The 110,083-nt window shown below is 73.2% G+C and carries 110 protein-coding genes, 1 tRNA gene and 1 pseudogene (2 of these 112 running past the window's edge); 46 read left to right on the top strand and 66 right to left on the bottom strand.

The features are described 5' to 3' along the window. Positions 1-598, top strand: partial view of a S1C family serine protease gene (locus AC0OLQ_RS05605; RefSeq protein ID WP_484530447.1) — the 3' portion only. It extends 353 nt beyond the left edge of the window; the window shows 598 of its 951 coding nt (coding positions 354-951); its start codon lies beyond the left edge, outside the window; it ends in the stop codon at positions 596-598. A gap of 50 nt (positions 599-648) precedes the next feature. On the opposite strand, the gene AC0OLQ_RS05600 is transcribed toward AC0OLQ_RS05605, so the two are convergent. Continuing rightward, the gene (locus AC0OLQ_RS05600) at positions 649-2,019 is read right to left on the bottom strand and encodes a cystathionine beta-synthase (RefSeq protein WP_357335305.1); all 1,371 of its coding nucleotides are present in this window, start codon (positions 2,017-2,019) and stop codon (positions 649-651) included. A gap of 76 nt (positions 2,020-2,095) precedes the next feature. Further along, positions 2,096-2,452 carry a YkvA family protein gene (locus AC0OLQ_RS05595; protein WP_484530446.1) on the bottom strand — a complete coding sequence of 119 codons (357 nt, stop codon included), beginning with the start codon at positions 2,450-2,452 and terminating at the stop codon, positions 2,096-2,098. Positions 2,453-2,594: 142 nt separating this feature from the next. Between AC0OLQ_RS05595 and AC0OLQ_RS05590 the strand changes: the two genes are divergently transcribed. The 4 genes from AC0OLQ_RS05590 to AC0OLQ_RS05575 all read left to right on the top strand — a co-directional run bounded on the left by AC0OLQ_RS05590 (position 2,595) and on the right by AC0OLQ_RS05575 (position 7,390). Further along, the gene (locus AC0OLQ_RS05590; protein ID WP_484530445.1) at positions 2,595-3,641 is read left to right on the top strand and encodes an SGNH/GDSL hydrolase family protein; all 1,047 of its coding nucleotides are present in this window, start codon (positions 2,595-2,597) and stop codon (positions 3,639-3,641) included. Positions 3,642-3,752: 111 nt separating this feature from the next. Beyond that, entirely contained in the window at positions 3,753-4,553 is an 801-nt protein-coding gene (locus AC0OLQ_RS05585; RefSeq protein WP_357335298.1) for an SGNH/GDSL hydrolase family protein, read from the top strand. A 73-nt stretch (positions 4,554-4,626) separates the two neighbouring features. Continuing rightward, positions 4,627-5,889 carry an acetyl-CoA C-acetyltransferase gene (locus AC0OLQ_RS05580; protein WP_484530444.1) on the top strand — a complete coding sequence of 421 codons (1,263 nt, stop codon included), beginning with the start codon at positions 4,627-4,629 and terminating at the stop codon, positions 5,887-5,889. Positions 5,890-5,929: 40 nt separating this feature from the next. Next, positions 5,930-7,390, top strand: coding sequence for a CYTH and CHAD domain-containing protein (locus tag AC0OLQ_RS05575; RefSeq protein ID WP_484530443.1), 1,461 nt, complete (start codon positions 5,930-5,932; stop codon positions 7,388-7,390). Positions 7,391-7,393: 3 nt separating this feature from the next. Here AC0OLQ_RS05575 and AC0OLQ_RS05570 read toward each other — a convergent pair whose 3' ends face one another. The 4 genes from AC0OLQ_RS05570 to AC0OLQ_RS05555 form a co-directional block, all read right to left on the bottom strand. After that, on the bottom strand, positions 7,394-7,714 hold the full coding sequence (locus AC0OLQ_RS05570; protein ID WP_484530442.1) for a hypothetical protein: 321 nt from the start codon (positions 7,712-7,714) through the stop codon (positions 7,394-7,396). A 17-nt stretch (positions 7,715-7,731) separates the two neighbouring features. Continuing rightward, positions 7,732-8,490, bottom strand: a complete 759-nt coding sequence (locus AC0OLQ_RS05565; RefSeq protein WP_357335288.1) for a Bax inhibitor-1/YccA family protein — start codon at positions 8,488-8,490, stop codon at positions 7,732-7,734. 128 nt (positions 8,491-8,618) lie between these two features. Next, entirely contained in the window at positions 8,619-9,461 is an 843-nt protein-coding gene (locus AC0OLQ_RS05560; RefSeq protein WP_484530441.1) for a Bax inhibitor-1/YccA family protein, read from the bottom strand. A gap of 105 nt (positions 9,462-9,566) precedes the next feature. Then, positions 9,567-9,650 (bottom strand) — tRNA-Leu (locus tag AC0OLQ_RS05555). Between the two features lie 90 nt (positions 9,651-9,740). Between AC0OLQ_RS05555 and AC0OLQ_RS05550 the strand changes: the two genes are divergently transcribed. Continuing rightward, positions 9,741-11,582, top strand: coding sequence for a hypothetical protein (locus tag AC0OLQ_RS05550; RefSeq protein WP_484530440.1), 1,842 nt, complete (start codon positions 9,741-9,743; stop codon positions 11,580-11,582). A 55-nt stretch (positions 11,583-11,637) separates the two neighbouring features. Here the strand turns inward: AC0OLQ_RS05550 and AC0OLQ_RS05545 are convergent, their stop codons facing one another. The 10 genes from AC0OLQ_RS05545 to AC0OLQ_RS05500 all read right to left on the bottom strand — a co-directional run bounded on the left by AC0OLQ_RS05545 (position 11,638) and on the right by AC0OLQ_RS05500 (position 20,337). Continuing rightward, a complete protein-coding gene (locus tag AC0OLQ_RS05545; protein WP_357335282.1) occupies positions 11,638-12,969 on the bottom strand; it encodes an NAD(P)/FAD-dependent oxidoreductase in 1,332 nt (443 codons plus the stop codon). A gap of 102 nt (positions 12,970-13,071) precedes the next feature. Further along, entirely contained in the window at positions 13,072-13,644 is a 573-nt protein-coding gene (locus AC0OLQ_RS05540) for a hypothetical protein (RefSeq protein WP_484530439.1), read from the bottom strand. Continuing rightward, on the bottom strand, positions 13,641-15,005 hold the full coding sequence (locus tag AC0OLQ_RS05535) for a DUF58 domain-containing protein (RefSeq protein WP_484530438.1): 1,365 nt from the start codon (positions 15,003-15,005) through the stop codon (positions 13,641-13,643). The genes AC0OLQ_RS05540 and AC0OLQ_RS05535 overlap by 4 nt, the downstream gene beginning before the upstream one ends. Beyond that, on the bottom strand, positions 15,005-16,012 hold the full coding sequence (locus AC0OLQ_RS05530; protein ID WP_357335275.1) for an AAA family ATPase: 1,008 nt from the start codon (positions 16,010-16,012) through the stop codon (positions 15,005-15,007). Before AC0OLQ_RS05530 ends, AC0OLQ_RS05535 begins: the two co-directional genes overlap by 1 nt. Continuing rightward, on the bottom strand, positions 16,012-16,590 hold the full coding sequence (locus AC0OLQ_RS05525) for a hypothetical protein (protein WP_484530437.1): 579 nt from the start codon (positions 16,588-16,590) through the stop codon (positions 16,012-16,014). Before AC0OLQ_RS05525 ends, AC0OLQ_RS05530 begins: the two co-directional genes overlap by 1 nt. Then, positions 16,587-17,327 carry a DUF4129 domain-containing protein gene (locus AC0OLQ_RS05520; RefSeq protein WP_484530436.1) on the bottom strand — a complete coding sequence of 247 codons (741 nt, stop codon included), beginning with the start codon at positions 17,325-17,327 and terminating at the stop codon, positions 16,587-16,589. Before AC0OLQ_RS05520 ends, AC0OLQ_RS05525 begins: the two co-directional genes overlap by 4 nt. 20 nt (positions 17,328-17,347) lie before the next feature. Next, positions 17,348-18,061, bottom strand: a complete 714-nt coding sequence (locus AC0OLQ_RS05515; protein ID WP_484532280.1) for a uracil-DNA glycosylase — start codon at positions 18,059-18,061, stop codon at positions 17,348-17,350. A gap of 19 nt (positions 18,062-18,080) precedes the next feature. Further along, the gene (locus AC0OLQ_RS05510; protein ID WP_484530435.1) at positions 18,081-18,767 is read right to left on the bottom strand and encodes a dienelactone hydrolase family protein; all 687 of its coding nucleotides are present in this window, start codon (positions 18,765-18,767) and stop codon (positions 18,081-18,083) included. 245 nt (positions 18,768-19,012) lie between these two features. After that, entirely contained in the window at positions 19,013-20,008 is a 996-nt protein-coding gene (locus AC0OLQ_RS05505) for an HAAS signaling domain-containing protein (RefSeq protein WP_484530434.1), read from the bottom strand. After that, the gene (locus AC0OLQ_RS05500) at positions 20,005-20,337 is read right to left on the bottom strand and encodes a PadR family transcriptional regulator (RefSeq protein ID WP_357335263.1); all 333 of its coding nucleotides are present in this window, start codon (positions 20,335-20,337) and stop codon (positions 20,005-20,007) included. Before AC0OLQ_RS05500 ends, AC0OLQ_RS05505 begins: the two co-directional genes overlap by 4 nt. A 66-nt stretch (positions 20,338-20,403) precedes the next feature. Between AC0OLQ_RS05500 and AC0OLQ_RS05495 the strand changes: the two genes are divergently transcribed. Beyond that, complete coding sequence (locus AC0OLQ_RS05495) at positions 20,404-21,033, top strand: LysE family translocator (RefSeq protein WP_484530433.1); 630 nt, start codon at positions 20,404-20,406, stop codon at positions 21,031-21,033. A gap of 8 nt (positions 21,034-21,041) precedes the next feature. On the opposite strand, the gene AC0OLQ_RS05490 is transcribed toward AC0OLQ_RS05495, so the two are convergent. Further along, positions 21,042-21,392 (bottom strand): VOC family protein, encoded by a 351-nt coding sequence (locus tag AC0OLQ_RS05490; protein ID WP_484530432.1) that lies wholly within the window; start codon positions 21,390-21,392, stop codon positions 21,042-21,044. A gap of 100 nt (positions 21,393-21,492) precedes the next feature. On the opposite strand from AC0OLQ_RS05490, the pseudogene AC0OLQ_RS05485 reads away from it, so the two are divergent. Then, a pseudogene (locus AC0OLQ_RS05485) lies at positions 21,493-21,856 on the top strand (type II toxin-antitoxin system RelE/ParE family toxin). Continuing rightward, positions 21,853-22,170 carry a helix-turn-helix domain-containing protein gene (locus AC0OLQ_RS05480; protein WP_484530431.1) on the top strand — a complete coding sequence of 106 codons (318 nt, stop codon included), beginning with the start codon at positions 21,853-21,855 and terminating at the stop codon, positions 22,168-22,170. The pseudogene AC0OLQ_RS05485 and the gene AC0OLQ_RS05480 overlap by 4 nt, the downstream one beginning before the upstream one ends. A gap of 28 nt (positions 22,171-22,198) precedes the next feature. On the opposite strand, the gene AC0OLQ_RS05475 is transcribed toward AC0OLQ_RS05480, so the two are convergent. From AC0OLQ_RS05475 to eno, 7 genes are all read right to left on the bottom strand, one after another. After that, positions 22,199-22,462, bottom strand: a complete 264-nt coding sequence (locus AC0OLQ_RS05475; RefSeq protein WP_357335255.1) for a hypothetical protein — start codon at positions 22,460-22,462, stop codon at positions 22,199-22,201. An 11-nt stretch (positions 22,463-22,473) separates the two neighbouring features. Then, positions 22,474-23,403: a Ppx/GppA phosphatase family protein gene (locus AC0OLQ_RS05470; RefSeq protein ID WP_484532279.1), complete on the bottom strand. Its 930-nt coding sequence runs from the start codon at positions 23,401-23,403 to the stop codon at positions 22,474-22,476. Between the two features lie 160 nt (positions 23,404-23,563). After that, positions 23,564-23,731, bottom strand: a complete 168-nt coding sequence (locus AC0OLQ_RS05465) for a helix-turn-helix domain-containing protein (RefSeq protein ID WP_484530430.1) — start codon at positions 23,729-23,731, stop codon at positions 23,564-23,566. Between the two features lie 164 nt (positions 23,732-23,895). After that, positions 23,896-24,408 carry an amino-acid N-acetyltransferase gene (locus AC0OLQ_RS05460; protein WP_357335250.1) on the bottom strand — a complete coding sequence of 171 codons (513 nt, stop codon included), beginning with the start codon at positions 24,406-24,408 and terminating at the stop codon, positions 23,896-23,898. A gap of 1 nt (position 24,409) precedes the next feature. Continuing rightward, positions 24,410-24,967: a DUF501 domain-containing protein gene (locus AC0OLQ_RS05455; RefSeq protein ID WP_484530429.1), complete on the bottom strand. Its 558-nt coding sequence runs from the start codon at positions 24,965-24,967 to the stop codon at positions 24,410-24,412. Beyond that, on the bottom strand, positions 24,964-25,626 hold the full coding sequence (locus AC0OLQ_RS05450) for an FtsB family cell division protein (protein ID WP_484532278.1): 663 nt from the start codon (positions 25,624-25,626) through the stop codon (positions 24,964-24,966). The genes AC0OLQ_RS05455 and AC0OLQ_RS05450 overlap by 4 nt, the downstream gene beginning before the upstream one ends. 29 nt (positions 25,627-25,655) lie before the next feature. Then, on the bottom strand, positions 25,656-26,939 hold the full coding sequence (gene eno / locus AC0OLQ_RS05445) for a phosphopyruvate hydratase (RefSeq protein ID WP_357335246.1): 1,284 nt from the start codon (positions 26,937-26,939) through the stop codon (positions 25,656-25,658). A 253-nt stretch (positions 26,940-27,192) separates the two neighbouring features. On the opposite strand from eno, the gene AC0OLQ_RS05440 reads away from it, so the two are divergent. Continuing rightward, on the top strand, positions 27,193-27,885 hold the full coding sequence (locus AC0OLQ_RS05440) for a hypothetical protein (RefSeq protein ID WP_484530428.1): 693 nt from the start codon (positions 27,193-27,195) through the stop codon (positions 27,883-27,885). Beyond that, complete coding sequence (locus tag AC0OLQ_RS05435) at positions 27,882-28,718, top strand: NAD(+) diphosphatase (RefSeq protein WP_484530427.1); 837 nt, start codon at positions 27,882-27,884, stop codon at positions 28,716-28,718. Before AC0OLQ_RS05440 ends, AC0OLQ_RS05435 begins: the two co-directional genes overlap by 4 nt. A 2-nt stretch (positions 28,719-28,720) precedes the next feature. Here AC0OLQ_RS05435 and AC0OLQ_RS05430 read toward each other — a convergent pair whose 3' ends face one another. The 4 genes from AC0OLQ_RS05430 to mfd all read right to left on the bottom strand — a co-directional run bounded on the left by AC0OLQ_RS05430 (position 28,721) and on the right by mfd (position 35,890). Next, positions 28,721-30,340 (bottom strand): DUF885 domain-containing protein, encoded by a 1,620-nt coding sequence (locus tag AC0OLQ_RS05430; protein ID WP_484530426.1) that lies wholly within the window; start codon positions 30,338-30,340, stop codon positions 28,721-28,723. A 65-nt stretch (positions 30,341-30,405) separates the two neighbouring features. Further along, positions 30,406-31,383: a nucleoside triphosphate pyrophosphohydrolase gene (locus tag AC0OLQ_RS05425; protein ID WP_484530425.1), complete on the bottom strand. Its 978-nt coding sequence runs from the start codon at positions 31,381-31,383 to the stop codon at positions 30,406-30,408. 2 nt (positions 31,384-31,385) lie between these two features. After that, on the bottom strand, positions 31,386-32,138 hold the full coding sequence (locus AC0OLQ_RS05420) for a hypothetical protein (protein WP_484530424.1): 753 nt from the start codon (positions 32,136-32,138) through the stop codon (positions 31,386-31,388). 95 nt (positions 32,139-32,233) lie between these two features. Further along, positions 32,234-35,890, bottom strand: coding sequence for a transcription-repair coupling factor (mfd, locus tag AC0OLQ_RS05415; protein WP_484530423.1), 3,657 nt, complete (start codon positions 35,888-35,890; stop codon positions 32,234-32,236). Positions 35,891-36,068: 178 nt separating this feature from the next. Here mfd and AC0OLQ_RS05410 point away from each other — a divergent pair, with 178 nt between their 5' ends. Beyond that, complete coding sequence (locus AC0OLQ_RS05410) at positions 36,069-36,983, top strand: cyclase family protein (protein ID WP_484530422.1); 915 nt, start codon at positions 36,069-36,071, stop codon at positions 36,981-36,983. 45 nt (positions 36,984-37,028) lie between these two features. Here AC0OLQ_RS05410 and AC0OLQ_RS05405 read toward each other — a convergent pair whose 3' ends face one another. Further along, a complete protein-coding gene (locus AC0OLQ_RS05405; RefSeq protein WP_484530421.1) occupies positions 37,029-37,622 on the bottom strand; it encodes a PadR family transcriptional regulator in 594 nt (197 codons plus the stop codon). Between the two features lie 89 nt (positions 37,623-37,711). On the opposite strand from AC0OLQ_RS05405, the gene AC0OLQ_RS05400 reads away from it, so the two are divergent. Then, positions 37,712-38,884, top strand: coding sequence for an FAD-dependent monooxygenase (locus AC0OLQ_RS05400; RefSeq protein WP_484530420.1), 1,173 nt, complete (start codon positions 37,712-37,714; stop codon positions 38,882-38,884). Here the strand turns inward: AC0OLQ_RS05400 and AC0OLQ_RS05395 are convergent. Continuing rightward, on the bottom strand, positions 38,878-39,918 hold the full coding sequence (locus tag AC0OLQ_RS05395) for a S66 family peptidase (RefSeq protein ID WP_484530419.1): 1,041 nt from the start codon (positions 39,916-39,918) through the stop codon (positions 38,878-38,880). The genes AC0OLQ_RS05400 and AC0OLQ_RS05395 overlap by 7 nt on opposite strands. Positions 39,919-40,003: 85 nt before the next feature. Here AC0OLQ_RS05395 and AC0OLQ_RS05390 point away from each other — a divergent pair, with 85 nt between their 5' ends. After that, positions 40,004-41,041 (top strand): hypothetical protein, encoded by a 1,038-nt coding sequence (locus AC0OLQ_RS05390; protein ID WP_484530418.1) that lies wholly within the window; start codon positions 40,004-40,006, stop codon positions 41,039-41,041. A gap of 123 nt (positions 41,042-41,164) precedes the next feature. Further along, positions 41,165-43,951, top strand: coding sequence for a phosphoenolpyruvate carboxylase (gene ppc / locus AC0OLQ_RS05385; RefSeq protein ID WP_484530417.1), 2,787 nt, complete (start codon positions 41,165-41,167; stop codon positions 43,949-43,951). Between the two features lie 62 nt (positions 43,952-44,013). On the opposite strand, the gene AC0OLQ_RS05380 is transcribed toward ppc, so the two are convergent. Further along, the gene (locus AC0OLQ_RS05380; RefSeq protein ID WP_484530416.1) at positions 44,014-44,868 is read right to left on the bottom strand and encodes a hypothetical protein; all 855 of its coding nucleotides are present in this window, start codon (positions 44,866-44,868) and stop codon (positions 44,014-44,016) included. 55 nt (positions 44,869-44,923) lie between these two features. On the opposite strand from AC0OLQ_RS05380, the gene rmuC reads away from it, so the two are divergent. Both rmuC and AC0OLQ_RS05370 read left to right on the top strand, forming a co-directional pair. After that, complete coding sequence (rmuC, locus tag AC0OLQ_RS05375) at positions 44,924-46,102, top strand: DNA recombination protein RmuC (protein WP_484532277.1); 1,179 nt, start codon at positions 44,924-44,926, stop codon at positions 46,100-46,102. Positions 46,103-46,249: 147 nt separating this feature from the next. Further along, entirely contained in the window at positions 46,250-49,552 is a 3,303-nt protein-coding gene (locus AC0OLQ_RS05370) for a S8 family serine peptidase (protein WP_484530415.1), read from the top strand. Positions 49,553-49,628: 76 nt separating this feature from the next. On the opposite strand, the gene AC0OLQ_RS05365 is transcribed toward AC0OLQ_RS05370, so the two are convergent. Together AC0OLQ_RS05365 and AC0OLQ_RS05360 are read right to left on the bottom strand one after the other, a co-directional pair. Then, positions 49,629-50,081: a hypothetical protein gene (locus AC0OLQ_RS05365; protein WP_484530414.1), complete on the bottom strand. Its 453-nt coding sequence runs from the start codon at positions 50,079-50,081 to the stop codon at positions 49,629-49,631. A 41-nt stretch (positions 50,082-50,122) separates the two neighbouring features. Continuing rightward, positions 50,123-51,109, bottom strand: coding sequence for a 4-hydroxy-3-methylbut-2-enyl diphosphate reductase (locus AC0OLQ_RS05360; RefSeq protein WP_484530413.1), 987 nt, complete (start codon positions 51,107-51,109; stop codon positions 50,123-50,125). A 156-nt stretch (positions 51,110-51,265) separates the two neighbouring features. Here AC0OLQ_RS05360 and xseA point away from each other — a divergent pair, with 156 nt between their 5' ends. Together xseA and AC0OLQ_RS05350 are read left to right on the top strand one after the other, a co-directional pair. Then, positions 51,266-52,480, top strand: a complete 1,215-nt coding sequence (gene xseA, locus AC0OLQ_RS05355) for an exodeoxyribonuclease VII large subunit (protein WP_357335207.1) — start codon at positions 51,266-51,268, stop codon at positions 52,478-52,480. A 14-nt stretch (positions 52,481-52,494) separates the two neighbouring features. Further along, positions 52,495-52,707 carry an exodeoxyribonuclease VII small subunit gene (locus AC0OLQ_RS05350; RefSeq protein WP_357335205.1) on the top strand — a complete coding sequence of 71 codons (213 nt, stop codon included), beginning with the start codon at positions 52,495-52,497 and terminating at the stop codon, positions 52,705-52,707. Positions 52,708-52,744: 37 nt separating this feature from the next. On the opposite strand, the gene AC0OLQ_RS05345 is transcribed toward AC0OLQ_RS05350, so the two are convergent. The 3 genes from AC0OLQ_RS05345 to AC0OLQ_RS05335 all read right to left on the bottom strand — a co-directional run bounded on the left by AC0OLQ_RS05345 (position 52,745) and on the right by AC0OLQ_RS05335 (position 55,448). Then, positions 52,745-53,584 (bottom strand): hypothetical protein, encoded by an 840-nt coding sequence (locus tag AC0OLQ_RS05345; protein ID WP_484530412.1) that lies wholly within the window; start codon positions 53,582-53,584, stop codon positions 52,745-52,747. Between the two features lie 238 nt (positions 53,585-53,822). After that, positions 53,823-54,641: a hypothetical protein gene (locus AC0OLQ_RS05340; protein WP_357335200.1), complete on the bottom strand. Its 819-nt coding sequence runs from the start codon at positions 54,639-54,641 to the stop codon at positions 53,823-53,825. A 111-nt stretch (positions 54,642-54,752) separates the two neighbouring features. Next, positions 54,753-55,448, bottom strand: coding sequence for a DUF4245 domain-containing protein (locus AC0OLQ_RS05335; RefSeq protein WP_484530411.1), 696 nt, complete (start codon positions 55,446-55,448; stop codon positions 54,753-54,755). 159 nt (positions 55,449-55,607) lie between these two features. Between AC0OLQ_RS05335 and glpX the strand changes: the two genes are divergently transcribed. Together glpX and AC0OLQ_RS05325 are read left to right on the top strand one after the other, a co-directional pair. Next, on the top strand, positions 55,608-56,639 hold the full coding sequence (gene glpX / locus AC0OLQ_RS05330) for a class II fructose-bisphosphatase (RefSeq protein WP_091313972.1): 1,032 nt from the start codon (positions 55,608-55,610) through the stop codon (positions 56,637-56,639). After that, the gene (locus AC0OLQ_RS05325; protein ID WP_484530410.1) at positions 56,636-57,637 is read left to right on the top strand and encodes a DMT family transporter; all 1,002 of its coding nucleotides are present in this window, start codon (positions 56,636-56,638) and stop codon (positions 57,635-57,637) included. The genes glpX and AC0OLQ_RS05325 overlap by 4 nt, the downstream gene beginning before the upstream one ends. On the opposite strand, the gene AC0OLQ_RS05320 is transcribed toward AC0OLQ_RS05325, so the two are convergent. Beyond that, complete coding sequence (locus AC0OLQ_RS05320; RefSeq protein WP_484530409.1) at positions 57,606-58,523, bottom strand: NAD-dependent epimerase/dehydratase family protein; 918 nt, start codon at positions 58,521-58,523, stop codon at positions 57,606-57,608. The two genes, AC0OLQ_RS05325 and AC0OLQ_RS05320, sit on opposite strands and share 32 nt — an antisense overlap. A 135-nt stretch (positions 58,524-58,658) precedes the next feature. On the opposite strand from AC0OLQ_RS05320, the gene AC0OLQ_RS05315 reads away from it, so the two are divergent. Further along, positions 58,659-59,351, top strand: coding sequence for a TetR/AcrR family transcriptional regulator (locus AC0OLQ_RS05315; protein WP_484530408.1), 693 nt, complete (start codon positions 58,659-58,661; stop codon positions 59,349-59,351). 19 nt (positions 59,352-59,370) lie between these two features. Here AC0OLQ_RS05315 and AC0OLQ_RS05310 read toward each other — a convergent pair whose 3' ends face one another. From AC0OLQ_RS05310 to AC0OLQ_RS05285, 6 genes are all read right to left on the bottom strand, one after another. Continuing rightward, entirely contained in the window at positions 59,371-60,339 is a 969-nt protein-coding gene (locus AC0OLQ_RS05310) for an NAD(P)/FAD-dependent oxidoreductase (RefSeq protein WP_484532276.1), read from the bottom strand. Between the two features lie 107 nt (positions 60,340-60,446). Beyond that, positions 60,447-61,109: a rhomboid family intramembrane serine protease gene (locus tag AC0OLQ_RS05305; protein WP_484530407.1), complete on the bottom strand. Its 663-nt coding sequence runs from the start codon at positions 61,107-61,109 to the stop codon at positions 60,447-60,449. A gap of 101 nt (positions 61,110-61,210) precedes the next feature. Further along, positions 61,211-61,891 carry an aggregation-promoting factor C-terminal-like domain-containing protein gene (locus tag AC0OLQ_RS05300; RefSeq protein ID WP_484530406.1) on the bottom strand — a complete coding sequence of 227 codons (681 nt, stop codon included), beginning with the start codon at positions 61,889-61,891 and terminating at the stop codon, positions 61,211-61,213. A 276-nt stretch (positions 61,892-62,167) separates the two neighbouring features. Beyond that, a complete protein-coding gene (phoH2, locus tag AC0OLQ_RS05295) occupies positions 62,168-63,580 on the bottom strand; it encodes an RNA 5'-3' helicase PhoH2 (RefSeq protein ID WP_357335184.1) in 1,413 nt (470 codons plus the stop codon). A gap of 401 nt (positions 63,581-63,981) precedes the next feature. Beyond that, complete coding sequence (locus AC0OLQ_RS05290; RefSeq protein WP_484530405.1) at positions 63,982-64,410, bottom strand: hypothetical protein; 429 nt, start codon at positions 64,408-64,410, stop codon at positions 63,982-63,984. Continuing rightward, positions 64,407-64,748 carry a hypothetical protein gene (locus AC0OLQ_RS05285; RefSeq protein ID WP_107078638.1) on the bottom strand — a complete coding sequence of 114 codons (342 nt, stop codon included), beginning with the start codon at positions 64,746-64,748 and terminating at the stop codon, positions 64,407-64,409. Before AC0OLQ_RS05285 ends, AC0OLQ_RS05290 begins: the two co-directional genes overlap by 4 nt. A gap of 264 nt (positions 64,749-65,012) precedes the next feature. On the opposite strand from AC0OLQ_RS05285, the gene AC0OLQ_RS05280 reads away from it, so the two are divergent. The 3 genes from AC0OLQ_RS05280 to otsB all read left to right on the top strand — a co-directional run bounded on the left by AC0OLQ_RS05280 (position 65,013) and on the right by otsB (position 66,865). Next, entirely contained in the window at positions 65,013-65,453 is a 441-nt protein-coding gene (locus AC0OLQ_RS05280) for a helix-turn-helix domain-containing protein (protein ID WP_357335179.1), read from the top strand. 163 nt (positions 65,454-65,616) lie between these two features. Next, a complete protein-coding gene (locus AC0OLQ_RS05275) occupies positions 65,617-65,970 on the top strand; it encodes a hypothetical protein (protein ID WP_091314007.1) in 354 nt (117 codons plus the stop codon). A 70-nt stretch (positions 65,971-66,040) separates the two neighbouring features. Next, positions 66,041-66,865, top strand: a complete 825-nt coding sequence (gene otsB, locus AC0OLQ_RS05270) for a trehalose-phosphatase (RefSeq protein ID WP_484530404.1) — start codon at positions 66,041-66,043, stop codon at positions 66,863-66,865. 9 nt (positions 66,866-66,874) lie between these two features. Here the strand turns inward: otsB and AC0OLQ_RS05265 are convergent, their stop codons facing one another. From AC0OLQ_RS05265 to AC0OLQ_RS05250, 4 genes are all read right to left on the bottom strand, one after another. Continuing rightward, positions 66,875-67,645 (bottom strand): isoprenyl transferase, encoded by a 771-nt coding sequence (locus tag AC0OLQ_RS05265; RefSeq protein ID WP_357335173.1) that lies wholly within the window; start codon positions 67,643-67,645, stop codon positions 66,875-66,877. Positions 67,646-67,676: 31 nt separating this feature from the next. Continuing rightward, on the bottom strand, positions 67,677-68,813 hold the full coding sequence (locus tag AC0OLQ_RS05260) for a geranylgeranyl reductase family protein (protein WP_484530403.1): 1,137 nt from the start codon (positions 68,811-68,813) through the stop codon (positions 67,677-67,679). A gap of 204 nt (positions 68,814-69,017) precedes the next feature. Next, positions 69,018-69,872, bottom strand: a complete 855-nt coding sequence (locus tag AC0OLQ_RS05255) for a hypothetical protein (protein ID WP_484530402.1) — start codon at positions 69,870-69,872, stop codon at positions 69,018-69,020. A gap of 39 nt (positions 69,873-69,911) precedes the next feature. Continuing rightward, positions 69,912-71,753, bottom strand: a complete 1,842-nt coding sequence (locus AC0OLQ_RS05250) for a phosphoenolpyruvate carboxykinase (GTP) (RefSeq protein WP_357335165.1) — start codon at positions 71,751-71,753, stop codon at positions 69,912-69,914. A gap of 494 nt (positions 71,754-72,247) precedes the next feature. On the opposite strand from AC0OLQ_RS05250, the gene AC0OLQ_RS05245 reads away from it, so the two are divergent. Next, the gene (locus AC0OLQ_RS05245; RefSeq protein WP_357335382.1) at positions 72,248-72,784 is read left to right on the top strand and encodes a GtrA family protein; all 537 of its coding nucleotides are present in this window, start codon (positions 72,248-72,250) and stop codon (positions 72,782-72,784) included. A gap of 63 nt (positions 72,785-72,847) precedes the next feature. Further along, positions 72,848-73,552, top strand: coding sequence for a GtrA family protein (locus AC0OLQ_RS05240; RefSeq protein WP_484530401.1), 705 nt, complete (start codon positions 72,848-72,850; stop codon positions 73,550-73,552). A gap of 49 nt (positions 73,553-73,601) precedes the next feature. On the opposite strand, the gene AC0OLQ_RS05235 is transcribed toward AC0OLQ_RS05240, so the two are convergent. Beyond that, positions 73,602-74,174 (bottom strand): PH domain-containing protein, encoded by a 573-nt coding sequence (locus AC0OLQ_RS05235; RefSeq protein ID WP_484530400.1) that lies wholly within the window; start codon positions 74,172-74,174, stop codon positions 73,602-73,604. Between the two features lie 80 nt (positions 74,175-74,254). After that, on the bottom strand, positions 74,255-75,130 hold the full coding sequence (locus tag AC0OLQ_RS05230) for a biotin--[acetyl-CoA-carboxylase] ligase (RefSeq protein ID WP_484530399.1): 876 nt from the start codon (positions 75,128-75,130) through the stop codon (positions 74,255-74,257). A 96-nt stretch (positions 75,131-75,226) separates the two neighbouring features. Here AC0OLQ_RS05230 and AC0OLQ_RS05225 point away from each other — a divergent pair, with 96 nt between their 5' ends. Next, positions 75,227-76,810 (top strand): acyl-CoA carboxylase subunit beta, encoded by a 1,584-nt coding sequence (locus AC0OLQ_RS05225; protein WP_484530398.1) that lies wholly within the window; start codon positions 75,227-75,229, stop codon positions 76,808-76,810. A 50-nt stretch (positions 76,811-76,860) separates the two neighbouring features. On the opposite strand, the gene AC0OLQ_RS05220 is transcribed toward AC0OLQ_RS05225, so the two are convergent. From AC0OLQ_RS05220 to AC0OLQ_RS05200, 5 genes are all read right to left on the bottom strand, one after another. Then, positions 76,861-77,745, bottom strand: a complete 885-nt coding sequence (locus AC0OLQ_RS05220) for a hypothetical protein (RefSeq protein WP_484530397.1) — start codon at positions 77,743-77,745, stop codon at positions 76,861-76,863. Next, positions 77,738-78,241, bottom strand: coding sequence for a SigE family RNA polymerase sigma factor (locus tag AC0OLQ_RS05215; protein WP_484530396.1), 504 nt, complete (start codon positions 78,239-78,241; stop codon positions 77,738-77,740). The genes AC0OLQ_RS05220 and AC0OLQ_RS05215 overlap by 8 nt, the downstream gene beginning before the upstream one ends. Before the next feature lie 63 nt (positions 78,242-78,304). Continuing rightward, positions 78,305-79,288 carry a ketopantoate reductase family protein gene (locus AC0OLQ_RS05210; RefSeq protein ID WP_484530395.1) on the bottom strand — a complete coding sequence of 328 codons (984 nt, stop codon included), beginning with the start codon at positions 79,286-79,288 and terminating at the stop codon, positions 78,305-78,307. A 96-nt stretch (positions 79,289-79,384) separates the two neighbouring features. Beyond that, positions 79,385-79,987, bottom strand: a complete 603-nt coding sequence (locus tag AC0OLQ_RS05205) for a class I SAM-dependent methyltransferase (RefSeq protein WP_484530394.1) — start codon at positions 79,985-79,987, stop codon at positions 79,385-79,387. A 43-nt stretch (positions 79,988-80,030) separates the two neighbouring features. Continuing rightward, positions 80,031-80,774 (bottom strand): M50 family metallopeptidase, encoded by a 744-nt coding sequence (locus tag AC0OLQ_RS05200; RefSeq protein ID WP_484530393.1) that lies wholly within the window; start codon positions 80,772-80,774, stop codon positions 80,031-80,033. Here AC0OLQ_RS05200 and AC0OLQ_RS05195 point away from each other — a divergent pair. Then, complete coding sequence (locus AC0OLQ_RS05195) at positions 80,773-80,925, top strand: hypothetical protein (protein WP_484530392.1); 153 nt, start codon at positions 80,773-80,775, stop codon at positions 80,923-80,925. The genes AC0OLQ_RS05200 and AC0OLQ_RS05195 overlap by 2 nt on opposite strands. 123 nt (positions 80,926-81,048) lie before the next feature. Further along, positions 81,049-81,801 carry a GH25 family lysozyme gene (locus tag AC0OLQ_RS05190; RefSeq protein WP_357335135.1) on the top strand — a complete coding sequence of 251 codons (753 nt, stop codon included), beginning with the start codon at positions 81,049-81,051 and terminating at the stop codon, positions 81,799-81,801. A gap of 95 nt (positions 81,802-81,896) precedes the next feature. Here the strand turns inward: AC0OLQ_RS05190 and AC0OLQ_RS05185 are convergent, their stop codons facing one another. Both AC0OLQ_RS05185 and AC0OLQ_RS05180 read right to left on the bottom strand, forming a co-directional pair. Beyond that, positions 81,897-82,127 (bottom strand): hypothetical protein, encoded by a 231-nt coding sequence (locus AC0OLQ_RS05185; protein ID WP_091314056.1) that lies wholly within the window; start codon positions 82,125-82,127, stop codon positions 81,897-81,899. An 88-nt stretch (positions 82,128-82,215) separates the two neighbouring features. Next, positions 82,216-84,222, bottom strand: coding sequence for a serine/threonine-protein kinase (locus tag AC0OLQ_RS05180; RefSeq protein ID WP_484530391.1), 2,007 nt, complete (start codon positions 84,220-84,222; stop codon positions 82,216-82,218). Between the two features lie 91 nt (positions 84,223-84,313). On the opposite strand from AC0OLQ_RS05180, the gene AC0OLQ_RS05175 reads away from it, so the two are divergent. From AC0OLQ_RS05175 to AC0OLQ_RS05155, 5 genes are all read left to right on the top strand, one after another. Further along, on the top strand, positions 84,314-84,526 hold the full coding sequence (locus AC0OLQ_RS05175; RefSeq protein WP_484530390.1) for an acyl-CoA carboxylase subunit epsilon: 213 nt from the start codon (positions 84,314-84,316) through the stop codon (positions 84,524-84,526). Between the two features lie 101 nt (positions 84,527-84,627). After that, entirely contained in the window at positions 84,628-85,080 is a 453-nt protein-coding gene (locus AC0OLQ_RS05170; protein WP_484530389.1) for a hypothetical protein, read from the top strand. A gap of 1,441 nt (positions 85,081-86,521) precedes the next feature. After that, positions 86,522-87,610 (top strand): S8 family serine peptidase, encoded by a 1,089-nt coding sequence (locus AC0OLQ_RS05165; protein WP_484532275.1) that lies wholly within the window; start codon positions 86,522-86,524, stop codon positions 87,608-87,610. Between the two features lie 10 nt (positions 87,611-87,620). After that, complete coding sequence (locus AC0OLQ_RS05160) at positions 87,621-88,277, top strand: Maf family protein (protein WP_484530388.1); 657 nt, start codon at positions 87,621-87,623, stop codon at positions 88,275-88,277. A 9-nt stretch (positions 88,278-88,286) separates the two neighbouring features. Continuing rightward, positions 88,287-88,940, top strand: a complete 654-nt coding sequence (locus AC0OLQ_RS05155) for an O-methyltransferase (protein ID WP_357335117.1) — start codon at positions 88,287-88,289, stop codon at positions 88,938-88,940. A 160-nt stretch (positions 88,941-89,100) separates the two neighbouring features. On the opposite strand, the gene AC0OLQ_RS05150 is transcribed toward AC0OLQ_RS05155, so the two are convergent. The 4 genes from AC0OLQ_RS05150 to AC0OLQ_RS05135 all read right to left on the bottom strand — a co-directional run bounded on the left by AC0OLQ_RS05150 (position 89,101) and on the right by AC0OLQ_RS05135 (position 92,878). Further along, the gene (locus AC0OLQ_RS05150; RefSeq protein WP_484530387.1) at positions 89,101-90,363 is read right to left on the bottom strand and encodes an MFS transporter; all 1,263 of its coding nucleotides are present in this window, start codon (positions 90,361-90,363) and stop codon (positions 89,101-89,103) included. 64 nt (positions 90,364-90,427) lie between these two features. Then, entirely contained in the window at positions 90,428-91,183 is a 756-nt protein-coding gene (locus AC0OLQ_RS05145; RefSeq protein ID WP_484530386.1) for an ABC transporter permease, read from the bottom strand. Between the two features lie 17 nt (positions 91,184-91,200). Continuing rightward, a complete protein-coding gene (locus AC0OLQ_RS05140) occupies positions 91,201-92,160 on the bottom strand; it encodes an ATP-binding cassette domain-containing protein (RefSeq protein ID WP_484530385.1) in 960 nt (319 codons plus the stop codon). A gap of 118 nt (positions 92,161-92,278) precedes the next feature. Continuing rightward, positions 92,279-92,878 carry a PadR family transcriptional regulator gene (locus AC0OLQ_RS05135; RefSeq protein ID WP_484532274.1) on the bottom strand — a complete coding sequence of 200 codons (600 nt, stop codon included), beginning with the start codon at positions 92,876-92,878 and terminating at the stop codon, positions 92,279-92,281. A 132-nt stretch (positions 92,879-93,010) separates the two neighbouring features. Between AC0OLQ_RS05135 and AC0OLQ_RS05130 the strand changes: the two genes are divergently transcribed. Further along, positions 93,011-94,762 (top strand): acetyl/propionyl/methylcrotonyl-CoA carboxylase subunit alpha, encoded by a 1,752-nt coding sequence (locus AC0OLQ_RS05130; RefSeq protein ID WP_484530384.1) that lies wholly within the window; start codon positions 93,011-93,013, stop codon positions 94,760-94,762. 80 nt (positions 94,763-94,842) lie between these two features. Beyond that, positions 94,843-96,282, top strand: coding sequence for a GuaB1 family IMP dehydrogenase-related protein (locus AC0OLQ_RS05125; protein ID WP_357335105.1), 1,440 nt, complete (start codon positions 94,843-94,845; stop codon positions 96,280-96,282). Between the two features lie 36 nt (positions 96,283-96,318). Here the strand turns inward: AC0OLQ_RS05125 and AC0OLQ_RS05120 are convergent, their stop codons facing one another. Then, positions 96,319-96,867 (bottom strand): TetR/AcrR family transcriptional regulator, encoded by a 549-nt coding sequence (locus tag AC0OLQ_RS05120; protein WP_484530383.1) that lies wholly within the window; start codon positions 96,865-96,867, stop codon positions 96,319-96,321. Positions 96,868-96,954: 87 nt separating this feature from the next. Here AC0OLQ_RS05120 and AC0OLQ_RS05115 point away from each other — a divergent pair, with 87 nt between their 5' ends. The 4 genes from AC0OLQ_RS05115 to AC0OLQ_RS05100 are packed head-to-tail and all read left to right on the top strand — an operon-like array spanning position 96,955 to position 101,765. Next, on the top strand, positions 96,955-97,395 hold the full coding sequence (locus AC0OLQ_RS05115; RefSeq protein WP_484530382.1) for a DoxX family membrane protein: 441 nt from the start codon (positions 96,955-96,957) through the stop codon (positions 97,393-97,395). A gap of 55 nt (positions 97,396-97,450) precedes the next feature. After that, positions 97,451-97,972: a MarR family winged helix-turn-helix transcriptional regulator gene (locus tag AC0OLQ_RS05110; RefSeq protein WP_357335377.1), complete on the top strand. Its 522-nt coding sequence runs from the start codon at positions 97,451-97,453 to the stop codon at positions 97,970-97,972. Beyond that, positions 97,966-99,699 carry an ABC transporter ATP-binding protein gene (locus AC0OLQ_RS05105; protein ID WP_357335099.1) on the top strand — a complete coding sequence of 578 codons (1,734 nt, stop codon included), beginning with the start codon at positions 97,966-97,968 and terminating at the stop codon, positions 99,697-99,699. Before AC0OLQ_RS05110 ends, AC0OLQ_RS05105 begins: the two co-directional genes overlap by 7 nt. Then, complete coding sequence (locus AC0OLQ_RS05100) at positions 99,696-101,765, top strand: ABC transporter ATP-binding protein (protein WP_484530381.1); 2,070 nt, start codon at positions 99,696-99,698, stop codon at positions 101,763-101,765. Before AC0OLQ_RS05105 ends, AC0OLQ_RS05100 begins: the two co-directional genes overlap by 4 nt. A 70-nt stretch (positions 101,766-101,835) precedes the next feature. Here AC0OLQ_RS05100 and thrS read toward each other — a convergent pair whose 3' ends face one another. After that, the gene (thrS, locus tag AC0OLQ_RS05095; RefSeq protein WP_484530380.1) at positions 101,836-103,053 is read right to left on the bottom strand and encodes a threonine--tRNA ligase; all 1,218 of its coding nucleotides are present in this window, start codon (positions 103,051-103,053) and stop codon (positions 101,836-101,838) included. Positions 103,054-103,576: 523 nt separating this feature from the next. Here thrS and AC0OLQ_RS05090 point away from each other — a divergent pair. From AC0OLQ_RS05090 to AC0OLQ_RS05075, 4 genes are all read left to right on the top strand, one after another. Beyond that, entirely contained in the window at positions 103,577-104,191 is a 615-nt protein-coding gene (locus tag AC0OLQ_RS05090; protein WP_484530379.1) for a DedA family protein, read from the top strand. A gap of 70 nt (positions 104,192-104,261) precedes the next feature. Then, positions 104,262-104,627: a type II toxin-antitoxin system RelE/ParE family toxin gene (locus AC0OLQ_RS05085; RefSeq protein WP_484530378.1), complete on the top strand. Its 366-nt coding sequence runs from the start codon at positions 104,262-104,264 to the stop codon at positions 104,625-104,627. After that, a complete protein-coding gene (locus tag AC0OLQ_RS05080) occupies positions 104,624-104,956 on the top strand; it encodes a helix-turn-helix domain-containing protein (protein WP_484530377.1) in 333 nt (110 codons plus the stop codon). The genes AC0OLQ_RS05085 and AC0OLQ_RS05080 overlap by 4 nt, the downstream gene beginning before the upstream one ends. A 99-nt stretch (positions 104,957-105,055) precedes the next feature. Then, positions 105,056-105,739, top strand: a complete 684-nt coding sequence (locus tag AC0OLQ_RS05075) for a DUF998 domain-containing protein (protein WP_484530376.1) — start codon at positions 105,056-105,058, stop codon at positions 105,737-105,739. Here AC0OLQ_RS05075 and AC0OLQ_RS05070 read toward each other — a convergent pair. Then, complete coding sequence (locus AC0OLQ_RS05070) at positions 105,717-107,120, bottom strand: NAD(P)H-quinone dehydrogenase (RefSeq protein WP_484530375.1); 1,404 nt, start codon at positions 107,118-107,120, stop codon at positions 105,717-105,719. The genes AC0OLQ_RS05075 and AC0OLQ_RS05070 overlap by 23 nt on opposite strands. Positions 107,121-107,285: 165 nt before the next feature. Between AC0OLQ_RS05070 and AC0OLQ_RS05065 the strand changes: the two genes are divergently transcribed. Then, positions 107,286-107,741, top strand: a complete 456-nt coding sequence (locus AC0OLQ_RS05065; RefSeq protein WP_357335085.1) for a gamma-glutamylcyclotransferase — start codon at positions 107,286-107,288, stop codon at positions 107,739-107,741. Between the two features lie 72 nt (positions 107,742-107,813). Here the strand turns inward: AC0OLQ_RS05065 and AC0OLQ_RS05060 are convergent, their stop codons facing one another. The 3 genes in view from AC0OLQ_RS05060 to AC0OLQ_RS05050 are tightly spaced (at most 43 nt apart) and all read right to left on the bottom strand, a layout consistent with a single transcriptional unit that may run on beyond the window. Beyond that, a complete protein-coding gene (locus tag AC0OLQ_RS05060) occupies positions 107,814-108,776 on the bottom strand; it encodes a GNAT family N-acetyltransferase (RefSeq protein ID WP_357335082.1) in 963 nt (320 codons plus the stop codon). A 42-nt stretch (positions 108,777-108,818) separates the two neighbouring features. Next, on the bottom strand, positions 108,819-109,559 hold the full coding sequence (locus AC0OLQ_RS05055) for an SCO6745 family protein (RefSeq protein WP_484530374.1): 741 nt from the start codon (positions 109,557-109,559) through the stop codon (positions 108,819-108,821). Positions 109,560-109,602: 43 nt separating this feature from the next. After that, positions 109,603-110,083: the 3' portion of a hypothetical protein gene (locus tag AC0OLQ_RS05050; RefSeq protein WP_357335078.1), read on the bottom strand. 461 nt of this gene lie beyond the right edge of the window; 481 of the gene's 942 nt are visible here — the last part of the coding sequence; its start codon lies beyond the right edge, outside the window — the gene reads right to left on this strand; its stop codon occupies positions 109,603-109,605.

The raw sequence follows: 110,083 nt of genomic DNA, 5'->3' as shown, positions 1-110,083 counted from the left end.
GCTGGTGGTCGCGGTCGGCAACCCGATGGGGCTGGCCGGCTCGGTCACCGCCGGGGTGGTCTCCGGGCTGGGCCGGTCGCTGCCGGCCCGGGACGGGCGGGTCATCCGGCTGATCGAGGACGTCATCCAGACCGACGCGGCGCTGAACCCGGGCAACTCCGGCGGCGCGCTGGCCGACTCGGCCGGCCGGGTCGTCGGGGTCAACACGGCGGTCGCCGGGTACGGCCTCGGGCTGGCCGTGCCGGTGAACGCCACCACCCGGCAGATCATCGGCGACCTCACCACCGACGGCCGGGTCCGCCGGGCCTGGCTGGGCGTGGCCGGGGTGCCGGTGCCGCTGCCACCGGAGATCACCGCCCGGACCGGGCAGCGGCGCGGGCTGCGGGTGGTCGAGGTGGTGCCGGGCAGCCCGGCCGGGTTGGCCGGGCTGTACCTCGGCGACGTGATCGTGGCGGCCGGCGGCCGGCCGGTGCAGGACGGCCAGGGGCTGCAACGGCTGATGCTCGGCCCGGCGATCGGCGCCCGCCTGCCGGTCACCGTGCTGCGTCGCGGCGCCTTCGTCGACGTCGTCGCCGTGCCCACCGAGCTGGGCCGCTGACGCGACGAGGGCCGCACCCCTGCGGGGGATGCGGTCCTCGTGTCGATGGGTCAGCGGGCGCCGAGGTGGGCGAGCAGGTCCTGCCGGGTCAGCACGCCCTTGGGCTTGCCGTCGACCAGCACCAGCGCCGCGTCGGCCTTCTCCAGCAGCACGACCGCCTCGCTCACCGGCTGGCCGCCGCCGATCATGGGCAGCGGGTCACCCATGTGCCGCTCGATCGTGTCGTGCAGGTGCGCCTGGCCGGTGAAGAGCGCGTCGAGCAGGTCCTTCTCGGCGATCGAGCCGGCCACCTCGCCGGTCACCACCGGCGGCTCGGCCTTGAGCACCGGGAGCTGGGAGACGCCGTACTCGCGCATGTAGTCGATCGCGTCGCGGACCGTCTCGGTCGGGTGGACGTGCACCAGCTCGGGCAGGCCGCCCGGCTTGCCGGCGAGCGCGTCGGCCACGGTCGGCTCGGCGCCCGAGTTGTCCAGGAATCCGTAGCGGGCCATCCACTGGTCGTTGAAGATCTTGGACATGTACCCCTTGCCGCTGTCCGGCAGCAGCACCACGATCACGTCGTCCGGGCCGGCCTTGCGGGCCACCTCCAGGGCGGCCACCACGGCCATGCCGCAGGAGCCGCCGACCAGCAGCCCCTCCTCGCGGGCCAGCCGCCGGGTCATCTCGAAGGACTGCTTGTCCGACACCTCGACAATCTCGTCGGCCACGCTCCGGTCGTAGGTCTCCGGCCAGAAGTCCTCGCCGACGCCTTCAACCAGGTAGGGCCGGCCGGTGCCGCCGGAGTAGACCGAGCCCTCCGGGTCCGCGCCGACCACCCGGACCCGCCCCTCGGAGGCCTCCTTGAGGTAGCGGCCGATGCCGGAGATGGTGCCGCCGGTGCCGACACCCGCCACGAAGTGGGTGAGCCGCCCCTCGGTCTGCTGCCAGATCTCCGGCCCGGTGGTCTCGTAGTGCGAGCGCGGGTTGGCCGGGTTGCTGTACTGGTTGGGCTTCCAGGCGCCGGGGATCTCCCGGGCCAGCCGGTCGGAGACGTTGTAGTAGGAGCGCGGGTCCTCCGGCGCCACGGCGGTCGGGCAGACCACCACCTCGGCGCCGTACGCCCGCAGCACGTCCTGCTTGTCCTGGCTGACCTTGTCGGGGCAGACGAAGACGCACTTGTAGCCCTTGAGCTGGGCGACGAGGGCCAGCCCGACGCCGGTGTTGCCGCTGGTCGGCTCGACGATCGTGCCCCCGGGCTGGAGCAGGCCCGCCTTCTCGGCGTCCTCGACCATCCGCAGCGCGATCCGGTCCTTGACCGAACCGCCCGGGTTGACGTACTCCACCTTCGCCAGCACCGTCGCCTGGATGCCCTCGGTGACGTTGCGCAGGCGTACCAGCGGGGTGTTGCCGATCAGCTCGACCACGTTGTCGTAGTAGTGCACCTCGTTGTGCCCTTCGTCGCGCCGCCGTCGTGGGGCGGCCGGTAAGTCGTCGGTTCGTCGCCCAGGGTACGTGCCGTCAGGGCACCACATGCCCCGGGATGACGGACCTGCGACGTGCCTCCCACTCCAGGAAGCGGTCGGTCTCGGCGAGCACGCTGCCGGCCAGCCAGGTGACCATCACCGCGTCGTCGGCCAGGCCGAAGATCGCCAGCGGGATCTCCGGCAGCAGGTCGATCGGCGAGACGATGTACGCCGTGGCGCCGGCCATCAGGGCCAGCCGCAGGCCGCCGTCGTACTCGCCCCGGGCGGTGGCCCGGATCATCCGGGGCAGCGCCGCCAGCCGGACGCCCAGCGACGGGCCACCCCGCGTCCCGGCCGCCAGCGCCCGGGCCAGCGCGGTGAAGGCCGCGCTCCGCTTCAATGTCTTCCCCATCTCCTCGCCCCTTTCCGCTCGGCCAGGGGGCCGTCCCGGCGCAAGTCCGCCCCCTGCCCGTACCGGTACCCGGAACCGTCCCGTCCCAGCCATGACGATCACGCGGAGAGCGGGTGTCGTGGCGGCGCGATAATGTCGGTGCATGGGGGACGCTGGTTCCGTCGCGCCGGGCGGCTGGCAGCGCGCCCGGCGGATCGCCCGCCTGACGGCGATCGGCACGGGCGCCACGGTGGCGGCCACCGCCGCCACGGGCGGGGTGCTGCTCGGTCAGGCCCGCCAGGCCCGGCGAACCATCCCGATGGCCGAGGCGCCCCCGCCACGCTGCGACGGCGTCTACGGCGCGAAGCTCCACGGCCCGCCGGTCACCATGGTGATCCTCGGTGACTCCTCGGCCGCCGGCTACGGCGTGCACCGCCGCCGCGAGACCCCGGGCGCGCTGCTGGCCACCGGGCTGTCCCGCCGGCTGCACCGACCGGTCCGGCTGCACCGGTTCGCCGTGGTGGGCGCCCTGTCGGCCGGGCTGAAGCCGCAGGTCGAGTCGGCCCTGGAGGTCGAACCGGACATCGCGGTCGTCCTGGTCGGCGGCAACGACGTCACCAACCGCACCCCGCTCTCGCTGGCCGTGCGCTACCTGGTCGACGCGGTCCGCACGCTGCGGGCCGCCGGCTGCGAGGTGGTCGTCGGCACCTGCCCCGACCTGGGCGCGATCCGGCCGATCCAGCCGCCGCTGCGCTGGCTGGCCCGCCGCTGGAGCCGCCAGCTCGCCGCCGCCCAGACGGTGGCGGTGGTCGAGGCGGGCGGCTGGACGGTCTCCCTCGGCGACCTGCTCGGGCCGCGGTTCGCCGCCGAGCCGACGCGGATGTTCGCCTGGGACCGGTTCCACCCCTCCGCGGAGGGGTACGCGGTCGCCGCGGCCGCGCTGCTGCCCACCGTGCTCTCGGCGTTGGGCGCCGGCCAGGAACGCCGGCCTCCGCTCGTCGGCGCGGAAGGCGTACGGTCGCTCCCGGATGCGGCCCAGGAGGCGGCCCGGCACGCGGGCACCGAGGTCAGCGGCACCCAGGTCCGGGGTCGCGAGCGCGGACCCGCTGGGCGCTGGGCGCAACTTCGGCGGCGGGCCTTCTTCGGCGTCGGCGCGGTGCCGCAGCCGGGTGCCTCCGCCGACTCCGCGCAGGTGGAGGGGCTGGCATGAGCCGGGCAGCGGAGGCATCATCAGCAGGCACAACGTGTGCCATGCTCATGTCGACGCCGTTCGCCACGAGCAGACCGACCCGCGGGTCGTGGGAGCTGGGGAGGTGTCGTCATGACCGAGCGTAACGAGCTCGCGGTCCGACTCGGTCGGGCCGCCGCGCTCTCCCTGCTCGCCGGCACGATGGGCGGGGCGGCGGTCCTCGCCGGCCAGGCCATCGCCGCCCGCAGCCGGAAGTACGCCCAGCCCGAGCTGGGCCTCGCGCTGCGCGCGACGGTCGGCCGGGCGGGCGCCCCACCGCTGCGGCTGGTGCTGCTCGGCGACTCGTCGGCCCTCGGCGTCGGCGTCGAACGCTTCGAGGAGACCATCGGCGGCCAGCTCGCCCAACTGCTGGCCGAGGGGCCCACCGGCCGGCGGGTGCACCTGTCCAGCGTCGGGGTCTCCGGGTCCCGCTCCACCGACCTGGCCACCCAGGTGGCCCGGGCGCTGCTCGGCGAGCGGCCCGACGTGGCGGTGATCCTGATCGGGGCGAACGACGCCACCGCGCTGGCCCGCCCAGCCGACGCGGCGGCCTATCTCGGCTCGGCGGTGCGCCGGCTGCGCGAGGCGCACGTCGAGGTGGTCGTGGGCACCTGCCCCGACCTCGGCGCCGTCCGCGCGGTCGCCTCCCCGCTGCGGCAGGTGCTCGGCTGGTCGGGGCGGCGGATGGCGCGCGCCCAGACGGCCTCGGTGCTCGACGCCGGGGGCAGCGTCGTCGACCTGGGCACCGAGACCGGCCCGGTCTTCCGGGCGGACGCGGGCACCCTCTGCCACGACGGCTACCACCCCTCCGCCGACGGCTACCGGGTCTGGGCGCACGCCCTGCTCCCGGCGGTCGAGGCGGCCGCCGCGGTCGCCTACCGGCATCACCACTGAGCGCCGGCGGGGTGACATTTCCCGCCCGCTGCGCAGCTTCCGCGACAAGTTACTCGCGGGTTAACGTTGGTTCATGCCGATTGAGTCGCCCCGCGACGCCGTCATCGTCGCCACCGCCCGGTCCCCCATCGGCCGCGCGTTCAAGGGTTCCCTGCGGGAGGTCCGCCCGGACGACCTCGCCGCCACGATCGTCCAGGCCGCCCTCGACAAGGTCCCGGCGCTCGATCCCACCACCATCGACGACCTCTACCTGGGCTGCGGCCTGCCCGGCGGCGAGCAGGGCTTCAACATGGCCCGGGTGGTCGCCACCCTGCTGGGCCTGGACGGCCTGCCCGGCGCCACGCTCACCCGCTACTGCGCCTCCTCGCTGCAGACCACCCGGATGGCGATGCACGCGATCCGGGCGGGCGAGGGCGACGCCTTCATCTCCGCCGGCGTCGAGACCGTCTCCCGGTACGCGCGCGGCAACTCGGACACCCTCCCGCCGGAGGCGCAGGCGCTGGTCGGCGGCGGGTGGGAGAACCCTCGCTTCGCGGCGGCGCGCGAGCGCTCCGCGGCCCGGGCCCGGGGCGGCGCCGAGGTGTGGACCGACCCGCGCGAGGCCGGCCAGCTCCCCGACATCTACCTGACCATGGGGCAGACCGCGGAGAACCTGGCCCAGCTCCACGACGTCACCCGCGAGGACATGGACGCGTTCGGCGTCCGCAGCCAGAACCTCGCCGAGAAGGCGATCGCGGACGGCTTCTGGGCCCGCGAGATCACCCCGGTCACCACGCCGGACGGCACCGTGGTGAGCACCGACGACGGTCCGCGCCCCGGGGTGACCCTGGAGGCCGTGTCCGGCCTGAAGCCGGTCTTCCGCCCGGACGGCCGGATCACCGCCGGCAACTGCTGCCCGCTCAACGACGGCGCGGCCGCCGTGGTGATCATGAGCGCCCAGCGGGCGCAGGAGCTCGGGCTCACCCCGCTGGCCCGGATCGTCTCCACCGGCGTCACCGCGCTCTCGCCGGAGATCATGGGCCTGGGCCCGGTCGAGGCGTCCAAGCAGGCGCTGAAGCGGGCCGGCATGACCATCGACGACGTCGACCTCGTCGAGATCAACGAGGCGTTCGCCGCCCAGGTGATCCCGTCGTACCGGCAGCTCGGCATCCCGGAGGAGAAGCTGAACGTGATGGGCGGGGCGATCGCCGTCGGCCACCCGTTCGGCATGACCGGCGCCCGGATCACCGGCACCCTGCTCAACGCGCTGGAGTGGCACGACAAGACCATCGGTCTGGAGACCATGTGCGTGGGCGGCGGCCAGGGCATGGCCATGGTGCTCGAACGCCTGAACTGAGGTCGATTCGCCGGAACAGCGGCCGGGTACGGGAGGCGCCATGGCGACCGTCGTGGAACGCGAACGCAAGTACTCCGGCGACGCGGGATTCCGGCTGCCCGATCTGACGGGGTGCGGTGGCGTCGCGACGACGTCCGACGCCACCGCCCTCGACCTGGACGCGGTCTACTGGGACACCGCGGACCTCCGGCTGGCCCGCAGCGGCTACGCGCTGCGGCGGCGGACCGGCGGGCACGACGCGGGCTGGCACCTCAAGGTGGGCGCGGTCGGCGGCGCGCGCACCGAGCATCAGTTCCCGGCCGGGCCGGAGGACGCCGAACCGCCGGCCGAGCTGGTCGCGCTCTTCCGGGGCGCGTCCCGGGGGCGGCCGGTCGCCCCGGCCGCGCGGATCCGCACCCGCCGCCAGGAACGCCGCCTGCTCGACACGGCGGGCCGCCCGCTGGCCGAGGTGGCCGAGGACGACGTGCACGCCGAGGACCTGATCAACGGCGAGCGGCAGGCGTGGCACGAACTCGAGGTCGAGCTGGTCGACGGTGACGAGGCGCTGCTCGACGCGGTGGACGAGCGGCTGCGCGCGGCCGGCGCCCGGACCGTCCCGGTGTCGAAGTCGCACCGTGCCCTGGGCGGCCGCCTGGCCGCCACCCGTCCGGCGCCCGCCGATCCGGCGGCCGCGCCCGTGGTCGACTACCTCACCGCCCAGCGCGACACGCTGATCGGCCACCACGCCGGTGCCCTCGGCGGCGACGAGGACGCGGTGCACGACATGCGGGTGGCCGTCCGCCGGCTCCGCTCCACGCTGCGGACCTTCCGGGGACTGTGGGACCGCGCCGAGAGCGAGGCGGTACGGGCGGAACTGCGCTGGCTGGGCAGCCGGCTCGGGCCGGTCCGAGACGTCCAGGTGATGGCCGCCCGGCTGGCCGACGCCGTCCACGCGGAACCGGACGAACTGGTGCTCGGCCCGGTCCCGGCCCGGTTCGCGGAGCGGTTCGCCGCCGACCTGGCCACCGCCCTCGACGAGCTGCGCGCCGCGCTCGGCTCCGACCACTACACCGACCTGCTGCGCCGGCTGGACGCGCTGGTGGAGGGTCCGACGACACGCGTAGGGCCCCGTTGGGTGAACCGGCGGGTGCGGCGCGCGGTGACCCGCTTCGACGACCGGCTGGACCGGGCGCTGGCCGGCGGGGACGACACCGCGCTGCACGAGGCACGCAAGGCGGGGAAACGGGCCCGGTACGCCGTCGAGATGCGCCGGCCCGCCGCGAAGCTGGTGGACCGGTTCAAGGACCTCCAGGACGCGCTCGGCGCGCACCAGGACTCGGTGGTGACCCGGGAGGTGCTGCGCGAGCAGGCGCTGCGGGCGTACGCCGCCGGCGAGAACACCTTCACCTACGGCCTGCTGCACGCCCGGCAGGCCGCGGTGGCCGACCGGGCCGGGGCGGCGCTGGCCAGGGCGCGGGACCGGGCCCGCCGCCGGAAGGTGCGGCGCTGGCTGACGGGCTGACGGCTACAGCGCGGAACGGGTCCGGGCGACCGCGGCGGCCGCACCGGCCAGCACGGGCTCCGGCGCGCCGGCCGCCAGCAGGTCGGCGGCGACCACCCGGAGCTGGTCGGGCAGGGCCAGATCGCTGGGGAGCCGGGGCACGTCGCGGCGCGGCTCCCCCTCGGCGTCGGCCGCCAGGTTGGCGATCTCCTGGACCAGCTTGTGCACCAGGTCGGCGCGGGAGACGTTGCCGCTCTCGGCCGCCGCCGACCAGCGCGGCTGCTCCCAGTGCCCGACCTGTCGGACCAGCAGGGCCACCGCCCGGTCCAGTTCCGCTGCGCTCATCGCGGCCGAGTCTACGGTCAGCGGCGGACGTAGCTGAGCAGGCGGAGGATCTGCCAGTACAGGAAGATCAGCCCGACCAGCAGGCCGAAGGCGCAGAACCAGGCGTACCGGCGGGGCAGGCCGTTGCGGGCGGAGCGCTCGACCAGGTCGAAGTCGAGCACGAAGCTGAGCGCGCCGGCGATGATCGCCACCACCGAGAAGAGGTACGGCAGCCAGCCGACCCGCCCGCTGAGGCTGTAGACCGCCACGCCCTGCCGCCCGGTGAACAGGTAGGCGACCAGGTTGACCAGGCCGATCGCCACGATGCCGATGAGCGTGCCGAGGACCAGCCGGGCCAGCCGCGGGGTGGCCCGGATCAGCCGCGCCCGGTAGAGCAGCCCCATGCCGAGGAAGACCCCGAAGGTCCCGACCACGGCCTGCGCCACGATGCCCGGGTAGACCAGTTCGAAGGCGCGGCTCGCAACCCCGAGCAGCAGGCCCTGGAGCACCGCGTACCCGGCGATCAGCGGCGGGTTGGTGAGCTGCTTCAGCGAGATGACCAGCACCAGCGCGAGGCTGGCCAGGGCGCTGCCGGCCAGCGCCGCGGAGATCCACGCCGCCTGCGGCACGACCACCCAGGCCACCGCCGCGGTGACGCCGGTGAGCAGCAGCAGCCCGACCGTCCGGCTGACCACGTCGGCCACCGTCATCGCGTCCGCGGCCCCCACGCCGAGCACCTGACGCTCGGTCCGGCCGACGTCGTCCAGCCGGTCCAGCACCGGGTTGGCACTGCGCACCGCGACCTCCTCGCGCCGACGTACCCCGGCTCCCACTCTGCCCCGGGCCGGCCGGCGGCGACGGAGAAACGACGACGCCCGCCGCCGCGGGCGCGGCAGGCGGGCGTCGCAGATGGGACGGGCTGCGGTCAGTCGTCGCCCTGGAAGTAGCTGAGCAGCCGGAGGATCTCCAGGTAGAGCCAGACCAGGCCGACCACGATGCCGAACGCGGCCGTCCAGGAGTAGCGCTGCGGGAGCCCCATCCGGACGCCCTCCTCGATCTCCGCGAAGTTGAGCACGAAGCTCAGCGCGGCGACCACGATGCAGACCAGGCTGAACCCGATGGCCAGCGGGCTGCCGTCGCGGAGGTGGGTGTTGACGCCGAAGAGCGCGAGCACCAGGTTGATCAGCATGACGCCGAAGAGACCCGCGATGATCGCCACCATGATCCGGGCGAACTTCGGGGTGGCCCGGATGATCCGCGCCTTGTAGATCACCGCCATCAGGAAGAAGACGCCGAAGGTCGCCACCACGGCCTGGAGCACGATGCCGTCGTAGAACGTGTCGAACGTCTTGCTCACCATGCCGACGAAGACGCCCTCGACGATCGAGTACGCCACCACGAGCGCCGGGTTGGCCATCCGGGAGAACGAGATGATCAGGCCGAGGACGAGACCCACCACCGCGGCGCCGATCCAGGCGACGCCGGTCAGGGCGTCCGGCACGAGCACCCAGGCCGCGGCGGCCGAGGCGCCGAGGATGCCGAGCATCAGCACCGTCTTGACGACCACGTCGTCGAGGGTCATCGCGGTCACGGTGGGCGGGGCCGCCGGGAAGCCGTGGCCGGTCGGGTACGGCTGCTGCTGCGGGTACGGCTGGTACTGCTGGGGATATCCGGGCTGACCGTACGGCCCGGGCTGGGCGTACCCGGCCGCCCGCTCCCGCTCAGCCGCCTGGCCGAGCCGGGCGAGCACCGGGTTCGAGGTCTTCACTTCTCAGGCCTCCCTCAGGGGGTCGATGCACGTGAACGTGCCTCTCCAGGGTAAACGGGGGGGCAACGTCGTGCGCCGCGCGAAGCTGTGGGAAAGCTGAGAGTGTGGTGCCCGGGGCGGGGGTCGAACCCGCACGCCTTGCGGCAGCCGCTTTTAAGGCGGCCGTGTCTGCCGTTCCACCACCCGGGCGGGTGACACCGGCGCGCCGACACGCGGCGGTGCAGGTTTCACCGTAGCGGCTGCGCCGCGGCCCGGCGTACCCCGCGGGGGCCGGCCGATATGGTCGAGGCCGTGACCAGCGCCGCCCGCACGGCCCCCGGGCCCGACCCCGACCAGGCAGTCCGCCTCGACCCGGCGCTCCGCCCGGGCCGCACGGCCCGGCTGCTGGCCGCCGGCCGCCGGCACCGCCTGGACCTGCTGGCGGGGCTGCTCTTCGCCGTGCTCGCCGGCTGGCTCACCCACGGGCTGTGGCCGGCGCCCGGGCAGCGGGTGCTCGCCCTCAATTCGGCCGACCAGACCCTCTACGAATGGTTCCTGGCCGTCGACTCGCGCGCCCTGCTCGGCGATTTCGGCCTGCTCACCGACCGGCTGAACGCGCCGGACGGGGTCAACCTGATGGCGAACACCACGGTCATCGCGGTCGGCGTGCTGCTCGCGCCGGTCACGCTCGCCCTCGGGGCGCCGGTCACCTTCGCCCTGCTGGCCGCCGCCAACCTGGCCGGCACGGCGCTGGCCTGGTATCTGCTGTTCACCCGGACGCTGCGCGCCCGCCGGCTCGCCGCCGGGCTCGGCGCGGCGCTCTGCGGCTTCGGCCCAGGCATGATCTCGCAGAGCAACGGCCACCTGCACATGACCGCCCAGTGGCTGGTCCCGGTGATCGTCTGGCTGGTGGTCCGGCTGCTCCGGGCCGCCGACCCGGCCGGCCGTCGGGACGGCCCGGACCGCCGCCGGCTGGCCACCTCGGCGCTCGGGCTGGCCTCGGCCGTCATCCTCCAGGTCTTCGTCGGCGAGGAGGTGCTCTTCCTCACCGCGCTCACCCTGCTGGTCATGGCCGTCGCCTACGGGATGGCCGACCCGGCACTGCTGCGCCGGGCGCTGCCCGGCTTCGCCGGGGGGCTGATGTGCGCCGCCGGGCTGGCGCTGTTCGTGCTGGCGTACCCGCTGTGGCATCAGTTCGCCGGGCCGCAGGGCGTCTCGGACGGGATGTTCAGCCCGCACTACTTCTCCGCCGACCTGACCGGCTGGACCCGGCTCTCCGCGCACTCCGTGCTGGGCGGCACCGACGCGGCCCGGCTGACCACCGGCCCGGCCGAGTTCAACACCTTCCTGGGCTGGCCGTTGCTGCTGGTCGCCGTCGGCTGCGCGTTCTGGCTCGGCCGGCGCGCCCTGGTGATCGCCTGCCTGGCGGGGGCGCTGGTCATGGCGGCGCTCTCGCTCGGCCCCGAGGTGGTGATCGGCGGGGAGCGGACCGGGGTTCCCGGCCCGTACGCCCTGCTGGCCGGGTTGCCGGTGGTGGACGGCGCGCTGCCCACCCGGTTCGGCCTGGCGGTGCTGCCGCTGGTCGGGACGGTGCTCACCCTGGCCGTGCACCGGGCGCTCGGCGAGCGGGGGCTTGCCCGCCGGCTGGTCCCCCTCGCGGTCGGCGCGGCCCTGCTCAGTGTCTTTCCCGCGCCACTGCCCACCACCGACCGGCCGCCGCTGCCCGAGTTCGTCACGGGCGGGCACTGGCGGGAGTGCGTACGCCCCGGCGGGGTGCTGGTGCCGGTGCCCACGGCCACCCCGAGGGACCCCTGGCCGATGCGCTGGGGCAGCGCCGCCGACGCCGCCTTCGGCATGCCGGAGGGCTTCTTCATCGGCCCGTACGGCCGCAACGGCTCGGCCACCATGGGCACCTACCAGCGGCCGACCTCCGCCCTGCTGGCCGAGGTCGCCAGGCGGGGCGTGGCGCCGGCGGTCGGCGACCGGCAGCGCCGGCAGGCCGCCCGGGACGTCGAGTTCTGGGGCGCCTCCTGCGTGGCGCTGACCGACGACGCGCCGCACGCGGAGACCCTGCGCCGGACCCTGGAACAGCTCTTCGGGCCGGGCACCCGGATCGCCGACGCCTGGACCTGGCGGTTCTGACCCCGGACACGGCGAAGGGCCCTTCCCGTACGGGAAGGGCCCTTTCCGGTTTGTCTCAGACGCGCGCGCCGACCGGCGGCGCGGACGCCTCGGCGAACTCCTCGCGCGGGTCGTGCAGCTGACCCAGGGCGACCACCTCGCGCTTGAGGAAGAACGCCAGCGTCCAGTCGACCACGACCCGGATCTTGCGGTTGAACGACGGGATCCGCGACATGTGGTAGGTCCGGTGCATGAACCAGGCCGGCCAGCCGGTCATCTTCACGCCGTAGACCTGCGCCACGCCCTTGTGCAGACCGAGGCTGGCCACGCTGCCCGCGTGCTTGTGCTTGTAGTTGACCGGCTCGCGCCCGCGGATCACGTTCGCGATGTTGTCGGCCATCCGGGCGGCCTGCCGGACCGCGTGCTGCGCGCTGGGCGAGCAGAAGTTGCCCGGCTCCTTGGTCAGGTCCGGCACCGCGGCGCAGTCGCCGGCGCTCCAGGCGCCCTCGACGACCCGGTCGCCGTCCACGATCTGGAGGGTGGGCAGGCAGGTGACCCGGCGGCGATCGTCGCGCGGGAAGTCGGTCGCGTCCAGCATCGGGGACGGCTTGACGCCGGCCGTCCAGACGATGGTGTCGGACGGGAAGCTCGACCCGTCGGAGAGCTTCGCGACCCCGTCGACGCAGGACTCCAGCCGGGTGTCCAGGCGGATGTCCATGTTCCGCTTGAGCAGCTCCTGCACCGTGTAGGCGCCCATGTCCCGATCGACCTCGGGCAGCACCCGCTGGGTGGCCTCGACCAGCACCCAGCGCATGTCCTCCGGCTTCAGCTCGGGGTAGTAGCGCAGGGCGTCCCGGGCCATGTCCTCCATCTCGGCGAGCGCCTCGATGCCGGCGTAACCGCCGCCGACGAACACGAAGGTCAGCGCGCGGCTGCGGACCTCGGGATCGGTGGTGGCCGCCGCCACGTCGAGCCGGTCCAGCACGTGGTTGCGCAGGAAGATGGCCTCACCGATGGTCTTGAACCCGATGCCGTGTTCGTGCAGGCCCGGGATCGGCAGGGTGCGGGAGACCGAGCCGGGGGCGACCACCACGTGGTCGTACTGGATCTCCCGGGTCGGGCCGCTGATCGGCTGTACCACGGCGGTCTTACGGTCGTGGTCGATCCGGGTGACCGTGCCGGCCACGACCTTGCACTTGCGCAACTCCCGCCGCAGCGGCACCACAGCGTGCCGCGGGGAGATGTTGCCCGCCGAAGCCTCCGGGAGGAACGGCTGGTAGGTCATGTGCGGCTGCGGGTCGACGACGATGACCTCGGCCTCACGGGAGCTCAGCTTCTTGGACAGGCGCAGAGCGGCGTACAGGCCCACGTGCCCGGCACCCACGACAAGGATCCGCTTCGGATTCACGTCATCTATCTTTCCCCGGGCGGCTCGGGTAATCCCGATCGAGACCCTGTTCTGTGACGGAGCACAACCCCTGTGACCTGCGCAACTGTGTGCGGCGTCCCGTTATCTGCGACGTAGGAGCCAGGCCAGGAGGCCGCTGATCCCCACCGCGACCAGCAGCCCGGCGACGGTCGCGGCCTGCGAGCCGGCGTCCCCGCCGACCCCACCGAGCCAGGCCAGCACGATGCCGAGCACGGCGCCGGCCAGCACCACCCCGCCGGCCCGGGCCAGCCAGCGCAGCACCAGGTCGGGGTCGACCACCGCGTCGTAGGGCAGCAGCGCGGCCAGCGCGCAGAGGGTGTGCGCCAGATAGAGCAGCGTGGCGACGGCGAGCAACCGCCACAGCGCCGGCGGCCGGTCGAAGCCGAGCGTGGCGAGCAGCCAGCCGCCGACGGTCACCAGCGCGGCGAAGGTCGGCCAGACCCGGCGCGGGCCGACCGCCGGCAGCACCGCCGCCACGGTGAGGGCCAGCAGCGACCGCGGGGTGAAGGCCTGCCCGGGGTACGCGACCAGGAAGCCGACCAGCACGGTGAAGAAGATCCCGGCCCGCACCAGCAGCGGCGTCGGACTGATCCGCCCCACCGCGTACCGGACCGCCCGGACCCGCTCGGTCATCCCTTCGACGAGGTCAGTCATCGCATTCCCGCCCTGGGTGCGGTGGCCAGGCGGGACACGTCGCGCAGCACCTGGTCGAGGCTGCCGGCGCCGGCCCAGCGCACCACCGGCACGCCGTGCTCGCGGAGCTGACCGATCATCGTGTCCCGGTCCAGGCGCCACAGCCGGTACGCCACCTCGGCCCAGCCCCGGTCCTTCGGCACCGGAAGCTCGGCCGGCAGGGTGTCCACGGCGACCACGAACCGCCCGCCCCGGGCCATCCGGGCCAGCATCTGCGCCGAACGCTCGTCGAGCAGCGGGGTGAGCACCACCACCAGCGCGTCCGAGGAGAGCAGCTGCGGGCCGAACACCTGGTCGTACGGCTCGTGCGGCGAGGACTCGGCCTTGACGTCGAGCAGCCACTCCAGCACGGTCAGGTACTGCCGGCGGCCGGTGGCCGGGCGCAGCCGGCGGGCGGCCGGACCGTACTCCAGCAGCGCCACCCGGTCACCGCGGTGCAGGTAGTGCTCGGCGATCGCGGCGGCCGCGCGGACGGTGGTGTCCAGTACGGACGCCGCGCCGCGGACGCCGCCGGAGCGGCCCGCCTCGGCCAGCACGTCGAGCAGCACCACCACCTCGGCGTCCCGGTCCGAGAGGGTGGCCGCCACGTGCAGTTGGCGGGCCCGCAGCGAGACCCGCCAGTCGATCCGGCGCAGCCGGTCCCCGGGGGCGAAGACGCGGACCCCGGCCAGCTCGCCGCCCTCCCCGGGCCGGCGCGAGTGGTGCGCGCCGACCAGCCCCGCGGCCCGGGGCATCGCCTCGACCGCCTCGAACGGCTCGGTCATCGGGTAGACCCGCGTCCGGACCGGGTCGGTGACCACGGCCCGTGACACCAGCAGCCCGTCCGCGGCGGCGACCCGGGCGCCGGCCGGGCCGATCGGGTGCCGCCCCCAGCGCAGGGCCGTTCCGGTCAGCTCCAGGTCGACGGCGGAGCCGGACGGCACCGAGGTGACGAAGGGCCGGTTGGCGCCGCCGGAGCGGCTCACGTCCACCCCGGTCCCGCCGAAGCCGACCTTCTCCACCCGCAGCCAGGGCGACATCCGGGTCCGCACCACCGCCACGTCGTAGGAGACGGCGTCCGGGTTGGCCACGGCGATCGTGGCGGCCATCGGCGCGCCCTCGACCAGGTGCGCGTCCTCGGCGCCGATCTCCAGCTCCGGCAGCGCGGTGGGCCGGCGGCGCAGCGCGTACGCGGTGCCCAGCGTGAACGGGGTGGCCAGCACCACCAGGTCGATCCGGCCGAGCAGCACCGCCCCGACCAGCAGCAGGCCGGTGAGCAGCACGGCTCGGCCGAGCGCCCAGGTGGGCGCCCAGCCGCTCGCCGGTTCCTGACGGTCCGTCATCAGCGTCCGGCGGGTCCGGCCGCGTAGCTGGGCAGCGCGCCGCTGGCCGGGGCGGGCGTGGACTCCAGCACCTCACCGACCACGAAGGACGGATCGACCCGGCGCAGCCACATCTCCGGCCGAAGGGTGATCCGGTGCGCCAGCGCGGGCACCGCCACCGCCTTGACGTCCTCCGGCACCACGTAGTCGCGGTTGGCCAGCACCGCGCGGACCCGGGACAGCAGCAGCAGGGCCAGCGACCCGCGGGGCGAGGCGCCGACCAGCGCGGACGGGTGCTCCCGGGTGGCCGCGGTCAGCGCCACGATGTAGCGGCCGATCGAGTCCTCGACGACCACCTCCTCCAGCGCGGCCTGCATGGCGCGCAGCGTGCCGGCGTCCACCACCGGCTTGATCTCGGCCTCCTCGCGGCGGCGGGCGATCCGCCGTTGCAGCACCTCCCACTCCTCGTCGTGGTTCGGGTAGCCGAACGAGACCCGGAGCAGGAACCGGTCGAGCTGCGCCTCGGGCAGCGGGTAGGTGCCCTCGTACTCGATCGGGTTGGCGGTGGCGAGCACGTGGAACGGCTCGTCCAGCCGGTAGGTGACGCCCTCGACCGAGACCTGCTTCTCCTGCATCGCCTCCAGCAGCGCGGACTGCGTCTTCGGCGGGGTCCGGTTGATCTCGTCGGCGAGCAGCAGGTTGGTGAAGACCGGGCCGGCCCGGAACGAGAAGTCGCCGCTGCGCTGGTCGTAGAGGAAGGAGCCGGTGACGTCGGCGGGGAGCAGGTCCGGCGTGAACTGGAGGCGGCGGAAGTCCAGCCCGAGGGCCTGCGCGAACGAGCGCGCGGTGAGCGTCTTGCCCAGGCCGGGCAGGTCCTCCAGCAGCACGTGGCCGCCGGCCAGGATGCCGGCCAGCACCAGCTCCAGCGCCTCCCGCTTGCCGACCACGACGGTGCCGACCGCGTCCAGCACCGCCCGGGCCAGCCGGCCGACCTCGGCGGGGGGCATGCTCCGGTCCACGTCGTTCATCACAACTTCTCCAGTTCGGCGACGATCGCCGCGAGGTCGCGCGGCGTCGGGGGGCGGCGGGCAGGGGTGGAGAGGAACGTCCACAGCGGCTCGCCCAGCAGGGCGCGGGCGCGGGCCGGGTCGGACTCACGGGTGACGCCGTGCTTCTGGCGCAGCCGCTCGTCGGCCAGCTCGCCGAGGCGGGGCAGCACCCGCTCGGTGAACCGCTCACGGTTGTCGGAGCACCAGTCCAGCGGGCGTTCCCACCCGTTGATCGCGGCGCGCAGCGCGTCCCGGGCGGACCAGTTCCAGGTGCCGGGCTCCTCACCGGCCGGGGCGCGGCCGCCGGCCCGGGGCGGCGGCGGGGGCGACAGTTCGGCGGTGACCCGGCGGACGGCGAGCACGGCGAGCACGCCCGCCACGATGATCCAGAGCGACACCTGGAGGCCGACCGCGCGCAGCCCGACGACGACCACCACCACGATCGCGGCGGTGACCGCGAGGGTCCGGAGCACCCAGCGCGCCCGCCCGCCGGTCCGCCGCGCCTCGCCGGCGGGCTCCTCGGCGAACGAGAGCAGGTCGTCGATGCTCGTGCTCATGCCGTCGCCTCGGGAACCTGGGTCATGGCGGTCAGCTCGGCGCGCAGCCGGCGCAGGGCGGCCCGGGCCTGGTCGCGCATCCGCTCGTCGACGGTGTGGGTGGCGTACCGGGCCTCGCGGTAGACGTGCGCGAAGCCGTCCAGCACGTCGGCGCTGGCGATCGCCGGGACGCCGGCCGCCGGGTCGCCGCGCAGCAGCCGGCTGACCAGGTCGGTGGGGGTGTCCCCGGCGCGTTGGGGCACGCCGGCCTCGTCGGCGGCCTCCTCCAGCCGGACCCAGCAGGCGATCACCGCGGTGCGCGGGTCGGTCGACCGGTCGTCCAACTCCTCCAGACCGGCGTCCAGCGCGGCCACCACCTCGCGGGCGGTGCCCTCGGCGGTACGCCGGGCCCGCTGGGCGGGCACGGCGCGGGTGGTCCGGCGCAGCGCCCCGCCGAGGACGGTCCAGAGCACGTACCCGACGGCGGCCAGCACGGCCGCGCCGAGCAGCACGATGGCGGCGGTGACCAGCCAGCCCGGGATGCCGCCCGAGGTGGGTGGGCCGAACTCCCGCGGCTCGACCGTGATCGAGGGTGCGGCCTCGGCGGAGGGATAGTCCGGCACGTACGGGATGTTGTCGGCGGCGGGCGGGATGCGGCTCGCCCCGATCGCGGAGTGCCCGGCGGCGAGCGCGCCGACGGCGAGCAGCACGGTCACCGCCGCGACCGGCCACCATCTGCGCAGCACGCCGAGCTCCATCCCACCGCCCCACGCATTCGTCAGTCCACCCCGGCCAGGTCCTTCGCCCGGGCGAACACGTCGTCCAACATCGCTGGTGTCAGCCGCCCGGTGAAGGTGTTCTGCTGGCTGACGTGGTAGCAGCCGAGCAGCGCCGGTGCGGACGTGCCGGACCAGTGTGCCCCATGGCCGAAGGCCGGGCGCGGCGTGGGCGGGCGCTGTCCGTACACGTGGCGGAGCACCGGCCACCACGCGGCCCAGGCGAACGCCCCCAGGGCGACCACGACGCGCAGGGTGGGCCGGATCAGCGCGACCTCGCGGTGCAGCCACGGCGCGCAGGTGTCCCGCTCGGCCGGGGTGGGCTTGTTGTCTGGCGGCGCGCAGCGCACGGCGGCGAAGATGCGGGTGTGCTGCAGGGCGAGGCCGTCGTCGGCGGACACGCTGGTCGGCTGGTTGGCCAGCCCGGCCCGGTGCAGCGCGGCGAAGAGCACGTCACCGGAGCGGTCCCCGGTGAAGATCCGGCCGGTGCGGTTGCCGCCGTGCGCGGCGGGTGCCAGGCCGAGGATGCCGATCCGCGCGTCGGGCGGGCCGAAGCCGGGGACCGGCCGTCCCCAGTAGTCCTGGTCGCGGAAGGCCGCCCGCTTGACCCGGGCCACCTCCTCACGCCAGACGACCAGCCGGGGGCAGGCGAAGCAGTTGCTCACGGCGCCGTCGAGGTCGGCCAGGTCGGTCGCCCGCGCGGCGCGGGCGACCACCTCGGCGGGGGTACGCGGCTCAGCCAAGCTTGGCCCGGAACAGTTCCAGCGTGCGGGCCCAGGCGGTGGCAGCGGCGCGCTGGTCGAAGTGCTCCGGCCGGTCCTCGTTGAAGAACGCGTGCGCGGTGCCCGGGTAGTCGTAGGTCTGGCAGGTGCCGCCGGCCGTCTCGATGGCCCGGCGTACGCCCTGCACCCCGTCGGCGGCGGAGAGGCCGTCCGCCTCGGAGCAGTGGATGAGCGCCGCCTTGCCCGCGTAGTCGGCCCAGTCGGTGCGCATGCCATCCCAGGGCAGGCGCGGGTAGAAGCCGGCGGTGGCGACGATCCGCTCGGAGAACGTGCCGGACCAGAGCGCCAGGCTGGCACCGGCGCAGAACCCGGCGCAGCCCACCTTGCCGGCGACCTCGGGCCGGCTGACGAGGTATTCGGCGGCGGCCGCGATGTCGCTCGCCGCCTCGTCCATCTGAGTGCTGTTCAACATCTGCCGGGGCTCACTCGGCTTGCTCGCCGGGCCGCCGTGCCGGAAGTCGGGCGCCAGGGCGACGAAGCCGGCCTCCGCGAAGCGGTCCACCACCGCTCGGACGTGGGGCACGAGGCCCCACCAGTCCTGGATGACGATGACCGCCGGGCTGGCCGCACCGCCGGAGGGTATCGCGAGATACCCCTCGCTCGTCCCCCCGTTGCCGGTGAAGCTCACCATCTCGCCCATGGTCACGTCCTCCTAGCGGTCAGTCATCGTTGGCTGGTCGCACAGTGGGTGTTACGTGCGGGTAGCGTGCCACGCGCTCACCGGCCCGGGGAAGACGAAAGAACAGTGGCCTTCACCTCCCGTTCGCCACCTGGACCGGACGGCGCAGGTAGCCGGCGGACGCGATGCCCTCCGGGGCCTGGTCCTCCACTCTGGACATGGCGAGGGGCGCCCACCGGTCGGCGGGCGCCCCTCGGGGGTCGGCTTCAGCGGGTCGGGGTCGGCGCCGGCGTGCCCGTGCCGGGCGCGGCCGACGGAGTCAGGGTCGGTGCGGGGCCGGCGCTCCCGGTCGGCTCGGGGGTGGCGCTCGCGCCGGGCACGGGCGGGGCAGTCAGCGTCGGCGCGGCCGGGGCCGGCGGCCCGAAGGGTGCCCGGTCGGGGCAGTACGGGTAGGCGTTGCGCGGCGCGGGCATGTTGCCGCTCGCGTCCAGGCAGGTCGGCCAGCCCAGCCGGATCGGCACGCCGTTCTGGTCGAAGAGCTGGGCGTTGCGGATCAGTCGCCCCTCCTGGTCGTAGACGAAGACGTCCTCGATCCGGTCGTACCGGTCGCCGACCGCAACCTCCTGGTAGCTGCCGAACTGGTCGGAGCTGGCGTGCTGGTCGACGTTGACCAGCAGCGCGAAGGAGAAGATCAGGAACGCCGCGGTGCCCAGGCGCAGCATCCGCCGCGGCCAGCCCCGGAGGCCGGGTGCGCGCCGGCCCAGCCAGACCGAGGCGAGGACCGTGCCGGCCAGCAGGAACAGGCCGGCCAGCACGCTGCCGTCGAGCCGCGGGAGCAACCCGGACGGTTCCTGGAGCACGACGGAGATCACCAGCGCCGCGAGCCAGCCGCGCAGCAGCCACCAGGCCGGGCGCAGCGGGCGGAGGAACTCGCTCACCGAGGACTGCCCGAGCAGCGGGCCCAGCTGGGTGTCGAGGGCGCGCAACTGGGCGCCGGCGCGCGCCTGGGCGGCGGCCAGTCGCCGAACCCGGCGCCCCGAGCCGGTTCCCGCCCCGGCGCCGGCGGCGGCCCGCAGCTCGGCCGCGTACGCCTCGGGCGCGCCGAGCCGGTCGACCAGCGCGCCGTCGGCCTCGGCGGCCACCTCGGCGAGGTGTTCCGGCAGGTCCTCGGTCAACTCGTCGCGGACGGTGGGCGGCAGGTCGGCCAGGGCCGCCCGCACCCGCTCGACGTAGTCCGCGATCTCCTGCCCAGTGACGGTCATGCCGCCATCCCCCGATCGTCGAGCAGTGCGTCCATGGTGGTGGCAAAGGAGCGCCAGGTCTTGCCGGAGCGGGTGAGCTGGTCCCGGCCGGCGACGTTGAGTGAGTAGTACTTGCGGTGCGGGCCGGACTCGCTCGGCACCACGTAGGTGGTCAGCAGGCCGGCGGCGAAGAGCCGGCGCAGCGTGCCGTAGACCGAGGCGTCGCCGACCTCCTCCAGGCCGGCCTCGCGCAGCCGGCGGAGAATGTCGTAACCGTAGCCGTCCTCGTCCTTGAGCACGGCGAGAACGGCGAGGTCGAGCACGCCCTTGAGGAGCTGCGTCGTATCCACGCTCCGACACACTAGTGTGGATTGCGTAGTACTGTCAAGCGCATGGTAGCTGCGTAGGCTCGGGGCATGTCGTGGAGCAGCTACGCGTCGTTCCTGGTCTTCGCCACCGTGCTGATCCTCATCCCGGGGCCCGACTTCGCCGTGGTCACCCGCAACACGCTGGCCGCCGGCCGGCGCCGCGGCAGGTGGAGCGCGATCGGCGTGACCGCCTCGAACGCGGTGCAGGGGGTGACCGCCGCCGCCGGGCTCGGCGCGCTCATCGTCCGCTCCCAGCCGCTGTTCGAGGCGATCCGCTGGGCCGGTGTGGCGTACCTGGCGTACCTCGGGGTGCAGGCCTGGCGGTCGGCCTGGCGTGGCGACTACCCGCCGCTGGCCGGCGACGCCACCGCCGCGCCCGGGCAGGCGCTGGCCGGGTTCCGGCAGGGCTTCCTGTCCAACGTCACCAACCCGAAGGTGCTGGCGTTCTACCTGGCCGTGCTGCCGCAGTTCGTCGGCGACGCGGCGCCGATCGGGATGCTGCTCACCTTCGCGCTGAGCCACGCCGTGCTCGGCCTCGCGTACCTGCTGGTGCTGGTCGCGGCGCTGGACCGGGCCCGGGACCTGCTGTCCCGGCGGCGGGTGCGGCGCTGGCTGGACGGGCTGACCGGGGTGGCGCTGCTCGGCTTCGGCGCCCGCCTCGCCACCGAACGCAGCTGACCCGCCGATTACTCGTGGTGCTGCGTCACGTTGACGACCGTGCCGCTCGGGTCGCGGACGAAGAACCGGCGCAGCCCCCACGGCTCGTCGGTCAGCGGATAGACGATCTCGGCTCCGGCCGCGACGCACCGGGCGTGCACGTCGTCGACGTCGTCCACCTCGATCGACACGTCGGGGTGCACGCCCGCCTTGACGTCCAGCTTCATCACGGAGAGCTGGACCTCACGGACGGCGCCGCCGAAGAACAGGATCCAGTCGAGCCCGTGACCGCCGTCGAGCCCGATCAGGTCCCGGTAGAAACGGCTGCTGGCCTCGAAGTCGTCGGAGAGGATGTTCGGCTTGATCCGCCTGACCGCCACCCACCGACCCTAAGCGCCCGACTACGCCGAGACGAGACCCGGGCCGACGCGCCGCACCTCAAGCGGGACCGGGGGTATACCGATCGCTATACTCGTCCTCATGGTGGCTGGCGAGTGGGGACGTCTACCTCGTCGACGAGGTACGGCAATGGATCGGAACACTCGACGGCAACACCTACGCGCGGGTCGTGCAGGCAATCGATCTCCTGGCGGAGCACGGCCCCGGTCTCGGGCGACCGCTGGTCGACACCATCCACGGCTCGGCGATGGCCAACTTGAAGGAACTGGCCCCGGGCAGCGTACGTATTCTCTTTGCGTTCGACCCGTGGCGTTCGAGCATCCTCTTGGTGGCCGGCGACAAGTCGGGCCAGTGGAAGACGTGGTACCGGGAGGCCGTTCCGCTTGCAGAACACCGCTATGAGCTCTACCTGAAGGACCGGGCACGACAGGAGGGGGAAGCATGAGCGACTACTCGCGGTGGCAGGACATCCGGGCCGAGCACGTCGCACGTGCCGGCGGTGAAGAGGTCGTCGAGGCGGGCAAGCAGGAGTTCCTCGCCGAGGTCATCGGCCATCGGCTCGCTGAGGTACGCCGCGCCCGTGGGCTGACCCAGCAGCAGGTGGCGGACCGGATGGGCGTCACGAAGGGGCGGGTCTCCCAGATCGAACAGGGCAAGATCTCTGGCCAGGAGGTGGTGGCCCGCTTCGCCGCCGCTCTGGGCGGCCGGCTCCACCAGGCCATCTACTTCGACGACGGGGACATCGCGGCCATCGCCTGAGCTGCCAGTGAGGGTCGGTCTCCGACAGTCAGGAGCGCGGAAGGCCCCGATACGCGTCCAGCCAGGCCCAGTCACCTGGGCAGCTGACCAACTCGGCGAGGCAGCGGTCGAGGGCGTCCGGCAAGGTTCTCGTGTCGACGCGGATCACGTGCCGACCACCGAGTCCCGGTCCGGAGAGCAGCATCGTCCACGGTCGGCCGTTGAACTGCGCCATCCGTTCCCGGTCGACGCGAATCATGACGTCGATCTGCCGCCGCCCCAACTCGTCCATGAGCAGCTCGACATCGATCACGCCACGCCGCCTCAGGCCAGCGACCAGGCGATGCCATCCAGAATGTCGTGTTCGGAGGCGACCACCGAGGGCATCCCGGCGCGCTCCATGATGACCCGGAGCACCAGCGCGCCCGCGCCGATCACGTCGGCCCGGCCGGGGTGCATCACCGGAATGGTCAGCCGCTGCTCGCGCGTCTTGCCCAGCAGGTCGGCGGTGACCTCGGCGACCTGGCCGTACGACACCCGGGCGTGGTGAATGCGCGCCGGGTCGTACTCCTGGAGCCCCTGGGCGATGGCGACCACGGTGGTGACCGACCCGGCGAGCCCGACCAGGGTGGCGGCCTCGCGGCCGGGCACCGCCGTCAGCGCCCGGTCCACGGCGACCGCGATGTCGGCCTGCGCGGCGGCGATCTCGTCCAGGCCGGGCGGGTCGCCGTGCAGGTGGCGCTCCGTCATCCGGACGCAGCCGATGTCCATCGAGATGGCCGCCTGGACGCCGCCCTCGCGGGTGCCGACCACGAACTCGGTCGAACCGCCGCCGATGTCGACCACCAGGTACGGCGGTTCGGCGTCGGCGGGCAGGCCGCGGACCGCGCCGGTGAAGGAGAGCCGGGCCTCCTCGTCGCCGGTGAGCACCTCCGGCGCCACGCCGAGGGTCTGCTCGACCATGGCCCGGAAGTCGGCGGCGTTCGAGGCGTCGCGGGAGGCGGAGGTGGCGCACATCCGGATCCGCTCGGCGCCCAGCTTTTCGATCTCCGCGGCGTAGTCGGCGAGCGCGACGCGGGTGCGCTCGATCGCCTCGGGCGCCAGCCGGCCGGTCTTGTCGACGCCCTGGCCCAGCCGGACGATCTCCATCCGGCGGCTCCGGTCGACCAGCGGCGCCTGCGGCCCGGCGGACGGGTCGGGCAGGTCGGCGACCAGCAGTCGGATCGAGTTGGTCCCGCAGTCGATGGCGGCCACGCGAGTCGTCACGGCTGCCACCCTACGGCAGCCCGGCCGGCCGCTCGGCGATGTGGCGGTGTCCCGCCGGTTGATCCACTCCACCTCGCGGGAGGTGGGGGCATCAAGGGCGGGCGGATACCGCCAGATCGGCGACCTCGAGTCGATCAACCGAGCCGGCTCAGTCGTCGGCCGCAGGGCGGCCGAGGAGGTGGGCGCCGAGCGGGGTCAGGCGGTGGCGGACGGCGCCGCCGTCGCGCTCGGTGGTGACCAGGCCGGCGGCCCGCAGCGCGGTGGCGTGCTCGGAGGCCGAGGAGAGGCTGATCGCGACGCCCCGGGCGAGCGCCATGGTGGTGTGCGGGCCCGGCCCGGACGGTGTGGAGCCTCCCCGAGATGGGCCACTGCTGGCCGAGCGTCAGGTCGGAAGAGCTCGCCGCCCCGAACGCCGGTGTCACGGCCACCGACCTGATCCTGGAGTTCTTCGCGGCCCATCCGAGACGCACGTGAGGCGGATCAGAGGCGCAGCAGCATCCGGCTGTTGCCGAGGGTGTTGGGCTTGACCCGCTCCAGGTCGAGGAACTCCGCGACGCCCTCGTCGTAGGAGCGGAGCAGCTGCTCGTAGACCGGCTGCGGCACCGGCGCGCCGTCGATCTCGCGGAACCCGAACGAGCCGAAGAACCCGGTCTCGAAGGTGAGCACGAAGATCCGGGCGACGCCCAGCTCGCGGGCCGCGTCGATCAGCTCGCCGACGATCCGGTGCCCGATCTTGTGCCCCCGGCAGGACGGGTCGACCGCCACCGTGCGGATCTCGGCGAGGTCCTCCCACATCACGTGCAGCGCGCCGCAGCCGACCACCGTGCCGTCGGGCGTCACCGCCACCCGGAACTCCTGCACGTCCTCGTAGAGGGTGACGGTGGCCTTGCTGAGCAGCCGCCGGTCGTCGGTGTAGGTGTCCACCAGCCGCCGGATGCCGCGCACGTCGCCGGTGCGGGCGCGGCGGACCACGATCTCGTCGGCGGCGCTCATCTCATTCCGCCGCGGGCACGTCCACGCAGGGGCCGGTGGCCCACCACTTCTCCACCAGGGCGAGGGTCTCGTCGCCGAACGGGTTGACCCCCGGCCCGGCGCCCAGCGCGTGCCCCAGGTGCACGTGCAGGCACTTGACCCGCCCCGGCATGCCGCCGGCCGAGATGCCGGCGATCTCCGGCACCTGGCCGATCGCCTCCCGGCGGGCCAGGTAGTCCTCGTGGGCGGCCCGGTAGCGGTCGGCCAGCTCCGGGTCCTCGGCGAGCCGTTCGGCCATCTCCTTCATCAGCCCGGCGGACTCCAGCCGGCTGCACGCCGCGGTGGCCCGCGGGCAGGTCAGGTAGAACAGCGTCGGGAAGGGCGTGCCGTCGGCCAGCCGGGGCGTCGTCTCCACCACGTCGGGCAGGCCACACGGGCACCGGTGGGCCACCGCCCGGGTGCCGCGGGGCGGGCGTCCGAGCTGCGCGGCCACCGCGGCCAGGTCGGCCTCGGTGGCCGGCTGGCGCTCCGGCGGGGGTACGGATTCCGCCGCCGGATGCAGCGGTGGTACGACGCTCACGGTGCCTCTCTCGCTCTGGTGCTCACTTGTCGGGGGCGCTCGGCGTTGGCCGCCTGCACGCTCGACCACAGGGTGTCGTACCAGGGGTCGGGTGGTTTCGGCGCCCCCGGCTTGGCACCCTTGCCGGCGTCCTCGGCGGCCCCCTCCGGGTCGTAGAGCACCACCAGCGGGGTCTCGCCCGGCCGGCCCATGAAGAACCGCTCCCGGGCCTGCGTCTCGATGTACGCCGGGTCGTGCCACTTCTCCGCCTCGGCGGTCAGGTCTTCGATCAGCTTGCGCTGGTCGGCCTGGGACGCCTCCATCCGCTCGATGTCGGCCTGCTGGTCAAGGTAGACCCGGACCGGATAGGTGTACGCCAGGGCGAGCGCGATCAGCACCGCGAACAGCACGGTGGCGCGCCCGGTGAAGCGCCGGGGTTGGGGTGCGGTGAGCCGCTTGACCGTGCCACCGGCCGCGGTACGCCGGGCCGCCGCGGGACGGCTCGCGGAGCGTACCCCCTCGCTGGCGCGGGTGGCGCCGGGCGACCGGCCGGCGGTGCGCGGCTCGGCGCGGACGCCGGCGTCGCGGACCGACGATCGGACCCGGCCCGCGCCCGGCCGGCCGGCCTGACCCGGCCGACGGGCGGGCCGCTGGCCACCCGGTGTGCGGCGCTGCTGCATCGTCACACCCCTCCCCCGGAGCTCACGGCTCAGGCCGAACGGTAGCGCGGGAACGCGCCGGCACCGGCGTAGCGCGCCGCGTCGGCCAGCTCCTCCTCGATCCGCAGGAGCTGGTTGTACTTCGCGACCCGGTCGGAGCGGGCCGGGGCGCCGGTCTTGATCTGGCCGCAGCCGGTGGCGACCGCCAGGTCGGCGATGGTGGTGTCCTCGGTCTCGCCGGAGCGGTGGCTCATCATGCACTTGAAGCCGGCCCGGTGGGCCAGGTCCACCGCGTCCAGGGTCTCGGTGAGCGAGCCGATCTGGTTGACCTTCACCAGCACCGCGTTGGCGGCCTTCTCGGTGATGCCCCGGGCGATGCGCTGCGGGTTGGTGACGAACAGGTCGTCGCCGACGATCTGGATCCGGTCGCCGAGCGCCGCGGTCAGGGTGGCCCAGCCGCTCCAGTCGTCCTCGGAGAGCGGGTCCTCGATGGAGACGATCGGGTAGTCGCCGACGAGCTTGGTGTAGTAGTTGCTCATCTCCTCGGCGCTCTTCGCGCTGCCCTCGAAGGTGTAGCTGCCGTTGTCGAAGAACTCGGTGGCGGCCACGTCGAGGGCGAAGACGATGTCGGTGCCGAGCCGGTAGCCGGCCTTCTCCACGGCCTCGGCGATCAGGTCGAGCGCGGCGGCGTTGGTCGGCAGGTTCGGGGCGAAGCCGCCCTCGTCACCGAGGCCGGTCGACAGGTCCTTCTTCTTCAGCACCGACTTGAGCGCGTGGTAGACCTCGGCGCCGGAGCGGACCGCGTCCCGGAAGGTGGGCGCGCCGATCGGCGCGATCATGAACTCCTGGATGTCGACGTTCGAGTCGGCGTGCGCGCCGCCGTTGAGGATGTTCATCATCGGCACCGGGAGCAGGTGCGCGTTCGGCCCGCCCAGGTAGCGGAAGAGGCTCAGCTCGGCGCTGCCCGCGGCGGCCTTGGCCACGGCCAGCGAGACGCCGAGGATGGCGTTGGCGCCCAGCTCGGCCTTGTTGTCCGTGCCGTCGATGTCGATCATCTTCTGGTCGATCAGCCGCTGCTCGCTCGCCTCGTACCCGATGAGCTGGTCGACGATCTTGTCCTCGATGTTGGCGACGGCCTTCTCGACACCCTTGCCCAGGTAGCGGTCCTTGTCACCGTCGCGCAGCTCGATCGCCTCGAAGGCGCCGGTGGAGGCGCCGGACGGCACCGCGGCGCGGGCGATCGTGCCGTCGTCGAGCCCGACCTCGACCTCGACCGTCGGGTTGCCCCGCGAGTCCAGGATCTCCCGGGCGACGATTCCCTCGATGGTTGCCACTGAGTCGCTCCTCGTTTGTGTGTTCCGGTCCGATATGGGCCGCGACGGTGCGGCTGAGGCAGGTGTTGCACGCAGCGTATCGGTCCCCGCTTGCTCGCACGCGGGGTGGCTGCGTGCGAAGAGCCGCGCCCCCACGCGGACCGCGACCCGAATCCCGCACACGACGACGGGTGACACGGACATTCCCGGATTTCCCGGCCTCAACCGACAACGGGTTTGCGAGAGCTTGCGTCGATCGACAAGGCTGGGCACCATGCCCGCCGCCTCGACGACTCTCCGCGTGCTCGCCGCCTCGGCCATCGCGTCGCTCACGGTCACCGGCTGCCAGGCCTTCGACGACACCGGGGTCGCCCTGGCGCGGGCCGACCTGGTCAACGACCTCGCCGCCCGGATGGACCGGGCGCTGGAGCAGACCTGGGCCGCCGAATACCAGCTCGCCGGGGGGCGGACCGCCTCGATCGCGCAGACCGAGGATCCGTTGCGCTCCTCGTACACCTGGCCGGACGGCAAGATCACGGTGACCCAGGAGGCGGTGACCCGGTGCGCGAACGCGGCCGGGCGCACCTCCTGCACGGTGTCGCCGCCGGTGCTGACGGCCGGCAAACCCTCGGTGATCGTCTACGACGAGGCGCGCAAGCTCGGCCTGGTCACCCCGCCGGCGGTGATCCGGCTGCTCACCGAAGCGGCGCTGGACCCCCAGGCGAGCATCGAGCAGAGCGACACCACGCTGGCCGGGCACCACGCCACCTGCATCGACGTCACCCGGGCCGGCGACCGTTTCGACGCCTGCGTGACCACCGAGGGAGTGCTGGGCAGCTTCACCGGCGCCCTCGACGGCAAGCCGGCGGAGGTCACCCTCAACCGCTACACCGACACGGTCGAGTCGGCCGCCTTCGACGTGCCGGCCGGGGCGGGCGTGGTCGACCGCCGCTCCGCGACCTCGTGACCGGCGCGGCTGACGGCTTCCTTCCCGCCGCCGACCACGGCCGGCCGCCGAACCGGGACGACCTCGCCCTGGCGGTGGCCGGACGCAAGCTGCTGACCGGCGCCGACGGGCGGCTCCCCCGGATCGGCGACCTGCCCGCCGGGCTCGACTGGGTGCCGGTCGGCACGCTGGACGGGGTGCCGGCCTGGGCGGCCGAGACCGCCGACCCGGAGGCGCTGCCGGGCCGCTGGCGCGGCTGGCGGGGCCTCGCCGCCGCACTGCCCGCACCGCAGGCCACCCTGGCCGGGCGGGCGCTCGCGGTGGTCACCTGGCGGCGTACCCACCGGTGGTGCGGGGCGTGCCGGGCGGAACTGGTCGACGTGCCGGGCGAGACCGCGCGGCGCTGCCCGGCCTGCGGGCTGACCGGGTTCCTGCCGCTCTCCGTCGCGGTGCTGGTGGCGATCACCCGCCCCGGCCGGGCCGGTGGGCCCGACGAGCTGCTGCTGGTGCGGCACGCGTACGGGCCGACCGAGCTGTGGGCGCTGGTCGCCGGGTTCGTCGAGGCGGGCGAGTCGCTGGAGGCGGCCGCCCACCGGGAGATCGCCGAGGAGGTCGGGCTGGCCATCGGGCGACCCACCTACGTGGACAGCCAGCCCTGGGCCATGTCCGGCCCGGGCACCCTGCTCGCCGGCTTCACCGCCACGGTGACCGACCCGGCGGCCGAGCCGGTGGTCGACCCGAAGGAGCTGACCGAGGCGCGCTGGTTCCCGGTGGACGCGCTGCCGGCGGAGCTGCCGCCGGCGTACTCCATCTCACGCTGGTTGATCGACGCGGCGGCCGCCGGGCCGCGCTGAGGTCAGACGCCCAGCAGGGTCCGCAGGTGGCGGGGTGGCGGGCAGTCGTGGGCCAGCATGGCGTCGTGCCAGTCGCGCGGCGACACCCCGTCCGGCCGGGCGCGGGCGATGTCGGCCATCTCGCTGTAGCCGACGAAGTAGGTGGAGAGCTGGGTGGAGGTGAGCAACGCCCGCCGCCACTTGCCGGCCGCCTCGCCCTCCTCCTGGAAGCCGCGCCCGGTCATCAGCGCCATGGCCTCGGACTCGGGCAGGTCCTCGCAGTGCACGAGCTGGTCGAGCAGCGCGTTGATGGTCATCCGGAGCTGCATCTTGAGCTGCTGGAGCCGGACCGGCAGCCCGCCGAAGCCGAGCCCGGCCATCAGCTCCTCGGTGTGGACCGCCCAGCCCTCGATGAACACCCCGGACTCGGTGAGCGCGCGGACCCGGGTCGGGCCGGCGTAGCGGCGGGCGTGCGCGAGCTGGAGGAAGTGGCCGGGCATCGCCTCGTGCACGGTCAGGTTGCGGATCATGTGGTCGTTGTATTCGCGGTAGAACGACTCGACCCGCTGCGCCGGCCAGTCCGCCGGGGTGGGCGCGATGCAGTAGAAGGTCGGCACGTCGGCCGTCTCCAGCGGGCCGGGCGAGTCGCAGTAGGCCACCGCCACGCCCCGGGCGAACTCCGGCATCTCCTGGATCACGCACGGGTCGTCGACCAGGCTGACGAGGTCGTGGGCCCGGACGAAATCGCTCGCCTCGTCGAGCGTGACCGAGGCGAGGTCGACGATGGTGGCGTCGTCCGGGTGCTCGGCGGCGAGCAGGTCCAGCGCCCGGCGGACCGTCCCGTCGTCGGCCGGGCCGCCGATCAGCTCGACGGCCGCCGCGCGGATCTCCGCGGTGACCCGGTCGAGGTTCGCCCAGGCGCGGCGCTGGACCTCGGCGGCGCTCAGCTCGGTGTCGAGGGTGTGCCAGAGCCGCGCCTCCCAGCGGCGCTTGCCCAGCCGGGGGTCGCGCCCCGGGCCGGCGTCGGCGGCCAGGCCGATGCGCAGCCAGGCCACGAACTCCTCCAGCGCGGCGATCGCCGCGGTGGCCGCCGGCTCGACCCGGTCGTGCATCGCGGGCGCCTCGGCGAGCAGCCCGGGCACCTCGTCGCGGATCAGCGCCGCCGTGCCGGTGAACTGCCCGACCGCCGTCTCGGCGTGGATCCGCGGCATGTCGCGCAGCGTCGCGCGCGCGGTCGCCAGGGCGTCGGGTACGGCCGCCAGCCGCCCGGCGAGATGGGTCAGCCGCTCCTCGACCGGCGCGTACGGCCGGGCCATGAGGGCGTGCAGCAGCGGACCGGGGTTGTGCCGCAGCGGGTCCCACTCGTGGCTGCGGATCTCGGTCGCCTCGAACAGCCCGCGGTCGACCAGGCTGCTGAGCAGCGCGTGGTCGACCCGTTCCTCGACGTCGAGCGAGTCGGGGTCGATCTCGGAGAGCGCGTCGGCCGCGTCCTTCAGCATCGCCTGGTCGGCGGCGAGGGCGTCGGCCGAGAGGTCAGGCAGCCGGTCGTCGTACCGGTGGTCCCCGGCCGAGGTGGCCAGCCCGGGCCGGCTCTCCAGCAACGCCTCCACGATCCGCTCGGCGAGCGGTACGAACGACTCCATGCCGTCGACCTTACCGATCTCCGCCGACGTTCCCGGTGCCGCCGACCAGGGCACCGGCCGTCCGGTCAGCCGGCGGCGCGTTCGGCGGCGCGGACGGCGTCGGCGTAGGCGAGGGTGGCGCGGCGGAGGGCGGCCTCCGGGTCGATGCCGGCCTGCCGGGCCGCGGCGACCGTGGCGAGCAGGCCCGCGCCGAGCCGCGCCTCAGGATCGACCTGGGATTCCGCCAGGGGCGGGGGGACCGCCAGTCCGATGCGGCCGGCCCGGTCCAGGATCTTCGCGGCCAGGGCGAGCGCCGGCTGGCTCAACGCGATGCCGTCCAGCACCGACTCGCGGGTCTTCTCGGCCCGCTTGATCCGCTCCCAGTTCGCCTCGATCTCCTCGATCGACCCGGCCTGCTCACCCGAGAAGACGTGCGGGTTGCGGCGGACCATCTTGTCGACCAGGCCGCCGGCCACGTCGTCGACCGTCCAGCGCTTCCCCTCCGGCAGGTCCTCGGCCAGCCGGGCGTGCAGCAGCACCTGGAGCAGAACGTCGCCCAACTCCTCGCGCAGCGCGTCGGTGTCGTCGGCGCTGATCGCGTCGTACGCCTCGTAGCACTCCTCGAGCAGGAAGCCGGCCAGGCTGCGGTGGGTCTGCGCCCGCTTCCACGGATCGCCGCCCGGCGAGGCCAGCCGGTCCATCACCTCGATCGCGTCGAGCAGCCGGGCCCCCGGCGGGTCCCAGGAGCCGTACATCAGCTCCAGCTCGGCGAGGCCGGGCTGGCGGGCCAGCCGCAGCCCCAGCTCGCGGGCGAGCGCCTCGTCGCCGGCCGGGCCGGCCAGCCAGACCGCGCTGCCGTGCGCGGCCGCCGCGTCGAGCAAGGCCTGCGTGGCGCCCTCGGTCACGACCGTGACCTCGGCGCCCGTCGACCGGACCGCCGTGGCCAGCTCGCTCTCCGCGCCGGCCAGCACCGGCGCGGTGCGTACGACGTCCCAGGCGGGCGCGGTCAGCAGGCCGGCCGGCAGCCGGGGCGAGGTGACCAGCAGGACGATGCGCGCGGTCATGCTCAGGGCGCCACCGACGCGCTGGGCTCGGCCGGCCCCGGCTCGGTCGACTCCGGCTCCGGGGTGGAGATCTCGGTGACCGCGGAGCCCGCCTCGCCCAGCGGCACGGAGACCGCCGGCACGTCACCCTTGAAGCTGAGCAGCGGGAAGAGCAGCGGGCGGTAGCGCGGGTTGACCGTGACGTCGTATCCGCCGATCGCGTCGGCGAGCACCTTGCGGGTGGCCAGCGCGGACCGGAGCTGGTCGCCGTCGAGCTGGCCGGCGGCGTCCTTGTCGCTGACGTCCGGCGGAATCGCGCCGGCGGACCGGCCCGCCGCGATCACGGTCGCCAGCTCCTCCTGGGTCGGCGCGGCCTGCTCGCCGGCCGGCACCCCGGACATGCAGGTGTAGAACTCGGCCACCCGCTGCGGGTAGACGGCGTCGGCCGGCAGGCCCGTCTGCTGGGCCACCTGCGCCGGGCTGACCTGGCCCTGCGGCTGGTAGCCCTTCTCGGTGGAGAGTTCCTTGCACACGTCGAGCAGCACCAGGGTGGCCACCACCTGGTCCCGGCCCGGCAGCAGCGCGGGGGCCTGCTCCGCGGTGGCCGGCGAGGCGGAGAGACCGCCCCGCATCTCGTCGAGGATCGAGGTGACCTGGTCCTCGGTGACCCGGTGGTCACCGACGTAGGCGGCGACCCCGGGCTCGGTACGACAACCGGTGAGGGCGACGAGGCCGACCGCCATGCTGGCGACGGCGACAAGACGGCGAGCACGCATGCCGGTCACTCTCTCACGGCCGGTACGCGGCTGTGACGCCGCCCACCTCACCGCGCCCCCGCCCCGGCCGGCTGCGCCGCGACCGGCTCGCTGTGTCACCTTCCGCTCGCCACTGCGGGGCTGGCAGAACCGGCCAGCTCCGCGGGCTCGCCGAGCACGTCCTTGAGGAGCTGCGCGCACCACTCCAGCAGCGCCTGGTCGCGCAGCGGCTCGCCGCCGACCCGGCGGGTGCTCGGCCGGGGCACGCTGACCTGGTCGAGCGCCTGCTTGTAGACCGAGTCCGGGTGGTAGCGCTTGAGGCGGAGCTGCTTCGAGTCGGGCAGGGGCAGCGGGCCGAACCGGATGTGCTTGCCCTGCATCGACACGTCGGTGAGGCCGTACCGCCGGGCCAGCAGCCGGAACCGGGCCACCGCGACCAGGTTCTGCACCGGCCCGGGCGGCTCCCCGTAGCGGTCGGTCATCTCGGCGACCACCTCGCGCAGCCGCTCCTCGTCGCGGGCCTCGGCCAGCTTGCGGTACATCTCCAGGCGCAGCCGCTCCACGCCGACGTAGTCGTGCGGCAGGTGCGCGTCGATCGGGAGATCCACCTTGACCTCGGTTTCCTCCTCCGCGTGCTCACCCTTGAACGCGGAGACCGCCTCGCCGACCATCCGGACGTAGAGGTCGAAGCCGACGCCCTCGATGTGCCCGGACTGCTCGCCGCCGAGCAGGTTGCCGGCGCCCCGGATCTCCAGGTCCTTCATGGCCACGTACATGCCGGCGCCCAGCTCGGTGTGCTGGGCGATGGTGGCCAGCCGCTCGTGCGCGTTCTCGGTGAGCGGCTTGTCGGTCGGGTAGAGGAAGTAGGCGTACGCCCGCTCCCGGCCCCGGCCCACCCGGCCGCGGATCTGGTGCAGCTGGGCCAGGCCCAGCAGGTCGGCCCGCTCCACGATGAGGGTGTTGGCGTTCGGGATGTCGATGCCGGACTCCACGATCGTGGTGCAGACCAGGACGTCGAACTCCTTCTCCCAGAAGCCGACCATCACCTTCTCGAGCGCTTCCTCACCCATCTGGCCGTGCGCCACCGCGACCCGGGCCTCGGGCACCAGCTCGCGGATCCGGCGGGCCGCCTTGTCGATCGACTCGACCCGGTTGTGCAGGTAGAAGACCTGCCCGTCGCGGAGCAGCTCGCGGTGGATCGAGGCGGCCACCTGCCGGTCGTCGTACGCCCCGACGAAGGTGAGCACCGGGTGGCGCTCCTCCGGCGGGGTGGCGATGGTGGACATCTCCCGGATGCCGGTGATCGCCATCTCCAGGGTGCGCGGGATCGGGGTGGCCGACATGGCCAGCACGTCGACCGAGGCGCGCAGCGTCTTCAGGTGCTCCTTGTGCTCGACGCCGAAGCGCTGCTCCTCGTCGATGATGACCAGCCCGAGCTGCTTGAACCGGGTGGCTGACTGGAGCAGCCGGTGGGTGCCGATGACGACGTCGACGGTGCCGTCGGCGACCATCTCCAGGGTCCGCTCGGTCTCCTTCGGCGTCTGGAACCGGGAGAGCTGCCGGATGGTGATCGGGAACTGGCTCATCCGCTCGGCGAAGGTGTTGTAGTGCTGCTGCACCAGCAGCGTGGTGGGCACCAGCACGGCCACCTGCTTGCCGTCCTGCACCGCCTTGAACGCCGCCCGGACCGCGATCTCGGTCTTGCCGTAGCCGACGTCGCCGCAGATCAGCCGGTCCATCGGGACGGTCTGCTCCATGTCCCGCTTGACCTCTTCGATGGCGGCGAGCTGGTCCGGTGTCTCCTGCCAGGGGAAGGCGTCCTCCAGCTCCCGCTGCCACGGGGTGTCCGGGCCGAACGAGTGCCCCTTGGACGCCTTGCGGGCGGCGTAGAGCTGGATCAGCTGCGCGGCGATCTCGCGGACCGCCTTGCGGGCCCGGGCCTTGGACTTCTGCCAGTCCGAGCCGCCCATCTTGTGCAGGGTGGGCTGCTCGCCGCCGACGTAGCGGGAGAGCTGGTCGAGCTGGTCGGTGGGGACGAAGAGGCGGTCGCCGGGCTGGCCGCGCTTGCTCGGCGCGTACTCGATGACCAGGTATTCCCGGCTGGCGCCGTTGACCGTGCGCTGCACCAGCTCGACGTACCGGCCGATGCCGTGCTGCTCGTGCACCACGTGGTCGCCGGCCTTCAGCTCCAGCGGGTCGATGGTGTTGCGCCGCCGGCTGGGCATCTTGCGCATGTCGCGGGTGGAGGTGCCCCGGCCGCCGGTGACGTCGTTGCCGGTGAGCAGCACGAACCGGGACGCCTCGTCGACGAAGCCGGCGGTCAGGCAGCCGCAGGAGACCAGCAGGTCGCCGGGGGTGGGCGCGGCCGGCACCTCCTCGGTGAGCCGGGCGCCGAGGCCGGCGTCGCGGAGCACCTCGACGGCGCGCTGGGCGGGGCCGTGCCCCTCGAAGACCAGCGCGATCGTCCAGCCCTCGCCGGCCCAGCGCTTGAGGTCGTCGACCACCCGGGCGGTCTCGCCGTGGTAGAGCGGGGCGGGCTGGGCGGCCAGGGTCACCGCGATGGCGTCGTCCGGGGTGACGTCCACCTCGGTGGGCTCGTCCTCCCAGGGCTGGCGCTCCGGCGCGGCCTCCGCCTCGGTCAGGCCGAACGGCGACAGCGTCCACCAGGGCTGGCGGAGGGTACGGGCGGCCGCGCGTACGTCGGCCAGGGTCTTGAAGGCGGCGGCGCCGAGGTCGACCGGGGCCTGGCCTCCGACGGCGGCCGCGGCCCAGCTGGCCTGGAGGAACTCGTCGGAGGTACGCACCAAATCGTGCGCCCGGGTGCGGATCCGCTCCGGGTCGCAGAGCAGCACGTGGGTGCCGGCCGGCATGCAGTCGATCAGCAGCTCCATCGAGTCGGCGCCGATCAGCGCCGGGGCGAGCGACTCCATCCCCTCGACCGGGATGCCCTCGGCCAGCTTGTCGAGGATCTCGGCCAGCTCGGGGTGCTCCTGCGCGAGCGCGGCGGCCCGCTTGCGCACCCCGGGGGTGAGGAGCAGCTCGCGGCACGGCGGCGCCCAGAGCTGCGGGACGCCCTCGATGGTGCGCTGGTCGGCGACGGCGAAGGTGCGGATCTCCTCCACCTCGTCGCCCCAGAACTCGACCCGGGACGGGTGCTCGTCGGTGGGCGGGAAGACGTCCAGGATGCCGCCGCGCACGGCGAACTCACCGCGCTTGGTGACCAGGTCGACCCGGGCGTACGCCATGTCGATGAGCCGGCGGGCGACCTCCTCCAGGTCCGCCTCGTCGCCGGCGGCGAGCTGCACCGGCTCCAGGTCGCCGAGCCCCTTGAGCTGCGGCTGGAGCAGCGAGCGGACGGGCGCCACGACGACTCGCAGCGGGCCGGTGCGCCCGTGCGCGTCGGCCGAGCCGGGGTGGGCCAGCCGGCGCAGCACGGCCAGCCGCCGCCCGACGGTGTCGGAGCGGGGCGAGAGCCGCTCGTGCGGCAGCGTCTCCCAGGACGGGAAGACCGCCACCTGCTCCGGGGGCAGCAGGCTGCCCAGCGCGGTGGCGAGGTCGTCGGCCTCGCGAGAGGTGGCCGTCACGGCGAGCACGGGACGGCCCGCGCCGCCGGCCGGCTCGTCGGCGGCCACCGCGGCGACGGCGAACGGGCGCAGCGCGGCGGGGGCGGTGAGGTCGAGGCCGTCGACCTGGGCAGCACCGGAGCGCGCCAGGTCACGCGCCCGGGCCAGCCCGGGGTCGGCCAGGGCGGCGGAGAAGAGGCCGGTGAGCATCTGTGATCACTTCCAGGAGGTCGGCGCACGGCGACGACCCCGCGTCCGGTGCGGACGGGGGGTGGCACCGTTCGAGACTATCCCGCTGCGCGGACATTCCGGGCCGCAGCCGGGGCGCGGGGCGGGGACCCTGGGATGGATCTTGACGGTCCCGGGTGGGCGTGGTGCGGTGGGGCGCATGACGGGTGAGTATCGGGCGGTGTTCGACGCCGAGGTGACCTTCGCGAACGGCGGCGGGTTGCGGACCGACGGCTTCCGGCTGGACGTCCCGGGCCCGGAGATCACCGACGACGAGCTGGCCGCGCTCCTGGTCCGGCACCTCGGGCTGCTCATGGTGGGTGAGGTGCGGATCACCAACCGGACGGTCGTCGAGGAGCCGCACAAGGGCGGTCGCGGGGTGGCCGCCCCGGCGGCCGGCGGGCGGCGGCTGGTCGAGCTCAGCCACGTGATCACCGACGGCATGGTGACCCTGCCCGGCTGGCAGCCGCCCCGGATCACCGACTGGCTGACCCGCGAGGCGTCCCGGGAGCGGTACGCCCCGGGCGTCGAGTTCCACGTCGCCCAGATCGACATGATCGCCAACACCGGCACCTACGTGGACGCGCCGGCGCACCGCTGGGCGGACGGCCCCGACCTGACCGGCGTTCCGCTGGACCGCCTCGCCGACCTGCCCGGGGTGGTGGTCCGGGTGCCGGCCGGCACCACCCGGGCGGTGGACCGGCTGCTGCTCGCCCCGTACGAGGTGGCCGGCCGGGCGGTGCTGCTGCACACCGGCTGGGACGCGCACTTCGGCACCGACCGCTACGCCGGGCCCGACGCGCCCCACCTGACCGCCGACGGCGCGGACTGGCTGGTCGAGGCGGGGGCGACGCTCGTCGGCATCGACTCGATCAACATCGACGACATGACCCCGGCGGCGGCCGGACAGCGCCCCGCGCACAGCACCCTGCTCGCCGCCGGGGTGCCGATCGTCGAGCACCTGACCAACCTGGGCGCCCTGCCCCCGGAAGGGTTCCGGTTCACCGCCGCCCCGCCCCGGGTGGCCGGCATGGGCACCTTCCCGGTCCGCGCCTTCGCCGTCGTCGCCGGCTGACCTCAGCCGGTCGCGCTCCGCGCGGCGCGGAACCGCTCGCGGCGGTCAGGCCGGCTCGGCGGGCGGGGGTGGGGGCGCCGACCAGGTGAGTCGGCCGCTACGCAGGTCCTCGACGACTGAGCGCAACCACAGTTCCTCGGCGGCGGCGACCGCGTCCAGGTGCTCATCCTCCAGGTTGAAGACCCGGGGCAGGTCGGCGTGCGCGGCGAGCGCGGCGGCCCGCTCCTGCCGGGCTCGCCCGATGCGGTCGGCACGCCGTTCCAGCAGCTCCGCCGCCTCCGCCGGGCTGATCATCGCGAGGTGTGACAGGGCCGCCGGGAACTGTGGGAACTCCTGCTTCGGCTCGACCAGCATCGCCCTCAGCCACGTACGGGCGACCCGCCGGCCGGCGTCGGTCAACTCGTAGACGGTGCGTTCCGGGTAGGCCTGCTCCCGGCCGGTCTCCCGCACCGCGATCAGGCCGTCGGCGTGCAGCCGCTCGATGGTCCGGTAGAGGCTCGCCCGCTGCCCCACGTTGACCACCTGGTCCTTGCCCCACTGCTTGATGAGCCGCTGCACCCCGTACGGGTGCAGGGGCTCGTGGTGCAGCAGGGCCAGCACGGTGAGGGCGAGCGGGGAGCTCCGGGCAGCGGTGTCCATGCCAGCGATTCTAACCATCGAGACTAGTTGACACGGACTAGTTTCAGTGAAACTATTCTCGTTGTTACGCGACCGGAGGGAGTTGGCAGATGGGCACGGTACGGACGGCAGCGGTGATCGGCGGCGGCATCGGCGGCACGGTCGCCGCGATGGCACTGGCCCGAGCGGGCATCGAGGCGACGGTGCACGAGGCGTACCCGGGCGGGGCGGACGGCGTCGGAGCGATGCTGAGCCTCGCCCCGAACGGCCTGACGGCGCTGGGGATCGTCGGGGCCGAGGAGGCGGTCCGGGCGGCCGGCCACGCGGTCCCCGGCGTGGTCATGGCCGACGGCGCGGGAAACCGGCTGACCGAGTTCCACGGCTTCCCCGGGCTGCCCGCCACCCACGTGATGGCCCGCGCCGACCTGTACCGGGCGCTGACCGCACAGGCGCTCGCCCAGGGCGTGAAGATCGAACACGGCAGGCGCCTCGTCGGGGCCGAGGACACCCCGGACGGGGTCACCGCCGTCTTCGCCGACGGCAGCACCGCCCGCGCGGACGTGCTGATCGGCGCCGACGGCATCCGCTCCACCGTCCGGACCCTGATCGACCCGAACGCGCCCGGGCCCGAGTACGCCGGCGTGCTCGGCTTCGGTGGGCTGGTCGCGGAGGACGTGGCACCCGCCGAGCCCGGCACCATGTACTTCGCCTTCGGCAGTTCGTTCATCGGCTGGTGGCGACTGCCCGACGGGCAGCTCTGCTGGTTCGCCAGCCTCCCCCGTACCGAGCCGCTCACCTGGGCGGAGGTCCAGCGGATCCCGGCGGAGCAGTGGCTGACGCGGCTGCGCGAGCGCTATGCGGGCCACGTTCCCGGCGAACGGCTGCTGGCGCACACCGCGCCCGACACCCTGATGGCGACCGGGCCGATGGAGCGCATGCCGTCCGTGCCGCACTGGCACCGGGGACGCCTGGTCCTCGTCGGCGACGCGGTCCACGCACCCTCGTCCAGCTCCGGGCAGGGCGCCTCACTGGCAATCGAGAGCGCCGTCGAACTGGCCCGTTGCCTGCGCGACCTGCCCGACCACAGCGCCGCGTTCGGCGCCTACGAGCGGCTGCGCCGGAGCCGGGTGGAGCTGATCGGGGGCAACGCGGCCGCCACCAACCGCGCCAAGGCCGGGCAGGCGGGCGCCCGGCCCGCCATGCCCACCCCGGAGCAGATGTTCGGCCCCGTCCACCGCCACCACATCGACTGGCACGCCACCGTGCCGCGGGAGGTTCAGTAGCGCACCGAGATCCGGCGCTCGACCGCGTCGACCCGGATCTCCCCGCCGTACGGGATGATCAACTGCGGGTCGGTGTGGCCCAGGTCGACGTCGAAGACCACCACCGGGTCGTCCGTGTAGTCCGCCAGCGCCCGGAGGATCGCCTCGCGTTGCGCCTCGCCCCAGGCCCGCCGCTCGTCCAGGGTGTGCGGCTTGTCGAAGTCCCACGCCTTGGGCCGGCCGACCACGATCGCCGGGAAGGCGGCGAGCAGCCCCCGCTCACCCAGGTTGCGCACGATCCGGAAGACCTCCCGCGCGCCGGGCAGCTCGTTGGAGGTCTCGAAGACCAGCACCGACCCGGCCAGCTCGGCCGCCGACGGCACCCGGTCGGCGGCCGTCAGCCATCCGATGATCTCCAGGCAGCCGCCCCAGGTCCGCCCCTGCACCACCCGGGCCGGCCCGTGCCAGCGCCAGCCCTCGCCGGGGAACATCACCGGCTCGTCGGCGAGGGTCGCCGGGTCCCGCCAGTCGCGCGGCTCGTCGCCCCACTCCGGCGCCGGGGTCAGCTCGTACCAGCCGGAGGTGAAGAGGGCGGCGCGCAGCGAGTCGAAGGTGAGCGGGTGCGGTGCGCCGGACCGGCCGAGGTGCACCAGCACCGATCCGCCGTGGTAGGCGACGATCCCCAGCCGGTAGAGGTGGTTGAGGACGTTGGTGTTGTCGGAGTATCCGTAGTAGGGCTTCGGGTTGGCGCGCAGCACCGCGTCGTCGAGGAACGGGGTGACCGTGATCAGGTCGTCGCCGCCGACCGTGGCCAGCACCGCGGTGACGCTCGGGTCGGCGAAGGCGGCGGTCAGGTCCCGCGCCCGGTCCCGCGGGTCGGCCCCCATCTGCCGGGTGGTCGGATACTCCACCGGCTCCAGCCCGAACTCCTCCCGGAGCCGGCGCAGGCCCAGCTCGTGGACGTGCGGGAAGAGGCCCGGCAGGCCGGCGGAGGGCGAGACGACCGCGACCCGGTCGCCCGGCTTCGGCTTCGGGGGGTAGCTGGGCAGCGTCATGATCCGAAGCTATCGGGCCGCGCCAGCGAATTCCCCCGGGGGAAAACCGTCCGGATCCGGCATATCCGGGCAATATTCTGAGCGCGTGGACGAGGCGCAGCGGGACCTCACGGTACGCGACTGGCTGCCCCGCACCGCGGCGCTGCTGCTCGGCACGCTCGCCCTGGCCACCGCGTTCATCGCCGCGTACGTCGGCGCGCTGCACCAACCTCGGCCCCACGACGTGCCCGTCGGGGTGGTCCTCGGTGACCAGCGCGCCCAGGCGGTTCTGGCCGCCGTCCGCCAGCGCACCGACAAGATCGAACCCATCGAGTACGACGACCCGGCCGCCGCCGACGACGGCCTGATCGGCCGCGACGTGTACGCGGTGCTCACCTCCGGCCCGGACAACGGCCTGCGCCTGGTCACCGCGAGCGCCTCCGCCCCGGCCGCCACCGACCTGGTGATCCAGGTGCTCGGCCAGGCCGCCCGGCAGGCCAACCTGCCGATCCAGGTCACCGACGAGGTGCCGGTGCAGTCGACCGACCCGCGCGGCCTGGTGCCCTTCTACCTGGCGATCGGCTACGTGCTCGGCGGCTACCTGGCCTCCACCGCCCTGGGCCTGCGGGTCGGCACCGCACCGGTCACCCTGCCCCGGGCCGGGCTGCGGATCGCCGCCCTGGCGGTCTACTCGGCCGTGCTGGGGATCGTCGGCGCCACCGTCGTCGGTCCGGTGCTCGACGTCTGGCACCACGACATCCCGGCGGTCGCGGCGGTCGGCGCGCTGGCCGTCTTCGCCGCCGCCATGGTGGCCGCCGCCGTGCAGGCGTGGCTCGGGCTGCTCGGCACCGGCCTCGTGATCCTGCTGCTGGTGGTGCTCGGCAACCCCGGCTCGGGCGGCATCTACGCCCCGGAGTTCCTGCCGGCCTGGCTGCGCGGCATGCACCTGTGGAACGTGCCCGGCCTGACCACCGACCTGATCAAGTCGGCGGTCTACTTCGACCGCAGTTCGATGGGCTGGACGCTGACCGGGCTCACCCTCTGGACGCTGCTCGGGCTCCTCGGGCTGGTCACCGCGACGATCTTCCGGGCGCACCGGCGCGCGGCCCGCGCCCGCCCGGTCGCGCCGACCGCCGATGACTGAGCCGCCCGGTACGTCCCAGAGTGCAGATCATCACGCGGTCCCCCTCCTGCCGCCGGGGCCCGCGCGGATACCATCCAGGGAGTCGGACAGCGCTGTCCTTCGTACTCGCGTAAGGAGCGCACCGTGACCGACCAGCACGACCACGACGGCCCCGACGCCGCTCTCCGGGCCGACATCCGCCGCCTCGGCACGCTGCTCGGGCAGACCCTCGCCCGGCAGGAGGGCCGGCCGCTGCTCGACCTCGTCGAGGAGATCCGCGCCCAGGTCCGCTCCGACCCGCCGGCCGCCGCCCAGCGCCTCGGCGGGCTCGACGTCACCACCGGCACCAAGCTGGCCCGGGCCTTCTCCACCTACTTCCACCTGGCCAACATCACCGAGCAGGTGCACCGGGCCCGCGACCTGCGCCGGCGGCGGGCCATGCACGGCGGCTGGCTGGACCAGGCGGCCAAGATGATCGCCGAGCGCGGGGTGCCGGCCGAGGAGATCGCCGCCGCGGCCCGCCGGCTCGCGGTACGCCCGGTCTTCACCGCCCACCCCACCGAGGCGGCCCGCCGGTCCATCCTGTCGAAGCTGCGCGCCGTCGCCGACGAGCTGGACGCCGAGACCGCCAACGCGATTCTCTACGGCGCCAGCGACGAGGGGCCGGCCAACCGGCGCCTGGCCGAGCTGCTCGACCTGATGTGGCAGACCGACGAGCTGCGGCTTGACCGGCCGGACCCGACCGACGAGGCCCGCAACGCCATCTACTACCTGCGCGACCTGCACGCCGAGGCCGCCCCGCAGGTCCTCGACGACCTCGCCGACACGCTGCGCACCCTCGGCGTGGAGACCTCGCCGACCGCCCGCCCGCTGACCTTCGGCACCTGGATCGGCGGCGACCGGGACGGCAACCCGTTCGTCACCCCGGCGGTCACCCGCGAGGTGCTGCGCATCCAGCACGAGCACGGCATCGAGGCCACCGAGAAGGCCATGGACCAGCTGATCAACGAGGTCAGCGTGTCCCGCCGGCTGCGCGCGGTCTCCCTCGACCTCTCCGCCAGCCTCGCCACCGACCTGGACGCGCTGCCCGAGGTGGCGCCCCGGTTCCGGCGGGTCAACGCCGAGGAGCCCTACCGGCTCAAGGCCCGGTGCGTGAAGGCCAAGCTGGCCAACACCCGGGAGCGGCTGCGCGCCGGCACCCCGCACGTGCCGGGGCGGGACTACCGCGGCTCGGCCGAGCTGATCGCCGACCTGGAGCTGCTGCGCGCCTCGCTGGCCCGTAACTCGGGGCAGCTCACCGCCGTGGGCCGGCTCGCCTCGACCATCCGTACGGTCTCCGCGTTCGGGCTGCACCTGGCCACCATGGACGTCCGAGAGCACGCCGAGAAGCACCACGAGGTGCTCGCCCAGCTCTACACGGCGGTCGGCGAGGTCTCCGACTACCCGTCGCTCACCCGGCTGGAGCGCACCAAGCTGCTCGCCGACGAGCTTGCGGGCCGGCGTCCCCTATCCACGCAGGACAGCCCCCTCACCGAGAGCGCGCAGAAGACCTTCGACGTGTTCGGGACGATCCGCGACGCGCAGGACCGGTTCGGCGCCGAGGTGATCGAGTCGTACATCATCTCGATGACCCTGGGCGTCGACGACGTGCTCGCCGCAGTGGTGCTGGCGCGCGAGGCCGGCCTGGTCGACGTGCACAGCGGCCGGGCCCGGATCGGGATCGTGCCGTTGCTGGAGACACCGGCCGAGCTGAACGCCGGCGGCGAACTGCTCGACGAGCTGCTGTCGCTGCCGGCCTACCGGGCGCTGGTGGCGGCCCGCGGCGACGTGCAGGAGGTGATGCTGGGTTACTCCGACTCCAACAAGGAGGCCGGCATCACCACCAGCCAGTGGTCCATCCACCGGGCTCAGCGCGCGCTGCGGGACGTGGCCGCCCGGCACGGCGTACACCTGCGGCTCTTCCACGGCCGGGGCGGCACGGTCGGCCGGGGCGGCGGCCCCACCCACGACGCCATCCTGGCCCAGCCGTACGGCACGCTCGACGGCGCGATCAAGGTGACCGAGCAGGGCGAGGTCATCTCCGACAAGTACACGCTGCCCGCGCTGGCCCGGGAGAACCTGGAGCTGACCGTGGCGGCGGTGCTCCAGGCGACGCTGCTGCACACCGGGCCCCGGCAGCCGGCCGAGATGCTGGAGCGCTGGGACGCGACCATGGACGTCGTCTCCGAGTCGGCGTTCCGGTCCTACCGGTCGCTGGTCGAGGACCCGGACCTGCCGGCCTACTTCTGGGCCTCCACCCCCACCGAACTGCTCGGCGCGCTGAACATCGGCTCCCGGCCGGCGAAGCGGCCGAACACCGGCGCCGGGCTGTCCGGCCTGCGGGCCATCCCCTGGGTGTTCGGCTGGACGCAGACCCGGCAGATCGTGCCCGGCTGGTTCGGCGTGGGCTCCGGGCTGGCCGCCGCGCGGGCGGCCGGGCTGGAGGACGTGCTCGCCGAGATGAACCGGAACTGGCACTTCTTCCGCACGTTCCTGTCGAACGTCGAGATGATGCTGACCAAGACCGACCTGTCCATCGCCCGGCGCTATGTCGAGACGCTGGTCCCGAGGAAGCTGCACCCCATCTTCGAGAAGATCGAGCAGGAGTACGAGCTGACCAAGCAGGAGGTGCTGGCGATCACCGCCTCACCCGCCCTGCTGGACAACTCGCCCGTGCTCCAGCGCACCCTCGCCGTGCGGGACACCTACCTGGAGCCGCTGCACCACCTCCAGGTGGCGCTGCTGCGCCAGTACCGGGAGTCCGGCGCCGCGGGCCGCGCGGTGGCCACCGCGCCGGGCGGCCGCCGCGCCCCCAACGACGGTACGGCGCTGGAGCGGGCGCTGTTGACCACGGTCAACGGCATCGCCGCCGGCATGCGCAACACCGGCTGACCCCGGTCGACGAGGAAGGCCCCGGTCGAGCCGACCGGGGCCTTCGTCATCCGTGAGCCGGGCTACCAGTCGCCGCCGCCACCGAAGTCGCCGCCACCGAAGTCCCCACCGCCGAAGTCGCCGCCGAAGTCCCCGCCGCCGTAGTCACCCTGGCCGGCGGCGTAGTCGCCCTGGCCGGCGAGATCCTGACCCTGGTCGCCGTAGTCCTGACCCTGGTCGCCCTGGTCCTGGCCCTGGTCGCCGTAGTCCCCGCCCTGGTCCTGGCCGTCGTTGAAGCCCTCCTGGTAGCCCGCCTCGTAGCCGTAGCCCGGGTCGGCGAACGCGGGCGAGAAGAGCGCGTCGGCGATCAGGATGCCGCCGAGCACGCCGGCCCCGGTGCCGAGCGCGGTCTTCCACCACGGCGTCGAGTACCAGCCGGCCGGCACCGGGCGGCCCTGCCAGTTTCCGCCCGGGTAGTAGTAGGGAGTCTGGTTTCCCGGCTGGGGGCCGGCCCGGTAGGTCTGCCCCTGCACGTTGACCTCGCGCTCCTTGGTGAGCATGCCCGCGCCGCGGGCGGCGGCCAGCGGGGGCAGGTCCGGGCCCGGGTCGATGCCCAGCGCGGTCCGCGCCGCCCGGATGTACGCCAGCCCCTCCAGCGCGGTCTCCCGGGCCAGCGCGAACTGGTGCGGCGTGCTCGCCTGCTCCAGCTGGGAACCGGCGGCGTTGTAGCGCTCGCCCGCGTCGGCCAGCGCCTGGCGGACCGCCGGGGCGTCGCCGTGCAGGTTCATCAGCTGCCCGCCGAGCCGCTCGTACCAGCGCTGCGCCTCAGCGCGGGCGTCGGCCAGCTCGGTGGCCCGCCGGGACCTGCTCCCCCACCGCCACAACACCAGTGCACCTCCGAGCATCAGGATCAGGACCACCCACAGGGCAACCTCCATGACCTCGAACGTACCCAGCGGGCGCACGTCGTACCCGTTTGGCAAGCTCTTCGGCATGAGCTTCTCGACGCTGGCCGTGGTGGTGCTCTGCCTCGCCGCGGGCGGCGCGGTGGGCTGGCTGGCCGCCCGGTCCCGCTCGGCGACCGAGATCGCCCGGCTGGAGGCGACCCTGGCCGCCACCCGGGAGGGTGAGGGGCGGCTGGAGCAGTCGATGCGGGCGCTCAGCTACGAGGCGACCGCGCAGTCCCAGGAGGCGGTGGCCCGGGCGGTGGCGCCGCTGCACGACACCCTCCGCCGCTACGAGCAGCGGGTCGCCGAGCTGGAGCGGGACCGGGTCGACGCCTACGCCGAGCTGCGGGAACAGGTGCGGTCGATGAGCGCGGTCTCCGGCGAGCTGCGCACCGAGACCAAGCAGCTCGTCGCGGCGCTGCGCGCCCCGCAGGTGCGCGGCCGCTGGGGTGAGCACCAGCTCCGCCGGATCGTCGAGGCGGCCGGCATGCTGGAGCACTGCGACTTCAGCGAACAGGTCACCGCGGCCACCGAGCACCAGGGGGTCCGCCCCGACCTGGTGGTCCGGCTGCACGGCGGCCGGACGGTGGTGGTCGACGCCAAGGCGCCGTTCGAGGCCTACCTGACCGCCATGGAGGCGCGCGACGAGCGGGGGCGGGACACCCACCTCGACGCGCACGCGCGGCACCTGCGGGCGCACGTCGACGGGCTGGCCGCCAAGACCTACTGGGCGGCGTTCGACCAGACGCCGGACTTCGTGGTGCTGTTCGTGCCGGCCGACCCGTTCCTCGACGTGGCGTTGCAGCGCGATCCGTCCCTGCTGGAGCACGCCTTCGCCCGCAACGTGGTGCTGGCCACGCCCGCCACCCTGGTGGCGCTGCTGCGCACGGTGGCCTACTCCTGGCGGCAGGAGGCGCTGGCCCGCAACGCGGCCACCGTCCACTCGCTGGCCCGCGAGCTCTACGGGCGGCTGTCCACCCTGGGCGACCACGTCGGCAAGCTCGGCGGGGCGCTGAGCGGGGCGGTCACCGCCTACAACCGGGCGGTCGGCTCGCTGGAGGCGCGGGTGCTGGTCAGCGCCCGCAAGCTGGCCGAGCTGGGCGTGTCGGACCAGGAGCTGGCCGCCCCGGCGCAGGTCGAGCTGGCCCCCCGCCAGCCGCAGGCCCCGGAGCTGGTCGAGGGCATGTCCACATCGGCCGAACGGCCGGCCCGCATCGACGGTTGACACACGGCACGTGACGATGACGACCGATCCTAGTCACGGACTGGTCACAACCTACTTCGGAGTAGTGACACCGACAGGGCCAGGCCGAAGGATCACGGTCACGTGTGCCCTGTTTCTGTAGGGCCCTGTTCTCTGGAGGAAGAGAACGTGAGTCAACCCCGCAACCGGAGCAGGCGTACCTCCGCCGCGCTCTTCGCATCGGTCCTGGCGGCCGGCGCCATGACCGTCGGGGGTGGCGCCGCGACCGCGAGCGCAGCCCCCGCCGCCGCCCCCGACGCCTCGCAGCCGACCGCGGCCGAGACGCTGGGCGCCCACGACGCCAAGCTGCTGGACGAGGCGGAGGCGAAGCACGCTCCGACCGTCACCCTGATCATCGCCGCCAAGAAGGGCGCGGCCAAGAAGGTCGCCGACGGGCTGGCCGGCCTGGGCGCCTCGGTGAGCCAGCGCTACGACCAGGTCGGCTACGTGCTGGCCAAGGTCCCGACCGCGAAGGTCCTCAAGGCCGCGACGCTCCCCGGCGTCTCCGCCGTCGACCTCGACGAGACCATCAAGCTCCCCGACCCGGCCCCCGAGGCCGCACCGGCCGGCGCGAAGACCGCCGAGCAGGGCGAGGCCCTCGCCGGCCCCGGCGCCGACACCGGCGCCGTCAACCCGTACATGCCGACCAACGAGACCGGCGCGGAGGCCTTCAAGGCCGCGCACCCGGAGTGGGACGGCCGCGGCGTCACCATCGGCATCATGGACTCCGGTGTGGACCTGGACCAGCCGGCGCTGCAGAAGACCACCACCGGCGAGCGCAAGATCGTCGACTGGGTCACGGCGACGGACCCGCTGGAGGACGCCTCCTGGCGCGCGATGGCCAGCGACGTGGCGGGCCCCTCGTTCACCAACACGCTGGGCACCTGGACCGCGCCGGCCGGCGCCTACAAGTTCAACGTCTTCCGCGAGAACATCACCGCGCTGGACGACGCGCGGGGCGACGTCAACCGCGACGGTGACACCACCGACTTCTGGGGCATCCTCTACAACCCGGTGAACGGCGACATCCGGGTCGACGCCAACCAGAACAACGACTTCACCGACGACGAGTCGATGCGGCCGTACAAGGAGAAGTTCCAGGTCGGCCACTTCGGCATGGACAACCCGGCCACCGCGGTGCGCGAGCAGATCCCGTTCGTGGTCGAGTACCGCCGGAACGTGGACATCGCGCCGGCCGACGGCCAGGCGGGCCCGTACTACGACTACGTCAACATCGGCATCATCGAGGCGACCCACGGCACCCACGTCGCCGGCATCACCGCCGCCAACGACATGCTGGGCAACAGCGCCCTCGACGGCGCCGCCCCGGGCGCCAAGCTGGTCTCCGCCCGGGCCTGCTCGTGGGGCGGCGGCTGCACCGCCGCGGCGCTCACCACCGGCATGGTCGACCTGGTGGTCAACCGCAAGGTCGACGTGGTCAACATGTCGATCGGCGGCCTGCCGGCGCTGAACGACGGCGCCAACGCCCGCGCCAACCTCTACGACGAGCTGATCACCACCTACGGCGTGCAGATGTTCATCTCGGCCGGCAACTCCGGCCCGGGCCTGAACACCGTCGGCGACCCGTCGGTCGCCAGCAACGTGGTGAGCGTGGCCGCGAACGTCAGCAAGGACACCTGGCTGGCCAACTACGGCTCGGTGGTCCGCAAGCAGAACGCGCTGTTCAACTTCTCCTCGCGCGGCCCGCGTGAGGACGGCGGCTTCAAGCCCAACGTCACCGCCCCCGGCTCGGCCATCTCCACCGCGCCGACCTGGCAGCCCGGCAACCCGGTCCCCGAGGCCGGCTACCCGCTGCCCCCGGGCTACCAGATGCTGAACGGCACCTCGATGGCCTCGCCGCAGGCCACCGGAGCCGCCGCGCTGCTGCTGTCGGCGGCCAAGGCGACCGACAAGGGGGTCACCCCGGCCGCGCTGCGCCGCGCCATCTACACCTCCGCCAAGCCGATCGCGGGCGTTCCGACGTACGCGCAGGGCTACGGCATGTTCAACGTGCCGGGCGCGTGGAACCTGCTGGCCGCGGGCGTGCAGACCCGGACCTACACCTCCGCGGCCCCGGTCTGCACCGAGCTGTCGGGGAACCTGACGAAGTACAACAAGGACTCCGGCGTGTTCGAGCCGAACCCGAACGTGGGCACCGGCATCTACAACCGCTGCGCGGCCGGTGAGGGCGGGCAGAAGGTCAAGGAGAGCCGCTACTACGAGGTCAAGCTGACCCGCACCAGCGGCCCGAACAAGGGTCTCAAGCACACCGTCGCCTTCCGCGGCAACGACGGCACCTTCTCGGCCCCGGCGGTCGTGTGGCTGCCGCTCAACAAGACCGTCACCGTCAAGGTGAAGGCCAAGCCGCTGACCGCCGGCGCGCACGGCGCGATCATGACCGTCGACGACCCGGCCACCTCGGTGGTCGACTTCGAGGTCGCCACCGTCGTCGTCGCCCCGACCGCGGTCTCCGCCCCGGCCTACTCGTTCTCCGCGGAGGGCTCGGTCGAGCGCAACGGCTTCACGTCGTACTTCGTGACGGTTCCGGAGGGCGCGGGCGCGCTCCAGGTCAACCTCTCCGGCATCGCCACCGGCTCGCAGACCCGGTTCCTCGCCTTCAACCCGTACGGCGTGCCGGTCGAGAGCACCGCGAGCACCGCCTGCTACACCAACTTCTCCGACGCCGCCGCCTGCAAGCCGCAGGAGCGGGACTACCAGAACCCGATCCCGGGCGTCTGGGAGATCGAGGTCGAGGCCCGGCGTACCTCGCCGGCGCTGGACAACCCGTTCCAGCTCCAGGCGCGGGTGCAGGGCATCACGGTCGAGCCGGCCGTGGTCGAGCTGCCGTCGGTGACCGCCGGCACCCCGACCGAGGTGAGCTGGGGCCTGACCAACACCTTCGGCCCGGTCCAGGTGACCGGCGTCGGCGGCCCGCTGGCCAGCGTGCACGCCGAGCGGCCGAGCATCGCTCAGGGCGGTCGCCAGGAATACACGGTCGACGTCCCGGCGGGGGCCGCCTCGTTCACCGCCCGGATCGGCAACCCGTCCGACCTGAGCGCCGACCTGGACCTGTCGGTCTTCCTCGGCGCGACCCGGGTGGGCCAGTCGGCCGACGGTGACTCGGAGGAGGCGGTCACCCTGTCCAACCCGGCCGCCGGCACCTACCGGGTGGTCGTGGACGGCTACGCGATGAGCGACCCGACCACCGCGTACGACTACCGCGACTCGTTCGCCGCCCCGGCGCTGGGTTCGCTCTCCGCCCCCAGCACCCCGCTGGCCCTGGCCAACGGCGCCACCGCCACCCTGACCGGTACGGTGACCGCCAAGTCCAGCCCGGCCGCCGGCCGGGAGCTCTACGGTGACCTGGCCGTCACCACCATCGAGGGCGCGGTCGTCGGCCGCGGCTCGGTGGAGATCGGTGCGGTCAACTGACCCGCTGACGCCAGGAGCCCCGCCCCCACCCGGGGGCGGGGCTCCGCCGTTTCCGGCCCGGGTTCCCCGGTGCCGGTCAGGCGCGGCGGGCGGATTCGACGACGAAGGGGGTGCCCTGCTGGCAGGTGGTCATCATGCCCGGCTCCGCGCGGCCGGTGACCTCGACCCGGGCGCCGGGCTTGAGCAGGTCGCGCGGGCCGCCGATCAGCAGGTTGTCGTCGATCAGCAGGCAGTTCGGCTCGACGCCGGCGCGGATCGTCCCGGTGAGGGTGGTGGCGCCGGGGCCGGGCGGCTTCGACGGGCCGCCCTTCCAGGTGGGATTCGGGCGGCTCGGGCCGACGCTGGGGCCGGGGTCGGGCTGGCTGGTCACCGGGGCGGCTCCTGTCGGGCTGAGGCCGGGATCGGGCTGGCTGGTCACCGGGGTGGGCCCCGTCGGGCTGGGGCCGCCGGGCTCGCTGCCGGGGCCGGCGCAGGCGGTCAACGCCGCGCCGGCGAGCAGGGCGACGAGCACCGTCCGAGGAGTCTTCATGACCGGTTGGACGTGGTCGGCGGCGGTTTCGTTCCGGCCGGTCAGCCGCGGGCCGCCGCGGCCTTCAGGTCGCGCTTGAGCTCCTGCGGCAGCGAGAAGGTCAGCCGCTCGTTGGCGGTGGTGATCTCCTCGACGTCGGCGAAGCCGCGCTCGGCCAGGTGCGCGAGCACCTGCTGGACCAGCTCGTCCGGGACGCTGGCGCCCGAGGTCAGCCCCACGGTGCGGGCCCCCGCCAGCCAGGCGTCGTCGATCTCGTGGGCGAAGTCGACCAGGTAGCCGGCCCGGGCGCCGGCGTCCAGCGCCACCTCGACCAGGCGGACCGAGTTGGACGAGTTCCGCGAGCCCACCACGATCACCACGTCGCAGTCCGGGGCGATCTCCTTCACCACGTGCTGCCGGTTGGAGGTGGCGTAGCAGATGTCGTCACTGGGCGGCGACTGGAGCAGCGGCAGCCGCTGCTTGAGCCGGGCGACCGTCTCCAGGGTCTCGTCGACCGAGAGGGTGGTCTGGGAGAGCCAGACGACCTTCTCCGGGTCGCGCACGGTGATCTTGTCGGCGCCGTCCGGGCCGTCCACCAGCTGGATGTGCGCGGGCGCCTCACCGGCGGTGCCGACGACCTCTTCGTGCCCCTCGTGGCCGATGAGCAGGATGTCGTAGTCCTCGGCGGCGAACCGCCGGGCCTCGTGGTGCACCTTGGTGACCAGCGGGCAGGTCGCGTCGATCGCCTTGAGCGAGCGCGCCTTGGCCTGCTCGTAGACCTCGGGGGCCACGCCGTGCGCGGAGAAGATGACGGTGGCGCCCTCCGGCACCTCCTCGTTCTCCTCCACGAAGATCGCGCCCTTGGCCTCCAGCGTCTGCACCACGTGCTTGTTGTGCACGATCTGCTTGCGGACGTAGATCGGCGCGCCGTAGAGCTTCAGCGCCTCCTCGACGGTCTGCACCGCCCGGTCCACGCCCGCGCAGTAGCCGCGGGGCTTGGCCAGGAGCACGCGCTTGCCGGTCCGGGGAGTCGTCTCAGCATCAGTCACCCGACCATCGTACGTGCCCGTTCTTTACCGGCAGCGCGCTCGTCGCCGCCGCCCGAGCTGTCGATCATGAGGTTTGCGGCGGCTCCGGAGATCGACATCGCCGTCAACCTCATGATCGACGCGGGCCTCGTCGGGGGTGGGCCTTAGGGTGGGCGGGTGAGCGAAGCGGATCGGAGCACGTCCGAGGAGCCGTGGCCGGTCCGGGTGGTCAGCCAGAAGATCGGGGCCTGGATCGCCCGGCTGGGGTGGGTGTGGGTCGACGGTCAGATCGCGCAGATCAGCCGGCGGCCGGGGGCGAGCACCGTGTTCCTCACCCTGCGTGACCCGTCGGCTGATCTCAGCCTGACCGTCACCACCAACCGCGACGTGCTCGACGCGGGCGCGCCGGAGCTGAGCGAGGGCGCCCGGGTGGTGCTGCACGCCAAACCCGAGTTCTACGCCGCCCGGGGCACGCTGAGCCTGCGCGCCGACGAGATCCGCCAGGTCGGGCTGGGCGAGCTGCTGGCCCGGCTGGAGAAGCTCAAGAAGCTGCTGGCCGCCGAGGGCCTCTTCGACCGGTCCCGCAAGCGCCGGCCGCCGTTCCTGCCGGGCCGGATCGGGTTGATCACCGGCCGCGCCTCGGCCGCCGAGCGGGACGTGCTGACCAACGCCCGCCGCCGCTGGCCGGCCGTGGAGTTCCGGACAATCAACGTGGCGGTGCAGGGGCCGAGCGCGGTGCCCGACATCGTCGGCGCGCTCAAGGTGCTCGACGCCGACCCGACGATCGACGTGATCATCATCGCCCGGGGCGGCGGCGGCATCGAGGACCTGCTGCCCTTCTCCGACGAGGCGCTCTGCCGGGCGGTCTTCGCCTGCCGCACGCCGGTGGTCAGCGCGATCGGCCACGAGACCGACACGCCGCTGCTCGACTACGTCGCCGACGTACGCGCGTCGACGCCGACCGACGCGGCCAAGCGGATCGTGCCCGACCTCGCCGAGGAGGTACGCCTCATCGGCCAGGCCCGGTCCCGGCTGGAGCGGGCGGTGCGCAACCTGGTCGACCGGGAGCAGCACCGGTTGGACCTGCTGCGCTCCCGGCCGGTGCTGGCCCGCCCGCAGGTGATGGTCGACCAGCGCGGCACCGATGTGGCCGCGCTGCGCGACCGGGCCGGCCGCTGCCTGGACCACCGGCTCGGCGCCGCCGGCGACGATCTGCGGCACACCCTGGCGCGGCTGCGCGCCCTCTCCCCCGCGGCCACCCTCGACCGGGGCTACGCCATCGTCCAGCGCGCGGACGGCCACGTGGTCCGCGCCGCGTCCGAGGTGGCCAAGGGCGACCCGCTGCGGATCCGCCTCGCCGAGGGCGAGCTGACCGCCACCGTGGACGGCTGATGGAATGGGACCCGATGACTGACACGAAGAAGGACGAGCAGCTCAGCTACGAGCAGGCCCGGGCCGAGCTGGCCTCGGTGGTCGAGCGGCTGGAGGCGGGCGGCACCTCGCTGGAGGAGTCGCTGGCGCTCTGGGAGCGCGGCGAGCAGCTCGCCGGGATCTGCCAGCGCTGGCTGGACGGCGCCCGGGCCCGGATCGACGCCGCCCGGCAGCGCGCCGAGGACTGAGCGGCGGGACGGCCGGAGCCGTCCCGCGCCGGCACGCTCAGTTGAACAGGTTGTAGAACTCGGCCGGCGCCTCGACGACCTGGTCGGCCGGGGGCTTCTGCGCGGCGGCGGCGTTGCCGTAGTCGGAGTAGGAGATCTTCACGTCCTGCGCGGCGCTGTTCCCGGCGGCCGGGATCTGGAGCACCAGCTCGCTGAGCCGGCCCTGCGGGTCGACCTTGGCGGTGAACGGCACCGACTGGGCCTGCGCGCCGAGCGCGGTGATCACGGCCGGGTCGAGGGAGCCCGCCTCGGCCGCCTTCGACACGTCGACGGTGCCCGCGTACGCGCCGTCGCCGGTCTGCCGCACCTCGGTGACGCCCTTGGTCAGCACCGCGCTGCCGGCCGGGTCGACCTGGTCGAAGTCGAAGCCGAGCGCCCGGTTGCCCTGGATCCGGGTCTGGTCCAGGTGCTGGTACTTGCCGAGGTTGAGGTTCTTCAGCCCGGGCACGCTGGCCGCGGCCTTGCCGCCCAGCTCCAGCTTGACCCAGCTGTCCGGCTTGTAGTGGATCAGGTCCAGCTTCATCATCAGGTCCGACGACGGGTCGCCGATGGTCATCCGCATCTCGGCGCTCTGGCTGGGCTCGTGCACCTGCCCCTCGGCGGTGGAGCCCGCGCCGGACATGGTGAACCGGAAGTTCCCGTCGCGGATCGCGTTGGTGGAGTCGAGCAGGGCCTGCTTGGCGTCGCCGGCGGGCGTGCCGCTCGGGGCGATGCTGCCGGAGGCGGCCGGGGTCGCGGAGGCACCGGCCCCGGCGGTCCCGTTGTCGTTGCACGCGGCCAGGCCGGGGATGAGCAGCGCCGCGGCGAACGCGGTGGCGCTGAAGCGTCGAATGTTCACGTCAACCTCTCCAGGTGGGTCGTCCGGCCCACGGAGGTGCCGGAGTCGGGGCGCCGCAGCCCGGACGGCGGCTCCGGCGCACGAACCCGATCCGGTGTGGTCGGCCCCGGCGGGCTCGTGCCCCCTTCTGTTCCCTGAAGCGGTGTTCCGCAATCCCTGTCCGGTCCACGGAGGGTGACCTCCGGTGCCGGCGGGCGGCGGTCGGGGACGCCCTGAGCCGTCCCCGACCGCTCCCGGATCAGCCCTTGAACATCTCGTAGAGGCTGGCGGGCGCCTCGACGACCTGGGCGGCCGGCGGGGCCTGCACCGCCGTGGCGGTGCCGTAGTCGGCGTAGGTGACGGTCACGGCCTGCGCCTCGGCGGCGCCGGCGGCCGGCACCTGCACGGCGAACTCGCTGAGCCGACCCTGCGCGTCGAGCTTCGCGGTGAACGGCACGGCGCTGGCCTTGGTGCCGAGGGCCTTGAGGGTCTCGGCGTCGAGCAGGTCCGAGTCGGCGGCCTTGGTGGCGTCGATGGTGCCCTCGTAGGTGCCCTCGCCGGTCTTCTTGACGTCGGTGATCGCCTTGATCATCTTGTCGCTACCGGCCGGGTCCACGTCGCTGAAGTCGAAGTTCAGCTCGTCCGCGTCCTTGACCTTGGTGCGGTCCAGGTGCTGGTACTTGCCCTTGGTCGCCTTGAAGCCCGGGATGGCGTCGGCCATCGCGCCGTCCAGGTCGAGCTTGAGCCAGCTGTCGGTGTCGATGAACACCATGTGCATGGTCATCGAGATGTCGTCGCCGGCGGTCGCGCCGCTGGACATCTTCATCTCGGCGCTCTTGGACGGCATGTGCACCTTGCCCTCGCCGTTGAACTCGCCTCCCTTGATGGCGAAGCTGAAGTTGCCCTGCTGGATCTCCTTGGTGGAGGCGGCCAGCGCCTCCTTCGGGTCCGCGGGCACCGCCGGGGCGGTGGACTTGCTGTCGGCGGTCGGCGAGTCGGCCTCGGTCTTGCAGGCGGCCAGACCGGGGACGAACAGGGCGGCGGCGAGGACGCCGACGCTCCACCGTCGAATGTTCACGTCGATCTCTTTCCGGTTGTGTCCGGGACGCGTCACGCGTACCGGTTTGTCGGGCCCGGGCAGCCTAGCGGACCGGCGACGGCCCCGGGGGGCACCGGCGACGGGAGCGGTTCAGCGCAGCGCCGTGGCCAGCTCGCGCAGCTCCGCCTCTCCGGCGTCACCGACCACCAGCACCGTGCGGTTCGGCTCGAGCAGGACGAGGGCCTGCTCGTTGCCCCGGGCGGTGTACCGCTGCCAGCTCGCGCCGCCGGGCAGGTCGGCCGGGCCTTGCGGCTGACCTTCGCTCAGCTCGACCGGCAGCAGCTTCTCCGCCGGCACGTTGCTCTCCACCAGCTGGGCGCCCCGGCCCTCCGGGGTCAGGTAGCCGATGCGCAGCGTCCCGCCGCCGGATTCGGCCTGGTAGCGGGCACTGACCGTACGCCAGTTGGAGCCCAGCCCCTGCGGCTCGGCGACCGGGAAGGCGTTGGCCGAGCGGGCCTGCTCGAAGGCGGGCGCCGGGTCGACGGTGACCGGCTGGTCCCCGCCGAGGAAGCCCCGGTAGAAGGCGAGCAGCAGGGCGATCGGGACCAGCAGCACCAGCAGCGACAACGCCATGTCCTTCGGCGACCGCTCGGACCGGGCCTTCTCCTTCCGCGCGGGCGGCGCGGGGTGCTCCCCGGCGTCGGCCGGCGGCGCGGGCGCGCTCGACTCGACCAGGGCCGGTTCGCCGGCCGGCGGGGTCGCCCCGGCGGTCGGCCGCACCGGCGGCTGGCCGTCCGGCGGGGTGGCGTCGGTCGGTACGCGGTCGACAGGCTGTGCGGGTTCCACCCGACCATTCTCGCAGCCGTCCGGGTGACGTGATCCTGGCCTCCTCCGCCCCGCTCCCGCATCGAACCTGCGATCGTGTGAGGATCAGCGACAAAGCCGGCGGCGGCGACGGCCGCATCCCGCCGGTCCACCCCGCAACGTCGCGAGGAGGAAGCCGTCATGACAACCACCAGGACGCGGACCCCGCAGGATCTCGACCGTAATCTCGCCCTCGATCTGGTCCGGGTCACCGAGGCCGCGGCCATGGCCGCCGGCCGCTGGGTCGGCCGGGGCGACAAGGAGGGCGGCGACGGAGCCGCCGTCGACGCCATGCGCAAGCTCATCAACTCGATCCCGATGCGCGGTGTCGTGGTGATCGGCGAGGGCGAGAAGGACAACGCCCCGATGCTCTTCAACGGCGAGGAGGTCGGCGACGGGACCGGTCCCGAGGTGGACGTGGCGGTCGACCCGATCGACGGCACCACGCTGATGAGCAAGGGCATGCCGAACGCGCTCGCCGTGCTCGCGGTGGCCGAGCGGGGCGCGATGTTCGACCCGAGCGCCGTCTTCTACATGGAGAAGCTGGCCGTCGGCCCGATGTACGCCGACGTGGTCGACATCAACGCCGGGGTGGCCGAGAACATCCGCCGGATCGCCAAGGTCAAGGGCACCGACCCCGCCGAGGTGACGGTCTGCGTGCTGGACCGGTCGCGCCACGACGACCTGGTGAAGCAGATCCGGCGGACCGGGGCGGGCATCCGGTTCATCTCCGACGGCGACATCGCCGGCGCCATCGCGGCGGCCCGGGGCGAGTCGGACGTCGACGTGCTGATGGGCATCGGCGGCACTCCGGAGGGCATCACCGCGGCCTGCGCGCTGAAGTGCATGGGCGGCATGATGCAGGCCAAGCTCTGGCCCAAGGACGCCGAGGAGCGGGAGAAGGCGCTGGCCGCCGGGCACGACCTGGACCGGGTGCTCTTCACCGACGACCTGGTCACCGGCGACAACTGCTTCTTCGTGGCCACCGGGGTGACCTCGGGCGACCTGCTGCGCGGCGTGCGCTACCGGGCGGGCGGGGCGTACACCCAGTCGATCGTGATGCGCTCCAAGAGCGGCACGATCCGGGTGATCGACTCCTACCACCGGCTGGAGAAGCTCGCGCTCTACTCGGCCGTCGACTTCGACGGGCGTCCCCTGGCCGAGCAGGAGTGATCGCGACCGGGACGGCGGCGCCCCCGACGCTGCCGGCCGCGCGGCGGATCGCCGGCACCGGGCTGGCCACCGCCTCGGGGCTCGCGGTGGCCGTCCAGTCCCGGATCAACGGAGAACTCGGCGTACGGCTGGCCGACGGGATCGCCGCCGCGGTGGTCTCGTTCGGCCTGGGCCTGCTGGTGCTGCTGGTGCTGGTCCCCGCCACCCCCGGTGGCCGGCGGGGACTGGCCGCCCTGCGGGCCGCGCTCCGGGACGGCTCGCTGCGGCCGTGGCAGTGCCTCGGCGGGGTCTGCGGCGCCTTCCTGGTCGCCACCCAGGGGCTGACCATCGGCACCCTCGGCGTGGCCGTGTTCACGGTCGCCGTGGTGGCCGGGCAGTCCGGCAGCAGCCTGCTGGTCGACCGGGCCGGCATCGGCCCGACCGGGCGGCAGTCGGTCACCCCGAACCGGCTGGTCGGCGCGGTGCTCACCGTGCTGGCCGTGCTGCTGGCGGTGGGCGACCGCCTCGGCGACCCGGGCGCCCTGGCGCTGGCCCTGCTCCCGATGGCGGCCGGGGTGGGCATCGCCTGGCAGCAGGCGGTGAACGGCCGGGTCCGGGGGGCCGCCGGCAGCGCCCTCACCGCCACGCTGGTCAACTTCACCGTCGGCACGGTGGCGCTGCTCGTCACCTTCGCGGTGGAGGTGGCGGTCCGCGGCCGCCCGGCCGGCGGTTTCCCGGCCGAGCCGTGGCTCTACCTGGGCGGCCCCATCGGCATCGTGTTCATCGCGCTGGCCGCCGCCATCGTCCGGTTCACCGGCGTGCTGCTGCTCGGCCTGGCCACCATCGCCGGGCAGATCGTCGGTGCCGTCCTGCTGGACGCGCTGCTGCCCACCGCCGCCTCGCACCCCACGCCGACCACCCTGCTGGGGGCGGCGCTGACCCTGGTCGCGGTGCTGGTCGCCGCGGTCGGGCCAACCCCGCGACCGGTCAACCGCGCAGCGCCGCCACCGTCTCCTTGACCGCCCGGTCGAGCGGGCTCGGCTCGACGCCGAGCGTGGCGGTGGCGGCGGTCGAGTCCATCACGTACGGCCGGGCGAACTGGTACGCGGTCTCCCGCAGTTCCCGCACGAACGGGTTGGTCAGCCCGCCGAGCCAGAGCACCGGGTACGGCATCCGGGTCAGGCGCGGCGCAGGCGCCCCGACCAGGGCCGCCGCCCGGCCGGCCAGGTCCCGCATCGACACGGCGGGCGCGCTGGGCACGTGCCAGGCCCGCCCCCAGGCCCGCTCGTCGGTTGCGGCGGCGACCAGGGTGCGGGCGACGTCGGGAATGTACGTCCAGGTGTGCGGGGCGTCCCAGTCGACCGGCAGGAACGCCCGCTGCCCGGCGAGCGCCCGGGGCAGCACCATCATGGCCAGCGAGGTCCCTTCCGCGCCCAGGTAGTCGGAGCCGCGTACCTCGGTGATCCGGGCCCGGCCCGCCCGGTGCGCGGCCAGCGCCTCGGCCCACATCCGGTTGCGGACCCGCCCCTTGGTGCCGGTCGCGGCGAGCGGGGTCGCCTCGGTCATCGGGGTGTCGACGGGGCCGTACCCGTAGAGGTTGCCGACGGTGGCGAGCACCGCGCCGGTCCGCTCGGCGGCGGTGAGCAGCGCGGCGGACAGCGGCGGCCAGTCCAGCGGCCACCGGTGGTACGCCGGGTTGGCGCAGTTGTGCAGCGCCACCGCGCCCTCGGTCAGTGCCGTCAGCCGGTCCGCGTCGGCGGCGTCGGCGGCGATCCGTTCGATCGCCGGGTGCGCGGGTCCGGTGCCGCGGCGGGTCACCACCCGCACCCGGTCGCCGCGCTCGGCGAGGAGGCGGGCGGTGGCGGTGCCGACGGGTCCGGCGCCGACGATCACGTGCAGGGCCATGAGGGCCATCCTTCGAAGCAGGGGTCCAATTCGAGAGCAGCGCTCTCACAACAGAGCATGACTGGTCCCGGCCCGTTCGTCAAGAGCAGTGCTCTCGGTTTTGATTGCCGCTCTCATCCGTGGCAGAGTGGAGGCATGGTCGCTCCCTCGCTCCGCGCCCGGGTCCGGGCCGGCATGATCGACGAGATCAAGGCGGTCGCCCGCCGCCACCTGGCCACCGACGGCGCCAACCTCTCGCTCCGCGCGGTCGCCCGGGACATGGGCATGGTCTCCTCGGCGATCTACCGCTACTTCCCCAGCCGCGACGACCTGCTCACCGCGCTGATTCTCGACGCGTACGAGGCGCTCGGCGACGCGGTCGAGGCGGCCGACGCCGGCACCGACCGGGCCGACCTGCGCGGGCGCTGGCACGCCGCCTGCCGGGCCGCCCGGGCCTGGGCGCTGGCCCACCCCGCCGAGTACGCCCTGCTCTACGGCAGCCCCGTCCCCGGCTACGCGGCCCCGGACGACACCGTGGCGCCGGCCCAGCGCCCCCCGGTGACGCTGGTCGGCATCCTCCGCGACGGGGTGGCGGCCGGCCGGCTCGACCCGTCCGGCGAGGAGCTGCCCGAACCGCTGAGGTCGGACGTGGCCGAGCTGGCCGCCCTGCTCGCCATGGAGGTGCCGCCCGCGCTGCTGGCCCGGGGCATGGCCGGCTGGACCCAGCTCTTCGGCTTGATCAGCTTCGAGCTGTTCGGCCGGATCAACCGGACCCTGCCGCACCGCGACGAGTACTTCGACCACCAGACCGGGCTGATGGCCGACCTGATCGGCCTGCCCGTCGCCTGAGCCCCGGTGGTGCCGTCGCTCAGGTGCCGTCGGAGGAGTGGCCCGGGAAGAGGTGGGCGCTCGGGTCGATGACGACCGCCGCGTTGTTGATCGCGGTGGCCGCCTCGCCGAAGCCGGTGGCGATCAGCCGGACCTTGCCCGGGTACTCGGTGATGTCCCCGGCCGCGAAGACCCGGGGCAGGTTGGTGGCCATCGCGCTGTCGACCACGATGTGCCGCCGGTCCAGGTTCAGCCCCCACTCGGCGAGCGGACCGAGGTCGGCGGTGAACCCGAGCGCGGCCACCACGGTGTCCACCGGCAGGGTCTCCACCGCGCCGCCGCGTACGGTCAGCTCGGCGCCGGTGACCCGGTCCTCCCCGTGCAGCCGGCTCACCTCGCCGTTGACCACGATCCGCACCGGCAGCGCGCGCACCCGGTCGACGGTCGAGGCGTGCGCGCGGAACCGGTCCCGCCGGTGCACCAGGGTCACCGAGCGGGCGATCGGGGCCAGCGTCACGGCCCAGTCGAACGCGGAGTCGCCGCCACCCACGATCAGCACGTCCCGGCCGGTCAGCTCGGTCGGCTGCGGTACGAAGTAGACGATCCCGGCGCCCACGAAGCTGTCCGCGACCGGCAGCGGCCGGGGCGTGAAGCTGCCCAGCCCGCCGGTGACCAGCACCGCGCCGCAGTGCAGCTGGTCACCGCCGGCCAGCCCGAGCACCGGCCGCCCGTCCAGGTACGACAGCTTCTCCGCGCGCACCCCGAGCAGGTACTCCGGGCGGAAGGGGGCGGCCTGGGCGACCAGGTTGGCCACCAGCTCCCGCCCCTTGATGGCCGGGAACCCGGCGACGTCGAGGATCAGCTTCTCCGGGTACATGGCGGTGACCTGGCCACCCGGCTCGGGCAGCGCGTCGATCACGGCCACGGAGAGCCCCCGGAACCCGGCGTAGTAGGCGGCGAACAGCCCGGCGGGGCCGGCCCCGATCACGGCGACATCGACCTCGCGCATGGCGTACCGTCCCGTCACTTCGCCAGGGGATCAACGCGTGCTGATCTCGACGGTAGGCGGGCCGGTGGCCGCGGGCAAGCACGTCCCGCCGGCGGGTGGACGTGCCGTCAGGGCATGGTGACCGGGGGTGACCCGAGCCGGTCGGGCCCCGCGGTCTCCGCCGGTCGGCGGCGGAACAGGATCGCGGCGACCGCCCCGCCGAGCAGCCCGAACAGGTGCCCCTGCCAGGAGATGCGCTCGTCGGTGGGGAGGATGCCGAGCAACTGCCAGCCGTAGAGCAGGCCGACCAGGAGCACCACGGCGAAGTTCCACCAGCTGCGCTCGACGATGCCGCGGGTGAGCAGGATGCCGAGGTAACCGAAGATCACGCCGCTCGCGCCGACCACCACCGAGTTGGGGGAGCCGGTGAACCACACCCCCAGGCCGCTCACCAGGATGATCACCAGCGTGGACCAGAGGAACCGGCGGGTGCCGGCGGCCAGCACGAAGGTGCCGAGCAGGATCAGCGGGATGCTGTTGCTGTAGAGGTGGTTCCAGCCGGCGTGCAGGAACGGCGAGAAGAAGATGCCGTCCAGCCCCTGGATGTGGTGCGGGATGATGCCGGCGGTGACGTCGAGGTCGGCGCCCAGGCCGACGTCGACGGCCTCGATGAGGAACAGCACCGGCACGACGGCGCACATGGCGACGAAGGCGCGGCCGAGCGAGGCGTAGAACGCCTCGGTGCCGAACCGGTGGGGGTCGCCGCCCGTCGGGCCGTCATGCCAGGTCATCCGTCAAGAGCTATCAGCAATCGGGGCGCACCGCCACCCGAGCGGGGACACGACGACGGCGGGGCGTGCGAATCTCCGCACCCCCCGCCGTCGGTGTCCGATCAGTACCAGCCGGAGCTCTGCGAGTGCTGCCAGGCGCCGCACGGGTCGTCGTACCGGCCCTCGATGTAGCCGAGGCCCCACTTGATCTGGGTGGCCGGGTTGGTCTTCCAGTCGTCGGCCACCGAGCCCATCTTGCTGCCCGGCAGGGCCTGCGGGATGCCGTACGCGCCGGACCCCTCGTTATAGGCCTTGTGGTTCCAGCCGCTCTCCTTGGTCCAGAGCTTGTCCAGACAGGGGAACTGGTCCATGGCGAAGCCCTCGTCGAGCATGATCGCGCAACCGATCTTGCGGTTGCCGCTGAACTCCTCGCAGGAGGACGGGATCGGGCCGTCGTACGGCTTGGCCTCGGCCTTCGCCGCGGCCTCGCGCTCCTTCTTGCGCGACGCGGCCGCCGCCTCGGCCTGCTTGGCGCGCTCGGCGGCCTCCTTGGCCGCCGCCGCGGCCCGCAGCTTCGCCTGGTACTCGGCGGCCCGCTGCTTGGCCGACTCCAGGCGGTGGTCGGCCTGAAGGTCGCGCTGGTACGCGTACTCCGTCCGGTCGACCTCCAGGCCGACCTGCGCGGTCAGGCCCTGTTGCTGGGTCTGTCGGTCTTCGCCCAGATAGAAGCCGCCGGCGACGCCCACGGAGAGCAGCGCGACAGCGGCCGTACGGGCACCGAACCGGCTCCACAGCCGACTCACGAAGTGTCCCTTCGTCGGGGGCAAGGACACGGCGCGACGCGTGGCCCTGGAGCGGCCGCGCCGGCGCCGTGAGCGCCCCGACCCTCGCGGTCGCAGCCGACGCACCGGTGTTCGTGGCTCTCCGCCATGCCGTGGCGAACGATGCTCGACGATCTTCCTGGTGCGTGGGCGCTCGTTGGACACCATTGCGCACAGTGAGGCCGATGGGAAACCAAGGACGCGGAATGTGATCTGCGCCACAGGGAAAACAGGGCCAAACTCGGGCAAACCTCAGGCTCAGAGCGGGATGTCCTCCAGCAGATCGGTGACCATCGCGGCGATCGGAGAACGCTCCGAACGGCTGAGGGTGACGTGGGCGAAGAGGTGATGACCCTTCAGCGCCTCGATCACCGCGGTCACCCCGTCGTGCCGCCCGACACGGAGGTTGTCCCGCTGGGCCACGTCATGGGTGAGCACCACCCGCGAGCCCTGACCGATCCGGGACAGCACGGTGAGCAGGACGCCGCGCTCCAGCGACTGGGCCTCGTCGACGATGACGAAGGCGTCGTGCAGGCTCCGGCCGCGGATGTGGGTCAGCGGCAGGATCTCCAGCAGGCCCCGCGAGGTGACCTCCTCCAGCACGTTCTCGTGCACCACCGCGCCGAGGGTGTCGAAGACCGCCTGGGCCCACGGCGACATCTTCTCCGACTCCGAGCCGGGCAGGTAGCCCAGCTCCTGGCCGCCGACCGCGTACAACGGGCGGAACACGACGACCTTTTTGTGCCGGCGGCGCTCCATCACCGCCTCGAGGCCGGCGCAGAGCGCCAGCGCGGACTTGCCGGTGCCGGCCCGCCCACCGAGCGAGACGATGCCGATCGACTCGTCCAGCAGCAGGTCGAGCGCGACCCGCTGCTCCGCCGAGCGGCCGTGCACGCCGAACGCCTCCCGGTCGCCCCGGACCAGCCGGACGGTCTTGTCCGGCAGCACCCGGCCGAGGGCCGAGCCCCGCGCCGAGTGCAGCACCAGGCCGGTGTGGCAGGGCAGGCCGGCGGCGGCGTCGAGGTCGAGCGTCTCCCCCGCGTACAGCCGGCCGATCTCCTCCTCGGCCAGCTCCAGCTCGGCCATCCCGGTCCAGGTCGGGTCGCTGGCCTGGCCGTGCCGGTACTCGTCCGCCCGCAGGCCGACCGAGGCCGCCTTCACCCGCAGCGGCATGTCCTTGCTGACCAGGGTCACTTCGCGCCCCTCGGCGGCGAGGTTGAGCGCCACGGAGAGGATGCGCGCGTCGTTCGACTCGTTCCGGAACCCGGGCGGCAGCACCCCGTCGTCGGTGTGGTTCAGCTCGACCCGGAGGGTGCCGCCCTGGTCGTTGGCGGGCACCGGCCGGTCCAGCCGGCCGTGCCGCACCCGCAGCTCGTCCAGCATGCGCAGCGACTGCCGGGCGAACCAGCCCAGCTCGGGGTGGTGGCGCTTGCCCTCCAGCTCGGAGATGACCACCAGCGGCAGCACCACCTCGTGCTCGGCGAAGCGGTGGAACGCCGCGGGATCGGAGAGGAGGACCGAGGTGTCCAGGACGAAGGCCGGTCCGGCTGGTCGGGGCTCCTCGGTGCCGGCGGACGCGGCGGCCGCGCGGCGGCTGCGGGTGGTCCGGCGGGTCGGGGCGGTCGCGGCCGGGGTCTGGTCGGCACCGGCGGGGGTACGGCGAGTGGTCACAGGCCTGCTCCGCGGATGGGCACCCGGCCACCCGAGTTCCGCCTCTTCCGGTGCCCGGTGGACACGGGGTCGGATGCGGGCCCCGTGCGCGAGGTCGCAGGTCCGGGCTGTCCGGCTGGCCCGGGAAAACCCCGTGCCATGCCTAGACGCTAATCGCCGCAACGCCAGTCGGCTAGTGGTCGGCGTTGATCTCGGACCCTTCTTCGTTCGCGCGACTGCGGGCTCGCAACACCGGCTCACTCCTCGCGCTCACGCCTTGCCGGGAGATGAACGGGCGCGGCGAACCGGCCGGGATGCATGCCCCCTGCGCGCATCCCGGCCGGCGGAGCCCCGTCACCGGTCTGACGGCGGCTCCGACGGTGCGCGTCCGCCGCGGACGGCACACCGTGTCTGGGCGGACCTCAGCCCTGCCGCCGGACCAGGGTCCCGGTCCGCGACCCCCCGCCGGCCGCGCCGAACGAGGAGCCGGTGTACGTGGTGCCCTGTCGGGTGGCCAGCCCGCCGAGCTGGGTGGTCGTGGTGGCCCGCAGGGCCGGGCCGGACGTGGCCCGGGCGGTGACCGCGGCGGGGACGGCGGTGCCGGCGAACGGCGCGGTGCGCCCGGCGGGCCCGGTCATCACGGCCGGGGCCGGGCCGGCCAGCGCGGAGGCGATGGCCGCCTGGGCGTCCCGGCGGCGCCGGTTCCAGGCGCCCCGGTCGCCGTCGAAGTAGCCCTGGCGGTAGCCGAACCGGTAGCCGATGCGGTAGCTGAGCTGGCCGTGCAGCCGGCCCGCCGCGTAGCAGGTCGAGCCGAGCACGAGGACCAGCACGACGGCGAGAAAGGGGCTCATCGCTCGTCCGCCCCGGGCAGGGGGTCGACGACCAGCAGCCGCTCCAGGTCGGCGGTGCTGACCTCCTCGACCAGTTCGACGCTGATCCGGCAGCCGTCGACGATCACCTCGGCCACCGAGGCCCGGCGGATCTCGCCGCCGGCGTCGTAGACCCGGACGCTCAGCTCGGGGCAGCCGAGGTGGGTACGCCAGGCGTCCCACTCGTCGCGGTCGCCGACGCTGAGGGAGAGGTAGCGGCAGCCCCGGGCGAGGTAGAGCCGCCACGGGGCGCTCAGCCCGGCGGTCACCCCTTCCGCGATCAGGCCGAAGGCCTGCGCACGGGTCGCGAGCTCGGTCACGAGACCCCCTCGACACCCGCGGAGTGACGCATATGAGCACTCGTCGTCTCATGCACGTGACACACCGTAAGTTGTCTCATGAGCGTGACAGTATCAGCTTTTCGTCTGTTTACCGCCGTACTGGCGTCCATCTATTCTGCCCGGGTGACACCCCTCAGGAACAGCGCTGGATCGTTTACCGAGAATCGTGGATCACCGTCACGTCGGCGTGACAGCAGCGTGCCGGGACGCGACGCGGAGACCGACTGGTCGTACCGTCACGGGGTGACCGAGACCGCGAACGCACGGAAGATCGCCTTCGCCACCTTCGTCCGGCGCGCGCTGGAGGACGCCCGCGCCATGCGGGCCTGGAGCGGCACCGAGGTCTCCCGGCGCACCGGTGTCTCCCGCCAGACCATCAACCGCTGGGTACGCGGCGACTGGGCCAGCGACCCCGAGGCCGAGCGGGTGGTCGCCTTCTGCGAGGGGCTGGGGCTCAATCCGGCTGCCGCGTTCGCCGCCCTGGGCTGGGACCGGGCGGCCACCCCCCGCGCCACACCCACCCCGCCGCCGATGGACCCGGACGTCGAGGCGCTGCTGCGCCGGCTGGTCGACCCGAACGTCTCCGACGCGGAGAAGTTCCACATCCGGGAAACCATTCGTTATCTCGCTTATCGCCCAACCCTTCCGGTCGATGTCCGAAATAGAGGAAAACAAGTCGGCTAGTTCCTCAGATGGCGAAAGAACGGAGGGCCAGACCCGATCGTTTCGCCTCGGGGCCGGATCGGACACGCTAGCGTCCACGTTTGTACTGCTAAGGGCTCGTCATCGGCGGGGGGACGGGACACAGCCGAACCCAGCCCTGCGGGACAGAAGGAGGGGTCTGTCCATGACCCTGAAATGGTTGGCAGTCGTGGTCGCGGTGGTGTCGGTGACATCGTGCGTGACCGGCAACGTGGTGGTCGGCGTGCTGGACGGCGGGCAGCTTCCCCTGGTCGTCAATCTCTTCGCGCTCATCACGGCCGGCACCGCGGTGGTCCTCGCCGTCGTCGCCGAGCTGCACGACCGGCTCAACGACCGGGTCAGCGCGCTCACCGAGTTCCTGGTGGCGCGGCTCAACGAGATCGAGGCGCACACCGGCGACCGGAACACCGGCTTCGTGGAGGGCTACCTGCTGAGCCACGGGCAGGAAGCGGCCGTGGTGCCGTTCGGGCGCCGGGGACGGGGAGCCGCCGAACGCTGATCTCCCGCGTCGTCCCGGCGTCACCTCTCGGCCACGAATACGCCGCAGTGACCGGGGTACGCTGACGCGCGTGCCGCCGTTGAATCTGGGCAACCACCAGCCGAAGACTCCGTTGGACGCCGAGCACGCGTGGCGCGCCACCGCCGCCCGCGCCGGCGACACGGTGCTCTTCTTCGACTTCGACGGCACCCTCGCGCCGGTCGACGACGACCCGACCGCGGTCCAGCCCGCGCCGAAGGTGCTCGCCGCGCTGGAGGCGCTCGCCCCGCGGGTACGCCGGATCGCCATCGTCTCCGCGCGCCCGGTGGAGTTCCTCCGCGACCACCTCGGCGGCCTCGCCGGCATCGACCTCTACGGCCTCTACGGTCTGGAGCACAGCCACTCCGGCGGCGGGACCGTCACCGAGCCGGCCGCCCTGCCCTGGGTGCCCACCATGGCCGAGCTGGCCGAGCAGGCCCGCGCCGAGTTGCCGCCCGGCGCCCTGGTGGAGTTCAAGCGGCTCTCCGTCGCCCTGCACTGGCGCACCGCGCCCCAGCTCGGCGACCTCGTGCAGGAGTGGGGCCGGGCCCGCGCCGAGCGGCTGGGCCTGCGCTGCCAGGCCGGGCGCATGGTGCTGGAGCTGAAGCCCCCCGTCGACCGGGACAAGGGCATGGTCATCGGCGAGGTCGTCCGGGACGCCGGCGGCGCCTGGTACTTCGGCGACGACGTCTCCGACATCAAGGCGTTCGCGGCGCTGCGCGCCCGGGCCGCCGGCGACCCGCAGTTCCTCGGCGTCTGTGTCGCGGTGGCGAACCCGGAGACCGGTCACGAGGTGGCCGACGCCGCCGACCTCACCCTCGACTCCCCCGCCGCCCTCGGCGACTTCCTCACCGAGGCGCTTCCCCACCTGGGCTGAGGCCGCGCCTCAGGCCCCGTAGCGGCGTTGCCGGTTGGCGTAGGAGCGCAGGGCGCGGAGGAAGTCCACCCGGCGGAAGTCGGGCCAGTTGAGTTCGCAGAAGTAGAACTCCGAGTGCGCGCTCTGCCAGAGCATGAAGCCGGAGAGACGCTGCTCGCCGCTGGTCCGGATGATCAGATCCGGGTCGGGCAGGCCCTTGGTGTAGAGGTGCTCGGAGATGTGGTCGACGTCGATCGAGTTGGCCAGCTCCTCGACCGTGCCGCCGGTCGCGGCGTGCTCCAGCAGCAGCGAGCGGACCGCGTCGGCGATCTCGCGCCGGCCGCCGTACCCGACGGCGATGTTGACCTGGGCCCCGCCGCCGCGCTGCCGGGTGCGCTCCTCGGCCGCCTTGAGCGCGGCGGCGTGGTGCGCGGGCAGCACGTCGAGGGCGCCGACCATCCGCAGCCGCCAGGGGTTGCCCTCCTCGGCCAGCTCCGTGGTGAGGTCCTCGATGATCTGGAGCAGCGGGTCCAGCTCGGCGGCCGGCCGGGAGAGATTGTCGGTGGAGAGCAGCCAGAGCGTGACGTGCCCGACACCGGCGGCGTCGCACCAGCGCAGCAGCTCCTTGATCCGCTCGGCGCCCATCCGGTGGCCGTCGTTCGGGTCGACGAAGCCCATCTCCCGGGCCCATCTGCGGTTGCCGTCGCACATCACGCCGACGTGCCGGGGCACCGGCTTGCCCGCGAGCTTGGCCGTGAGCCGGCGCTCGTACACGGAGTAGAGGAGTTTCCGCAGAGTCATCACCTTGCAGGGTAGCGACCCGCGCGGAAGATCAGTGTCTCGGTGGCCCATCGCGCCGGGCGAGGCCGAAGCCGATCATGCCCAGGGTGCGGGCGTCGAGACGCCCGTCACCCAGTCCCAGCTCCACCACGGTCCGGTAGACCCGGTCGTCGCGGCGGGCGGCGCGGACCGCCCCGTCCACCACCCACCGGCGCCGGGCCAGCCAGGCCGCCACCGAGCTGTGCCGCAGGTGGGTGCCGAGCCGGCGGCGCAGGGCGTCGGCGTACCGGCGGGCCGCCCGGTGCGGGGTGCCGGCCGCCGCGGCGCCGGCCAGGGCCCCGGAGCGCAGCGCGTAGAAGATGCCCTCGCCGGTGAACGGATTGATCAGCGAGAGAGCGTCGCCGGCCAGCACCACCCGGCCCCGCCCCGGCGCCGGCCGGTGGGTGGAGAGCGGCAGGTGGTGGGCGCGCAGGCCGGTCACCGCCGCCGGATCGGTGCCGGGGAGCAGGGCGGCCAGCCGGTCCAGCAGATGGGCGCGGGTCAGCGGCTCGCCGCGCAGCACCTCCCCGTACCCGACGTTCGCCCGTCCGTCACCGATCGGGAAGGACCAGGCGTACGCCGGCCAGCGCGGCGACGAGGTGACGATGAGCTGCTCGGGCGGGCCCGGGCGGGCCGGGGCGTAGCCCCGGATGGCGAGCGCCAGGTGCCGGTCCGGGTTCACCGGGTGGCCGAGCGTGCGGCGCAGCACCGAGCCGGCCCCGTCCGCCCCGACCACCGCCCGGGCGGCCAGTTCCCCGTCGAGCACCACCCGGTCCTCGCGCACCTCCACCTCGCGGACGGTGTGCCGGCGCAGCTCAGCGCCGGCCGCGGTCGCCGCCGCCACCAGCCGCGCGTCGAACACCTGCCGGGGCACCGTGTACGCGGGCCGGGGCAGCGCCCGGGCCACCGTGCCGCCACCGGGGCCGATCAGGCGCAGCGCGGGCAGCGGCGCGTACCCGTCGACCGCCCCGGTCACCCCCAGCTCGGCGAGGACGTCCAGCGCGTGCGCGGCGATGCCGTCCCCGCACGCCTTGTCCCGCGGAAAGTCGTACCGGTCCAGCAGCAGCACCCGCTCGGCCCCCGCACGCCGCGCGCCGAGCGCGGCCGCCGCCCCGGCAGGCCCCGCCCCGACAACGATGACGTCCCACACACCCCCATCCTCCCCGCTGACCTCCCCACCCCGCCCCCGCCGCGCCCCACCCGATCCCGTTGATCATGAGCTTGGCGGCGGTAAAGAAGATCGACACCGCCGCCAACCTCATGATCACCCGGCGAGATGGCCGTCCGGGGCCCAGTGGGGTTGATCAAGGAGTTTGGGTCGGGATTCGGCCGTTGCGTGACGCGGACCTCTTGATCAACGCGGCGAGGACGGCGGGGTGCTGCGGCGGAGGGAGTAGAGGGTCACCAGGGCGGCCGTCAGGAGAGGGGCGCCGTCGCGGATGAGGCCGTCCAGGCCGAGGAGCCACCAGCAGAGCGGGAGGTGGACGGCGAGGGTGGCGATGGTGATGACGACCAGCAGCTTGCGGGCCCAGGGGCGGTCGCGCATCAGGAACGCGGTGCAGAACAGCACCGCATAGCTGACCGCGATGCCGGCGGCGAACCAGAACAGCACCGCGGGCACCGCACTGATCCGCCCGTCCAGGATCGACCCGGTCGCGACCAGGGCCGGCACCAGCATCAGCGGGCTGTAGGTGAAGGCGGCGACCCGGGCGGTGAGCAGCCAGGCGGTGACCGGCGGGCGCTTCGGGACGACCTCCCGCCAGGAGATCACCCCGCCCTCGACGACCAGGCCCTTGCGGTGCCGGACCAGGTGCCCGCCGACCGTGTCGGAGCGGTAGAGCAGCGCCACCACCGCGACGCAGAGCGCGGTGAGCACCCCGAAGCCGAGCAGCCCGGGCAGGGGCGGCACGCCCGCCCGGGGCACGACCAGCCGCCCGACCGCGAAGACCGTGGTCACCGCGAGGATCAGCCCGAACGGTTTCGCCACCGCCCGGCCCCGCTTGACGTGCCCGATCAGCACCAGGAAGCCCAGCGAGCGCAGCATCGCCCAGCCGGTGCGGACCGCGAGCCCGAACTCCTGCTCCGGGGCGTACCAGTAGTTGAGCAGCTCGACCGCGACGGTGGCCCCCGCCGTGACGGCGAGCAGGGTGGTCAGCGCCCGGACGGCGGACGGCCGCCGGACCTCGACAGGTTCGGCGGCCGTCCTCATGGCATCCGGTGTTGCCCGGTGCGGGCTTTCGTCACACCTCTACTTCTGCGGCTCCGCGTCGAGCCGGGCGCGCAGCGCGTCCAGCTCGGCCCAGAGGACGCCGGGGAGCTTGTCGCCGAACTTCTCGAACCACTCGGTGACCAGCGGCAGCTCGTTGCGCCACTCCTCCGGGTCGACCTTGAGCGCGATCCGGACGTCCTCCGGGGTCATGTCGAGGCCCTCGACGTCCAGCGCGTCCTGGGCCGGGACCATGCCGATCGGGGTCTCGACTGCCTCGGCCCGACCCTCCAGGCGCTCGATGACCCACTTGAGCACCCGGGCGTTCTCGCCGAAGCCCGGCCAGAGGAAGTTGCCCTCGGCGTCCTTGCGGAACCAGTTGACGTAGTAGATCTTGGGCAGCTTGGCCTCGTCGCCGTCGGCGCCCTTGCCCATCTCGATCCAGTGCCGGAAGTAGTCGCCGGCGTGGTAGCCGATGAACGGCAGCATGGCCATCGGGTCGCGGCGCACCACGCCGACCGCGCCGGAGGCGGCGGCGGTGGTCTCCGAGGAGAGCGTCGCGCCCATGTAGACGCCGTGCACCCAGTCGCGGGCCTCGGTGACCAGCGGGACGGTGTCCCGGCGCCGGCCGCCGAACAGGATCGCGTCGATCGGCACGCCGTTCGGGTCGTAGTAGTCGTCGGCCAGGATCGGGCACTGCGTGATCGGGGTGCAGAACCGGCTGTTCGCGTGCGAGGAGAGGCTGTCGCTCTCCGGCGTCCAGTCGTTGCCCTTCCAGTCGATCAGGTGCGCCGGCGGCTCACCCATGCCCTCCCACCAGATGTCGCCGTCGTCGGTGAGGGCCACGTTGGTGAAGACGGAGTTGCCGCGGTCCAGCGTCCGCATGGCGTTGGCGTTGGTCTTCCAGTCGGTGCCCGGCGCGACGCCGAAGAGGCCGTACTCCGGGTTGATCGCGTAGAGGCGGCCGTCCGGGCCGAACCGCATCCAGGCGATGTCGTCACCGATGGTCTCGACCTTCCAGCCCGGGATGGTCGGCTCCAGCATCGCCAGGTTGGTCTTGCCGCAGGCGGACGGGAAGGCGCCCGCGATGTGGTAGACCTTGCCCTCCGGCGAGGTGATCTTGAGGATCAGCATGTGCTCGGCGAGCCAGCCCTCGTCACGCCCCATCACGCTGGCGATCCGCAGCGAGTAGCACTTCTTGCCGAGCAGCGAGTTGCCGCCGTAGCCGGAGCCGAAGGACCAGATCTCCCGGGTCTCCGGGAAGTGCGAGATGTACTTGGTGTCGTTGCACGGCCAGGCGATGTCCTGCTGGCCCGGCTCGAGCGGGGCGCCGATCGAGTGCAGCGCGTGCACGAAGTCGGCGTCGTTCCCCATCGCCTCCAGGATCTTCTCGCCCATCCGGGTCATGATGCGCATCGAGGCGACCACGTACGGGCTGTCGGTGATCTCGACGCCGAACATGGGGCTCTCGGCCTCGACCGGACCCATGCAGAACGGGATGACGTACATGGTGCGCCCGCGCATGCACCCGCGGTACAGCTCCGTCATCGTCCGCTTCATCTCGGCCGGCGCCATCCAGTTGTTGGTGGGGCCGGCGTCCGCCTCGTCGACGGAGCAGATGAAGGTGCGCTCCTCGACCCGGGCGACGTCCGTCGGGTCCGTCCGCGCGTAGAACGAGTTGGGCTTCTTCTCGGGGTTCAGCCGGATCAGGGTGCCCTTTTCGACGAGCTCGTCGGTGAGGCGGCGCCACTCCTCGTCGGACCCGTCCACCCAGACCACCCGGTCGGGAGTGGTCAGTTCCGCGACCTCACGTACCCAGGCGAGCAGTTTGGGGTGGGACGTCGGGGCCTGATCGATACCCCGAACAGTAGCCGGAGCAACCATGTCACATCTCCTTGTGGTCGACGCTGACCGATGTATGGGATGCACGAGTTCTGGCGAGCCGGTGCGCCGCCTTCGTGGAAACCTGGGATTGGGCTCAGCGTAAACCGGGCTGCCTCCCCAGTCAGTGGGACTGGTTGTGAAGAACTGCACAAGGTACGGCCACGCTGCGGCATCGCGATCTCTTACCCGCTTTCGCGCGCAGTTTCACGCAAATCTTGCGAAGAACCTTCGACGGGCCGGTACGCCGCCAACCCCGCGGAGGCGTCCGACGGGCGAAACCGGCTCGCCGTTCCCGTCCACAATTCCGCCACGGGCGGTTACGCTCCGCTCACGGACATGGGAAACGGACGGCGGTCAACTGAGGGGGCGCGGCGCGCGTACCCGACCCGGTCCGGCCCTCCACGGGCGGCGCGCCGGGGCGGCGGACCGCCGACTCGCCGTTGCGGCCGCTCCCCGCTGCGCGCACCCGGTACTCTCGGCGGGTGGCCGCGACGATGACCGGGGACCAACCGGGGGCTCCGCAGACCCGTCGAGGTCTGATCGGCGCCCTGCTCGACCGTTTCGGTCATCTCATCCGCGAGATGAGCAAGTTCGCCACGGTCGGCGGCTTCGCCTTCCTCGTCGACTTCGCCCTCTTCAACTACCTGGCGAGCGTGCGCCACATGCCGCCGGTGGCGGCCAAGACCGTCTCCACCGTCATCGCGGCCACCCTGGCGTTCATCGGCAACCGGTTCTGGACGTGGCGGCACCGCCAGCGCTCCCACCCCGCCCGCGAGTACGCGCTGTTCTTCTTCTTCAACGGGGTGGGCCTCGGCATCGCGGTCGCCTGTCTCGCGATCAGCCGCTACGGCCTCGGCGCCATCTGGCCCGAGGTGTTCCAGACCCCGCTGGCCGACAACATCGCCAGCTTCATCGTCGGCACCGGCCTCGGGACGCTGTTCCGGTTCTGGTCGTACCGACGGTTCGTCTTCGTCGAGGCGGGAACTCCCCCCGTTCCGGCGACGAGCCGCGACCGAGAGTCCGGGGCGTGACCCACCGCCCATCCCGTCCTGCCGGGCCCAGTCGGCCCTGCCCACTGACCTAAGGTGTTCCGCATGCCTCTTGTCCGTCTGCTGCCCGAGCGCTGGCAGAAGTTCATCCACGAGGCGCTCAAATTCGGCATCGTCGGTGGCATCAACACAGTCATCAATTACGCGGTGTTCAATGCGCTGGCACTCACGGTTTTCCGCGACGGTCAGCTCAAGGCGACCGTCGTCGCGACCATCGTCGCGACGATCACGTCGTATCTGATGAATCGGCACTGGACGTACCGGGATCGACCGAAATCGGCGCTTCGCCGCGAATACGTCCTGTTCTTCGTTTTCAATGGCGCCGGCCTGTTCATCGAACTCGGCGTCCTGGCGCTGGCCAAGTACGGCCTCGGCGTGAACAGCCTGCTCGCGTTGAACGTGGCGAAGACCGGCGGCGTGCTGCTGGCCACCCTGTTCCGCTTCTGGTCCTACCGGACGTTCGTGTTCCAGCCGGTGCCGAAGCACGCCGAGGAGACCTGGCACACCATCCCGCGTGACGAGTGGGACACCATGGCGGAGATGGACCCGGTGGCCGAGCTGGCCGAGTCGGTCAGCGAGCTGGAGGAGACCGAGCCACCGCTCGGCGAGCGCCGCGTGGGCGACTACGCGCCACCACAGGGCCGCCCCGCACCGGCGGACGCCGGCCTCGGCCGCGCCCTGGGCGCCGACCTCGACGCCGAGCTGGCCGCCGAACTCCAGCCCACCCCGCGCCGCGCTCCGCGCCGCTGACTCCGGCCGGCTCTCCGGCGCCCGCAGTGCGGGCGCCGGAGGCGCAGGGTCAGGCGGAGGGGTCGCGGAGGGGCTTGCCCTCGGTCATGTCGGCCAGGATCTCGCGCATCTCGCCGTCACCCAGGCTGTGCCGGTCGTGGTGGGCCTCGACCAGCTCGTAGAGCTTGGTCTGGACCTGGTCGACGTGCGGCACGTCGGTGAGCACCGACTGGCCGCGCTCACCGGCGGACTCGATGGTCAGCGTGCCGCAGCCGAGCAGCCGCTCCAGGAACTTCTGGTGCATGGCGTGGTCGTTGATCCGGGTCAGCGGCAGGTCCCGCCGGTTGCGGGAGAACACCCCCTCCTGGAGCAGCACCCGCTCGTTGGTGAAGAGGTAGTGGGTGGTGCGCCAGACCAGGAACGGCCACAGCCCCAGCCAGAACACCAGCACCAGGCCGAGCGCGGCGATCACGTAGAGCGCGATCGTGCCGCCGTCGCCCTCGGGCAGCAGGACCCAGCCCGCGATCACCGCCGCGACGGCGAGCACCAGCACCAGGATCGGCCGGATCAGGGCCTTCCAGTGCGGGTGCAGATGCAGCACGACGTGCTCGTCTTCGGTGAGCACGTCTTCGGGGAACGCCACGGAAACCTCCACTCGCAGAACAGGACGCGCTGACCGTAACCGGTCGGCGCATCCTCCGGGATCGGCCGCGCGGTGGGTGCTCAGCGCAGGTGCAGCACGTCGCCCGCGGCGAGGCGCAGCTCCCCCTCCGGGCCCTCGACCAGCAACTGCCCGTCCGGGTCCACGCCGGTCGCGGTGCCGCGGACCTCGCGGCCGTCCGGGAGCAGCACCCGGACCTGCCGGCCGACCGTGGCGCAGCCGGCCAGATAGGCGTCCCGCAGGCCGCTGGCGACCGCGTCGCCCCCGGCGTCGCGCCAGCGCTCGTACCAGTCGGCGAGCGAGCGGAGCAGGGCGCGCAGCAACGGGTCCCGGTCGGTGGCGGCGGCCCCGGCGAGCTGGAGCGAGGTGGCCGGCAGCCCGGTCGGGTTCTCCGGCAGCTCGTCGGCGCGCAGGGTCACGTTGAGGCCGATGCCGACCACGATCGCCGGCGGCCGGTCCGGCGCGGCACCGTGCACCGCCTCGGCGAGCACGCCCGCGCACTTCGCGCCGTCCAGCAGCAGGTCGTTCGGCCACTTGAGCCGGGCGTCGAGCTCGGCCAGCCGGGCCACCGCCTCGACCAGCGCGACGCCGGCCAGCAGCGGCAGCCAGCCGTACCCCGGCGGTGGCACGGGCGACCAGCCGCGCTCCGCGACGGCGTCACCCGGCCGGAACAGGACGCTGGTCGCGATGCCGGCTCGCGGCGGTGACTGCCAGACCCGGCCGCGCCGGCCCCGGCCGGCGGTCTGCCGCTCGGCGACCACCACCAGCCCCTCCGGCTCGCCCGCTCGCGCGGCCTCCACGACGTCGGCGTTGGTCGAGCCGGTCTCGGCGCGCAGTTCCAGCCGGCGCCAGGGCCCGTGCGGCGCGACCAGCGCGCGCTGCAGCCGGGCCGCGGACAGTGGCGGGCGGTCCAGATCGGTGTACGGCGAGCCGGGCATCCCGCCAGCCTACGGCCCGCGCGCCGGCCGGTGGCCGGGAAGCGGTGAGGCGCACTGCACAGCGGCACCCACCTGAACCATCGTTATATTCCCTGGGTGACTACCGAGACCGGGATCAACATCCACACGACCGCCGGCAAGCTGGCGGACCTGGAGCGACGGCTCGACGAGGCGGTGCACGCCGGGTCGGCCCGCGCGGTCGAGAAGCAGCACGCGCGGGGCAAGAAGACCGCTCGGGAGCGGATCGAGATGCTCCTCGACGAGGGCTCCTTCGTCGAGATGGACGAATTCGCCCGGCACCGCTCGACCAACTTCGGGCTGGAGAAGACCCGCCCGTACGGGGACGGCGTGGTGACCGGCTACGGCACGGTGGACGGCCGGCAGGTCTGCGTCTTCGCGCAGGACTTCACCGTCTTCGGCGGCTCCCTCGGCGAGGTCTTCGGCGAGAAGATCGTCAAGTTGATGGACCTGGCGATGAAGATCGGCTGCCCGGTCGTCGGCATCAACGACTCGGGCGGCGCGCGGATCCAGGAGGGCGTCGCCTCGCTCGGCCTCTACGGGGAGATCTTCTTCCGCAACGTCCGGGCCAGCGGCGTCATCCCGCAGATCTCGCTGATCATGGGCCCGTGCGCGGGCGGCGCGGTCTACTCCCCGGCGGTCACCGACTTCACCGTGATGGTCGACCAGACCTCGCACATGTTCATCACCGGCCCCGACGTGATCAAGACGGTCACCGGCGAGGACGTGGGCATGGAGGAGCTGGGCGGCGCCCGCACCCACAACTCGCGCAGCGGCAACGCGCACTACCTCGGCACCGACGAGGAGGACGCGATCGAGTACGTCAAGGCGCTGCTGTCGTACCTGCCGTCGAACAACCTGGACGAGCCGCCGGTCTTCGATGCGCCGGCGATCCTCGACGTCACCGACGAGGACCGGGAGCTGGACACGCTCATCCCGGACTCGGCCAACCAGCCGTACGACATCCACCGGGTCATCGAGCACGTGCTCGACGACGGCGAGTTCCTGGAGGTCCAGCCGCTCTACGCGCAGAACCTCGTGGTCGGCTTCGGCCGGGTCGAGGGGCGTCCGGTGGGCGTCGTCGCCAACCAGCCGATGCACTTCGCCGGCACCCTGGACATCGCCGCCTCGGAGAAGGCGGCCCGGTTCGTGCGCACCTGCGACGCGTTCAACGTCCCGGTGCTGACCTTCGTGGACGTTCCCGGCTTCCTCCCCGGCACCGGGCAGGAGTGGGACGGCATCATCCGCCGCGGCGCGAAGCTCATCTACGCGTACGCCGAGGCCACCGTCCCGAAGGTCACCGTCATCACCCGCAAGGCGTACGGCGGGGCGTACGACGTGATGGGCTCCAAGCACCTCGGCGCCGACCTGAACTTCGCCTGGCCGACCGCGCAGATCGCGGTCATGGGGGCGCAGGGCGCGGTGAACATCCTCTACCGCTCGGAGCTGGCGAACGCCGAGGACCCGGCCGCCGTTCGGGCCGAGAAGATCGCCGAGTACGAGGACACCCTGGCCAACCCCTACATCGCCGCCGAGCGCGGCTACGTCGACGGGGTGATCCCGCCGCACGAGACGCGCACCCAGATCGTGCGGGCGCTGCGCGTGCTGCGCACCAAGCGCGAGACCCTGCCGCCGAAGAAGCACGGCAACATCCCGCTCTGACGCGGACGCGTCGCGGCCCCCCACCACTGCGCCGGTGGGGGGCCGTCGCGTCAGCAGCGCGGGTGGGCGGCGGGACACATCCGGCCGGCCGCCACGACGGCCAGCCGCCGCAGGTCGGCCTCTGTGCCGTCGCGCCCGACCTGGATCACGCTGACCAGGTCGCCGACCCGGACCACCGCCCGGCTGTCCGGCCGAGTCACACCACCCAACGGCTTGCCGGTGTCCAGGGTCCGGGCCTGGCCGACCGTGTGTCGCACCAGCACCGACTCGTCTCCGGCGAAGCCGCGGTCGACCTCCTGCCAGGAGTGGACGACCTGCGCCTCGATCGTCTTCCCCTGCCACTGCGTCGGGCCGCTGGAGCGCCACGCGCGGCACGGCGCGAGCAGCTCGCCCATCCCGGCGAAGACCCGGTCGGCCACGTCCGGCGCGACCCGGTAGACGTCCTGCGTGGCCAGCACCTGGCCCGGCCGCTGATCGTCGGCTCCCGGGCGCTGACGGAGGATGGTCACCGAACGGGAGTACCGGGACACCTCCCACTCCGCCCGCAGGCCCTGGCGCTCCCGGCAGTACAGCACCATCTCGTCGAGCCGGACCGGCTCGCCGAAGCCGGCCTGGGTCAACGGCGCCCCCGTCTTCGTCCGCAGGTCCGTCGGCTCCAGCAGCACCTCCGTGGGCACCTCGGTGGCGGTCCAGGCGGTCGCCGTGGGCTGCACCGGGGCGGGCTCGCCGGCCGGCAGCGGCGCGTGCGGAGCGGCCCGCCCGGCCTCCACCAGCGCGGTGCCCGAGGCCACCGCCAGCACGGCGAGCGCCGCCGCCACCACCGTGCGCCGGCTACGCCGCCGGGCGCGGGACCGGAGCTCGGCCGGCTCCGGCCAGCGGACCGTGCGCAGCTCCCGCTGCACCAGTTCGACGAAGGTCTGGTCATCGTCACGCATCGGCAGCCTCCTCCTCCAGATCCACGACCGCGAGCAGCCCGGCGAGCGCCGCGCGCCCCCGGGAGAGCCGCGCCTTGACCGTGCCGACCGGCGCCTCGGTCTCCCGGGCCACCTCGGCGACCGGCATGCCGAGCAGGTAGTAGAGCGCGATGGCGGTGCGCTGTTCCTCGGGGAGCCGGCGCAGCGCGGCCACCACCTCGACGGTGTCGGTGTTCGGCGCGGGGATGCTCTCCTCCGCCCCGTGCCGCAGATACGCCCGGGCCCGGCTGCGGAGGCTGCGCCAGCGGCTCACCGCGATCCGGCTGGCCACCACGCGCACCCACGCCTCCGGGTCGTCGTAACCGCGCACCGTCGACCAGCGCTGCCAGGCCCGGATGTACGCCTCCTGCACGGCGTCCTGGGCCTCGGCCAGGTTGCCGGTGAGCACGTACACGAAACCGAGCAGTCGTTGCCGGCTGCCCCGGTAGAACTCGTCGAACCCGTCGACGTCCGGCACTCTGTTACCTCCCCCGTGGCGGTCGCAGGGGAGACGCCTGGGGCCCGGGTTGCGGTTGCCCGGTCAGCCGACCAATTTCTCCAGCTCGGCGAGGGGGAAGCCGCCGGCCGGGACGCGCTCGCGGACCGCCCGGCGGACGGCCGCCTGGACCGCCGCGTTGGCGGGGGTGGGCACCCCGTGCAGCCGGCCGAGCAGCACGATCTCGCCGTTGAGGTGGTCCGCCTCCGCCGAGCGGGCGCCCCGGGCCAGGCTCTGCCAGGTGGAGCCGCCGGCCCGCTCCTCGCCGTCGACCGGCCGGTGCCGCACCCGGTCGCCCCGCTCGGCGGCCTCCTCGGCGGGGGTGGTGTGCGGGATCCCGGCGGCGGCCAGCGCGGCCTCCCCCTCGGCGCGTACGCGGGCGGCCAGCGGCTCGGGCACATCCGGGCCGAGCAGCGCCTGGAGGCCGTTGCCGAGGTTGCCGAGGAGCTTGCCGTACTTCCAGCGCATCACGTCGTCGCGGACCGGGGCGACGAACCCGGCGGCGGTCAGGTCGGCGGCGACCGCGCGGCTGGTGTCGTCCGCGCCGGACGGGTAGCGGCCGAGGTGCAGCATGCCCGGGTGCGGGTACCCGTTCGCCACCACCACGCCGGGTTCCAGGTGGGTGGCGGGCAGCCAGACGCAGACCGGGTGCACGCGGGCGAACAGCCGCAGCGCGGCCGGCTCGTTGGCGACCCCGTTCTGGGCCAGCACGATCGGCAGCCGCTCGCCCGCCGTCCCGCCGCCCTCGACCGGGGTGTCCACCCAGGTCGCCAGGGCCGCCGCGGTGTCCTGCGACTTGACCGTGAGCACCAGCACGGTGTCCGCCGGCAGTGCGTGGCCCGCCGGCCCGGCCACCGCGGGCAGCCGGCTGGTGACCGTGCCGTCCGGCGTCCGCAGGGTCAGGCCCCGCTCCCGGAGCGCGTCCAGGTGCGCGCCGCGGGCCACCAGCGTCACGTCCCGGCCGGCCTCCCCCAGCCGTACGCCGATGGTGCCGCCGACCGCGCCCGCCCCGATGATCACGTATCGCACGGGTCCGATTCTGCCCCGATCCGGGCCGGCCCGCCGGGCGGTCCACCCCGCAGCGGGCAGCCGGGCGGCATCCGGTCGACCCGGCAGCCGGTCAGCTCACGATGGCGAGGTGGCAGAGCCAGCGCTGACCGCGGTCGGCGACGTCCCCCAGCAGCCGCAGCGGGGTGAACCCGGCTCGGCGGAGCAGTTCCGCGCGCTCTCCTCGGCCCCGTACCAGGCGAAGAAACGGTCCGCGCTCTCCCCTGGCCAGCGCTCCCAGCTCTCCCCCTCGCCCTCCTTGACGCTGAGCAGCAGCGGCGCGCCCGGCCGGAGCACCCGCCGGACGCCGGCCAGCGCGGCCGGCGCCCCCGCCTTCGGCAGGTGCAGCAGGGCGGCCGAGCACCACGCCCCACCGAAGGCGCCGGCGCGGAACGGCAGCCGGAGCAGATCGGCCTGGACCAGTGGTACGCCCACCCGCCGCCGGGCCTCGTCCAGCATGGCGGCGGAGAGGTCCAGCCCGACCGGCGTCGCGCCCCGGTCCGCCCAGAAGGCGAGGTCCCGCCCCGGGCCGCAGCCGAGGTCCAGCAGCGGCCCGTCGAGCCGGCGCTGGAACTCCTCCGCCAACTCGCGGTAGGTGCCGGGCACCTCCGGGTTCCGGGCGGCGAAGTCGGCAGCGATCCGGTCGTACGCGGCCCGGTTCCGGGTGGTCACCTCGTCCATGCGGGCGCAGCCTAGCGGCGCTCAGGAGCGGACGAGATCCCGCTCAGACCGTGAGGCCGGCGTCGGTGAGGATCGGGCCGGCGAGCAGCAGCGCGCCGGCGCCGAGCGCGGCCAGGCTGACCAGCAGGAACACCGTCACCCAGAACAGCGGCGGGAAGGGGGTGAGGCGGGCGAGCTGATCCGCGTCGGACTCGGGCATCCGCCCCCGGCTGCGCAGCCGCTGCAGCTCGATCACCGGGCGGACGCCGCCGAAGAGCAGGAACCAGACCGACGTCCAGGCGAACGCCGCCTGCACCTGCGGCGAGGCGTACCAGGAAACGGCGAGCACCACGCCGCCGGTGACCAGCAGGGACAGCACGCCGAAGACGTTGCGGATCATCAGCAGCATGGCCAGCAGCAGCGCCACCGCGACCCAGAGCAACAGGGTGATCCGGTTGCCGGCGAGCAGCCACGCGCCGGCGAGACCGATCAGGGACGGCGCGACGTACCCGGCGAGCAGAGTGAGGATCATCCCCGGGCCGGTGGGGCGGCCGGCGGAGAGGGTGAGCCCGGAGGTGTCCGAGTGCAGCCGGATGCCACGCAGCCGCCGGCCGGTGAGCAGGGCCGCGAGGGCGTGGCCGCCCTCGTGCGCGATGGTCACGGCGTTGCGGGCGATCCGCCACGGCAACCGGGTGGCGACCACCGCCCCCGCGACGACGGCGGTGAGCAGCACCAGCAGCGGCGGCGGGTCCGGCTGAGCGCCGAGCAGCTTGTCCCAGAGGGTGGTGAGGCCGTCGATCAGGGGCATGGGCGGGGAGCCTACCGGCCTGAGCTGTGTCGTTCGAGAGCACCGGCTGGACGGGGAACACTACGTCGAGGACCGGGTCGCCAAGGCCGGCGAGACCCTGACGGTCACCGAGCCCTTCCGCTGGGTGATCGACCCCAGCACCCTCCGCTGAGTTGACCCGCGGGTCACCGAGGCGACGACGGTCGTCAATGAAAAATTCTTTAGGCCCTCTTGTGATCTAGGGCACTTACCTCCAAAGATGGGCGTCAATCATTGGACGTCCTTGGAGGCATCAATGGCTCGTACCAGACTCTCCGTGCGCCGGTTGCTCGCCGCCGGCCTGACCGTCGCCGCCACCGCGGCGGCGGCCCTCGTCGCGACCGCCGGACCGGCAGCCGCGGCGACCACCCCCGGGATCGACGTCTCTCGCTACCAGGGCACCATCAACTGGACCAGCGTGCGCAACGCCGGAATCCAGTTCGCCTTCATCAAGGCCACCGAGGGCACGAGCTACAAGGACCCCAACTTCAACGCGAACTACGTCAACGCCTACAACGCCGGCGTGATCCGCGGGGCCTACCACTTCGCCCGGCCGAACATCTCCTCCGGCGCGATCCAGGCCAACTACCTGGCCAGCAACGGCGGCGCCTGGTCCGCCGACAGCCGTACGCTGCCCGCCGCACTCGACCTCGAGGGCAACCCGTACGCCGGTGGCTACTGCTACGGCCTCACCACCACCGGCATGCGCAACTGGGTGCAGGACTTCCTCAGCACCTACCGGTCCCGCACCGGCCGGTACGCGGTCATCTACACCACCACCAGCTGGTGGAACCAGTGCACCGGCAGCTGGACCGCCCCGTGGGCCAACCACCCGCTGTGGGTCGCCCGGTGGTCCAGCACGGTGGGCACCCTGCCGGCCGGCGCCCCGTTCTGGAGCTTCTGGCAGTACACCAGCAGCGGCAGCGTCTCCGGGATCAGCGGCAACGTCGACCGCAACTACTGGAACGGTGACCGGACCCGGCTGATCGCCCTGGCCAACAACACCTGACCATCCCCCACGGTCGCCAGTCGGCGGCAGCGGGATCGGCTACGACCGAGGTCGTCAGCCGGTCCGGCTGCCGCCACTGCCGTTCGTACCGTCGGTCATGCCCTGCGTCGCGAGGCGACCGGCACAGGGACCGCGCCCCGCCCGGCCAGGGTGGTCCGGCGGGCCAGCCGCCACGTCGCCACCCCCGCGACGGTGAGGGCGACGACACCGAGCACCGCGACCGGCGCGGAAAGGCCGGCGCTGACCAGCAGCAGGACCACGTCTCCGAGCGCGACCAGCATCCACAGTGCCAGCCGGGGGCCGGTGTCCTTGTGTCGGTAACCCATGTCGTACCTCCTTCCGTCGTCGCGGTCTCAATACCCCCGAGGACGGAAGGCCATGCGAGTCAGTTTCGCAATGGCGGGATTCCCTGGATCAGTTCACCCGGTCGGGCTTGAAGCCCTTGATGATGATCTCCCAGTTGGCCAGGTTGGCCTGCCAGGCGTCGGCCGGGACCTCCCAGCGCAGGGCGAAGCCCCGGTTGCTGGCCGTGGCCACGCCCCGGTTGCGCACGTGGAAGCGGGTTCCGCCGTTCCGCGTCTCCAGCCAGTCCCAGTCGGCGCAGGTGCGGTAGTAACCGTCGCAGCGGGTGATCCCGACCAGCTTGTAGTTGTCGACGTAGTTCCGGCGGCTCGACTCCTGCGCCTGCCAGTCGGCGTACGCGTCCTTCTTCGGCGAGGAGGTCCACTGGATGAACAGCACCCGCCGCGCGCCGCCGGCTTCGTAGAGCACGACCTGGTTGTCACCGGGCCGGGCCTGCCAACCGTTGGGAATCGGCACCTGGAAGCCGTTCGGGCCCTTGTAGTAGTGCCAACCGGTGGGCAGGGTGCCGGCAGCCGCCGAGGGGGTGCCCGACGGGGTCAACGACGGGGCCACCGACGGGGTCTGGCTGGGCTCGGCGCTGCTCGACGCGGCCGAGGTCGGCCCGGCGCCGTTCCCCGGTGCGGGCGGGGCCGCGGCCGACGTGGTGGTGGCTGCCTGCTGGCCGCCGCCCTTGCTGTCGTCATCGCGGTTGAGCAGCGGCACGGCCACCGCCAGGCCGGCCAGCAGCACCAGGACCAGCGCGCCGATCAGCAGGTTGCGCTTGTTGCGTTCCGGCTTCGTACCCGGGATCACCGCCGCCCGGCCGGTCGACGGCGCCGGGCTGACCGGCTCGGCCAGCACGGAGGTCGGGTTCCTCGGCGGGGCCGGCGGCTCCACCACCGGTTCGCCGTCCAGCCGCGTCTCGTCCAGGGCCGGGTCGGCGCCGTTTACCCGGGTGTCGGCGACCGCCGGCTCGGCGTCGAGCTTCGTGGTCGGTTCGGCGACCGGCGGGGCCACCTTCGCGGTGGGCGCGGCGTCCGAACCGGCCGGCGCCTTGACGGTGGCGTCGGCGGCCGCCGCGGCACCGGCGACGGCGGCCGCGGACGTACCCACATCGGGCTTGCGCGGCGCCGGAGTCACCGGCCGCTCGGCCTGGTCGTCGGCCGGACGCGGCGCCGGCACCAGCGGCGGGCGCGGAACGCGCGGACCGTTCGGTCCGGGCCGGCGTACGCCGTCCAGCAGTGAGATGCCCTTGGCCCGCCGCCCCGCGGCCTTGCGCAGCATGCGCTCCGCGACCTCGGCGGTGATCCGCTCCTCCGGGTCCTTGCGCAGCAGGCCCTGGAGCACCGGCTTCAGCGGCCCGGCGTTCTTCGGCGGCGGCAGCGGCTCGGTGGCGAGCGCCGCCAGGGTGGCGATCGCCGACGGCCGCGCGTACGGCGACTTGCCCTCGACGGCGGCGTAGAGCGTGGCGCCCAGCGACCAGAGGTCGGCCTCCGGCCCCGCCGTGCCGTCCTTCGCCCGTTCCGGCGCGATGTACGCGGGCGAGCCGAGCACCATGCCGGTGCGGGTGACGTTGGGGTCGCCCGGGATGGTGGCCAGACCGAAGTCGGTGAGCACCACGCGCCCGTCGCTGCCGAGCAGCACGTTGCCCGGCTTCACGTCGCGGTGCATGATGCCGGCCTTGTGCGCGGCCTTCAGCGCGCCCAGCACCCCGAGACCGATCTCGACGGCCTTCGCCGACGAGACCGGGCCGTCCTCGGCGATGGTGTCCTGCAAGGACTTCGACGGCACGTATTCCATGACGATCCACGGATCGCCGTCGGTGCGCAGCACGTCGAAGATGCGGACCACGTTGACGTTGTTGAGCCGGGCGATCGCCCGGGCCTCCCGCAACGAGCGTTCCCGCATCTCGCGGCGCTCCTCCGGGGTGAGGCTGGGCGGCGGAACGAGTTCCTTGATCGCCACGTCGCGGTGCAGCACCTCGTCGCGCGCCTTCCACACCCGACCCATGCCGCCCTGGCCGAGCGGCGAGATGAGCCGGTACCGGTCGGCGACGAGTTGGGGAAGCGGGTTAGACATCGCTGAAACCGTACCCGGGAGCCGCTACCGGTACACCGGCGGCACGCCACTGTCCGGTGAAGGTCAAGTTCTGGACGCGTACCCTGTCGGCATGTCTGCCGAAGAGCCGCTGTTCCGGATCGTCCGCGGCGTGCCCACCGCCGACGAACTGGCCGCCCTGGTCGGGGCCCTCGTGGTGCGGACCCGACCGGTCGCGGCCACCGCGCCGGCCGCCGTGTCGCAGTGGGCACGCAGCGCCCGTCCGGCCGGCGCCGCGCCGGTCGCGGGCCCCGGCGCGTGGCGCGCCTCCGGCCTCCACCGCTGACCCATCCCGGGTACGCCGACCCCGCATCAGGACTGCCGGGATCCGCGGCGAGCCATTAACCTCACTCAGGGAAACCGTGCGGTGACGGGCAGGGAGGGTCGATGATCCCGGAGGACAACCAGCCGGCCGGCTGGCTGCGTGACTACGGCGGCATCGAGGCCGACATCCGACAGATGCGCGACTTCGCCGACCGGCTCCAGGACGAGGTCAGCCGCAACTACACACCGCACCTGTCCTACATCGCCGACGACATGAAAGCCCCGGTCCCCAACCCGGCCGACGCGTTCATCGAGCTGGTCCAGTTCCTCCAGGCCCACCACGAGACCCAGCAGGCCACGGTCAGCATGGTCTGGGACCTGGCCCCCGCCACCGGCCGGCTGGCCGGCGCCGCCGGCCACATCGCGGCCACCTACGCCGACTCCGACGCCTTCTCCTCCGCCCGGGTCGCCGACGTCGAACGGGCCCTGGCCGCGCCGTCCACCGCGGCCGCCCGCCCGGTGCCGCCGCTGACGGATCCGACCGCGCCCGAGCAGGGGCGGGTGGTCCTGCCGTGATCGAACGGGGCAGCGGACGCACCTCCGGGCTCACCGACTGGCGCCTGATGGACGTGCTCAGCATGTGGGCGTGTCTCCAGGACCAGGACACCAGCGGCCAGTGGAAGCAGGTCGCCGGCTGGCGCAAGGTCTGCGACCTCGCCCTGGCCCACCTGAGCCGGCTGCGCGAGTACCGCCGCGGGCTCGCCGAGGCGTGGCCGCCGGAGACGAACGCCGCCGCGCGGGCGTACCTCGGGGAACTCGACCAGCTCATCGACCAGGTGCAGCGCACCCACGACGCCGCCGCCGCGAACTACGACGCGCTCGCCGCCGCCACCCGCGCCATCGGCAGCACCCGCGCCGAACTCGAGCCGCTCCATGAGGAGTACGCGGAGAAGGTGCGGCAGAAGCGGGCGCACGAGGCGATCGTCGCCGACCCGAAGGCAGCGGCGGGGAGCCGGCTGCCGGAGAATCCGCCGGTGACGGACGCGGAGCTGGAGCAGTTGAACGTGAGAGCGCGAGGGTTGATGACGGGGTTGAGCGGCGAACTCCAACAAGCCCAAGTCATGCTCCGCCTGCCTCCGCCACGACCAAACATCCGTCGACAGCCGGACGAGAGCACGACATCTGACCACCAGGGAGCCGTACCGGTAATCCCGCCTATCATGCCCGTGCCCACAGCAAGCAGAACATCAGCAGTCAGCTCAGAAGCGGGCCCACTCAAGCCAATTGCGGTCACGGCGCAACCAGCCACACCCCCCGTGCTCGGTGCTGGACCGATCCTCGGCGGGGTAGGAAGCAATCTTGCGCCCGCGGCTCCGACCGTCGGGCTGCCGCCCGCGGCAACTCCCGGAGCATTCGGCCAGCCAGTGGGCCTGGCCGGCCCGCTTCCAACAAATGGCTACCGACCAAACTCTCCGTTCTCAGGGATGGCACCGAATTCGACATCAGGGTTGGCGCATCCTATCAGCAAGCCCGCAAGCGGCGGCGCAGGTGCGCTTCCGCATTCGACGCCTCGGCCGTTGCCACCTGGAGGTCTCATAGGCGGCACTCCCCCCGCAAATCAACCGGGCAGTAAGGGCATCTCACGGCGAGCCAACCCTATCGGTGGCGTGATTGGTGGCGGGGCCGCTGGCACCGCTCCGAGCGGCGCGGCTGGGTCGCGCCCCGGTTCAGGCCGGTCCTCCCAATTCGGCCCATACAACGGCCCATCCCCGATCGGAGGCGCTCCTAATTCAGGGTCTCCTGGGCCGCACGGCTTTTCCGGCAATGGAAACCGTAAGCCACCCACTGACCGCGAGCCACGAGCCTGGGACCCGGATAATCCATGGGAGCTCGACGGAGGTGTCGCTCCGGTAGTTCGCCCACCAGATGACGATGGACCTATAGACCCCGGCCCAGCTATCGGCCTTGACCGGTGAATGGAGCTGGCTATCGGGCGGCACTGGTCATCTCGATCTCAATGGCCCTAACAACTTCGCAGCCCGTTGCATCCATTGCAACGGTTGGGCCTAGCCAAATCCGAGCCGAGCAATGGCATTTGCGTTATCTCAACTTGCCGAAGGTTCATAGGATAAGCCAAGGGGCGGGTGTCGTAGTCGCTGTAGCGGACACCCAGGTTTTCGACCATCCGGACCTGCAAGGAAATGTTTTGCTGGGCGTCGATATCACCACGAGCCGTCCGACAAGCGAACAACAGGACCCTTCAAGCCATGGAACGCTGATGGCTGGCCTGATTGCGGCTCATGGACAAGGCAGAAGCAGCGGCGCCCTCGGGATCGCCCCGCGAGCCAAGGTAGTCCCTGTGCGTGTCCAGCCTGACTTTGAACAGGGCAGCACGGAGGATCTGGCAGCCGGGATTGAGTGGGCCACGGCCAATCACGCGGATGTAATCAGCATCTCGTCGGTTGCAGGTGCGAGCGTCCGTCTTCAACAGGCAGTACGAGCCGCCCTGGAAGCAAACATAGTTGTAGTCGCGGCAGCCGGTAACCGGCCAGAGGACCCAGCCGTTGGTTATCCGGCGTCCGAACAAGGTGTGATCGCCGTAGGCGGAAGCGACAAGACAGGGCGTCACGCGTCCATCTCCGTCACCGGCCCGGAGGTCGATGTCGTGGCACCCGCGACAGACATCTACAGCACCAGTTATGGCGGCAGATACTCGAAGGGAACAGGGACCTCAAGTGCCACCGCGATCGTGGCTGGGGCCGCCGCCCTCATCCGTTCCAAGTACCCCGACCTCCCCGCCCAGGAGGTCGCCCACCGCCTGACCGCCACCGCGATCGACAAGGGCCCACCCGGCCGCGACGACGAATACGGCTACGGCGTCATCGACCTGGTCGCCGCCCTCACCGCCGACGTCCCCCCGCTGGGCTTCGAAACGCCGTCGGTCACCGCATCACCCACCTCGACGACGGCTCACGAGAGCGGCGACGACAACTCGACCGTGCGCGGCCTGGCGACGCTGGGTGTGCTGCTCGCTGCGGGCGGCGGTTACCTGGTCTGGCGCCGGCGTCGACGTGCCGACGACCCGCCGCCGCGGATCAGCCGGTAGCGTCGGTGGGGTGTTGACCTCCGTGCCGCTGCGCCTTGTGCTCGCCTCGCAGAGTCCCGCCCGCCGCAAGCTGCTCCAGGCCGCCGGGATCGAACCCGACGTGCTGGTCAGCGGTGTCGACGAGTCGCAGGTGGTCAGCGACCGGGCCGAGGAGCTGTGCCTGGAGCTGGCCCGACTGAAGGCGCAGGCGGTGCTGGGCCGGCTGCGCCCCAACCCGGACGAGCGGACGCTGGTGCTCGGTTGCGACTCGGTGCTGGCGTTCGACGGCGAAATCCTGGGCAAGCCGGCCGACGCGGCGGACGCCACCCGGCGGTGGCAGCGGATGCGCGGGCGCAGTGGGGTGCTGCACACCGGTCATTGTCTGCTCGACGTGGTGCACGAGTCCCGTGCGGAGGCGGTCGCCTCGACCACGGTGCACTTCGCCGACATCAGCGATGCGGAGATTGCCGCGTACGTGGCGACGGGTGAGCCGCTGGCGGTGGCCGGGGCGTTCACCATCGACGGGCTGGGCGGAGCATTCCTGACCGGCATCGAGGGTGACCCGGGCACGGTGGTGGGGCTCTCCCTGCCGCTGCTGCGCAATCTCCTCGCCGAGTTGGAGCTGAACATCACCGACCTGTGGACGAAGGTTGCGCCGGGGGGCCAGGAGATCGAACATCTCGGCTAACGTCCGATCATGAGCACGAAGCCGTTGCCGCTGACCCCGGAACTGCACGCGTACCTCGTGGCGCACGGGTCCGCCCCGGACGAGATCGTCCGGGAGCTGGCCGAGGAGACCCGCGCCGCCCTTCCCGCCCAGGCGGACATGCAGGTCGCGCCCGAACAGGCCGCGTTCCTGACCTTCCTGACCCGGCTGCTCGGCGTCCGGCAGGCGGTGGAGGTGGGCACGTTCACCGGGCTCTCCTCGCTGGCCATCGCCCGCGGCCTCGCCGAGGGCGGCCGCCTGACCTGCTTCGACATCTCCGAGGAGTACACCGGCGTGGCCCGGCGGTACTGGACCCGCGCGGGTGTGCAGGACCGGATCGAGCTGCGTATCGGTCCGGCCGCGGACACGCTGCGCCAACTGCCGCAGGAGCGCTACCTGGACTTCGCGTTCATCGACGCCGACAAGGTCGGCTACCCGATCTACTGGGACGAGCTGGTGCCCCGGATGCGCCCGGGCGCGGTGATCGCGGTCGACAACACGCTGCGCGGCGGCCGGGTGCTCGCACCGCAGAACGCCGACGACCGCGCGATCGCCGCCTTCAACGACGAGATCCTCGCCGACGTCCGCGTCGAGGTCGTCATGCTCCCCATCGCCGACGGCGTGACCCTCGCCCGGGTGCTCTGAACCCAGCGCGCCGAGGCACCGGTCCCACTCCAGCTCGGCGAGGTGGCGCCATCCCGTGCGCCCGGACACCGCCACTACGCCGAGCTGGAGTCGATCAGGCGGGCAGGCGCAGGCGATCAAGCGAAGGCACGGAGGCAGGTCGAGCGAGAGAGCCGGTCGGTCACGCGGCGGCGGAGACCGGGGTGCGGTCGTCGGTGGGCGAGGGCTGGCGAAGGGCGCGGCCGAGGCGCACGGTGAGCAGCAGGGCCGCGGCGATGAAGGCGGGCAGGAGCAGGAAGGCCAGGTGCGGGCCGACGCCGTCGGCCACCCAGCCGAGCGCGACCGGCGCGATCCCGAAACCCACTCCCACCGAGTACGACGACCAGCCGGCTGCCTTGTCCGCGGCCCGACCTGCCACGGTGAGGGCGATGGAGATCGCCAGGGGGTAGTGCAGGGCATTGCCCAGCCCGAGCACGACCAGGCCGGTGACGGCCAGCCAACCGACCGAGGCGGACCAGAACAGGGCGAACCCGGCCAGGGAGACGGTCAGCGCGGCGAGCAGCAGCGGCACCGGCGGCCAGCGCAGCGCGAGCCGGCCACCGGCCAGCCGGCCGGCGAACATGCCGCAGACGATCGCCGCGACGGCCGCCGACGCTCCGCCGGCGCTGAGCCCCGCGTGGGTCCGGAGCACGTCGGCGGTCCAGAGCGACAGGCACACCTCGATCGACCCGGTCACCGCCATCAGGACCCAGGCGATCCAGTACGCCCGCGGCAGCACCGCCCGCCGCCCGGGATCTTGGACAGTTTCCGTTCGAGAGGAACGGTAGGTGTCCAAGATCGGGCGAACGGCGGCGGCAGGGGAAGCGGTAGCGGGGGCGGCCCTCGGCAGGCGTACCCGGAAGGTCACGGCGGCGAGGGCGACCAGGGTGATCAGCCCGACCTCGACGGCCATCATCGGCCGCCAGCCGAGGCCGGCGTCCACGGTCGCGCCGATGACCAGCGGCGCGAGGATGCCCATGCCGGCGCAGGCCGCGTTGGCCTCGCTCAGCGCGGCGGGCGCGGCGCGCCCGTGGTGGGCGGTGAGCACGACGTTGACTCCGCTGATCACCATCATGCCGAAGGTGGCGATGACCGCGACGGCGGCGATGGTGGCGGGCAGCGGACGGAGCAGGCCGAGCGCGGCGACGCCGGCGGCCAGGCCGGCGAGCCCGAGCCAGATGGCGGGGCCGCGGCCGAGGCGGCGGGCGGCCGGCGCGAAGAGCGCGCCGCCGGCCAGCGCGCCGACCGCGATGCCGGTGCTGTGCAGACCGGCGACGGCGGCGCTGGTGCCCTGTTCGTCGCGGAGCAGCGGCACGACGGGACCGAACCCGTAGAGGAAGAAGCCCCACAGTCCGAGCTGAGCGTAGGTCAGCCAGGTCGTCCGGTCACGGGTGAGGCGGGGCACCGGCCTTACGCTACGCGCGCTCGGCCGGTGCCCCGCCCCGGATGAGAGGCAGCTCTCGTCCTGCTCAGCGGACGCTGCGGGCGAACTGCCGCGCGGCCCAGACCACCCCGGCGACGGCGAGCACCGCGATGATCGTCAGGCCCTGCCAGACCTTGTCGTTGGCCAGGTCACCGGCGAAGAGCGCCCGGGTGCCGTCGACCGCCCAGGAGAACGGGTTCCAGTCGGCGACGCCCTGAAGCCAGCCGGGGGCGTACATGAGCGGCAGCAGGATGCCGGAGAGCAGCAGCACCGGCTGGGCCACGGTGTTCATCAGCGGGGCCAGCGCGTCCTCGCTCTTGACCTTGAGCGCGACGCCGTAGGAGACGGCCGAGGTCATGAGCGCGATGAGGGCCAGCATCAGGTACGCGAGCAGCAGGTAGCCGATGAAGACGCGCAGGTCGAACAGGAGCGCCAGCAGGGTGATGATGACCGCCTGCGCGATCAGCGAGACCACGTCCCGCAGCGAGCGGCCGAGCAGCAGGGCGAGCCGGCTGACCGGGGTGACCCGGGACCGCTCGATCACCCCGGCGCGCAGCTCGGCGATCAGGCCGAAGCCCTGGAACAGGCCACCGAAGATGGCCAGCAGCACCAGCAGGCCGGGCACGAAGATCTTGTACGCCTCGGCCTGGGTCGACACCTGCAGCGCGGGCTTGAGCAGCGGGGCGAAGAGCAGCAGGTACATCACCGGCTGGAAGACGCCGACGAAGACCCAGACGGGGTTGCGCAGCAGCAGCTGGATCTGGCGCTGGAAGATCAGCCAGGTGTCGCGGGCGAGTTTCATGACAGTTCTCCCGATGCTCAGGACTCGCGCAGCGAGCGGCCGGTCTTGGTGAGGAAGACGTCGTCGAGGCTGGGGCGGTGCAGCTCGATCGAGCGCAGCTCCAGCCCGGCGTGGTCGAGGCGGCGCAGCACCTGCGGGATGGCGGTGGCGCCCTCGTCGACGTAGAGGCGCAGGCCGCCCTCGTCGATCGTCTCCAGCTTGCTGACGTACGCCTCGGTGTCGAGCACTTCGGCGGCCTGCGGGGTGGTGGCCGCGTCGAGGCCGACCAGCACCACCTCGCCGGAGATCTCGCGCTTCAGCTCCGCCGGGGTGCCCTCCGCGACCACCTCGCCGTGATCCATGATCGCGATCCGGTCGCAGAGCGCGTCCGCCTCGTCGAGGTAGTGCGTGGTGATGAAGACGGTCATTCCCTCGGTGCGCAGCCGGCGGATCTCGTCCCACATGTGCGCCCGGCTCTGCGGGTCGAGGCCGGTGGTCGGCTCGTCCAGGAAGACGATCTTCGGTTCGTGGATGATGCCGAGCGCGATCTCGACCCGGCGGCGCTGGCCACCGGAGTAGGTCTTGCACTTGCGGTCGGCGTACTCGCTGAGCTGGAAGGCGTCCAGGGCGCGGGTGGCGCGGCGGTGCGCCTCGGCCTTGGCGATGCCGTAGAGCCGGGCGTGCAGCACCAGTTCCTCGCGGGCGGTGGACTCGTCCCAGGTGCTGCCGCCCTGGGCCACGTAGCCGATCCGCCGGCGCACCTCGGCCGGGTCCTTGCGCAGGTCGGCCCCGGCGATGGTGGCCTCGCCGCCGTCCGGCTCGATGAGGGTGGCGAGCATCCGCAGGGTGGTGGTCTTGCCGGCGCCGTTGGGGCCGAGGAAGCCGAAGATCTCCCCCTCGGCCACCTCGAGGTTGACGCCACGGACCGCGTCCACGGTCTTCGTCTCGCGACCCGCGCGGGAGCGGAACGACTTCCACAGCCCCCTGGTCTCGATCATGTCTGCTCCTGGTCCTCCGGGCCGGACGCGACCGGCCGCCGATGGTCCGCGAGGACGCACGGCTCCCTCGCGGCTCGCGCAGAGACTAACGCGATATAGCTTTTGTGGTCAACGTTGATTATTCCGCGTCGGGTCGGCCGTCCGTCCACCCCGACCACCCCTCGGCCTGCTCCAGCCCAGCAGGCAGGTACGACACTCCCGACTCGATCCGCTCGGCGATCCGCTCGCACCAGGCCATGTCCGCCTCGGCCCGGCCCAGCCAGAGCTCGAACATCCAGCCGACGTGCACGGGCTTGCGGTTGCGCACCCAGTCCGAGTCCAGCGAGGCGCGCATCGACTCGACGCCGGCCCGGATCAGGTTCGCCCGGTTGCGCAGCGCCGCCGCCGCCTCGTCGCGGGGCATCGCGGGCAGGAACGAGAAGGCCGCCGCGAACGGGTCCGGGGGCTCGTTGAGCTGCCACCACTGCGCCCGCAGCAGGGTCTCGAACTCCTCCTCGCCCTTCGCCGTCACCTCGTAGGTGGTGCGGGCGGGGCGGGCGCCGACCTGCTCGACCGAGACCGTCCGGAGCAGGCCCTCGTCGGTGAGCTTGCGCAGCGCGTGGTAGATCGAACCGGGCTGCACGTTGGCCCACTTGTCCGCGCTCCAGCTCAGCAGCTCACGGCGTACGTCGTAGCCGTGCACCGGCTGCATCCACCTGACCAGGCCCAGAATCATCATCCGCGTTGCCGACACCGGACAAGCGTAATAGCCAAATTTGACTACAGTGCGGCATCCCACACTGAGCGATCGTTAGGGCCGAATCCTCGGCCGATACACTCCCGGCAACGACCTCCCGGGAGGAGCCACAAGGTGCGCAAGGTACTCATCGCCAACCGCGGCGAGATCGCCGTCCGCGTCATCCGCGCCTGCCGCGACGCCGGCCTGGCGAGCGTCGCCGTCTACGCGGACTCCGACCGGGACGCCCTGCACGCCACCCTCGCCGACGAGGCGTACGCCCTGGGCGGCGACACCGCCACCGACAGCTACCTGCGGATCGACAAGCTGATCGACGTGGCCGCCAAGGCCGGCGCCGACGCGGTGCACCCCGGCTACGGATTCCTCTCCGAGAACGCCGACTTCGCCCAGGCCGTCATCGACGCCGGGCTGACCTGGATCGGCCCCACCCCGCAGGCGATCCGCGACCTCGGTGACAAGGTGACCGCCCGGCACATCGCCCAGCGGGCCGGCGCGCCCCTGGTCCCCGGCACCCCGGACCCGGTCGGCAACGCCGACGAGGTGATGGCCTTCGCCGTCGACCACGGCCTGCCGGTCGCCATCAAGGCGGCCTTCGGTGGCGGCGGGCGCGGCCTCAAGGTGGCCCGCACCATGGAGGAGATCCCGCACCTGTTCGAGTCGGCCACCCGCGAGGCGGTCGCCGCGTTCGGCCGGGGCGAGTGCTTCGTCGAGCGCTACCTGGACCAGCCCCGCCACGTCGAGGCGCAGGTGCTGGCCGACCAGCACGGCAACGTGATCGTGGTGGGCACCCGGGACTGCTCGCTCCAGCGCCGGCACCAGAAACTGGTCGAGGAGGCCCCGGCGCCGTTCCTCACCGAGGCCCAGCGCCGGCAGATCCACGACAGCGCCAAGGCGATCTGCCGGGAGGCCGGCTACCACGGCGCCGGCACGGTGGAATACCTGGTCGGCGCGGACGGCACCATCTCCTTCCTGGAGGTCAACACCCGCCTGCAGGTGGAGCACCCGGTGACCGAGGAGACCTCCGGCATCGACCTGGTCCGCGAGCAGTTCCGCATCGCCGACGGCGAGAAGCTGCGGTTGACCGAGGACCCGACCCCGCGCGGGCACTCGATCGAGTTCCGGATCAACGGCGAGGACCCGGGCCGCAACTTCCTGCCCGCCCCGGGCACCATCACCGCGCTGCGGCTGCCCAGCGGCCCGGGCGTCCGGGTGGACACCGGCATCTCGGCCGGCGACGTGATCGGCGGCAACTTCGACTCGCTGCTGGCCAAGGTGATCATCAGCGGCGAGACCCGTACCGAGGCGCTGGAGCGGGCCCGACGCGCGCTGGACGAGATGGTGGTCGAGGGCATGGCCACGGCGCTGCCCTTCCACCGCCTGGTGGTCCGCGACGAGGCGTTCACCGCGGAGCCGTTCACCGTGCACACCCGGTGGATCGAGACCGGGTGGAACAACAGCGTCCCGGCCTTCACCGCCCCGGCCGGCGCCGTCGAGGGCCCGGCCGAGCGCGAGACCGTCGTGGTCGAGGTGGGCGGCAAGCGGCTGGAGGTCACCCTCCCGGCCGGCCTCGGCGCGGGTACGGCGGCCGCCGCGCCCGCCGCGAAGAAGCCGGCCCGCCGGGGCGGCGGCGTCAAGGCCGGCGCGGCGGTCGGCGGCGACGCGCTCACCTCGCCGATGCAGGGCACCATCGTCAAGATCGCCGTGGCCGACGGGGACACCGTCGCCGAGGGCGACCTGGTGGTGGTGCTGGAGGCGATGAAGATGGAGCAGCCGCTGCACGCCCACAAGGCCGGCACGGTCAGCGGCCTGTCGGCCGAGGTCGGCGCGGTGATCACCGCCGGCGCGGCGATCTGCACCATCTCCTGACCGTCGGCGGTCCCGCCGGCCGGGGGTGGTTTGGGCCACCAGCGGCGGCGGAACCGGCCGCGAGCAGGAATGATGGCCGGGTGCGGTTCCTTCATGGCGCGGTTCCCGCGCACGACCTGACCTACAACGACGTCTTCATGGCGCCCAACCGCTCCGAGGTGGGCTCCCGGCTCGACGTCGACCTGGCCTCGGCCGACGGCACCGGCACCACCATCCCGCTGGTGGTGTCGAACATGACCGCGGTCGCCGGCCGGCGGATGGCCGAGACGGTGGCCCGGCGCGGCGCCATCGCGGTGATCCCGCAGGACATCCCGATCGAGGTGGTGGCCAACGTCGTCGCCTGGGTCAAGCAGCGGCACCTGGTGCACGACACCGCGATCACGCTCGGCCCGACGGACACCGTGGGTGACGCCATCCACCTGCTGCCGAAGCGGTCGCACGGCGCGGTGATCGTGGTGGACGACGAGGGCCGCCCGCTCGGGGTGGTCACCGAGGCGGACACCGTCGGGGTGGACCGGTTCGCCCAGCTCCGGCACGTGATGTCGACCGAACTGCACACCGTGCCGGCGGACGCGGATCCGCGTACCGGCTTCGACCGGCTCTCGGCGGGGCGGCGCCGGCTCGCCCCGGTGGTGGACGCCGAGGGTCGCCTGGTCGGGGTGCTCACCCGATCGGGCGCGCTGCGCGCCACGCTCTACAAGCCGGCCGTGGACGACCGGGGCCGGCTGCGCGTCGCCGCCGCGGTGGGCATCAACGGCGACGTGACCGGCAAGGCGGCCGCCCTGCTGGAGGCCGGGGTGGACACCCTGGTGGTGGACACGGCGCACGGGCACCAGGAGCGGATGATCTCCGCGCTGCGGATGGTCCGCAAGCTCGACCCGGGGGTGCCCGTGGCGGCCGGCAACGTGGTCACCGCGGACGGCGTACGTGACCTGGTCGAGGCGGGGGCCGACATCATCAAGGTCGGCGTCGGGCCGGGTGCCATGTGCACCACCCGGATGATGACCGGCGTGGGCCGCCCGCAGTTCTCCGCGGTGCTCGACTGCGCGGCGGCGGCCCGCTCGCTGGGCCGGCACGTCTGGGCCGACGGCGGCGTACGCCACCCGCGGGACGTGGCACTGGCGCTCGCGGCCGGCGCCTCGAACGTGATGATCGGCTCCTGGTTCGCCGGCACCTACGAGTCCCCCGGCGACCTCTACACCGACGCCGACGGCCGGCGTTACAAGGAAAGTTTCGGCATGGCCTCGGCCCGCGCGGTGAGCGCCCGGACCGCCGAGGACAGCGCGTTCGACCGAGCCCGGAAGGCCATCTTCGAGGAGGGCATCTCGTCGGCCCGGATGTATCTGGACCCGGCCCGGCCGGGCGTGGAGGACCTGATCGACGAGATCATCTCCGGGGTGCGCAGCGCCTTCACCTACGCGGGCGCGCGGAGCCTGGAGGAGTTCCACGAGCGGGCCCTGGTCGGCGTGCAGAGCACCGCCGGCTACACCGAGGGCATGCCGCTGCCGACGAGCTGGTGACCCCGCGGCCGGGCCCCTCGTCGAGGGGCCCGGCCGTCAGAGGAAGAGCCGGCTGATCACGCTGCGGGCGGCGGCCTCCGGGTCGGGGCCGACCCGGGGCGGCAGGGCGCCGGAGAGCCAGAGTGTGGCGAAGCCGTGCACGATCGACCAGGCCGCCAGGGAGTCGGCCTCCGGCCCCCGCCCGGTGCGCCGGGCCACGCCGGTGCGCAGCAGCTCGCCGGCCCGGTCCCGGGCGGCCACCACCGCCGGGTCGTCGGCGCGGTAGAGGTCGGGCCGGAACATCACCTCGAAGTGGGCCCGGTGTCGGACCGCGAACCCCACGTACGCCACCCCGGCGCCGATCAGGTCGTCGCCGGCGTCGCGCAGCGCCTCGGCCAGCAGCTCGAAGCCCTCGGCGGCGAGCGCGGTGAGCAGCCCCGCCTTGTCGCCGAAGTGGTGGGCGGGGGCGGCGTGCGAGACGCCGGCCCGGCGGGCCAGGTCGCGGAGGCTCAGGGCGGCCGGGCCGGACTCCGCCATCACCTCCACCGCCGCGTCGAGCAGTGCGCGGCGCAGGTCGCCGTGGTGGTACGCGCGGGACTGGGTCATGCGCCCACTCTAACTTGTCATTGACAAGATGGCCTCCCCGGCGCAATCTTGTCGGCGACAAGTTCTCTCTTCGGGAGGCGTACACCCATGGCACCCCTGATCGCTCTCGTCGCCGGCACCGCGGCGGCCCGGCTCGCCGGCCTGCTCGGCGTCGCCGCTCTCGACGGCTGGCACCCCGCCCTGCGGGTCGGCCTGGCCATGATGTTCCTGCTGACCGCCTCGGCCCATTTCCTGTCCCGCCGCGCGGACCTGATCGCCATGGTGCCGCCGAGGCTGCCCCGGCCCGGCCTGCTGGTCACCCTGACCGGGGTGCTCGAACTGCTCGGGGCGCTCGGACTCCTCCTGCCGGCCACGGCCCGCCCGGCCGCCGCGGGCCTGGCGCTGCTGATGCTGGCCATGTTCCCGGCCAACGTCTCGGCCGCGCGCCGCGAACTCACCCTGGCCGGCCGCCCGGTCACGCCGATCGGTGCCCGGACGGCCCTCCAGGTGGTCTTCGTCGCCGCCGCCCTGGCGGTGGTGTTCGGCTGACCGCGAAAATACTTTGGGCCCTGACCGTTCGGGGGCTAACCTAGCGCCCGTGAACATGGGACCGCTCGTCCGCTTCCCCGACGCGCTCCAGCAGGCGCCGCTCGGCCGGCTCATCTCGATCGCCGGGCACGTCGTCGAACAGCACTGGGGGCGCTACCTGGCCGAACACCACGGGCTCACCTCCGCCGGCATGCGGGTGCTGCTGATCCTGTTGCGGGCCGGCGACAGCACCCACCGGGAGATGGCGGAGCGGTGCTTCGTCCGGCCCGCCACCCTCACCGGCATCGTCGACACCCTCGAGCGCGACGGCTTCGTGGCCCGGCGCCGGGACCCCGCCGACCGGCGAACCGTCCAGCTCAGCCTCACCGACAAGGGCCGGGAGCACGCCCTCGCCATCATCGACCTGATCCACAGCAACCGGCCGCTCACCTCGGTCGACGCGGACCCGGCGAAGCAGGCGGTGATCCGCGAGTTCCTCACCGAAATCATCACGAGCATGTCCGACGGGGACCTTCGCCGGTTGAACCGGGACAGCGAGCCCAACACCGAGAACCCATCGGGGAGCCGTCCGTGCTGATCCGCCTGCTCCGTACCCACCTGCGCCCGTACCGGCGGTTATTGGCCGCGGTGGTCGCCTTCCAGTTCGTCGGCACGATGGCCTCGCTCTACCTGCCGAGCCTCAACGCCGACATCATCGACCGGGGCGTCGCCCTCGGCGACACCGACCAGATCATGCGTACGGGCGGCTGGATGCTGCTGGTCAGCCTGCTCCAGATCGCCTGCTCGATCGTCGCCGTCTACCTCGGCGCGAAGACCGCGATGGGCTTCGGGCGCGACGTGCGGGCCGGCATCTTCGAGCACGTCAACCGCTTCTCCGCCCGTGAGGTGACCCGGTTCGGTGCGCCCTCGCTGATCACCCGGAACACCAACGACGTGCAACAGGTGCAGATGCTCGTGCTGATGAGCTGCACCATGCTGGTCGCCGCGCCGATCATGAGCGTCGGCGGCGTGGTCATGGCGCTCCAGGAGGACGTGGGCCTCTCCTGGCTGATGCTGGTCTGCGTACCGGTCCTGGCGGTCGCGCTGGGCCTGATCACCCGGCGGATGGTTCCGGGCTTCCGGCTCATGCAGACCCGGATCGACACGGTCAACCGGGTGCTGCGCGAGCAGATCACCGGCATCCGGGTGGTGCGGGCCTTCGTCCGCGAGCCGTACGAGACGGAGCGCTTCCGGGTGGCGAACACCGACCTGACCGCGACCGCCCTGCGGATCGGCCGGCTCCAAGCGTTGATCTTCCCGGTGGTGATGCTGGTGCTCAACGTCTCCAGCGTCGCGGTGCTCTGGTTCGGCGCGGAGCGGGTCGACTCCGGTCAGATCCAGGTCGGCGCGCTCACCGCCTTCCTGCAGTACCTGATGCAGATCCTGATGGCGGTCATGATGGCCACCTTCATGCTGATGATGGTGCCGCGGGCGGCGGTGTGCGCCGAGCGGATCGTCGAGGTGCTGGACACCGACTCGTCCGTGGTGCCGCCGAGCGAGCCGATGATCGCGATGACCCGGCGCGCGGAGCTGGAGTTCCGTCGGGTCGCCTTCCAGTACCCGGGGGCGAGCGCGCCGGTGCTGCACGACATCTCGTTCCGGGCCAGCCCCGGCCGGACCACGGCCATCATCGGGTCCACCGGCGCCGGCAAGACCACGCTGCTCACCCTGATCCCCCGGCTGGTCGACCCGACCGCCGGCGCCGTGCTGGTCGACGGGGTGGACGTCCGGCTGCTGGAACCCGACGAGGTGTGGCGCCGGATCGGGCTGGTGCCACAACGGCCGTACCTGTTCAGCGGCACCGTCGCCAGCAACCTCCGGTACGGCAACCCGGACGCGACCGACGCCGAACTCTGGGCGGCGCTGGAGATCGCCCAGGCCCGGGACTTCGTCGCGGAGATGCCGGGCGGCCTGGACGCGCCGATCGCGCAGGGCGGCACGAACGTCTCCGGCGGCCAGCGCCAACGGCTCGCGATCGCCCGCGCGCTGGTCCGCGAGCCGGAGATCTACCTCTTCGACGACTCCTTCTCCGCGCTCGACCTCGGCACCGACGCCCGGCTGCGGGCCGCGCTCAAGCCGGTCACCGCGGACGCGGTGGTGGTGATCGTGGCCCAGCGGGTCTCCACGATCATCGACGCCGATCAGATCATCGTGCTCGAGGACGGGGGCGTCGTCGGGATGGGACGACATGAGGACCTGCTGGTGACCTGCCCGACGTACGCCGAGATCGTGGCGTCCCAGCAGACGGCGGAGGTGCCGGCATGACGGCCGTACCCGGGCAGAAGCCGGGCCCCGGCCCGAAGGCCGCCGCCGACGGGCGGGCGCCGCAGCGGCTGCCCGCGGCCGGACGCCGCGGCGGCGGGGGGCCGCCGTGGATGGGCGCCGCCATGCCGGCGGAGAAGTCGTTGAACTTCGGGCCGTCCGCCCGCCGGCTGCTGGGCCGGCTGCGGCCGCACCGGTTCTCCCTGACCGCGATCGTCGCCCTGGCGGTGGCCAGCGTCGCGGCGACCGTGACCGGTCCGAAGATCCTCGGGCACGCCACCGACATCATCTTCGCCGGGGTGGTCGGCCGGCAGATCGCCCCCGGCACCACCCAGGAGCAGGCGGTGGCCGGGGCCCGGGCCGCCGGCAACGACAACTTCGCCGACATGCTGGCCCGGATGCACGTGGTGCCCGGGGCGGGCATCGACTTCACCGCGCTGGGTCGCACGCTCACCCTGGCGCTCGCGCTCTACCTGGGCGCCAGCCTGCTGATGTGGTGGCAGGGCTGGCTGCTCAACGGGGTGGTGCAGCGCACCGTGCTGCGGCTGCGCGCCGAGGTGGAGGAGAAGCTCAACCGGCTGCCGCTGCCGTACTTCGACAAGCAGCCCCGGGGTGAGCTGCTCAGCCGGGTCACCAACGACATCGACAACATCTCGCAGACCCTGTCGCAGACGCTCAGCCAACTGCTCAGCGCGCTGCTCACCGTGGTCGGCGTGCTGGCCATGATGGTCTGGATCTCGCCGCTGCTGGCCCTGGTCGCCCTGGTGGCGGTGCCGCTGTCGGTGGTCGTCACGCAGCAGATCGCCAAGCGGTCGCAGCGCCGGTTCATCGCCCAGTGGCGGCACACCGGTGAGCTGAACGGCCTGATCGAGGAGACGTACACCGGCCACGAGCTGGTCAAGGTCTTCGGCCGGCAGCGCGAGGCGCAGGCCGCCTTCGCGGCCAAGAACGAGGAGCTGTACCGAGCCAGCTTCGGCGCCCAGTTCATCTCCGGGATCATCATGCCGGCGATGATGTTCGTCGGGAACCTCAGCTACGTCGCGATCGCCGTGGTCGGCGGGCTGCGGGTGGCCTCCGGGACGATGAGCCTCGGCGACGTGCAGGCGTTCATCCAGTACTCGCGGCAGTTCACCCAGCCGCTGACCCAGATCGCCTCGATGGCGAACCTGCTCCAGTCCGGGGTGGCCTCGGCCGAGCGGGTCTTCGAGGTGCTCGACGCCGAGGAGCAGACCCCGGACCGACCCGCGCCGCCCCGGGTCACCGGCCGGGTCGAGTTCGAGCACGTCTCCTTCCGGTACGACCCGGACAAGCCCCTGATCGACGACCTCTCGCTGGTGGCCGAGCCCGGGCACACGGTGGCCATCGTCGGCCCGACCGGCGCCGGCAAGACCACCCTGGTCAACCTCGTCATGCGGTTCTACGAGCTGGACGCCGGCCGGATCACCCTGGACGGGGTGGACATCAGCTCCATGCGCCGGGACGAGCTGCGCGGCCGGATCGGCATGGTGCTCCAGGACACCTGGCTCTTCGGCGGCACCATCCGGGACAACATCGCCTACGGGCGGCCGACGGCCACCGAGGAGGAGATCCTGGCCGCGGCCCGGGCCACCTTCGTGGACCGGTTCGTGCGCAGCCTCCCCGACGGCTACGACACCGTGATCGACGAGGAGGGGAGCAACGTCAGCGCCGGCGAGAAGCAGCTCATCACCATCGCCCGGGCATTCCTCGCCGAACCGTCGCTGCTCATCCTCGACGAGGCGACCAGCTCGGTCGACACCCGCACCGAGGTGCTGCTCCAGCGGGCCATGGCGGCGCTGCGCACGGACCGGACCAGCTTCGTCATCGCGCACCGGCTCTCCACCATCCGGGACGCCGACCTGATCCTCATGATGGAGCAGGGCCGGATCGTCGAGCAGGGCACGCACGACGAACTGGTCGCCGCCGACGGCGCGTACGCCCGGCTCTACCGGTCGCAGTTCGCCGGCGCGGTGATCACCGACGAGGTGCCCGCGCCGGTCGCGGGCGCCGCGCCGGCCGGTGCGCCGGCCGCGACACCGGCGGGGAACTGACGTGGACCCGGCGACAGGCCCGGCACCGGCCGCCCACCCCGCGCGGCGGGAGCCGGTGCCGGACGGCCGCTCACGCCGCCGGCAGCAGCTCGGCGGAGCGGGCGGCGACCACCCGTCCGATCAGCCCGAGCGCGTCGGCCACCGGCATCGGATCGAGCCCGCGACCGTCCCGCAGGCGCAGCGAGACCGCGCCGTCGGCCGCCTCCCGCGGGCCGACCACCCCGACGTACGGGACCCGGCGGCGGGCCGCATCGCGGATCCGGGCGCCCAGCGAGCCGGCCAGGTCGACCTCGGCCCGCAGCCCGGCCGCCTCGGCCCGGCGGGCCAGCGCCACGGCCGCGTCGGCCTGGCCGTCGTCGACCGGGAGCAGCACCAGCTGCACCGGGGCGTACCAGGCCGGGAAGGCGCCCGCGTGCACCTCGATGAGGTACGCGAAGAGCCGCTCCATGCTGCCGACCAGACTGCGGTGCACCATGACCGGCCGCTTCCGGCGCCCGTCCGCGTCGATGTACGACAGGTCGAACCGCTCCGGCTTGTCGAAGTCGAGCTGGATGGTGGAGATGGTCGACTCCCGGCCGGCCGCGTCCAGGATCTGGATGTCGATCTTCGGGCCGTAGAAGGCGGCCTCGCCCGGGCCCTCGTGGTAGTCCACCCCGTCGAGCGCCGCGCGGAGCAGCTCCTCGGCCCGCGCCCAGTCGGCGTCGTCGCCGACGTACTTCTCCCCCGGCCCGCGCAGCGACAGCCGGAACCCGGCCGGCCGTACGCCGAGCGCGGCGTGCGCCTCGCCGATCAGCCGGAGGATCTCCCGTACCTCGTCGCCGACCTGCTCCAGCGCGCAGAAGTTGTGCGCGTCGTTGAGCGAGATGGCGCGGACCCGGGACAGCCCGCCGAGCACCCCGGAGCGCTCCGCCCGGTACATCCCGCCGATCTCGGCGACCCGCAGCGGCAGCTCCCGGTAGGAGCGGCCCCGGGCGCGGAAGACCAGCGCGTGGTGCGGGCAGAGCGCGGGGCGCAGCACGAACTCGTCGTCGGCGCTCAGCCGCATCGGCGGGAACATGTCGTCGGCGAAGTAGCCGAGGTGGCCCGACAGCTCGAACAGCTCCCGCTTGCCCAGCGGCGGCGAGTAGACGTGCTGGTAGCCGGCCCGGCGTTCCAGCTCCCGCACGTACTCCTCGACGGCGTGCCGGGCGGCGGCGCCGGCCGGCAGCCAGATGGGCAGGCCGGCACCGGCCAGCGGGTCCGAGACGAACAGCTCCAGGTCCCGGCCGAGCCTGCGGTGGTCGATCATGTCGCTCTCCTTGATCGGGTACGACCCGGGGGCGAGCTGACCCGGAACGCGACGCGGCCCCGGAGCGGATCGCCCCGGGGCCTCGTCGACGAAAACGTCAGTGCGGCGTGCCGGGGATACCCGGCGTCGTGGTCACCACCGCGCTGCGCATGCGGCGACGGTACGCGCGGCGGCGCGGAGGGTGCACCTGGATTTCGCGACGCACCTCGATGCGGTGCGGTGGGGGCGGGTCGCCGGCACGGGACCTGCCGGCGACCCGCGGCGGCCCGTCCGTCGGGAACGGGGGACCCGACGTCTCCGGAGCCGCGCGCCGACAACGGTACGCCGCGGATCGGCGATCCGCCGCCCGCTCCGGCGGTCGGCGACGCCTCGGCGGCTCGTCACATTCGGCGCCCCTGCCTCGTTGAACACCGGTGGCCTGCTGGTGTCGGCGGTCACCGCCGGGCAGGGCCGCTCGCGGTGACGCGGGACACGCCGTCAAGCTCGGTGCGGTCGAACGGGGAACTCCGGCGAGGTGGCGGTCGTGGCCGAATTCATCTCTGACGTCGCGTCGCCCACCTGGGCGTACGCGGTGCTGCTCACCCTGCTGGTCGCCGACGCCTTCGTGCCGGTGGTGCCCACTCAGGTAGTCATGATCACCAGCGGGGCGCTGACCGTCTACGGCGGGCTCAACCTGCCGCTGACCATCGCGGTGGGGGCGCTCGGCGTCTTCGCCGGTGACCTCGCCTGCTACGTGCTGGGCCGCACCGCGCCGGCCCGCCGCGAACCGCGACACGCGACGCCGGGCCGGGCCCGCCGGGCCGCCGCCCGGGTCACCCGTGGCCTACGCGAACCGGGGCCGCTGGTGATCCTGCTCTGCCGGTTCGTGCCCGGGGGCCGGATGGCCGCCTGCTTCTCGGCCGGGCGCAGTCGCTACCCGTACCGCCTCTTCATCCTCTACGAGGCGGCGGCGGCCACGGCCTGGGCCGCGTACGGGACGCTCGTCGGCCACCTCGGCGGTGCCGCGCTGACCGAGTCGGCGTGGCGGCTGCTGCTGATCGGAGGGGCGGCTGCGGCCGGGTTCGCGGGGGCGGGCTGGGCCATGACGGTGATCAGCGCCCGCCACGCCCGCCCCGAAGCCAAGGCAACGGTCGACTGACCCGCTCTTCTCCGCTCTCCCAGTGTGTCCGACCGGCAGGCAATATAAGCTGCCCTTATATTGACGACATGTGGGAGATCAGACTGCATCCGGAGGCGAAGCGTGGTTCCTAGACCTGTGCAGGACCGATTCCCTCACGGCTGACCTCGTCAGCGAAGCGATCGACCTGCTCGGGGAGCACGGCCCCGCACTGGGGCGACCCTTGGTCGACCGCCTGAAAGGCAGCACGTTCCATCACATGAAGGAGCTACGACCCGGTTCGGCCGGACCGACGGAGGTACGCATGATCTTTGCCTTCGATCCGTTGCGGGAAGCCGTGTTCCTGGTGGCCGGGGACAAGTCGGGACAGTGGCAGAGTTGGTACCGGACGGCCATCCCCCTGGCGGACGCACGATTCCAGGAGCACCTCATCAGCCTGAAGGAAGCTCAGCGATGACCGATGGAGCCAACTGGCGAGACGTCAAGGCCAAGGCCAGGAAGATCGACCCGGCCTGGGACGAGCCTGACCGCACGGCTCGGCGTGGACAGTTCCGGGAGCAGATGCTCGCCTCGGTCAGCGGTGCGCAACTCGCCGAGATCCGCAAACAGCTGGGCATGACGCAGATCCAGTTGGCTGAGGCCGCGGGGCTGTCCCAGGCGAGGATCAGCCAGATCGAGAATGGGGAGAACACCAGTCTCGAGACGCTGAGGGCCTACGTGAACGGTCTCGGCGGGCATCTCGACGTGGTCGCCCGGATCGGGAACATCCAGCTCAACGTGGCCTGATTCCCTTCCACCCCGAGCGGCCGGTAGGGGGCGACCCCGGGATCGAAGTGGGTGGTGGTCCCCGATCCGTTTCGGGCGGTTCCGGCGACAGGCTGAGGCATGCCTGGAACCCGGAACAGCGGCCTGCTGGCGCTCGGCGGGATCGCCCTGGCGGCGGTGCTCGCCGTCCTCGGTCACCTCGAGGTGAGCGACGACCTGAGTCCCTGGTCGCTGACCGTCAGCGACTTCGCCGTCTCCGACCGGGGCGGCGTCATCGACACGGCCATGGCCGTACTGGCGGCGGCCACTGTCGTACTCCTGCCGGCGCTGCGCCGGGCCGGCGCGGGCCGGCTCGGCCGGGCGCTGCTGGTGGCCTGGTCGGCCGGTCTGGTGGCCGCCGCGGTGGTGCCCACCAACGAGCCGGGGCTGCCCATGGACACCGCCGCCTACCTGCACCGGTACGCCTCGGTCGTGGCCTTCCTGGCCCTGCCGGTCGCCGGCTGGCTGCTCGCCCGGCGGCTCGGCGGGCGGGCCGCCGGCTGGCTGCGCGGGCTCACGCTGACCAGCCTGCTGCTGGCCGCGGCGATGATCTGGTCCGCCTACCCCGGTGACCGGGTGCTGATCGGCCTCGCCGAACGCCTGCTCATCCTCGCCGAGGTCGCCCTGCTCGCGGTGGTCGCCGGCACCCTGCTCCGCCGCGAGATCGGCGAGGTGGCGGTGCCCCGAGGCTGGGAACACCGCCACCTCGTCGAGGTGGCGGTGCCGGCCCAGGAGCGGGAGGTCACTCCAGCTCGTGGAGCATGAGCTGGCGGGCGGCCTCGGTGATCGAGCCCGACAGGCTCGGGTAGATCGTGATGGTCTGGGCCAGCTCGTTGACGGTGAGGTTGTTCTCCACCGCCATGGTGATCGGCAGGATCAGCTCGCTGGCCTTCGGCGCCACCACCACGCCGCCGATCACCTGGCCGCTGGCGGGCCGGCAGAAGAGCTTGACGAAGCCGTCGGCCAGGTCGGCCATCTTCGCCCGGGCGTTGCCGGAGAGCGGCAGCATCACCTGGCGGGCCGGCACCTTGCCGGCGTCCACCTCGTCCTGCGAGACGCCGACGGTGGCCAGCTCCGGGTCGGTGAAGACGTTGGCCGCGACGGTACGCAGCCGCAGCGGCCGGACCGCCTCGCCGAGCGCGTGCCACATCGCGATCCGGCCCTGCATGGCGGCGACGCTGGCCAGCAGCAGCACCCCGGTGCAGTCGCCGGCCGCGTAGATGCCGGGGACGTTGGTCCGGGAGACCCGGTCCACCGTGACGTAGCCGCCCCGGGCCAGCTCGACGCCGTACTCGGTGAGGCCAAGGTCGGCGGTGTTGGGGATCGAGCCGACCGCGATCAGCGCGTGCGAGCCGGCCACCACCCGGCCGTCGGCGAGCACCACCTCGACGCCGTCGCCGATCCGCCGGACCGCCTCGGCGCGGGAGTTGTTGAGGATGGTCATGCCCCGGTTGCGGAACACCCGCTCGATCGCCGAGGCGGCGTCGGCGTCCTCGTGCGGCATGACCCGGTCCCGGCTGGAGACGAGGGTGACCTCGACCCCCATGGCCAGGTAGGCACTGGCGAACTCGGCGCCGGTCACGCCGGAGCCGACGACGATCAGGTGCTCGGGCAGCTCCGGCAGGTCGTACACCTGGCGCCAGGTCAGGATGCGCTCGCCGTCGGGTACGGCGGTGGGGAGCTGGCGCGGGGTGGAGCCGGTGGCGATCAGCACGGTGGTGGCGGCGATCGAGTACTCCTCGCCGCCGTCGGCCGGGGTGACGATCACCCGGTGGGTGTGGCCGAGGGTGTCCTCGCCGAGCCGGGCGGTGCCGGCGACGAACTCGACCCCCGCCTTGATCAGCTTGGCGTGGATGTCGGCGGACTGGGCCAGGGCGAGCCGCTTGACCCTTTGGTGCACCGCCGGAGCGTCGACGGTGACCGCCTCCAGCCCGTCGGAGTGCACGCCGAACTCCTCGGTGTCCCGGTAGCCGGTGACCACCTCCGAGCTGGCGATGAAGGTCTTGGACGGCACGCAGTCGGAGAGCACGCAGGCGCCGCCGGCCCCCTCCGCCTCGACCACGGTGACATCAGCGTCCAGCTGGGCGGCCACCAGCGCCGCCTCGTACCCGGCCGGACCCCCGCCGATGATCACGATCTGGCTCACAGAGCCATCCTTTCGTTCGCGACTGCGGGGCTCCGCTCCGCTGCACTCCTCGCGCTCACCGCGCTCGCCCCCGATCAATGATCACAGTGACTTTCTTCTCCCCGTCGTGCTCGACACGCACCGTCGTATTCTCCCCCACCCGCCCGCCGGGCTATCGTCATCGCCGTGCGTCTTTACGCCGCTTACGGCTCAAACCTGGATCCCGCCCGCATGCGTGCCTACTGTCCGCATTCGCCGATGGTGGACACCGGCTGGCTGGAGGGGTGGCGGCTCACCTTCGCGGGCGAGGACGTCATCGGCTGGGAGGGCTCGGTCAGCACGGTCGTCGAGTCGCCGGGCGACCGGGTCTTCGTGGCGCTCTACGACATCCACCCGTACGACGCGGCCCAGCTCGACGAGATCGAGGGCGTGACCTCCGCGACGTACCGGAAGCTGACCGTGCGCGTCTCGACCCTGGACGGGGACGTGACCGCCTGGGTCTACGTCTTCGACGGCTACGAGGGCGGCCTGCCGACGTCGTGGTACCTGTCGGAGATCGCGAACGCGGCGGAGAAGGCGGGCGCGCCGGACGACTACGTCACCGAGCTGCGGTCCCGCCCCACCGGCACCGCGTCCGCGTAGCGCGTATCCCACTGCTCCAGTCTGCTCCGGCCGGATCCGCAGCCGGGCGGCGACCCCGCGGCGGGTCGCCTATCACACACCCGCGGCGGGGACGCTCCGCTGGTACATGTCGGTCCAGCGCGCCTCGGTCAGCCCGACGGAGCGGTAGAGGGTGACCGGGGTGGTCGGGTTGGCCAGGTCCACGCCGAGCCCGGCCCCGGCCCGGCCCTTCGCGGCGTAGACGGCGAAGGCCCGGCGCAGCAGCGCCGCCCCCACCCCGCGCCGCCGGTACGCGGGCAGCACCGACAGCGTCCGGACCCAGCCCATGTCCTGGTCGAGCGTCTGGTCGGAGGACTGCAGGGCGCCGGCCGGCTCCCCGTCGACCTCGGCCACGAACCACTCGTCCCACGTCTTGTCGTGCGACGAGAGCTGCTCCCGCCACCGGTCGAAGTCGACCGGCTCGTAGTCGGGGGTGTCCCGGAACGCGGTGTCGAAGATCCGGTGGAACAGCCGCAGGTCGGCCTCGTCGTCGGCCCGCAGCGGCCGGACGGTGACCCCGGCCGGGGGCGTCGGCTCGGCGGGCAGGTCGGCCAGCGAGCGGGTCATCCGGATGTACCGCTTGAGGCGGGTGAAGCCCGCCGCGGCCAGCTCCTCGGCCCAGCGGGTCTCTGGCGCGAAGACGCCGGTCCGGGCGGTGAGCGCGGGAAGGCCGCGTTCGGCGGCCCGCTCGGCCACCCGGTCGAGCAGCCGTGCCAGCAGCGGGGCGCGCAGGTCGGCACCCCGGTCGGGGTCGACGTAGACCTCGACCCACTCCCGGCCCACCCCGGTCGGGTTGCTCAGGATCGTCCAGCCGACGGCGACGCCCTCCGGGTCGGTGACCAGCCAGGAGTCGCGGGCCGGGTCGACGAAGGGCGCGGTCAGGGCGTCCCGGACGTCCTCGGCGTCGAAGTCGGGGTAGCCGACGGCGAAGGTGTCGGCGGCGTGCACCACCGCCAGGATCGCGGGCACGTCGTCGAGGGTGGGGCGGCGGACCGTCCAGCCGGCGGGAAGCGTCACGCGGCAGATCCTGGCAGCCGCCCCGGCGACCGCGCTCCCCATTTATCCGCCACGGACGTGCGACCGGGCGGCGGTGAGCAGGTTGAGCAGTTCCGCGCCCTCGCCGGGGCCGAGCGCCCGGAACGCCGGAGAGACCAGCCGGTCGGTCACCGCCTCGGCCCAGAGCCGCCGCCGCACCAGTGGCCCGACCGGCGGGTACGGCGGTGACCAGCCGCAGGCGGCGGCCCCGGCGTCCCCCTCCGGCCCGGCCAGCACCGCCTCCAGCGGGGTCATCCCGGCGGCCCGCACCGCCAGCAGGTAAGCCCCGGCGAAGTGCTCGCGGAGCAACAGCAGCGCGACGGCGGCCCGGGCGCCCGGCGCGGGGTCGTCGACGGGCATGGCCCGCCAGGCGGCGAAGAGCGGCATCCCGCTGCCGTCCGCCGCGTCGACCGCCCGGCCCAGCAGCCCGGCGAGGCGTGCGGTCTCCGGAGCGTCGCCGAGGTGGGTGCCGCCCCACCGGCAGCACTCGGCCAGGTTCGCGCCCGCCACCTCCAGCGGAGGTACGGTCCGCACGGCGGCGTCCCAGCCGTCGGCGACCGCCTCCGGGGCGATGAACCCGAGCGCGGCGGCGACCGTCTCGGCGCGGACGTCGCCGAGCGCGCCGGCCCGGCCGGTGATGTAGAAGGCCCAGCCGGAGATGCCGAGCAGCCGAGCCCGGCGCAGCGTCGACGGGCAGCGGGAGAACGCCTCCCCGAGCTCCAGCACCAGCGGCTTGCTGGCGGCGGCGACCTGCTCCGGGGTCATCGGCGGCCCCCCACCGTCCGTCCACCGTGGTCATCCATCACGGTCAGTCTGCCTCGTCGCCACCCTCCGCGGCATCCCCCTCTTCGGCGTCCAGCGCCTCCAACGCGGCCTCCACCTCACCGGTGCGCCGGCGGGCGGCGGTGAGCGACCGTTCCGCGCCCCGGCGGGCCAGCTTGGCCCGGCTCAGCTCCTGCTCGGCGACGGCGCGGCGGCGTTCCAGCTCGGCCAGCTCGGTCTCGATCCGGTCCAGCGTCGCCACGCCGTCCCGTTCCGCGCCGGTGGCCTCGGTCAGCTCCGCCTCGGCCCGGTCCTGCTCGTCGCGGGCCTTCGCCAGCTCGCGCTCCACGGCCCGGCGGCGCTTCGCCCGCTCGGCCCGCGCCGCCCGCTCGGCGGCCCGCTCGTCGCGCGTCCGCCGGGCCTCGGCCCGCTCGGCCGCCCGTTCCGGTACGGCGGGCTCCTCCTCCCCGCCTCCGGTGACCAGCCGCAACTGCGGCCGGGGCACCTCGCCGAACCCGGCGTAGTGG

It is taken from the genome of Micromonospora sp. Utrum1 (genome assembly GCF_057197805.1).
This window is presented reverse-complemented; position numbering and strand designations above follow the sequence as displayed.

Excerpts from the sequence above, each read along its gene's own strand:
- AC0OLQ_RS05595 (WP_484530446.1), bottom strand. The coding sequence starts at position 2,452 with ATGGGGAAGACATTGAAGCGGAGCGCGGCCTTCACCGCGCTGGCCCGG.
- AC0OLQ_RS05590 (WP_484530445.1), top strand. The coding sequence starts at position 2,595 with ATGGGGGACGCTGGTTCCGTCGCGCCGGGCGGCTGGCAGCGCGCCCGG.
- AC0OLQ_RS05585 (WP_357335298.1), top strand. The coding sequence starts at position 3,753 with ATGACCGAGCGTAACGAGCTCGCGGTCCGACTCGGTCGGGCCGCCGCG.
- AC0OLQ_RS05580 (WP_484530444.1), top strand. The coding sequence starts at position 4,627 with ATGCCGATTGAGTCGCCCCGCGACGCCGTCATCGTCGCCACCGCCCGG.
- AC0OLQ_RS05575 (WP_484530443.1), top strand. The coding sequence starts at position 5,930 with ATGGCGACCGTCGTGGAACGCGAACGCAAGTACTCCGGCGACGCGGGA.
- AC0OLQ_RS05570 (WP_484530442.1), bottom strand. The coding sequence starts at position 7,714 with ATGAGCGCAGCGGAACTGGACCGGGCGGTGGCCCTGCTGGTCCGACAG.
- AC0OLQ_RS05550 (WP_484530440.1), top strand. The coding sequence starts at position 9,741 with ATGGTCGAGGCCGTGACCAGCGCCGCCCGCACGGCCCCCGGGCCCGAC.
- AC0OLQ_RS05540 (WP_484530439.1), bottom strand. The coding sequence starts at position 13,644 with ATGACTGACCTCGTCGAAGGGATGACCGAGCGGGTCCGGGCGGTCCGG.
- AC0OLQ_RS05535 (WP_484530438.1), bottom strand. The coding sequence starts at position 15,005 with ATGACGGACCGTCAGGAACCGGCGAGCGGCTGGGCGCCCACCTGGGCG.
- AC0OLQ_RS05530 (WP_357335275.1), bottom strand. The coding sequence starts at position 16,012 with ATGAACGACGTGGACCGGAGCATGCCCCCCGCCGAGGTCGGCCGGCTG.
- AC0OLQ_RS05525 (WP_484530437.1), bottom strand. The coding sequence starts at position 16,590 with ATGAGCACGAGCATCGACGACCTGCTCTCGTTCGCCGAGGAGCCCGCC.
- AC0OLQ_RS05520 (WP_484530436.1), bottom strand. The coding sequence starts at position 17,327 with ATGGAGCTCGGCGTGCTGCGCAGATGGTGGCCGGTCGCGGCGGTGACC.
- AC0OLQ_RS05510 (WP_484530435.1), bottom strand. The coding sequence starts at position 18,767 with ATGGGCGAGATGGTGAGCTTCACCGGCAACGGGGGGACGAGCGAGGGG.
- AC0OLQ_RS05505 (WP_484530434.1), bottom strand. The coding sequence starts at position 20,008 with ATGACCGTCACTGGGCAGGAGATCGCGGACTACGTCGAGCGGGTGCGG.
- AC0OLQ_RS05495 (WP_484530433.1), top strand. The coding sequence starts at position 20,404 with ATGTCGTGGAGCAGCTACGCGTCGTTCCTGGTCTTCGCCACCGTGCTG.
- AC0OLQ_RS05480 (WP_484530431.1), top strand. The coding sequence starts at position 21,853 with ATGAGCGACTACTCGCGGTGGCAGGACATCCGGGCCGAGCACGTCGCA.
- AC0OLQ_RS05465 (WP_484530430.1), bottom strand. The coding sequence starts at position 23,731 with ATGGCGCTCGCCCGGGGCGTCGCGATCAGCCTCTCCTCGGCCTCCGAG.
- AC0OLQ_RS05460 (WP_357335250.1), bottom strand. The coding sequence starts at position 24,408 with ATGAGCGCCGCCGACGAGATCGTGGTCCGCCGCGCCCGCACCGGCGAC.
- AC0OLQ_RS05450 (WP_484532278.1), bottom strand. The coding sequence starts at position 25,626 with ATGCAGCAGCGCCGCACACCGGGTGGCCAGCGGCCCGCCCGTCGGCCG.
- AC0OLQ_RS05440 (WP_484530428.1), top strand. The coding sequence starts at position 27,193 with ATGCCCGCCGCCTCGACGACTCTCCGCGTGCTCGCCGCCTCGGCCATC.
- AC0OLQ_RS05430 (WP_484530426.1), bottom strand. The coding sequence starts at position 30,340 with ATGGAGTCGTTCGTACCGCTCGCCGAGCGGATCGTGGAGGCGTTGCTG.
- AC0OLQ_RS05425 (WP_484530425.1), bottom strand. The coding sequence starts at position 31,383 with ATGACCGCGCGCATCGTCCTGCTGGTCACCTCGCCCCGGCTGCCGGCC.
- AC0OLQ_RS05420 (WP_484530424.1), bottom strand. The coding sequence starts at position 32,138 with ATGCGTGCTCGCCGTCTTGTCGCCGTCGCCAGCATGGCGGTCGGCCTC.
- mfd (WP_484530423.1), bottom strand. The coding sequence starts at position 35,890 with ATGCTCACCGGCCTCTTCTCCGCCGCCCTGGCCGACCCCGGGCTGGCC.
- AC0OLQ_RS05410 (WP_484530422.1), top strand. The coding sequence starts at position 36,069 with ATGACGGGTGAGTATCGGGCGGTGTTCGACGCCGAGGTGACCTTCGCG.
- AC0OLQ_RS05405 (WP_484530421.1), bottom strand. The coding sequence starts at position 37,622 with ATGGACACCGCTGCCCGGAGCTCCCCGCTCGCCCTCACCGTGCTGGCC.
- AC0OLQ_RS05400 (WP_484530420.1), top strand. The coding sequence starts at position 37,712 with ATGGGCACGGTACGGACGGCAGCGGTGATCGGCGGCGGCATCGGCGGC.
- AC0OLQ_RS05395 (WP_484530419.1), bottom strand. The coding sequence starts at position 39,918 with ATGACGCTGCCCAGCTACCCCCCGAAGCCGAAGCCGGGCGACCGGGTC.
- AC0OLQ_RS05380 (WP_484530416.1), bottom strand. The coding sequence starts at position 44,868 with ATGGAGGTTGCCCTGTGGGTGGTCCTGATCCTGATGCTCGGAGGTGCA.
- rmuC (WP_484532277.1), top strand. The coding sequence starts at position 44,924 with ATGAGCTTCTCGACGCTGGCCGTGGTGGTGCTCTGCCTCGCCGCGGGC.
- AC0OLQ_RS05365 (WP_484530414.1), bottom strand. The coding sequence starts at position 50,081 with ATGAAGACTCCTCGGACGGTGCTCGTCGCCCTGCTCGCCGGCGCGGCG.
- AC0OLQ_RS05350 (WP_357335205.1), top strand. The coding sequence starts at position 52,495 with ATGACTGACACGAAGAAGGACGAGCAGCTCAGCTACGAGCAGGCCCGG.
- glpX (WP_091313972.1), top strand. The coding sequence starts at position 55,608 with ATGACAACCACCAGGACGCGGACCCCGCAGGATCTCGACCGTAATCTC.
- AC0OLQ_RS05320 (WP_484530409.1), bottom strand. The coding sequence starts at position 58,523 with ATGGCCCTGCACGTGATCGTCGGCGCCGGACCCGTCGGCACCGCCACC.
- AC0OLQ_RS05315 (WP_484530408.1), top strand. The coding sequence starts at position 58,659 with ATGGTCGCTCCCTCGCTCCGCGCCCGGGTCCGGGCCGGCATGATCGAC.
- AC0OLQ_RS05310 (WP_484532276.1), bottom strand. The coding sequence starts at position 60,339 with ATGCGCGAGGTCGATGTCGCCGTGATCGGGGCCGGCCCCGCCGGGCTG.
- AC0OLQ_RS05305 (WP_484530407.1), bottom strand. The coding sequence starts at position 61,109 with ATGACCTGGCATGACGGCCCGACGGGCGGCGACCCCCACCGGTTCGGC.
- AC0OLQ_RS05290 (WP_484530405.1), bottom strand. The coding sequence starts at position 64,410 with ATGAGCCCCTTTCTCGCCGTCGTGCTGGTCCTCGTGCTCGGCTCGACC.
- AC0OLQ_RS05275 (WP_091314007.1), top strand. The coding sequence starts at position 65,617 with ATGACCCTGAAATGGTTGGCAGTCGTGGTCGCGGTGGTGTCGGTGACA.
- AC0OLQ_RS05265 (WP_357335173.1), bottom strand. The coding sequence starts at position 67,645 with ATGACTCTGCGGAAACTCCTCTACTCCGTGTACGAGCGCCGGCTCACG.
- AC0OLQ_RS05255 (WP_484530402.1), bottom strand. The coding sequence starts at position 69,872 with ATGAGGACGGCCGCCGAACCTGTCGAGGTCCGGCGGCCGTCCGCCGTC.
- AC0OLQ_RS05250 (WP_357335165.1), bottom strand. The coding sequence starts at position 71,753 with ATGGTTGCTCCGGCTACTGTTCGGGGTATCGATCAGGCCCCGACGTCC.
- AC0OLQ_RS05245 (WP_357335382.1), top strand. The coding sequence starts at position 72,248 with ATGACCGGGGACCAACCGGGGGCTCCGCAGACCCGTCGAGGTCTGATC.
- AC0OLQ_RS05240 (WP_484530401.1), top strand. The coding sequence starts at position 72,848 with ATGCCTCTTGTCCGTCTGCTGCCCGAGCGCTGGCAGAAGTTCATCCAC.
- AC0OLQ_RS05230 (WP_484530399.1), bottom strand. The coding sequence starts at position 75,130 with ATGCCCGGCTCGCCGTACACCGATCTGGACCGCCCGCCACTGTCCGCG.
- AC0OLQ_RS05220 (WP_484530397.1), bottom strand. The coding sequence starts at position 77,745 with ATGCGTGACGATGACCAGACCTTCGTCGAACTGGTGCAGCGGGAGCTG.
- AC0OLQ_RS05205 (WP_484530394.1), bottom strand. The coding sequence starts at position 79,987 with ATGGACGAGGTGACCACCCGGAACCGGGCCGCGTACGACCGGATCGCT.
- AC0OLQ_RS05195 (WP_484530392.1), top strand. The coding sequence starts at position 80,773 with ATGGGCGGGGAGCCTACCGGCCTGAGCTGTGTCGTTCGAGAGCACCGG.
- AC0OLQ_RS05200 (WP_484530393.1), bottom strand. The coding sequence starts at position 80,774 with ATGCCCCTGATCGACGGCCTCACCACCCTCTGGGACAAGCTGCTCGGC.
- AC0OLQ_RS05190 (WP_357335135.1), top strand. The coding sequence starts at position 81,049 with ATGGCTCGTACCAGACTCTCCGTGCGCCGGTTGCTCGCCGCCGGCCTG.
- AC0OLQ_RS05185 (WP_091314056.1), bottom strand. The coding sequence starts at position 82,127 with ATGGGTTACCGACACAAGGACACCGGCCCCCGGCTGGCACTGTGGATG.
- AC0OLQ_RS05180 (WP_484530391.1), bottom strand. The coding sequence starts at position 84,222 with ATGTCTAACCCGCTTCCCCAACTCGTCGCCGACCGGTACCGGCTCATC.
- AC0OLQ_RS05175 (WP_484530390.1), top strand. The coding sequence starts at position 84,314 with ATGTCTGCCGAAGAGCCGCTGTTCCGGATCGTCCGCGGCGTGCCCACC.
- AC0OLQ_RS05170 (WP_484530389.1), top strand. The coding sequence starts at position 84,628 with ATGATCCCGGAGGACAACCAGCCGGCCGGCTGGCTGCGTGACTACGGC.
- AC0OLQ_RS05165 (WP_484532275.1), top strand. The coding sequence starts at position 86,522 with ATGGCCCTAACAACTTCGCAGCCCGTTGCATCCATTGCAACGGTTGGG.
- AC0OLQ_RS05155 (WP_357335117.1), top strand. The coding sequence starts at position 88,287 with ATGAGCACGAAGCCGTTGCCGCTGACCCCGGAACTGCACGCGTACCTC.
- AC0OLQ_RS05145 (WP_484530386.1), bottom strand. The coding sequence starts at position 91,183 with ATGAAACTCGCCCGCGACACCTGGCTGATCTTCCAGCGCCAGATCCAG.
- AC0OLQ_RS05140 (WP_484530385.1), bottom strand. The coding sequence starts at position 92,160 with ATGATCGAGACCAGGGGGCTGTGGAAGTCGTTCCGCTCCCGCGCGGGT.
- AC0OLQ_RS05135 (WP_484532274.1), bottom strand. The coding sequence starts at position 92,878 with ATGATGATTCTGGGCCTGGTCAGGTGGATGCAGCCGGTGCACGGCTAC.
- AC0OLQ_RS05120 (WP_484530383.1), bottom strand. The coding sequence starts at position 96,867 with ATGACCCAGTCCCGCGCGTACCACCACGGCGACCTGCGCCGCGCACTG.
- AC0OLQ_RS05115 (WP_484530382.1), top strand. The coding sequence starts at position 96,955 with ATGGCACCCCTGATCGCTCTCGTCGCCGGCACCGCGGCGGCCCGGCTC.
- AC0OLQ_RS05110 (WP_357335377.1), top strand. The coding sequence starts at position 97,451 with ATGGGACCGCTCGTCCGCTTCCCCGACGCGCTCCAGCAGGCGCCGCTC.
- AC0OLQ_RS05100 (WP_484530381.1), top strand. The coding sequence starts at position 99,696 with ATGACGGCCGTACCCGGGCAGAAGCCGGGCCCCGGCCCGAAGGCCGCC.
- thrS (WP_484530380.1), bottom strand. The coding sequence starts at position 103,053 with ATGATCGACCACCGCAGGCTCGGCCGGGACCTGGAGCTGTTCGTCTCG.
- AC0OLQ_RS05080 (WP_484530377.1), top strand. The coding sequence starts at position 104,624 with ATGACCGATGGAGCCAACTGGCGAGACGTCAAGGCCAAGGCCAGGAAG.
- AC0OLQ_RS05075 (WP_484530376.1), top strand. The coding sequence starts at position 105,056 with ATGCCTGGAACCCGGAACAGCGGCCTGCTGGCGCTCGGCGGGATCGCC.
- AC0OLQ_RS05055 (WP_484530374.1), bottom strand. The coding sequence starts at position 109,559 with ATGACCCCGGAGCAGGTCGCCGCCGCCAGCAAGCCGCTGGTGCTGGAG.